The following is a 94,171-nucleotide window of genomic DNA, read 5'->3' as shown; positions in this document are numbered from 1 at the left end:
AGTCCGCGGCGACCGGCGCGGACTGCGACGCGGGAGACCACCCAGTCGCGGGTGCGGGTGCGTTCGATCCCGAGGTCGACGACGACGACCTCCTGACCACCGAGTTCGGGCAGGTCGGGATCGTCCACACGCACGCGGGTGTCCAGGATCTGTCCGATGGCGAGTGCCTCGCCGGGCCGCAGGTGCAGGCGTCGCAGGCTCACCGTGCCGGTGTTGAGGGTCACCGCATCCGGTTCGATCGCGGTGACGCGCAGCATGGGGACGAAAATTCTTCGCCGCGTGGTCAATTCGACGGCCAGACCCAGAGCGCGGGGCTGCTGGCCGGGTAACCGGACGGAGATGACGGTATCGCGCACACGCCCGATGGACTCACCGTCCGGACCCAGGACGGCCAATCCGACTAACCTGGCCACGAACACCTTGCTCACCGCCGACATGGGAGTAAGGGTAATTGCATCGCACCCCGCGGCGTGGCCACGCCACTCGTGGGTGCGACCACAGCGACAGTGTCGGACGTGAACGCACCTGATGACCGAGGAGTCCGGAGATGACCAATCCCATGCAGCCGTCGCGCCAGACGCCGGGACTGCCCACCCCGCCCAAGGGCTGGCCGATCGGCTCGTACTCCACCTACGCCGAGGCGCAACGGGCCGTGGACTATCTGTCCGACGAGCACTTCACCGTCGAGGACGTCACCATCGTCGGCGTCGACCTGATGCAGGTCGAGCGGGTGATCGGGCGACTCACCTGGGGCAAGGTGATCGGCGGCGGCATCGTGTCGGGGGCCTGGCTGGGTCTGTTCTTCGGTCTGCTGGTGTCGCTGGTGGTCACCGGGAATCCGCTGGTGCCCATCCTGGTCGGCATCGTCGGCGGCATCATCTTCGGCCTGATCTCGGCGACCATTCCCTATGCGGCCACGCGCGGACAACGGGATTTCGCGTCGACCATGCAACTCGTCGCCGGCCGCTACGACGTGCTGTGTGATCCGAAGAGTGCGGAGAAGGCGCGCGACATGCTCGCCAAACTCAACCCCTGACGTTGTGGGTCTCTCGGACGCCGGCGTTCGGTGGGCGGGGCGCCGCGGGGGTGGAGTGCATCCGACACGCCCGGGCGCACACGCCTTCTCGGATCGTCGATGCACGTCGGCGCATGCGGTGACACGGTCAGATCACGATTCTTGATGATCTGGGACGAACGCACCCATTGTGTTGATCGTCACAGGCGTGGCGGGATAGCGTAGCGTCCAGATGACGGTGGTGCTCACCGTCGTGCCCACGACATCGAGGAGGCTGCGTGCGGCGAAGGATTGGCGGCGTGCGACGCAATTCCGCGGACGGTGAGCGTAACCGCAAGTCGTCCTTGGGGATCCGTGGAAAGGCGGTGATCGCGGGCGCCGCCCTCGCGACTGTGCTGCCGATCATGACCGCCTGCGGGTCCGGATACGAAGAGGGCGTGCTCAACCTGTATCCGCCTGCCGATGGTGCGGATTCGATCAAGATCCAGGCCGATCGGTGCTCGCAGGAGTCCGGTGGTCGGTACCGCATCGTCACAACGCCCCTGCCCAAGGGTGCCGACGACCAGCGTCTGCAACTCGCGCGACGCCTGGCGGGCAACGACCACACCCTCGACCTGATGGGCATGGACGTGGTGTGGACGGCCGAGTTCGCCGATGCGGGTTGGCTGGTCCCGGTTCCGTCGGAGTACCTCGGTGAGGTCACCGCGTCGACGCTCGGCGGCCCGTTGGAGACCGCGTTGTGGCGCACGCCCGACGATGATCGCGAACAGCTGTACGCGGTCCCGATCTGGACCAACACCCAGCTGCTCTGGTACCGCAAGGACACGTTGCGGTCCCTCGGCCAGAACGCCCCCGCGACGACGTGGGAGGGCATGATCGCCGACGCCCAGAAGAGTCTCGCCGAACGCGGACCGAGCCAGATCATGGTGCAGGGACGTCAGTACGAGGGCCTGATGGTGTGGTTCAACTCCGTCCTGGCCAGTGCGGGCGGCTCGGTCGTCGATCCCGATGACCCGAACAAGGTCACGCTCAATGACACCCCGGAACACCGCGCGGCGACCGTGCGGGCGTTGCGCATCATGAAGGCCGTCGCCACCGCACCCGGACACGATCCGTCACTGACCAACTCCGACGAGGCGGCCGCCCGACTGGGGATGGAAAGTGGTGACGCGATCTATGAGGTCAACTGGCCGTTCGTGTTCAGCGGCATCCGCGAGAACTCCGCGGCCGGCTCGGTGCCCTTCCTGCCGGACATGACGCGCCACAATGACTTCCTGACCAACCTGGCCGACCCGCCGACCACCGAACAACTCCAGCAGTTGGTGCCGATCAACGACGAGATCCGGCAGAAGTTCGACTTCGCCGCGTATCCCGGTGCCGGAGAGGGCCTTCGGGCCCGCAGCACCCTCGGTGGTCTGAACATCGCGGTGGCCTCCACCTCGCAACAACGCGATCTGGCGTTCCAGGCGGCGATGTGCCTCACCAGTGAGCAGGCGCAGAAGTTCTACTCGATCAACGCCGGGACACCGCCGGTCAACCGCGCGCTCTACGACGACGACGAATTCCGCAAGACCTACCCGATGGGTGATCTGATCAAGAAGCAGCTGGAGGCCGAGAACGCCGCGCTCCGGCCGAAGTCGCCCGATTACCAGGCGATCTCGACCCTGGTGCAGGCGAAACTCTCTCCGGTGGGGGCCTGGGACCCCGAGGTCCTGGTCGATCAGCTCGCCGATGCGGTCACCAAGGCGATCAACGGGGAGGGGCTCATCCCATGACCACCGGCGACGACAACGATTCCGGACGCCGCGGGCGTCACGCCATGCCCGAGGATTCCGTGCCCGAGAACTCACCGACGTCGGGTCCCGAACAACCCGGACTGGACGTGACCGCGCCGCACACCTTCGGCAAGGCGGTGCATTCGGAGGTATGGAAGGCGCCTGCCGGGTCGGGCTCGGGTGCGACCTCGGATGCGGGTGCGGCATCGGATCGCGGTGCGACATCGGATTCCGGTGCGACACAGGCCGGTCCGGCCGACCGACCCGGGCGCTCGGCGGCGGGCGCCGGTGCGCTTCCGGCGGCGGCCGCCGCGACCGCGGTGGCGACGCGGCCCACCGGCCCGGCGCCCGCGGCGGCTCCCGGCGCCAGGAGACTCAGTGAGGGCAAGAAAGCCGAACGGCGACTGGCGTTCTGGCTGGTGCTGCCGTCGATCATCATGATGGCGCTGGTGACCGGATACCCGATCATCTATGCGGTGTGGCTCTCGCTCAACAAGGCGAGCCTGTCGGCGCCGGGGGAGCGGGAGTTCGTCTGGTTCGGCAACTACGCCACGGTGCTCACCGACGGCTACTGGTGGACGGCCTTCGGGGTGACCCTGGGCATCACGGTGGTGTCGGTGATCATCGAGTTCATCCTGGGCATGGCGATTGCCCTGGTGATGCACCGAACCCTGTTCGGCCGCGGCACCATTCGCACGGTGGTCCTGATCCCGTACGGCATCGTGACCGTGGCCGCGGCGTTCTCCTGGTACTACGCGTGGACCCCGGGCACCGGCTATCTGGCGAACCTGCTGCCCGACGGCACCGCGCCGCTGACCGAACAATGGCCGTCGTTGGCGATCATCGTCCTCGCCGAGGTGTGGAAGACCACCCCGTTCATGGCCCTGCTGTTGCTCGCCGGGCTGGCGTTGGTACCCGACGATCTGCTCAAGGCCGCCCAGGTCGACGGTGCCGGCGCGTGGACTCGCCTGTGGCGCATCATCCTTCCGCTGATGAAGCCGGCGATCCTGGTGGCGTTGCTGTTCCGCACCCTGGACGCCTTCCGCATCTTCGACAACATCTACGTCCTCACCCGGGGATCGAACAGCACCTACTCGGTGTCGATGCTCGGTTACGACAACCTGTTCAAGGCGTTCAATCTGGGTGTCGGATCGGCCATCTCGATTCTCATCTTCATCTGCGTGGCGATCATCGCGTTCATCTTCATCAAGGTATTCGGTGCCGCGGCACCGGGTTCCGATACCGAGGGGAGGTAGGTCGCATGGGTACCGGTGCAAAGCCGAAGTTCTGGTGGGCGATCGCCAACATCCTGGTGATCCTCTATGCGATCATCCCGTTGCTGTGGATCGTCAGCCTGTCGTTCAAACCGGCGTCGAGCGTCACCGACGGCAATTTCATCCCGCGCGAATTCACCTGGGACAATTACTCGTCGATCTTCTCGACGAGCGCATTCACCAGTGCGCTGATCAACTCGATCGGTATCGGGCTGATCACCACCGTGATCGCGGTCGTGCTCGGCACGATGGCCGCGTATGCGGTGGCGCGCCTGGACTTTCCGGGTAAGCGACTGCTGATCGGTGCGGCGCTGCTGATCGCGATGTTCCCGCAGATCTCGCTGGTCACCCCGCTGTTCAACATCGAGCGCCGGCTGGGATTGTTCGACACCTGGCCCGGTCTGATCCTGCCGTACATCACCTTCGCGTTGCCGCTGGCGATCTACACCCTCTCGGCTTTTTTCCGGGAGATCCCGTGGGAGTTGGAGAAGGCCGCCAAGATGGACGGTGCCACCCCGTGGCAGGCCTTCCGCAAGGTGATCGCGCCGTTGGCCGCGCCCGGCGTCGTCACCGCGGCCATCCTGGTCTTCATCTTCGCCTGGAACGATCTGCTGCTCGCCCTGTCGCTCACCTCGACCGAGAGGGCCATCACCGCCCCGGTGGCGATCGCGAACTTCACCGGCAGTTCGCAATTCGAGGAACCGACGGGTTCGATCGCAGCGGCGGCCGTCGTGATCACCATTCCGATCATCATCTTCGTGCTCTTCTTCCAACGTCGAATCGTGGCCGGGTTGACCTCCGGTGCCGTGAAGGGATAAGCCATGGCAGAAATCGTCCTGGACAACGTCACAAAGCAGTATCCCGACGGTTCCGTCGCGGTCCACTCGGTGAATATCGACATCGCCGATGGGGAGTTCATCATCCTGGTCGGGCCGTCGGGCTGCGGAAAGTCGACGACGCTCAACATGATTGCCGGGCTGGAGGACATCACCGACGGTGAGCTGCGGATCGGTGGTGAGCGCATGAACGAGCGGGCCCCGAAGGATCGTGACATCGCGATGGTGTTCCAGAGTTACGCGCTCTATCCGCACATGTCGGTGCGCGAGAACATCGCGTTCCCGCTGACCCTGGCCAAGCTGCCCAAGGCGGAGGTGGCGGCGAAGGTCGATGAGGCCGCGAAGATCCTCGACCTCGGGCCATACCTGGATCGCAAGCCGGCGAACCTATCCGGTGGTCAGCGGCAACGTGTGGCGATGGGCCGGGCGATCGTGCGCTCGCCCAAGGCGTTCCTGATGGATGAGCCGCTGTCCAATCTCGATGCCAAGCTGCGTGTGCAGATGCGTGCGGAGATCTCGCGGCTGCAGCAGCGACTGGGTACCACCACCGTGTACGTGACCCACGATCAGACCGAGGCGATGACGCTCGGCGACCGGGTGGTGGTGATGCGTTCGGGTTATGTGCAGCAGATCGGTTCTCCGCAGGAGCTGTACAACAATCCGGTCAATGTGTTCGTGGCCGGATTCATCGGGTCGCCGGCGATGAACTTCATCCCCGGCCGGCTCGGCGCCGACGGCATCTCGACCCCGTTGGGAACCATTGCGCTGCACGATCAGAGTGCGGTCGACGCGGCGGCGTCGCAGGCCAAGGGCAACGGCGATGTGCTCGTCGGAATCCGGCCCGAACACCTCGAGGACGCACACCTCCTGGATGCCGATACCCGTTCGCGTGGTGTGACTTTCACCGCCGACATCGACGTGCTCGAGTCGATGGGGTCGGACAACTACGCGTACTTCTCTCTGGGCGGGACCGCCGCATCCAACGACGCGCTCGAGGAGTTGTCGGCGGATTCGGGTGCGGTTCTCGGCGGCGGGCAGCTGATCGCGCGGTTGTCGCCGGAGTCGCAGGTGCGACGCGGAACGAGCGCCGAACTGTACTTCGATCCGGCGCGGGTGTCGGTCTTCGACCAGCAGTCGGGTGCGAGCCTGCGACACGTGACAAGCGCCGGTGCCGGCGGAAGCGGTGGGGGGCTGCTCACCAAGCGGTGAGAACCTCGCCCCGACATCGCCGTGGTGCTCGTCGTGATGACGGTGGCGGCCACGGCGACGACGAGGAGGTCTGCACCGGAGGTTGACAGCGTCCGCGAGTTCACCGACAGCGCTTGTCATGTCGTCGACGGCGCCGGGGGTCCATCGCCTCACCGCCGTCGTCGGTGCGGCTGGTCGCGGAGTTCGTCGATGATCTCGTCGTCCCAGATGTGCTTGCGCACCAGTCGATAGCGTTCACACGCCAGCCACAGGTACAGTTCGGCGTCGCTGGTCAAGTCGGGCCGGACGTCGGCGCGGCGGGCCATGCGCACGACCGGCAGGAACTCCTCGCCGAACCACCGACGGGCCACGTCGGGCCGGCTGATGAACTCGCCGATCTCCTGGCCGAGGCGAAATCCCCACGCCTCCACCGATTCTGCGAGTTCGGCGTAATCGAAGGGGTCGGCGAGGCGGATGGCCTCGGCCTGTGCGCCGCTGAGTGGGACGCGGGCCAGGAACAGACGGCGATGATCCTTGAGGATGAGATCGGCGGGTACGTTGATGCCCTCGGGTGAGATCCGGGTGTGGATCTCGGTGACGTAGGCGTCGATCGTGTGCAGGTGGCGGGCGATGGCGATGGACACCCGATGGTGGCCGTCGATCACGAAATGTAGTGAACCGATCCGGTACAGCCGCACCGGCGGCACCGATTCGCCGCGCCGTTGGGCCGCCGCCAGACGCTGCCAGCGTTCGCGGATCCGGGCCGAGGTGGGGCGGAAGTACCGGTCGAAATCCTTGGTACGATCCACGCTGCCGACGATCGAGGAGACCTCGACCACCTGCAGGCCCAGATATGTCTCGCCGGTCCGGCCGAGTGCGGCGACCACCTCGTCGAAGGGCAGGATGGTGTTGACATCGGCCGGTTGGCGGGTGAACCACTGTGTGAGACGGGCGAGTTCGGCCGACCGCCGCATCCGTGCGAAGTCGTTCTCGGCGTCGGCGTCGGGAAACCCGGTGTCACGCGCCATATCTCCTCCTCGCGATCGTGCGATCGCCGGTCGCCGGATCGAAATCGAACCGGCAGTATCCGACGACGTTCATCGAGATGGTGTCGGCACCGACGATGAGGTCTCGCGGTTGCGTACCGTGCGGGTGGATGTGTCCGTGCACCAAGATCTTCGGGCGTAGATGCTCGACGAGTGGGTGGTAGCACGCGAAGCCACGGTGGGGGCGGTCGTCGGCGTCACCGGCGCCTCGGGCCGGTGAATGGGTGAGCAGGATGTCGGGGCGGAGGCGGGGCCGGCGGGCCCGCAACGACAGGCATCGCAGCCGCTGCTGCGTCTCGGTGTACTGGTTGGGGCCGCCGTTGTAGCGCACGCTGCCGCCGAGGCCGCAGATCCGGACCCCGGCCACCGTCACCACGCGTCCGTCGGCGTTGATGGCGCCCACCGGTCCCGGATCGGCGCTGGGCAGGCCGGCGCGGGTCCATCCCGATCGGCTGCGGCGGTATCCACGCAGATCGCGGTCGTGGTTGCCGGGAACGTAGACGCAGGGCGCATCGCACAGGTCGGAGAGGAGTTCGAGGTAGTCGAACGGCAGGTCGCCGGCACCGAGGATGAGGTCTGGGCGCACGTCGATGCCGACGCCGAAGGTCAGGGATTCCACGACCTCGTCCGCCACCGCCAGAATTCGTACCACATGGCCACCGTAGCCAACCGCGCACCGATATTGGGCTGAAGGCGCGTGCCGACGGCCCCCGCTTTCGGGGCGTGGCGGCGACGGGCATCGCATACACGGTGTGAGCCGGAACGCAACCGGTCGAAACAGGCGAGAGGCAGTTTTTACCGTCCCTTTACCATGTTGGTTGACACGCTCTCTCGTGCAAGCGATTTGGTGCGATCCAGGGCGTGTAAACGGGTGGTGTCGCACCCGTAACGTTCCATTTGGGCTAGTGCCATATGGAAATAATCATGTTAGCTTTCCGGCAGTGAGCTCACTGTCTGCCTCACAGTCCGTCAGTTCAGGTCGCCGGCGCCCTGACCGTTCTGATCTCTGCAGAAAGCATCGTCATGACATCATCTGAGCAACCGGTCGGCGAGGTTCAGGTTCATCCGACACCGCCCCCGCCCGGGACCGGCCTCTACGGCCGGTTCGTCAACTGGGCCTCCCAGGACACCATCGAGGACTACTCGCTGCGCTATGCGCCCAAATCGTTTCGCAAGTGGTCGCCGATGGCGTGTGCGGTCGCCGCACTCGGCGGCATCGCCTACCTCGCCGACTATTCCATCGGTGCGTCGATTGCGGTCGCCCACGGATCGGCGAGTGCGATTGTCGCAATTCTTGTTGCGGCAGTGACGATTTTCCTGACCGGAATCCCGATCGCCTACTACGCGGCGAAGTACAACATCGATATGGATCTCTTGACCCGGGGAGCCGGATTCGGTTACTTCGGCTCGACGCTGACCAGCCTGATCTACGCCAGCTTCTGCTTCATCTTCTTCGCTCTCGAGGGATCGATCATGGCGCAGGCGATGAAGCGGGCCTTTCACATTCCCCTGCCGTTGGGGTACATCATCGGCTCGCTGATCATCATTCCGCTGGTGCTCTACGGCATGACGGCGCTCGCGAGGTTTCAGGTGTGGACTCAACCGTTGTGGTTGGTGCTGTTCGTTGCTCCCATCATGTTCATCGCCATCGCGGACCCGGAGGGTTTCAACGGCTTCCTCACATGGGCGGGGGACGGTGGCACCTCCCGGGTCACCGCCATCGGGGTGGGAGCCGGTGCCGGCGTGGCGCTCTCGTTGATCGCCCAGATCGGCGAGCAGGTGGACTATCTGCGCTTCATGCCGGAGAAGTCGGAGACCAGTCCGGTGCGTTGGTGGGCGGCTGTTCTCACGGCTGGACCGGGATGGGTGATTCTCGGTGCGGCCAAGCAGATCTGCGGTGTGTTCCTGTGCTTCTATGTCGTCGGCAAGGTCGGTTTCACCGCGGCCACCGAGCCTATTGAACAGTTCCTCGGCGGTTTCGGGTCGGTCATCCACAACGACGCCGTGGCGCTGGCGTTGGCGACGTTGATGGTGCTGCTGTCGCAGGTCAAGATCAATGTCACCAACGCGTACTCCGGATCGTTGTCGTGGTCGAACTTCTTCAGTCGCATCCTGCATGTGCATCCCGGTCGCGTGGTGTACCTGGGCCTGCACATCGCCATCGCCCTGGCATTGATGCTGGGCAACATGTTCGCGATCCTCAACACCATTCTCGGCTTCTACTCGAATGTGGCCATCGCCTGGGTTGGTGCCATCGTGGCCGATCTTGTGATCAACAAGCCGCTGCTGAAACTCAGTCCGTCCTACGTCGAGTTCAAACGGGCGTATCTCTACAGCATCAATCCGGTGGGGTTCGTGTCCATGCTGGTCGGCTCGGTCTTCTCGATCATGGCCTTCTACAACGCCTTTGGTGACTTCATGGCCGCCTGGTCACCGTATCTGGCACTGGCACTGGCGTTTGTGCTGTCACCACTGATCTGCGTCGCGACGAAGGGAAAGTACTATCTCGCGCGACCGAACCCGATTCGCGACGAGATCGAGAAGGAGCCGGCCTGGGCCGGACAAACGCTCCTCGACGTCGTCGACGGCAAGCGCTACGAACTGCCGGACATGGTGCACGACTGCCCATTTCACCACGGTACGGTGTCCTCGTTGACCTGCACGCTCACCAAGGAGTGCCACGACATGTGCAAGAAACCGGAGTACACGGCATCGGTGACCGCCGATGAACTCCGGGTGCAGAGCGCTCCGGTGGCGAGGGCCACCTGAGGCGTGCCCCTGGGTCGGGGGTGCGGGCGGCGTCGGTGGATGGCACATCCTTTCGCAGACGCCGCCCGTGGTCTTCGGGAGATCTGTGGTCAGGCTCCGAGTTCGGCGATCACCTGGAACTCGAGGTCGCGGGCACCGGCAAGGTAGACCGGTTGGCGCGTGTGGCTGCCGCGCATCTCGACCTCTCCGCGGGGCCCGGAGTAGACGACACCGGGCGCCGCACGGCGAATCGCGGAGGTATCCAGACTGTGCGCGGCGCGGGCCAATGAGGACAACAACATCATTCCCTCATAACAGGACTCACCGATGTTGTTCAACGTCGGGGCCTGGGGGCCGTATCGCTGCGAGTAGTGCGCGCCGAAGTTCAGATTCGATTCCGTCACCAGGCTCTCGAAGTATCCACACGCGGTATAGAGGCCGCGAGTGCTCTCCGCGCCCCCGGCGCACAGCACGTCCTCACCGATCATCATCGACAATCGGATCCGGTCGTCGTCGAGACCGGCGGCGGCGAACGCGCGGTTGAACGCGGCCGCGTCCGCGCCGACCATCAACACCAGCACGCCATCGGGGTCGGCGTCGCGGATCATGGTGACCATCGGCCCGAAGTCCCGGCCGCGCAACGGCACGAAGGCCTCACCGACGAACTCCAGGCCGTGGGCGAGGGTGAAAGACCGGGTGGCCGCGGCGGTGCTGCGAGGCCACACGTAGTCGTTGCCGACCACACACCATCGGCGGATCCCGCGATGCTCCCGCAGCCACTGCATCGCCGGAAACAGTTGCTGCTCCGGGGTTTCGCCAACCATGTACACGCCTTCGCTGTGTTCACCGCCCTCATAGAACGTGGTGTACACATACGGCACGCGTCCGGCGGTATGCGGGGTGATCACGTTGCGGGCGTTGGACAGATGCCATCCCACCACACCGTGAATCCCCTGATCGATCAATCGGTCGATGGTGGCCGACAGCTGGGGAAGTGGCGCGCCGGCGTCGACGGTGTGCAGCCGAACGGGGCGATCGAGGATGCCGTGGCTCGCGTTGATGTCGGAGAGCGCGAGTTCCGCACTCGCCTCACACGACGGGCCGAACATGCCGGCAGGTCCGCTCAGCGGGACGACGAGCGCGATGTCGACCCATGCGTCGCTGTGACGGGCGGTGCCGTCGGTGTGGGGGAGGGCATCGTTGCCGAGGTGGGGTGAGGAAGAAGAGCTGACCACGGTTGCCTCAGGGGTAGCACTGCCGAATTGCCTGCAACGGTACGACATTTTCAGCCGGGTGGCGATACGTCCGAAGCGGTGATGCCGGACCGGCGGCCCGCGTTCGATGGTCGGGCGCCGATGTCGCGGCATGCGAGAGCGCCGTCAATGAGCGCGGGCGGGTGCTGTCGGGAAGAGGTGGCCGTCGTCAGTGCTGAGGTGAAACCTCGCCGCGGACGTCGCAGCGCTGCACTTGCCCGTATGATTGGGCCATCATGGATCAGTCCGTAACAGCGCGTGCCGCCGCCATCGAGGAGCTCTCACGACTTCTCAATGCCGCGTCGGCCCAAATGGATTCAGCGGTCGCGGGCGAGTTGGACGGGCTGACGTCCACGCAATGGCATGTTCTGGGTGCGCTCGAAGGTGGTGCTGGGCAACCCATGTCGGCGCTCGGTGCCATCACATTGCTGCCCGGGCCGAGTCTGACCCGGCTGATCGACGCGATGATCGACGACAACCTGGTGCACCGGAGGGTCGACGAGACCGATCGTCGTCGGGTACTCGTGTTCGCGACTCGGCGCGGTACCGCGCTCTACACACGTTCGCGGACGCGGATCGCCCGTTCGGACGCCATCGCCGAATTGCTGGCCGATCCGGCCGGACCGCCGGCGCGGGTCATCGAGCTGATGAGGCTACTGGCGCCCGTCGCCGACGTGGCGCACTGAGGGCGCCGCATCGGCGACGGGGTGAAGCCTGGCGGAGTCAGAAACTGGCGTGCGGTGCTCCCATGCCCGGATCGATGGTCACCGGGCCCTCCTTGGAGGGGGCCACCGGAAAATCGAAGATCGCGGTCGGAATATACACCGTCGCACAAGAATTGGGTATGTCGACGACGCCGGACAGCCGCCCCTCGATGGGTGCCGACCCGAGTAGGAGGTACGCCTGCTCCGGACTGTAGCCGAAGGTCGTGAGGTAGTCGATGGCGTGCAGACAGGCGCGCTGATAGGACAGGTCCGAGTCGAGATAACGCTGTTCGCCGTCGAGGGTCACCGACGTCCCGGAGAAGGCGATCCACTCCGAGTACTGCGGATCGGTGTTGCCGGGCATGAAGATGGCGTTCTCGGTGACGCCATAGGTCGCCATACCGCCCTTGATGAGGTCGACGTGCAGATCCATGAATCCGCCCATCTCGATGGCGCCGCAGAAGGTGATCTCGCCGTCACCCTGGGAGAAGTGCAGATCGCCGAACGACAGGTGGGCGCCGTCGACGAACACCGGGTAGAAGACCCGGGTGCCCTTGGTGAGGTTCTTGATGTCCTGATTGCCGCCGTTCTCCCGTGGCGGAGCCGTCCGCGCGGCTTCGGCTGCGACACGGTCGAATTCGGCGCCGGACAACGAGCCGAGGATGGCGCCGTCCGGCTCGGGTGGTAGCGCCAGCGGTGGCACCCGGTCGGGATCGGTGGCGATCAGCGCCGCCTCACGGGCGTTCCAGGTGGCCAGCAGCCCGGGACTCGGTGCGGTACCCATCAACCCGGGATGCACGATGCCGGTGTACTTCACGTGCGGAACATGCCTGCTGGTCGCGGATTGGCCGGCGAAATCCCAGATGGCCTTGTAGGCGTCCGGAAACTTCTCGGTGAGGAATCCGCCACCGTTGGCGGTGGCGAAGATCCCGGTGTAACCCCATCCCTGACCGGCAAGAGGGCCGGAATCCTCCTGGGGAATCGGGCCGACGTCGAGGATGTCGACGATGAGCAGGTCGCCCGGCTCGGCGCCCTCGATCGCGAACGGGCCGGACAGGGTGTGCACATTGTTGAGCGGCGCGCGCAGGATATCCTCGGCGGAATCGTCGTTGTGGATGGCGCCGTCGAACCATTCGCGGCAGTGCGCCCGGAAGGTGTCGCCGGGTTTGACGGTCACCGCGGCCGGAATGTCGGGATGCCACCGATTGTGACCGACGATCCGTTGATCGGTGAATGACTTCGACGAGTCCAGCGGGTAGAGCAACTCGGGCATGACGGTCTCCTCGCGGTGTGCACGGTCGATGCTGACGAATCATTCCGTATGGAACTATTCGATCGCTACGATATCCCGGATCGGCAGTCGCCGCGTTAATTGCGGATGACGTTGCGGGCGAACCCAGGATCTGTCGAGCAGGATGCCGTCACTCTGCGCTAGTTTCATCTCCATGCCGACCTACGTCTTTCGCTGCGCCGGCCATTGTGCCGATGTCGAACAGGTTCACACGATGGCGTCGGTGCCCGATGCGGTCGACTGCGCGCACTGTGGTGGCGTGGCGTCGCGGATCATCGGGTCACCCGCGCTCGGTGTGGGGAACACCGCCGCGATGCGTCTGCAGGACACCACTCGGGCCTCGGCCGACCGGCCGGCCGTCGTGTCTGCGGTCCCACGGCGCGGTCGGGGCACGACCCCGATCAGCACCAATCCGATGCATCGGCGGCTTCCCCGTCCCTGACGCGGGACGCGGCGCCGGGGTGCGTCGCAACCGACTACGGTGGAGCGTTGTGAGTCCCTCCGTCACTGACAGTGTTCGCCGTCATCTCGTCGACGTGTTGGGGGTGACGCCCCAGCGGGCATCGGTCACTTTTCTGGGTGTGGAACCGATCGACGTGGAACGGTTTGTCCTCGATGACGGCGTCGTCTACGCCACGGTGGGTTGCGCACGCCATCCGATGTCGGATCCGGGTGACCTCCACCCCGATCCGCTGCGCGGGCCGCGAGCAGAGTTGATCGTCCGGATGCGTGCGGGGACGCCGATGCCCGGTCTGCACCGCCGGCTGGCGACGGTGGCGGCCGCACCCGCGGTGGAGGGATTGATCCTGGCGCCGGATGCCCTGCTCGATCTCGGCGAATCGCTGTGGGATGGTGCGGCATTCACCGCCTTGGTGACCGAGGTCGACGTTCTCGGGGATCTCGAACTGGCGGCGCCGATGGATCCGGTGACGTTCCTGCGGGCGATTCCCATCACCGCCAATGAAGCGGCGTGGGTGCGTCTCAAGGGTGTCGATGCGTTGCGCGAGGCGTGGACGGAGGCCGGGATCGACATCACCGATCCGCGGCGGTCGGCGGCGACGCTCGGATCGTGAGCGGGGAGAGAGTCCGGGTGTGTCACAACCAGTGATGTCGCCGGAAGACGGCCCATAGTCCGGTACAGGCGATGATCAGGCCGACCACCACGGTCATGAAGCCGGCGTGGTCGGATAGTCCGGGCATGTACTCGAAGTTCATGCCGTAGAGGCCCGCGACCATGGTCGGGACGGCGCCGATCGCGACCCATGCCGAGATCTTGCGCATGTCGCCGTTCTGCTGGATGCTCACCTTCGTCGCGGCCGCGTCGAGCAGGGAGCTGAGCAGTTCGTCGTATTCGATGACCCGCTCGATGACGGTGGAGAGGTGATCGGCGACATCGCGCAGGTGGCGACGAACTTCCTTGGGCACCAACGGATTGCTACCGGCGGTCAGCCGTGACATCGGCCCGGACAGTGGGGTCACCGCGCGGCGGAGTTCGAGGACCTCGCGCTTGAGCAGATACACGGTGTCGATGTTGAGCCAGTTCTTCTGCGCACCGAAGACGACGCTTTCGATGGCGACGATGTCGACGTCCATCTTCTCGGTCACCGCGAGGTAGCTGTCGATGACGAGGTCGCTGATCGCGTGCATCACCGCGGTCGGTCCGAGTTGCAGGCGTTCGGGACGGTCCTCGAGGCGGCGGCGCAGCCCGGACAGATGCGTGTGATCCCCGTGGCGGACGGTGATGACGAAGTCGGGTCCGACGAACACCATGATCTCGCCGGTCTCGACGACCTCGCTGGCCTTCTCGATGGTCTCGTGTTCGACGTACTTCACGGTGCGCAGCACCAGGAACTGCATATCGTCGTAGATCTCGAGTTTCGGTCGCTGATGGGCGTGCACCGCGTCCTCGACGACGAGTTCGTGCAGCCCGAACACGTCGGCGACGCCGGCCATCTGATCGTCGTCCGGTGCGTGCAGACCGAGCCAGACGAATCCCTCGCCGGTGGTGCGGACCTGGGTGAAAGCCTCGGAGTACGTGATGTGTCCGGGTTGCCGGATTCCGTCGATGTAGACGGCACAGTCGACCACCGCGCGGGCGACGGGCACGGGAATCCGCGGGAGGGGACGGCGATCCCGGCGGCCCGGCACGATCCCGCGATTCCCGGGGCGCAGGTAGGGCATCGACGGCATCTCTGGGATGCTACGCCCCCGCGGCGAAGGGCCGAGGTTCTCGGTGCGTGCCGGCGCGGGTGGCGTCCTGGGACCCCGACGGGAATCGGCCGTAGGATCGGCGGATGTCCTTTGACGTGACGGTGTACACGACGACGCTGATCACGCTGTTGGTGATCATGGACCCGCCCGGCCAGATCCCGCTGTTCCTGTCGCTGGTGGGGCATCGTTCACCGGAGTATCGGCGCCGGGCGGCGTGGCAGGCGCCGCTGGTGAGTTTGTTGGTGATCAGTATCTTCGCGATCGGCGGCAAGGCGATCCTCACGTATCTGCACATCGGCATCCCGGCATTGCAGGGTGCCGGTGGTCTGCTGCTGCTGTTGGTGGCGTTGCAACTGCTGACCGGGCTGGGCAATGCGGGAACCCCGACCGCCTCCGACGACGTCAATGTCGCGTTGGTGCCCTTGGGGACCCCACTGCTGGCCGGTCCCGGTGCCATCGCGGCGGTGATCGTCGGGGTGAGCGGGGTCTCCGGGGACGTCGGCGGCTACCTGGCGATCGCCGCGGCGATCATCAGTGTCCACATCGTCGTTGCGATCGTGTTGCGCTACTCCACGGTGCTCATCCGGGTGCTCGGCGTCGGCGGCATCACCCTGCTCGCGAAGATCGCCGGCCTGCTGCTGGCGGCCATCGCGGTGCAGCTGATCGCCGATTCGATCGCCGGGTTCATCGCCGCCGGCGGCTGAGCTGGTGGGGCGGCCTGATCGCGATTCGTGGAGCGCTACGGTGATCATCGTGCGATGTCGAGTGGTCCTTGCCGCGGTGGTCGCCGCGGTCGTCGGAATCGGGGTGCTGAGCGGATGCGGCGGCCAGTCCGATGCGCCGCGCGCGTTCGTCATGGGGTCGGCCGACACCCCGGAGATGACGGTGATGGCGCAGGTGTATGCGACGGTGCTGCGCGGTGCCGGTGCGGCGGTGTCGCCGAACATCGACACCGGTGATGACGCGGCCCTGATGGCACAGATGCAGCAGGCCGACGTCGATCTGTTCCCGGCGTTCACCTCGGCGCTGCTGTCGCAACTCGCGCCGGCGCTGGAGTCACCCACCCCCGCGCCCACGAGCGGCGCACCCGCCACCGGCGACGACGTCGATCCGCTTTATAAGGATCTGAGTCGTTCTCTGCCGCAAGGAGTTTCGGTCGGAGACCCGACTCCGGTGGCGGCGACCCCACAGTTGTTCGTGGCCACCTCGCTGGCGGCGAGCGCCGGTGCCGACGACCTGTCGCAGTGCGCTCGGCTGCCCGCGGACCTTCCCGTCGTCGTCACCGCGGAACCCGACTCGGCGACCCTGGCGGCTTTCACCGACGCCGGCTGCCGACCGGGTCCGGTCGAGGTGGTCGCCGATGCGACCGCGGCTCTCGCCCGCGCCGGCACCGGCACCGCAGTCGCGTTGCTCACCCCGCTGCAGGTGGCCGGCGACACCGCGTCGGGACCGGCGGGGGATGTCACGGCGCTGGCGGCGACCGACACCGCGCCGGGACCGCGTGCCGAGGTCCTGGTACCCATCTACCGCACCGCCTCGCTGACCGAGGATCAGGTCAAAGCGATCAACCGGGTGGCCGGCGAGATCACCACCGCCGACCTCGCGACGATGGCCGATGACGTCCGCGGCGGTGCGTCACCGGCGGTGGTTGCCGGTGACTGGGTCAACGAGCACGGCGTGTGACGTGCGAGGGACCCGGACAGCCCGGGTGACACCGAACGACCCGGGTGACACCGAACGATCAGCGCCGAAAGCCCGGCAGCCGACCCAGGAACGTCGCCCCGCGCGGGCGGTCGTCGCACGAGGCCGCCTCACCGATGGTGCGCAGATCGACGTATCCGGGTAGCCGGCGAAGACGCGCGGCGAGGTTGCCACGCAGGGTGACCTCGGCCGCCGCGCAACCGTGACACCGGCCGGTCAGTGCGACGGTGACGACGCCCTGCGACACCCCGATCAACTCGACGTGACCACCGTGGGAGGCGGTGTAGATCCCGAACTCGCCGTCGAGTACCTCGCGGACCCCGGCCTCGAGTTCGCGGTCGGCGCCGCTGCGGACCAACGCCGCGGGGTCGAGGGCGTCGTCGGACCCGGCGGCGTCGGACCCGGGCACCCGGCGCTCGGCATCGGCCGTCGGCCAGCCACCCGGACGGGACAGCACGTCGAAGAGCGCCGCGCGGATGGCGGGTCCGGCCGACGCGGTGTCGGTGCCGGCTCCCACCGTGGTCTCGATCCGGCCCGGACGCACCCGCACCGATCGCAGGATTCCGCGATCGAGGAGTGCGTGGAGTTCGGCGGGCAGTTCGGACCCCTCGGGACTGTCGTCGACGCGCACCAGGCCCGGACCGACCCGCCAGCCGATCACATCGGGTGCGGCGGGATCGATCGGGGCGGGCAACAGCATGATCGACACGACGACCTCACCCGCCGATCGCGGCGGCGATCTGGTATCCGATGAAGCCGGTGACCCAGGCGAGGGCGAACATGTAGCCCCAGGCGATCAGCGGCCACCGCCACGAATTGGTCTCGCGGCGAATGGTTCCCACCGTCGACATGCATTGCAACGCGTACACATAGAACAGCAGCAGTGCGACCACCGTCGGCGCGCCGAACAGTTTCTCACCCTCGTGCGGACCGCTGGTGTAGGTCATCTGGGCCAGGGCCGCACTCGGATCGTCGGGATCCTCGGCCGCACCGATCTGTCCCAGTGTCGAGACCGCGACCTCACGGGCGGAGAACGATCCCAGGATGCCGATGTTGATGCGCCAGTCGAAACCGAGGGGAGCGAACACCGGCTCGACGAACTTGCCGACCGAGGCGGCGTAACTGTTCTCCATCACATACGAGCGGGATTCGGCATCACCGATGGCGTCGGCCTCGTCCTGCGTGGAGCCCTGCGCGATGGCGGTGGCCACCGCGTCGGTGCGGATCTGCTCGGCCTCCTCGGCGTGCGCGGGCAGTGACAGCAGCACCCACAACACGATGGAGGTGGCGAGGATGATCTTGCCGACCTTCTGCAGGAACATCCGGGTGGAATCCCACATCATCAGCAGGACCGACTTCACGGTCGGAACGCGGTAGGGCGGCATCTCCATGTAGAAGGGCATCAGGCCGCTGCGCAGTTTTCGGGTGCGCTTGAAGACCGCCGCCGCCGCCATCGCGGACAGCCCGCCGAGCAGGTACAGACCGAACATGACCAGACCCTGGGTGTGCACCGGGCCGAACCGCGAATCCGACGGGATGAGCAATCCGGTGAGCAGCACGAAGACCGGCAGCCGGGCCGAGCAGGTCACCAGCGGCGCCGACATCGCGACGGCGATGCGGTCCTTGGACGACGGCAGGGTGCGCGTCGCCATGATGCCGGGGACCGCGCAGGCGAACGACGAGAGCATCGCGACGAACGCTCGTCCCTCCAGACCGGCGCGGCTCATCACCCGATCGGTGAGGAATGCCGCGCGCGACATGTATCCGACGTTCTCCATGATCGCGATCAGCAGGAACATCAGCACGATCTGCGGGACGAAGACCAGGACGCCGCCGACACCGCCGATCAGTGCCGTCGAGAGGAAATCGGCGAGGATCGGTTGTGTCACGTAGTCGGTGACCAACGTGCCCAGCCACCCGAAGAACGTCTCGATCCAATCCTGGAAGGGGGCCGCGACGGTGAACACGACCTGGAAGAACGCGAACATCACGGCCAGGAACACCAGGGTGCCGAACACCGGATGCAGCAACACCCGGTCGATGCGGTTGGTGCTGCCGGGTTCCCGCGGGGGGCGATAGTCGGCGAGGGTCAGGGCCGAATCGATCCAGTCGGCCAGCAGCGGGCCCGCGTCGGTCGGCGGCGCAACCGCCGGGCGGCTCCAGGAGTCCGGGTCACCGAGCATCTTCCGCACCGGCTCGAGGGTGGACTTCCGGGTGCCCACCACGGCGCGGACGGGAACCCCGAGGGCCTCGGACAGGCCGACCGGGTCGACGTGTCCGCCGCGGCGCTCCATCTCGTCGGTCATCGTCAGGATGATCGCGACCGGGATGTCGAGGTTGAGTGCCTCGGCGACCAGCGCCAGCGACCGGTGCAGGACGGTGGAATCGACGACGACCAGGGCGGCGTCGGGGCGGCGTGCACCGTCGAGCTCGCCGGCGAAGAGGTCGGCGACCACCTTCTCATCGGGTGAGATCGGATCGAGACTGTAGGCGCCGGGCAGGTCTTCCAGATCGATGACCGTGGTGGTCTTGGCGGTCGTCGCGGCGCCGGGGCCGTCGGGGTGGATCTTGTTGGCGGGCAACGGAACCTTGAGCGATCCGACGGATCGGCTCACCGTCACGCCCGGATAGTTGGCGGTCTTGAGCCGCAGGCCGGTGAGGCCGTTGAAGACCGAGGTCTTGCCGGCGTTGGGGCTCCCGATGAGCGCGATGCTCTCCAGCGGCTTGCCGTCGGCATCGACGCCGCCCCCGCTGCGGCCCGTGCCCGGGTCATGGCAATCGCTCATCGGTCCGTCTCGCATTCGATGTAGTCGGCCTCACGAGCGCGCAGGCACATCTGGTAATCCATCACCCGGTACACGCACGGATCACCGAGCGGGGCGCGTCGGATCTTGGCGACGGTGGCACCGGGGACGAATCCGAGGCTGACCATCCGCTTGCGTACGGCGGGGGGACACGAGTCGCTGTAACCGGTCACCGTGGCGAAGTCGTGCAAGGACAACGACGTGAGTGCGATCCTCGGTCGGGCTGGCGTGGACATGAACTGCCTTCCTCTGCAAAGGGGGGCGGCATGTAATTGGCCGGCATGCCACACCCATGACACCATGTTAGGTACGGCTGGCCTTGTCCGTGAGGGTCATTGGTCATGACTTCAGCATCGAAGAAGGCCCTTCGCAACGCGAAGGGCCCTTTTCGCCGGACTCTCGTCCCGGAATCGTTACTTCGGCGCCGCCTTGGACAGTGCGGCGGCGGTCACCTTGGCGGTGATCCACTGATACTTCGACGCGACGATGCGAACCCAGATGTCGAGGAGTTTCGCGTCGGTGCCGACGAGGATGCGCGCCTTGTTCTTCTGCACGCCTTTGATGATGGTGTCGGCGGCATCCTCCGACGTGGTGCGGGCAAGGTAGCGATCGAAGAAGGCGGCATTGCTCTGCGCGTCGTGGTCACCGGATGCGGTGGCGTTGCGCGCGATGGCCGTCTTGATGCCGCCGGGATGCACACACGACACCTTGACCGGGTGCTTGGCGACGATCATCTCCTGATTCAGCGATTCGGTGAACCCGCGTACGGCGAACTTGGCGGCGTTGTAGGCGGCCTGCCCGGGCTCGGAGAGCAGCCCGAACAACGACGACGTGTTGACGATGTGGCCGTCGCCGGAGGCGATGATGTGCGGCAGGAATGCCTTGGTGCCGTTGACAACTCCCCAGAAGTCGACGTCGACGACGCGCTCGATGTCCTTGAACTCGGTGCGTTCGATCTCGCCGTGGTGGGCGATGCCGGCGTTGTTGAAGATGACGTTGACCTTGCCGTAGTGGGCAACCACGGTCTCGGCGTACTCGAGGACCGATTCGCGTTCGGCGACGTTGAGGATCTGGGTGTGCACCGCGGCCCCGGTCTCGCGGACGAGTCGTTCGGTTTCGGCGAGGCCGTCGGGGTTGAGATCGGAGATGGCCAGTTTGGCGCCCATGCGACCGAGTTTGACGGCCAGGTCGCGGCCCATGCCTGATCCGGCTCCGGTGATGACGATGACCTTGTCGCGGAAGTCCTTCATGGTGTCTGCTTTCTCCTGCTGTGGGGTCGGTGTGGACTGCGTGCGCGATATCAGGCGCCGGCTGTGACGGGCGTGGGGTCGACGGTGGTCGCCGCGGCGTCGGCGGCGGTCGTGACGTCGTAGGCGGTGACGTCGAATGTCCTTGTCTCCCGCCGGAAATCGAAGGTGAAGCCCGGCCACAGGGTGGTGATGTTGCCGTTGGCGTCCTTGTACCACGAGGCGCAGCCGCCGTTGACCCAGACGCTGTTGCGCAGCTTGTGCTGGATGCCGGCGTTATAGCGACGCTGGGCGGCCTCGGTCACATCGATTCGTACGGCGTCACGGCGCCGGGTGGTGGCGATGTAGTCGGCGAGGTAGTTGAGCTGTGATTCGATCATGTAGACCATCGAGGTGTGTCCGAGGCCGGTGGACGGCCCGATCATCAGCATCATGTTGGGGAATCCGTGGACGAAGGACCCCTTGTATCCCTGCATGCCGATCTCGTCCCACACCTGTGCCAGGCTGCGTCCGTCGGCGCCGATGATGCTGCCGAAGACACGGGAGTCGGTGACGTGGAAGCCGGTGGCCACCACCAGGATGTCGATGTCACGGGTGGTGCCGTCGGCGGTCACCACACCGGTGGGGGTGATCCGCTCGATGGGATCGGTGACGAGGTCGACGTTGTCGCGGTCGAGTGCCGGATACCAGGCGTTGGAGCGCAGGATGCGCTTGCAGCCGATCTGGAACTTCGGGGTGGCCTTGGCGCGGAGCTCCGGGTCGCGGATACCGCGGAAGATGTTCGCGCGGGCCAGGATCTCCACCGGCTTGAGCGCGGCGGGGGAGTAGGTCATGCCGAAGGCGACGAACTCGTTGAAGGCGTAGATGCCGGCCCGGCTCGCGGACTGTACCGCGGGCAGGTGCTTGAAGGCCCAGTGTTCGACCGGGGTGTAAGGCCGTTCGGTGCGCGGCACGATCCACGGTGCGGTGCGCTGGTAGACGTCGAGCCGGCCGGCCACCTTTGCCAGCTCCGGCACGATCTGGATGGCCGACGCGCCGGTACCGATCACCGCGACCCGCTTGCCGGTGAAGTCGACGTCGGAATCCCAACGCGCCGAATGCATCACGGTGCCGGCGAAGGATTCGATGCCCTCGATGTCGGGGAGATTCGGTTCACACAGTGGGCCGACGGCGCCGATGAGGTGCCGGGCCCGGTAGGTGTTCTCGACTCCGTCGGCGATGGTCGAGATGAGCCAGTGCGCGCTGTCCTCATCCCACGCGGCCCGGGTGACCTCGGTGCCGAAGCGGGCCCGCTCCCGGACGCCGTGGTCATCGGCGACGGTGTTGATGTAGCGATGGATCTCGGGCTGATGCGAGTACGAGCGCGACCAGTCGGGGTTCGGCGCGAAGGAGTAGGAGTACAGGTTCGACGCGACGTCGCACGCGGCGCCCGGGTAGGTGTTGTCGCGCCAGGTGCCGCCAAAGTCGGCACCGCGATCGAGGATCACGTAATCGTCGACGCCCGCGCGGCTGAGGGTGATGGCGGCCCCGAGTCCGGAGAAGCCGGCTCCGACGATCGCGATCTCTACATCATGCGTTGTCATGGTGACCCACCATAGAGGCTTATTGAATACCCGTCAATAGTTATTGAACATGAGTCAGTAGGCTACGATGGCGGGTATGGCCTCGTCGAACCCTGTCCGATCCGGCACTGTCCGATCCGGTGCCCCGGCCGGAGCACGCCGCACCCGGATGAGCCCGCAGGAGCGCCGCGATCAGCTGATCTCCCTCGGCCTGCAGATGGTCTCCGAGCGACCCCTCGAACAGGTGACGATCGACGCGATCGCCGCTGCGGCCGGGGTGTCGCGGGCACTGCTGTTCCACTACTTCGAATCCAAGCAGGACTTCCATGTGGCCATCGCACGGGCGCAATCGCAGGAGATGCTCGACTGCACCCGCCCCGATGAGTCGCTCGGTGATCCACTGAGCGTGCTGGCCGGGTCGATGTCGGCGTTCGTCGAGTACGTGAGCACCAACCGCGCCGCGTACATGGCCTTCATCCGCGGTTCGGCCAGCGCCGACCCGGCGATGCGGGAGGTATTCGATCACACCCGATCGGCGATGGCCGACCGGGTGCTCGAGCACGCGCCGGCCCTCGGCGTGGCGCTCACCCCGCTCGTCGAGATGACGGTGCACGGGTGGATCGCGTTCGTCGAGCAGACCACGATCTCGTGGCTGACCGACCCGGTCATCGGCCGCGAGGAACTGCTGGCGGTGATCACCGCGTCACTTCCCGCGCTCGTGGCCGCCTCCGGCACCGTCGTCGATCTCCCCGGCTGAGCCCGCCCACAACGAGACCGGCCGCGACACCCCCAGGGGGACGTCGCGGCCGGAACCGTGAGATGCGGTGTTCGTGTCAGCCGAAGGCCTCGTCGAGGATCTCCTGCTGTTCCACGGCGTGGACCTTGCTCGATCCGGACGACGGCGCCGACATCGGGCGACGCGACACCCGACGCAGCCCCTTCAGCAGGTCCGGGAGCAGTTCGGGCAGCCACAATCCGAGGAACGGCCACGGGCCCTGGTTGGCGGGCTCCTCCTGGACCCAGAAGAACTCATCGGCGTTCGGGTAGCGCTCGAGGGTCTGTTGCAGGCGGCGATGCGGCACCGGGTAGAGCTGTTCGATGCGCACCACGGCGACGTCCTCGCGGTTCTCCTTGTCGCGGCGGGCGGCCAGCTCGTAGTAGAGCTTGCCGCTCACCAGCAACACCCGCTTGACCTTGTTGCGCTCGGCCTCGTCGGACTTGAAGTGCGGGTCGTCGATCACCGAACGGAACTTGTCCTCGGTGAAGTCCGACAGCGGCGACACCGCGGCCTTGTTGCGCAGCATCGACTTCGGGGTGAAGACGATCAGCGGGCGGCTGATGCCGTCGAGGACGTGGCGACGCAGCAGATGGAAGTAGCTGGCCGGCGTCGACGGCAGCGCCACCGTCATCGATCCTTCGGCACACAGCTGCAGGAACCGCTCGATACGACCCGAGGTGTGGTCGGGACCCTGACCCTCGTGGCCGTGGGGGAGCAGCAGGACCACGTCGGAACGCTGCCCCCACTTCGCCTCGCCGGAGCTGATGAACTCGTCGATCACCGACTGTGCGCCGTTGACGAAGTCGCCGAACTGCGCCTCCCACAGCACCAGCGCGTCGGGGTTGCCCACGGAGTAGCCGTATTCGAAGCCGACCACCGCGAACTCGCTCAGCGGAGAGTCGTACACCAGGAACCGGCCCAGCGAATCGGCGTCACCGTCGATCGGCTGCAGGTGGTTGAGCGGGGTGTACTCCGAGCCGTTGTCCCGGTCGATGAGCACCGAATGCCGCTGGGTGAAGGTGCCGCGTCGGGAGTCCTGACCGGACAGGCGCACGGTACGTCCCTCGACCACCAGCGACCCGAAGGCCAGCAACTCGGCGAAGGCCCAGTCGACGCCACCCTCGGTGGACATCTCGTGACGGCGCTTGAGCACCGGCTTCACCCGCGGATGCGGGGTGAAGCCCTCGGGGGTGTTGAAGAACGCGTTGCCGATGTCGGCGAGCACGTCCTTGTCGACCGCGGTCACCAGCTTCTGCGGCAGCGGCTGATCGGCCTCGACGGACTCGCTGGGCTCCGGGGTGAACTTCTCGAGTTCCTTGACCTCGTTGAAGACCCGTTCGAGCTGCCCCTGGTAGTCGCGTAGAGCGTCCTCGGCCTCCTTGGTGGAGATGTCCCCGCGGCCGATGAGGGCTTCGGTATAGGACTTGCGGACACCGCGCTTGGTGTCGATCACGTCGTACATCGCCGGCTGGGTCATCGACGGGTCGTCGCCCTCGTTGTGACCGCGGCGGCGGAAGCAGACGAGGTCGATGACGACGTCCTTGCGGAAGGCCTCGCGGTAGTCGACGGCCAGCTTGGCCGCCCACACACATGCCTCCGGGTCGTCGCCGTTGACGTGGAAGATCGGCGCGCCGATCATCTTCGCGACGTCGGTGCAGTACTCGGTCGAGCGGGAATGCTCCGGTGCGGTGGTGAAGCCGACCTGGTTGTTGACCACGATGTGCACGGTGCCGCCGGTGCGGTAGCCGGGCAACATGGCCAGGTTCAGGGTCTCGGGCACCACGCCCTGCCCGGCAAAGGCGGCGTCGCCGTGCAGCATCAGCGGGAGGATGGAGAACTGCTGCTCCTCATCGAGGAGGTCCTGCTTGGCGCGGACGAGGCCTTCGAGGACCGGGTCGACGGCCTCGAGGTGGCTCGGGTTGGCGGTCAGCGAGACGTTGATCTCGTTGTCGCCGAACATCTGGTAGTACTTGCCCTCGGCGCCGAGGTGGTACTTCACGTCGCCGGAACCGTGCGCCTGCGATGGATTCAGGTTGCCCTCGAACTCGGTGAAGATCTTCGAGTACGGCTTGCCGACGATGTTGGCGAGCACGTTGAGGCGCCCGCGGTGCGGCATGCCGATGACGACCTCGCCGAGGCCGTGTTCGGCGCTCTGGTCGATGACGCCGTCCATCATCGGGATCACCGACTCGGCGCCCTCGAGCGAGAAGCGCTTCTGACCGACGTACTTGGTCTGCAGGAAGGTCTCGAAGGCCTCGGCGGCGTTGAGCTTGCTCAGGATGTACTTCTGCTCGGCGACCGGCGGCTTGACGTGCTTGATCTCGACACGTTCCTGCACCCACTTCTGCTGCTCGGGTTCGAGGATGTGGGTGTACTCCACGCCGACGTGACGGCAGTAGGCGTCGCGCAGGATCGACAGCACATCGCGCAGCTTCATCTTGTCCTGGCCGTGGAAGCCGCCGACGTTGAAGCTGCGGTCGAGATCCCACAGGGTCAGCCCGTAGGTCAGGATGTCGAGGTCGGGATGGCTGGCGCGCGCATCGCTGTCCATCATCAGCGGATCGATGTCGGCCATCAGGTGACCGCGGTTGCGGTAGGCGGCGATCAGCTCGAGGACACGGGTGTTCTTGTCGACGAGTCCGGCGGGGATGTCGCGACGCCAGCGGACCGGCTCGTACGGAATATGGAACGCGGTGAAGATCTCGTCGTAGAACGCGTCGTCGAGCAGCAGCTCATGCACCTTGCGCAGGAAGTCGCCGGACTCGGCGCCCTGGATGATGCGGTGATCATAGGTCGAGGTCAGCGTCATCAGCTTGCCGACGCCGAGCTCGGCGATCTGCTCGTCGCTGGCGCCCTGGAATTCGGCCGGGTACTCCATCGCGCCGGCACCGATGATGGCGCCCTGGCCCTTCATCAGGCGCGGCACCGAATGCACGGTACCGATGGTGCCGGGGTTGGTGAGCGACATGGTCACCCCGGCGAAGTCCTCCGCGCCGAGCTTGCCGTCGCGAGCACGTCGCACGATGTCCTGGTACGCGCTGTAGAACTCCGCGAAGCCCATCGTCTCGCACTTCTTGATGGCGGCGACGACGAGTGTGCGGTTGCCGTCCTTGCCGACGAGGTCGATCGCGAGCCCGAGGTTCGTGTGGGCGGGGGTGACGACGTTGGGCTTGCCGTCGACCTCGGCGAAGTGTCGGTTCATGTTCGGGAACGACTTGATCGCCTGGACGAGGGCGTAGCCGAGAATGTGGGTGAAGCTGATCTTGCCGCCGCGGGTCCGGGCGAGGTGATTGTTGACGACGATACGGTTGTCGATCATCAGCTTCGCGGGGACGGCGCGCACGCTGGTGGCAGTCGGGATCTGCAGCGACGCCGACATGTTCTTGGCGATGGCGGCGGCCGGACCGCGCAACACCTTGGTCTCGTCCTCGGATGTCGACGCGGCGGACGCCGGGGACTTGGCGGTCGGCTTGTTCTGGGAACGCGCGGAACCGTCGCGGCTGGCGACGCTCTGACCGGAGGCGGCCTTGGTGGCGGTGGACTCACGGGCGGGGGTCTTGCGCGGCGGGGTCGCGCGCGGGGCCGGCCCCTGATCCAGGGTGACCGGTTGCTTCTTGGTGGCGCTCGCCGGCGTCGCGCTCGCGGCCGCCTTGGCCGATGCGGTGGACGAGGTGGATGCCGACGACGCGGTGGGCTTACTCGGCGCAGCGGGGCGAGCAGCGGCCGGCGCGCTCGAGCCCTTGGCCGCAGGTGCCGACTCGGCGCCGTTGGTGCTGCTGCCGTTTCCGGACGGGGTGTAGTTCTTCAGAAGGTCGTGCCAACTCGGATCCACCGAGTTCGGGTCCTTCTGATACTGCCGGTACATTTCCTCGACCAGCCATGTGTTCTGCCCGAAGTCGGATTCGGATATCGAACTGCTCACAGCGGATTCTCGCCTCAATTCCCTCTGGTGTCGGGTCGCCGTCTCACCACGTGCGTCTCTCGTGGAGCCACGTCGTGAACCACCTGCAGATGGTACGCGCTTGCGCTCTTCGGCGACGAAGGCAGCCCGCGCCCGATCACCCCGGCGAGGTGCGGTGGCCACCACCGCCGCCGGAGCCGTCACCCTCCGGCGCCGTTGACGGGTCCCGTGCGCTTCGACAGCCGCGCGTACCCGCGACAACTCAGCGCATGAGTTGCCTTGCAGGCGACGTACCGTCCACGTCGGGATCGACACCGGCATCCCAGAACGTGCGATACCTCCCGCCCAACGCGAGGAGTTGCTCGTGTGTTCCCGCCTCGACGATCCGGCCCGCGTCGACCACGGCGATCCGGTCCGCGCGCGCCGCAGTCGCGAGCCGGTGGGCCACGATCACCGATGTTCGTCGATGGGTGAGGGCATCGCCGGCGGCGAGCACCGTCGCCTCGGTGGCCTGGTCGAGGGTTGCCGTCGCCTCGTCGAGCAGCAGCAGGTCGGGGGAGACGAGCTCGGCGCGCGCGAGGGCGATCAGTTGGCGCTGGCCCGACGACAGGCCCTGACCGCGTTCACCGATGGGGTGATTCATGCCGCCGGACAGGCCCGCGATCATCTCGGCGGCGCCGACGGCCCGCGCGGCGGTGGTGATGTCGGAGCGGTCCGCGTCGGGCCGGCCGTAGGCGATGTTGTCGGCGACGGTGCCGGTGAACAGGTGGGGTTCCTGGGGGACGATCCCGATATGGCTGCGATAGCCGCGCACGGTGAAATCCCGGATGTCGGTGCCGTCCATCCGCACGGCACCGGATGTCGGGTCGTAGAAGCGGGCGAGCAGTTTGACGATGGTCGACTTGCCCGCCCCGGTGCGGCCCACCAGCGCCAGCGACGTCCCGGGCGGGATGTGCAGATCGACATCGCCCAGTGCCTCGGTGGGTGCCTGCGCGTACCGGAAGCCGACGGCGTCGAGGCGTGCATCGCCGTCGAATCCGGCCGGCCCGGGATCGTGGGCGTCGGGGCGCTCGGCGACGGTCGTCGGCGTGCGCAGCAGATCGGCGATGCGTCGCAGGCCCACCGCGGCCTGCTGATAGCCGTCGAACACCTGCGACAGTTGCTGCACCGGACCGAACAGCAACGAGAGATAGAGGATGAAGGCGATCAGCGTGCCGGCCGACAGCGTGCCGCCGGAGATCTGGTGGGCCCCGACCGCGATCGCCGCGGCGGTGGCGAGGTCGCTGATCAGGGTGATGAACGGGAAGTACACCGAGATGGCGCGCTGTGAGGTCATCCGAGCCGAAAACCATTGCGCGGCAAGCCCGGCGAAGCGCCGCGCGGCGACGTCGGTGTTCCGGTACGAGCGGGTGGTCTTGATGCCGGCGATGTTCTCCTGGAAGTCGGCGTTGACCGCGCTGACGAGTTCGCGCGACCGCGTGTAGGCGCGGGCGGCGATCCGGCGGAAGATGACCGTCGCCACGATCAGGACCGGGATGGCGGGCAGGATCAGCGCGCCGAGCTGCAGATCGGTCAGCAGGAGCGCCGCGCTGACCCCGAGCAGGGTCAGGACCGCGACGATGGCCGTGGGCAGGCCCGTCTGCAGGAAGGTCGAGAGCGCATCGACGTCGGTGGTCATCCGCGTCATGATGCGGCCGGACAGTTCCCGTTCGTAGTAGTCGAGGCCGAGGCGCTGCAGATGTGCGTAGCTGCGCACCCGCAGACCGAAGAGCACCCGCTCGCCCGCGCGGGTCGAGTACAGGGTCATCGCGGCCGAGGCGACCCATCCCACCGCGACCGTCGCCACACCGATCCCGGTGGCGACGAGCAGGGTCCGTTCATCGGTGCGGGTGGCGGCATCGATCACCGCGCGGGCCAGCGACGGGAAGATCAGCCCGGTGAGCGTGTCCACGGCGATCGCGGCGATCGCGATGGCCATCAGCCAGCGCACCGGCCTGACGATCTGCCACAGGGAGAATTCCCGATTCTCGGCGCGCGTCGCGGCGACGTCGACGTGCGGGTCCTCGTCGGCCGGTGGGAGTGCCGCGACGGCGTCGAGCAAGGCGGGAGTGGCCGGCATCGAACCCAGTGCCCCGGCGATGCCACCGCCGCGTCCGCCCCGGCCACCGACGCCGCCGGGCGGGCCGGCCGGATCGGGCGTCCCGGGCCGGAGTCGTTCCCGTACGACGGGCGCGTCCGTGGGCCACAGTCGTGCGTCGAGGGTGTCGTCGTTGGTGGGTTGTGGCGCAATACGTTGTGGTGCAACGTGTTTCGATGTCCCCGGAGCGGGGTGTGCGGGTGACGCCACCGGCGACATGAGCGCCCGGAACATCTCGCTGCGGGCGTCGAGTTCGGCCACGGTGCCGACATCGACGATGCGACCGCCGTCGAGCACGGCTACCCGATCGACGAGCATCAGGGTGGACCGGCGGTGCGCGAGGACCAGCATGGTCGGGCTCTGCGTGCGCAGCCGGTGCAGAATACCCGCCTCGGTGGACGCGTCGACCGCCGACGTGGCGTCGTCGAGGACGAGGATCCGGGGACGTGCGTAGAGGGCGCGGGCCAGCGCCACGCGTTGACGCTGGCCGCCGGACAGCGTCAGTCCCCGCTCGCCGACGACGGTGTCGAAGCCGTCCGGGAGGGCCTCGATGAACTCGAGGGCGTCGGCGGCGCGTGCGGCCTCGACGAGGCGTGGGTCGGGGTGCGCACCCACCGGGTGACGTTCGCCGAGTGTGATGTTGGTGGCGATGGTGTCGGAGTAGAGGAAAGGTTCGTCGAAGACCACGGCCACCCCCGCATGCAGCGAATCGCTCGACAGGTCGCCGATCGGGGTGCGGACCTGCCCGCCGGGCCCCGACAGCGCATCGATCGATCCGCGGTCGGGGCGCACATGGCGGCTCACCAGGTCGGCGAGGGTGGACTTGCCCGAGCCTGGTGGCCCCACGACGGCGACGCATTCACCGGGGCCGATCCGCAGGTCGATGCCGTCGAGCACCCGCTCCCCGTCATAGGAGAAATCGACTCCACGCAACTCCAGGCCCAGCGGGCCGTCGGGGAGCGTCTCGGTGTTGGCCTCGTCCGGGTCGGTGGGCGCGTCGATCACGTCGTAGACCCGCTCCACCGCCGCACGGGCCAGCTGCCCGCTGACCACCAGGTTGGTCAGCAACCGCGCCAATGCGGTCATCGACGCGACATAGGTGGCGAATGCGAGGAAGGTGCCCGGGGTGATGTCGCCGTCCAAGGTCAGATATCCGCCGACGGCGATGACCGCGACCATGCCGAGCTGCGGGATGGCCGCCATCGTAGGGGTGAAGTGCGCGTTGATCTTTCCCGCCCGCAACCGCTTGCCGTAGAGGTCACGGCCGAGGGTGACGAGTTCGTCGACGGCGCGGGTTTCCTGGCCGAATCCCTTGACGACGCGCACGCCGGTGACGGTCTCCTCGACGTGCTGGGCGACGTCGGCGGCGGCCTGCTGCGCCGACCAGGTCGCGGCGAAGAGCCGGCGCCGGGTGGTGACGACGACGATCGCGACGAGCGGGACGATGGCCAACGCGATCAGCGTGAGCAGTGGCGAGAGGTAGAACATGATGACCAGCGCCAGGACCACCTGGCCGGCGGCACCCACCGACAACGGCACCATCGCCAGCAGGCCCTGCACGATCTGCAGATCCGAGATCGAGCGGGAGACCACCTGACCGGTGCGGATGTGGGCCTGGGTGGCACCGTCGAGGTGTAACAGGGTGTCCAGCAGGCGTAGTCGCAGGGTGTTCTGGACGGTGATCGAGAGACGGCCGGCGGTCAGCCGTCGGCCCATCTGGCAGAGGTAGCGCACCACGGCCAGCGCCAGCAGCAACCCGACGATGAGCGGCACCGTGAGCGACTCCAGGCCACGCCCGGAGCCGGCGCCGGTCGCCAGATCCAGGGCCGCCTTGGACAGCAGCGGCACGACGAGATCGACGGCGACGGCGATGAAGGTCACCGACAACGTGATGGCCACGAGTCGACGATGCTCGAGGCACTCGGCGGTCAGGCGGCGCAGCCAGCCGGCATGGGCGCGCGGCGATCCGGTGGCGGGTCCGGGATCGTGCGAGGGGGCGGTCTCGGTGGTGGTGCCGAGCGTCACTTCTCGCCGGCCGGAAGCCACGGGTTGATGATCACGGCACCGTCGACGGTGGTGGAGTCGATGGTCCAGTGCGCCGGCGGCGGACCGAACGCCTCGCGTGAACTCGCGATCACCCGCTTGCCGAGGGCACGGTTGCCCGCGCCGCCGATGACGGCGCCGATCCCGGCGGGCAGCATGCGACCGACGATGAGCGGCGCGCGTTTGAGTGCGTACTTCTTGGCCACCCGGTTGACCAGCGTCTTGTTGAGTTTGGCGAATGCGCCGTTGGGTGCCGACGCGCGACCGAGGCGCCGCAGCGCGCCGCCCTGGGTGCCGACCACCCGGCCGAGCCGGGCGAGACCTTCCTCGCCGAGGGCGACGGTGAGCACCAACGTCTTTCGCCGTTCGGTCTCGTGGATGCCGATCCCGTGGACCTCGGCGATCGCGAGCGCGAGCAGGGCCGAGGCTTCGAGGAACCACGCCGTCTCACCGGTCACCGCCCCGAGCGCTGTCACGGTGCCGACGCCGGGAATCGCGGCGGTGGCGCCGACCGCGCTGCCCGAGGAGGTCACCGCGTTGAGGTAGCGCTTCTCCAGCCGCGTGATGATCTGCGCGGGGGAGTCATTCGGGTACTTCTCCCGCAGACCGAGGACATACTTCGCCACCGCGGGGGCCTGCAGTCGCTGTGCCTTGTCGATCAGGTTGCCGGTGACTTGGGCGGTACGTCCGGCCGCCGGTCCCGTGGGTTTCGGTGCGGCAGCCTCGGGCCGCTTCTTGCCGATCATGCGACGGGCACCCAGTGCTCGGCGGGAACCACCTCGGCCGGGCGCGGTGGTGGTGGCGGGGTGCCGTCGCCGAAGGGGCGTCCGCCGAGTTCCTCGCGGTGATGTGGGGTCAGCCAGTTGCGCAGGTCGGGTCCCGCCGGCACGATGCCGGTCGGGTTGATGTCGCGGTGCACGAGGTAATAGTGCTGCTTGATCTGGGTGAAGTCGGTGGTGTCACCGAATCCGGGGGTTTGGAACAGGTCCCGCGCGTAGGCCCACAGCACCGGCATCTCCGCGAGTTTGGTGCGGTTGCATTTGAAGTGGCCGTGATAGACCGCATCGAAGCGGGCGAGTGTGGTGAACAGCCGCACGTCGGCCTCGGTGATGGTGTCGCCGACGAGGTACCGCTGTGTGGACAACCGCTCGGAGAGTTCGTCGAGTTTGGTGAACAACCGGTCGTAGGCCTTGTCGTAGGACTCCTGGCTGCCGGCGAAGCCGCAGCGGTAGACGCCGTTGTTGACCTCGGTGTAGACGCCCTTGTTGACCGTGTCGATCTCGTCGCGGAGGTGCTCGGGATAGAGCTGCGGGGCGCCGTCACGATGGAAGTCGGTCCATTCCAGCTCGAAGTCGATGGTGATCTGCGGGAAGTCGTTGGTGACGACCTCGCCGGTCGGGATGTCGACGACCGCGGGGACGGTGATGCCCTTCGGGTAGCCGGGGAAACGCTTCTCGTAGGCGTCTTTCAGACGGGGGATGCCCAACACCGGGTCGATGCCGCCGGGATCGAGGTCGAAGGTCCACGAGTCGGCGTCGTGGGTGGGCCCGCACAGGCCGAGTGAGATCGCGTCCTCGAGGCCGAGGAGCCGTCGCACGATCAGCGTGCGGTTGGCCCACGGGCAGGCGCGGGCGGCGACGAGCCGGTAGCGCCCGGGTTCGACGGTGTAGCCGTCGCGTCCGTCGCGGGTGATGCGGGTTTCGATGTACTTGGTGTCGCGGACGAATTCCTGACCGCCGGTGACATACGTTCCCTGCTTGCTGCTTACCGAGGTGGTGTCGGTGTTCATGGCACCACAGTAGTGAACCGTTCGGGGTCTTGGTTCTGATCACTCCGGAATGTATATTCCAACTGGAATAATTGGTTCGGGTGAAGGGTCGGTTCGTGACGGGACGTCAGCAGGGCAGCGCAACGCCACCGACGCTGTCGTCCATGGCGGTCCTTGCTCTCGGTCTGCTGGCCGAGAAGCCGATGCACCCGTACGAGATGGTGCAGACCACGATCTGTCGTCGCGAGGACCGGCTGGTGAAGTTCCGTCCCGGGACCCTCTACCACGCGGTCGACCGGCTGGCCGCCGACGAGCTGATCGCTGTGCACGAGGTGCGACGGGAGGGCAACCGGCCGGAGCGGACGGTGTATGCGATCACCGATGCCGGACGGGCCGCACTCGAGGCCAACCTGGAAGAGATCCTGGGGCGTCATCCCGACGAGTACCCCGAGCTCTACCTGGCGCTCGCCGAGGCGCACGGACTCCCGCGACGCCGCGTCATCGAGCTGTTGACCACCCGGCTGGAGGCGATGCGCGCCGATCTCCTCGACATCACCACGGCGACCGATGAGGCCCACGCCAAGGGCACCCCCGAGATGTTCTTCCTCGATGCGGGCTGCCGCATCGCCACGATGCGAGCCCAGATCGATTGGCTCGCAGAGCTTCTCGACCGGCTGCGGGACGGCCGGGTCGATTGGCTCGACGACCCCGGATTCACCTATCCGGCTGCGGCGCCGAGTGCGCCGTCCACCGCAGCAAAGTCCACCGCAGCAAAGTCCACCGCAGCAAAGTCCACCGCAGCGAAGTCCACCACAGAGAAAGAGTCCACCCGATGAGTACACCCACGACCCCGACGGCGGTGACCACCCGACCGTGGCTCGCCTTGATGGCGTTGTGCGTCGGCTTCTTCATGATCCTCGTGGACATGACGATCGTCGCCGTCGCGCAACCGCAGATCCAGGTCGCCCTCGACACCGACGTCAACGGGATCGTCTGGGTCACCAGCGCCTACCTGCTCACTTATGCCGTGCCACTGCTGGTCACCGGACGTCTCGGCGACAAGTTCGGCCCCAAACTCGTCTATCAGGCGGGTCTGGTGGTCTTCACCATCGCGAGTGTCTGGTGTGGTTTCGCCGGTTCGATCGGTGAGCTGATCGCGGCGCGGGCCTTGCAGGGTATCGGCGCCGCGCTCATCACCCCGCAGACGATGGCCCTGATCACCCGGATCTTCCCGCCGGAGAAGCGCGGCGCGGCGATGGGCGTCTGGGGCACCGTCGCCGGTGTGGCCACGTTGGTCGGACCGCTGCTCGGTGGCATCCTGACCGACAGTCTCGGGTGGGAGTGGATCTTCTTCGTCAATCTGCCGGTCGGTATCGCGGGCCTGATCCTCGCTGCCACGCTGGTTCCGTCGGTGGAGACCCACGATCACAGCTTCGACTGGATCGGCGTGGTGCTCTCCGGAGTCGGCTTGTCCGCCTTGGTCTTCGGTATCCAGGACGGCGAGAAGTACGAGTGGGCGGGGTGGATCTGGGCGTTGATCGTCGGCGGACTGGTCATGCTCGCACTCTTCATCTACTGGCAGTCGCGCATCAAGACCGAACCGCTGGTGCCGCTGTCGCTGTTCACCGACCGCAACTTCTCGCTGTCCAACATCGGCATCGCCTCGATGGGTTTCGCGATCTCCGGGTTGATGATCCCGATGATGTTCTTCCTGCAGCTCGTCGGGGGGATGTCGCCGACACGGGCGGCGGTGATGATGGTGCCGATGGCCGCGCTCACCGGAATCCTGGCGCCCATCGTCGGGCGGATTCTGGATCGGGTGCATCCCAGCGTCATCATCTCCTCGGCGCTGCTGTTGCAGGCCGTCGCCGTCGGTTGGGCGGGCATGATCGCCCGCCCGGCCACCCCGGTGTGGGAGTTGGTGATCCCGCTGGCGCTGATGGGTATCGCCTCGGCCGGAATCTGGGCGCCGCTGGCCGCCACCGCGACCCGTAACCTCCCGTGGCAGCAGGCCGGTGCCGGTGCCGGGGTGTACAACACCACCCGGATGATCGGTTCGGTCATCGGATCGGCCGCCGTCGGCGCGATCATGCAGACCCGGTTGGCAGCGGAACTGCCCGGCGTGGACACCAGCGAGCATTCCAATGCGGTCTCCCAGCTCCCGGCGATGATCCGTGAGCCGTTCGCCACCGCGATGGGGCAATCGCTCTACCTGCCCGCCGGGGTGTTGCTGATCGGTGTGATCGCGACCCTGTTCCTCAAGCGTCCCGGCCATCAGGCCGTCGGCGCGACGCAGCGGGCGGCCGTCGCCAAGGGCGAGGTGGAGAGCGCCGGCGCGGCCTGAATCCGCAGGTGAAGCGCGGAATCGGCGGGGCGCGGAGGCGCGGCGGTGACGCCACGCACCCGCGCCCTCCCCGTTTCTGTCGGTCGGCGATCGTACGGTGTTGGACATGCGAATCCTGCACACCTCCGACTGGCATCTCGGCCGTACCTTCCACGGCGTCGAGTTGCTCGCCGACCAGCGCCGCGCGCTGGCCGATCTCGCCGCCGTCGTGGCCGACGAGTCAGTGGACGTGGTGGTGGTCGCCGGTGACGTGTACGACCGGTCGGTGCCCTCGGCAGACGCGGTGGCCGTCTATGACGAAGGGCTGGGGCTGATCTCGGCGGCCGGCGCGCAGATCGTGGTGACCTCGGGCAACCACGATTCGCCCACCCGCCTCGGCGCGGGGTCGTCGTTCGCCGCCGCCGGCGGGTTGCACCTGCGGACCACCATCGCCGCGATCACCGACCCGGTGATCATCGGCGACGCGCACGGCCCGGTGGCCTTCTACGGCATCCCGTACCTCGAACCCGACACCGCGCGAACCGAACTCGGTGTCGGCGACGCCCGCTCCCATCAGCAGGTACTCGACGCGGCGATGGGCCGCATCCGCGCAGACGTCGCCGATCGGGATGGGGTGCGCTCGGTGGTCGCCGCACACGCCTTCGTCGTCGGTGGCGTCGCGACCGGGTCGGAACGGTCGATCAGCGTCGGTGGGGTGGAAACGGTTGCCGTGCAGACCTTCTCCGGGGTCGACTACGTCGCACTCGGACACCTGCATTCGCCGCAGACGTTGACTCCGGGGGTCCGCTACAGCGGCTCGCCGTTGGCGTACTCGTTCGGTGAACGCACCCACCGCAAGTCGGTGTGGATCGTCGACCTCGACGCCGATGGCCTCACCGAGGTGCGTGCCCACGAGCTCCCGATCGTCCGCGGATTGAGTTCGGTGCGTGGCACTCTCGACGACCTGCTGGCCGACGGGTCGTTGGCCGACTCGGAGGGTCATTACGTGGAGGCCACCCTGACCGACGCACTGCGCCCGGTCGACGCCATGCGCCGGCTGCGGGAGCGTTTCCCCTACGCGGTGCACGTGAGCTGGGACCGGCCACACAGTGGCGGCGGCGTCGATTACCGGTCGCGGGTGCACGGACGCTCCGATGCCGACATCGTCACCTCCTTCGTCACCGACGTGCGGGATGCGCCGAGCGCGGGTGAACGCAGGATCATCGAGCGTGCGCTCAGAGCCGTTGTCGGCGAACCGGAATCGGAGATCGCCGGCGACGGTGAGTGGGCATTGTTCGCGCTACCCGAGGTGGCGGAGTCGGCATGAGAATCCATCACCTGCGGATGCGGGCGTTCGGTCCGTTCGCCGACGAGACGGTCATCGACGTCGACGCACTCGCGGCCGACGGGCTGTTCCTGCTGCACGGCCAGACCGGTGCCGGTAAGTCCACCATTCTCGACGCGGTGGCCTTCGCGCTCTTCGGTAGGGTGCCGGGGGCGCGCAACGATGCCAAGCGGCTGCACTCCGATCACGCCGCGCCCGATGTGGTCCCGGAGGTCGAACTCGAGGCGACCATCGGTGGGCGGCGCCTGCGGATCATCCGCTCACCGGAGTTCCATCGACCGAAGAAGACCGGCGAGGGCACCCGCAAGATCAACGCCCGGGCGTCGCTGGTCTGGGTGGATGGCTCCGGTCCCGCCTTGACCCGCATCCCCGACATCGGTGATGCGGTGATCGGGGTGCTGGGTATGAGTGCCGAGCAGTTCTTCCAGGTGGTGCTGCTGCCGCAGGGTGATTTCGCCCGGTTCCTGCGCGCCAACCCGGATGAACGGGAGACGTTGCTGGAGCGCGTCTTCGACACGGCGCGCTTCGGTGACCTCGAGGAGTGGCTGCGTGAGCGGGCGCGGGAGAGCGAGGCCGATCTCGGCGAGCGCACCGCGGCGCTGGACCGGCTGGCCGGGCAGATCGTCGCGGTCGGCGGCGGTGACGCCCCGGCCGAACCCGATGACGAGTGGGCGCAGGCATGCCTTGAGGCTGCCGCGCAGGACGATTCGCGGTCCGCCACGGTGCTGACCGCGGCGCAGGCGGCCGCCGATCAGGCGCGTGCGGCGTACGACGCCGGTGTCCGCATCGCCGACCTGCGGCGCCGCGGCGGCGAGGCGCGGTCCCAACTCGGGCAACTGGCCCGGGGTGAGGCCGAATTCTCCGCTGCCAACACCGCATTGGCCGCCGCGCGCCGCGCCGCGCCGCTGGGTCCGATCGCCGATGATCTCGATCGTGCGATCACCCGACGGCGCCAGGCTGATCGGGGAGTCGACCGCGCCGCCGGCCGCTTCGTCGAACTGGACGAGGCCGCCGCGTGGTGTGCCGGGCGTGAGGCGAACTCGATCGACCCCGACGCCCTCGAAGAAGCCATCGGCCGGTGGACCGCGGAATCGGGACGCTGGCAACCGCTGGCGCGCCGAATCGGGGAGCGGCCTGGCCTGATCGCCGACATCGACGCCGTGGACACGCGGATCACACAGTGCGGCAAGCGAATGGGAGAACTGTCGGAGCTGTTGGAGCACGCCCCGGAGCGGCGTCGTCGGGCCGCGAACTCGCTGACCGCCGCCACCGCGGTGCGGGTGCAGGTGCCCGGCTTGCGTACCGAGCACGAACGCCTGACGAAACTGGTCATGGCGTGGGAGGAACGCGAGAAGCAGCGCGCGTCCGCCCGGACGGCCGAGCGGACACTCCTCGACGCGCGGGAGAAACAGGTGAGCGCGGCCGAGCACCTCGTCGACCTGCGTCGGCGTCGGCTCGACGGGATGGCGGCCGAACTCGCTGCCCAACTTGTCGACGGACAACCCTGCACGGTGTGTGGATCCGCCGATCATCCCGAACCGACGGTGGCCATCGACGGCACGTCGGTCTCGGACGCCGATGAGGCGGACGCACGTGCCGCCGAACAGGATGCGGCCACGCATCGGGACGCCGCGCAGGTGCGTCATGCGGCGATCGCGCAACGGCTCGCCGTCCTCGACGACACCCTCGGTGAGATGTCGCGGGGTCAGATCGACGACGACCTCGCCCGCAGCGTCGCCGCACTCGCCGATGCCGATCGTTCCCTCGCGCGCATTCCCGAGTTGGAGCATGCCCTCGATGCGATCGAGGCCGAGACCGACGCGTGGCGGCGGGAACTGGGGGAGTGCGAGTCGACCCGCTCAGCCGACCGGCAGAAGGCGACGTCGCTGCGTGAGACCCTGACGGCGTTGGACGCCGAGGTTCTCGAGGCCACGGGTGGGCGCGGTGGGATCACCGAACGATTGGCCGAACTGGATGAGCTGATCCGCCGGGCCACCTCGCTGCGCGATGCGCGACGCGTCGGCATCGACGCCGCGGGCCGCCACGACGACATCGCCCAACGACTGGGGGAGCGCTGCGTCGCAGCAGGATTCGAGGACGCCGCGGCCATGCGTGCCGCACTCGCGACCGACGATCAGATCACCCAGTGGGAGATGCTTCTGACACGCGCGGGCGCACTGCGGGCCGCCGCGGAGGCCACCCTCGCCGAACCCGATGTCGCCGCCGCGCTCACCGCCGATTCGGTCGACGTCGACGCCCTCAGCGCGGATCTGCGGGTGGCGGAGGAGGTCCGGGAAGCCGCCGCGCGGGAACATGCCGTCGCCACCCGACGCCACACGATTCTGAAAGAGTATGTGGCACAGTTCTGGTCGGCCGCCGATGGTCTCGCGCCGTTGCGTGAACGCCACGAGGAGTTGCGCGGCCTGGCCGAACTCGTCGCCGGTCGCGGACAGAACTCGCGCCGGATGGCGTTGCGCTCGTATGTGCTGGCCGCCCGGCTGGAAGAGGTGCTTGTCGCGGCCTCGGCGCGGCTACGTCAGATGTCCTCGGGGCGTTACGAGTTCGCTCACAGTGATGCGGCCGGGCCGCGTGGACGCCGCGGCGGTCTGGGTATCGAGGTGCGCGACGAGTACACCGGCGCAGTCCGGGCGACGACGACGCTGTCCGGCGGTGAGACCTTCTTCGCCTCCCTTGCGCTGGCCCTCGGTCTCGCCGACGTGGTCTCTGCCGAGGCCGGCGGTCGCGTACTGGACACCCTGTTCATTGACGAGGGATTCGGCACCCTCGATCCCGAGGCCCTCGACCTTGTCATGGGCGTGCTCGACGAGTTGCGTTCGGGCGGACGCGTCGTCGGGGTGGTGTCCCACGTCGAGGAACTGCGGGCCCGTATCCCGGTCCAGCTGCACGTGATCCGCGGGGAGAACGGGTCGCGTGTGCGAATGGAGGGTATGGCGGTGCCTGCGGTGGGTGGGTGACCGGCCGGTCGTCAGTCCGACGTCGTGTGGTGACCACCAACCGGTAGGCCGGCCAACAGCCACTCCAGGAAGATCTCGTAAGACGGTGCCGGGGAGCCGAATTCGAGGTCACGTTCCAGCGCGCCGAGCCAGCCCACGATGCCGACGGCAAAGATGTAGGCGCTGTGCTGCGCCGACTCGGGTTCGGCGCCGGCCGCCCGGAACCCGGCGATGATGGCCTCCCTCAGATCATTCATGACCTCGGGCCGATGGTCGTGGGGGCCCGCGGTGCGGGAGGCGAAACCGGGTACGGCCAGGAACTCGTCGTGCATTGCCACGGCGATACCGCGCAGCCACGGTTCCCACGTGTCGGCGGTGGGGGAGTCGGTGGGTAGCACCCGTTCGATCACGGTGCGGCTGATCAGCGCGATCAACTCGTCGGTTCCGCCGACCCACCGATAGAGCGCGGAGTGGCTCACGCCCAGTGCCTGAGCCAGGGTTCGCAGCGACATGGTGCGGATGTCGTGGCGCATCGCCTCGGCCACGATCATCTCCTGGCTGAGCTGAGGCGGCCGTCCCCGGGGGCCCGGGCCGGCCGACGATGGGGTGCGAGGTGCGGTTCTCACTCACCCAGGCTAGGCCATGGTGCGTGATCCCCCGACCGCTCGGTGCGGGCCCCGGCACCTCGGCCCACATTTAGTGACCGGTGGTCACTAAATGTGTTCGCGTCGCCTCATGTGCCCTGCCGCCTGCTCGCCCGCCGAGATGTCGCGCTACCGCCGCGGCTACTGGTCCGTGGCGTTCACCTTCTGTGTGGTGATCGCGTTCTCCACCGCGCCGAGTCCCCTCTACCGGACCTACGGCGAGCGCGACGGACTCTCCCCGCTGGCGATCACCCTGATCTACGCGGTGTATGCGGTGGGGGTGATCACGGCCCTCTACCTCGTCGGACATCTGTCGGATACGTTGGGGCGCAGGTGGTTTCTGCTGTCATCGGTCCTCCTGGCGATTCTCGGCTGCGTGGTGTTCATGGTGTTTCCGCAGGCTCCGGGCCTCTATTGCGCACGAGTGCTCAGCGGACTGGCGGTGGGGTTGACCGCTGCGGCCGGAACGGCCTACATCACCGAATTGCATGCCGCACATCGCCCCGCGCATCTCCGGCACCGCGCGCAACTCCTGGCCGCCACCGCGAACGTGATCGGACTCGGCGCCGGTGCGTTCGTCGCCGCGGTGATCGCGACGGTGATGACGTCACCGCTCGTGGCGCCCTACGCGGTGTTCCTCGTGCTGTTGTCCGCGGCGGCACTGATGGTCGCGGTGGCGCCGGAAACCACTCGGCGCAGCCCGTTCCGGCTCCGGGACTACCGGCTGCGCATGCTTGCGGCTCCACGCCGGGGTCGCCGGCGCTTCGTCGGTGCACTGGTGGGGGTCGTCCTGGCCTTCAGCTCGCTGGGGATGTTCGTCGGACTGTCCGGTACCGTCCTGTCGCAGACCCTGCATCGCCCATCGCCCCTGCTCGCCGGCTTCGCGCTGCTGGTGGTCTTCGGAAGCGGCGCGATCACGATGATCGCCACCACCTCGTGGTCCACCCGACAAACGACGTTCACCGGTGCGGCTCTGGTCCCTGCCGGGCTGATCGTCGTGCTCGTCGACGTACTGGCGCCGCAAGCCGGACCGGTGGTGTTCTTCGTCGGGGCGGCAGTGGTCGGCGCCGGTGGGTGTCTGCTGTTTCGTGCGTCGTTCTCGGCGGTGTTGTCGGTGGCCGAGCCGGATCGGTTGGGCGAGACACTGGCGGTCTTCTACCTCACGGGCTATGCGGGACTGTCGGTTCCGGTCATCGGACTCGGACTTGCGCTGCAGCACTGCACCATTGCGGACACACTCCTGGTATTCAGTGTCGCGATCACCGTCGGTCTGATCGCCACTGCCGGCGTGATCGCCGGTCCCCTCGTCGAAAGGACGGCAGATGCCCTATAGCAAAAGTTCTGTCGTGCAGCTGGTTACAGGTCGCAGGATGCTCCGATGGCGAGCCGCGATCGTCGTCGCGGTGTTCGCTGCGCTGATCGGGGCCTGCGCCGCGCCGTCGCAATCGGCAGACTCGAGTAAGGCGCGCCCACGCGTGGTGAGCTCCGCATACGGGCCCGTCACGATCACCGGATCGATCCATCGAGTGGTCGCGCTGTCGGCCGACTGGCTCGGCACCATGCTCGCCGTCGGTGCCCCCGTGGTGGGCTACCGGACCGACGGACCTGCGTCGACGATGGCCGCGGCGCCGTGGCTGCAGAACACGTTGCCGGACTCGGCGGTCCGGCTCACCGGTGAACTGGACATCGCCCGGATCGCCGCACTGCGACCCGATCTCATCGTCGCCCCGACCTGGTTGGTGACCCGTGCGATCAATGACCGCCTTGCCGAACTCGCCCCCACCGTGGTCGGAGACGATTCGGGTGTCGGCACCCGATCGGGTTCGTGGGAACGGGATCTCGCCACCGCCGGTACGGCGCTCGGGCGCGACGTCGGTCCAGTGCGTGACTCGCTCGACAACCAGATCCGTGCCACGGCCGCCGCGCACCCGGACGCGGCGGGCAAGTCATTCGCCATCGGCGTGGCGGGCGGCGGAGGTCAACTCGCCGTGACCAGCAGCCCGGATGCCTCGACGGCCAAATTCCTTGGGGCACTAGGACTTCATCTCGTCGACATACCCGGTGCCACCGGCCTGCGGACGGTACTCTCGGCCGAGAATGCCCGAGTCCTTGACTCCGCCTACCTGCTGATCATGGGGTCGACGACCGCGACGTCGGCAACGGTGCGCGCCTTCACCGCCGGTCGCCCGCCGACATCGCCCACCCTCGAAGCGGATCTCCCGCTGCTCAACGCCTTCAACATCCCGGACGCGTCGTCGATCCCGGTTCTCCTGCGCCACCTCGACGACGTGCTGCCGACCTGAACGTCGTCGATGCGGCCCCACGCCGGCCGAAGGCAGTCCGGCGGCAACCACACCACCGGACCCGCGACACGACGACCAGCCGGATTGGGTTCACGGTTCGGCATGGGTTACTCTGATCACCGCCCGATGAGCCCCCGTAGCTCAGGGGATAGAGCGTCTGCCTCCGGAGCAGAAGGCCGTAGGTTCGAATCCTACCGGGGGCACAGTGACATTTTTGCCGCCCTCCGGGCGGTGTGCGCCCACTGTGTGGATTGAAAGAGATTTACGCGGGCGCACACTGACATCCTTGCCGCCCTCCGGGCGGTGTGCGCCCACTGTGTGGATTGAAAGAGATTTACGCGGGCGCACACTGTCCGAACAGAGGTCTTAGGACCGAACAGAGCTCCTAGGATTTTCCCCGTCCGAAAGTGCTTCTAGGAACGAAAATCTGCACAAGATCTTCACTTGGACTTACGATGACGAAGGTGCGCCGGCCAGGACTTTGGTGACATCGCGCAGAGAATCTTCCTGACTGCGCGTGCGGCGCCGGCCCGCGGCTGCGATTCATCACGCAACTGTCGGGGATGGCTCGGTGAATTGGCGCCCCGGCTGGGTCTCGTCCAGGGGCTCACGGCCGCGCGCCGAACCCTTGATTCAGGACTAGCGTTGCATTCATGTGCCGTTGGCTCGCCTACTGTGGTTCCCCCATCCACCTCGAGGATCTGCTCACGCGACCTTCGCACTCGCTGGTTGACCAGAGCTTCGAGGCCCGGCAGCTGTACCTGCCAGGGTCGCCGACGGCCACCATGTTCCGCAACCACGCGTGGCCCACCAACGGCGACGGGTTCGGCTTCGGCTGGTACGGCGACCGTAGTTTTCCGGGGCAGTTTCGCGACCTGATGCCGGCTTGGAGTGATCACAACCTGCAGCGGCTGTCCGAACAGATCTCGTCCCCGATGTTCCTGGCCCACGTCCGTGCCGCTCTCGGCGGGACCATCGACCGCGTCAACTGCCATCCGTTCCAGCACGGGCGCTGGCTCTTTCAGTACAACGGAGAGATCGGGCAGTTCTCCACGCTCAAACGAGATCTGACCTTCGACGTCGCGCCCGAGCTCTACCCGCTCATCGAGGGCAACGCCGACACCGAACTGTGCTTCTATCTGGCGCTGACGTACGGGCTCGACACCGATCCGAAGGGTGCGCTCGCGAAGCTGGTGGGTCGGGTCGAGCAGGCCCGCGCCGATCACGATGTCGACGTGCCGTTCAACGCGACCATCTGTGCCTCCAACGGTACGGAGATCTATGCCGTGCGCTATTCGAGCAACCGCCAATCCCGCACGCTGTACCACTCGCAGGGTCAGATGAGACTGTCCGCGGGCGACGGCAACGGCCCTATCGAACTGCCCGCCGACGGACGGATCATCGTGTCGGAGCCACTGGAACTCGAGTATCGCGACACCCATTGGGTCGAGATCCCCGAGTGGTCGATCGTGACCGTCCGGGCCGGTGAGGACGTGGTGATCGAGGACTTCCGGCCGAGCGTCATGCCGCACGACTGACGCATCGCGTGCGCCCCTGAGATCGATTCCGGGACAACGTTTGTCGATGTCGATCGCTACCAGATCAACCGCGACCAGATCAACCGCGGCCAGGCCAATGGCGGCCAGGCCAACCGCGACTAGGCCAACCGTAAGTGCTCGTCGCGTTGCAGCACGAAGAAGTACGGCGTCGGCGACTCCTTGAGGTCCATCGCTCCGATCACCGCGTCGTCGGAGATCCGGCGGAAGACGTCGTTGATGGGCAACTGGTCGTACTGCATCGTCGCGGTGTCGACGCCGCGATACCGCGTGGTGCGCAGTCGCGCTCGCGATCTCCCGGTCTGCCACAGTCGTCGGGTCGCCGCGATCGGCGTGACGAACGAAGCCTTCTTCACCCCCGGTGCCATCCGGGCGAGATCGGTGCCACCGAACGCCAGGATCGGGTTCATCGCCCAGAGTGCGGAGCCGTCGCGCGTAGGAAACAACAGTGGATGCACCGTCTCGGCGTCGACGAACTGCTTACCCCACCACCCGCTGGCGGCGAGCAGGCCGTCCATCGGGTGGTCGGTGGGCAGTTCGGCGCCATGCCAGGTGCCGATCATCGCATCGGTCTCGACGGGTTCGGCAGCATCGAAGATCGCCAATGCGTCGTCGGTGGTGGTCGGAACGGAGGTGAGGACGTCGCTCGCACGCATGTGCGCAACCCTACTCTGCGATGAGACGAAAACCGCATAACGTTCCATCCTGTGCTGTGACGCGCGCATCACTTCGATGACCGGCGCCGACCGCCGGGCGGGGCGAAGCCGTCCCCGATGCCGCGCGGAATGGGGCGGCCAATAGGATGGTGACCTGTGACTCCCGCCGATCTTGCTGCGTTGCTCAGCTCTGTCACCCGCGCCGTCGTGGCCGACCATGGCCTCGACGTATCCGTCGTGCCCGACTCCGTCGTGGTGGAGCGACCACGCCATGCCGATCACGGTGACTACTCGACCAACGTCGCACTTCGGCTCGGCAAGAAACTCGGCGTCGCTCCGCGGGAGCTCGCCGGTTGGCTGGCCGACGCCTTCGCCGCCACCGACGGAATCGACAAGGCCGAGGTCGCGGGCCCGGGCTTCGTCAACATCTGGCTGGGTGCGGCCGCGCAGAACACCGTCGTGGCCGCCGTGCTCGAGCAGGGCGGCGGCTACGGCCGGGGCGAGGAGATCGCCGACAAGGTGATCAACCTCGAATTCGTCTCCGCCAACCCGACCGGGCCCATCCATCTCGGCGGCACGCGCTGGGCCGCCGTCGGTGACGCGCTCGGCCGGGTGCTGGCCGCGCGTGGCGCCCAGGTCACCCGGGAGTACTACTTCAACGACCATGGCGCTCAGATCGATCGTTTCGCGCGATCACTGGAGGCCGCGGCCCTCGGCGAACCCACCCCGGAGGACGGCTACGCGGGCGAGTACATCGTCGATATCGCCCGGCAGGTCGTCGCCAAGGTCCCCGGCGTGCTCGAGCAGCCGGCCGATGAGCGGGTCGAGACCTTCCGCGCCGAGGGCGTGGCGCTGATGTTCGACCACATCAAGACGAGCTTGCACGACTTCGGTACCGACTTCGACGTGTTCACCCACGAGAACAAGATGTTCGAGACGGGCCTCGTCGACGAGTGCATCGCCGAACTCAAGGCCAACGGCAACCTGTACGAGGCCGACGGTGCGTGGTGGCTGCACACCGAGAAGTACGGCGACGACAAGGACCGCGTCGTCATCAAGAGCGACGGCGAGGCCGCCTACATCGCCGGCGACATCGCCTACTACCGCGACAAGCGCAACCGCGGCTTCAACCTGTGCATCTACATGCTCGGCGCCGACCACCACGGCTACATCAAGCGGCTCAAGGCCGCCGCGGCGTCGCTCGGCGACGACCCGGACACCGTCGAGGTCCTCATCGGGCAGATGGTCAACCTCGTCCGCGACGGCAAGCCGGTCCGGATGAGCAAGCGCGCCGGCACGGTGATCACCCTCGATGACCTCGTCGACGCCGTCGGCGTGGACGCCGCGCGCTACGCGCTGATCCGGTCGTCGATCGACGTCAACATCGACATCGACCTCGATCTGCTGGCCAAACAGTCCAACGACAACCCGGTGTACTACGTGCAGTACGCCCACGCGCGGCTCTCGGCGCTGTCGCGCAACGCCGCGGAGCTGGGATTGGCCCCCGATCTCGATCACCTCGACCTGCTCGACACCGCGGAGGAGGGGGACCTGATCCGGACGCTCGGCGACTTCGACGAGGTCGTGGCCACCGCCGCGACGCTGCGGGAACCGCACCGTATCTGCCGCTACCTCGAGGCGCTCGCCGGTACCTATCACCGCTTCTACGCGCACTGCCGGGTGCTGCCCCAGGGTGACGAGGAGGCCGGTGACATCCACCGCGCCCGGCTGGCGCTGTGTGCGGCGAGCCGCCAGGTCCTCGCCAACGGGCTCGAGCTCGTCGGAGTCAACGCACCGGAGCGCATGTGAACGCCCATCCCGCCGGCCCCCGGCACGCCGAACTGCTCGCTGCGCCGCATCTGGCGCAGAAACCCAACGATCCGACCGCGCTCGCCGAGATCCCCGCACAGGTGTGGCCGCGCAACGCCGCTCGCGACGAAACCGGGGAACTGGCCATCGCCGGTGTCGGGGTCACCGAACTCGCCGAGACCTTCGGCACCCCGCTGTTCGTCATCGACGAGTCCGACTTCCGGTCCCGCTGCGCCGACATGATCGACGCCTTCGGCCCGTACGGCCGGGTGCACTACGCGTCAAAGGCGTTCCTGTGCACCGAGATCGCGCGGTGGGTCGATCAGCAGGGACTGTCCATCGACGTTTGCTCCGGCGGCGAGCTGGCCATCGCGCTGCGCGCGGGGTTCCCGGCCGAACGAATCGCCTTCCACGGCAACAACAAGAGCTCGACCGAACTCACGGACGCCCTCGAGGCCGGTGTCGGACACATCGTCGTCGACTCGATGACCGAGATCGAACGACTCGACGTGCTCGCCGGTGAGCGTGGACTCGTGGCCGACGTGCTGATCCGCGTCACCGTCGGAGTCGAGGCCCACACCCACGAATTCATCGCGACCGCGCACGAGGACCAGAAGTTCGGTTTCGCCCTGGCCGGGGGCGTGGCGATGGACGCGGTGCGTCGCGTGTTCGCCACCGACAACCTGCGTCTGGTGGGCCTGCACAGTCACATCGGTTCGCAGATCTTCGACATGGACGGCTTCGAACTCGCCGCACACCGGGTGCTCGGACTGCTCCATGACGTGGTCGCCGAATTCGGAGTCGAGAAGACCTCGCAGATGTCCATCGTGGATCTCGGTGGGGGACTGGGTATTTCCTACATCCCCGAAGACCGTCCATTGCCCGTCAACGCGGTGGCGGAGACGCTGGCCGAGATCGTCAAGCGTGAGTCGGCCGCCGTCGGGCTGCCGATGCCGACCATCGCCGTCGAACCGGGTCGCGCCATCGCCGGCCCCGGCACCATCACGCTGTACGAGGTCGGCACCATCAAGGACGTCGAACTCGGCGGTGGCGCCATCCGCCGCTACGTGTCGGTGGACGGCGGCATGAGCGACAATATCCGCACCGTGCTGTATCAGGCCGAATACGATGTGCGCCTGGTGTCGCGAGTTTCCGACGCTCCCGCGGTGGTCAGTCGCGTCGTCGGAAAGCACTGTGAGAGCGGCGATATCGTGATCAAGGACTGTTGGCTGCCGGAGGATCTGGCGCCCGGTGACCTCATCGCCGTCGCCGCCACCGGTGCGTACTGCTACTCGATGTCCTCGCGCTACAACATGGTGACCCGGCCGGCCGTGGTCGGTGTCGCCGGAGGACAGGCGCGGGTGATTCTGCGACGTGAGACCATTGACGATTTCCTGAGGCTGGAGGTGACCTAGGTGAGTGCGAATTCAGGCAACCCTGCCGTGACAGACCACACCGGGGGTGACGATTCTGCCGGCGACCGCAGCATCGGAGTTGCGGTCCTCGGCATGGGCAATGTGGGCACCGAGGTCGTGCGGATTCTCGACGAGAGTGCCGCCGACCTGCGTGCTCGCGTGGGCGCGCGACTCGAACTGCGCGGAGTCGCGGTCCGCGACATGACCAAGTCGCGCAAGATCGATCAGTCACTGCTGACCGACGACCCGGAATCCCTGGTCACCCGCGACGATGTCGACGTCGTCGTGGAACTGATGGGTGGGATCGACCCGGCGCGCGGTGTGATCCGCCGGGCACTGGAGAGCGGCAAGTCGGTGGTGACCGCCAACAAGGCGCTGCTGGCCGAGTACACCGGTGAACTGGCCGAGGCCGCAGCCAAAGCCAAGGTTGACCTGTACTTCGAGGCCGCGGTCGCCGGCGCGATCCCGGTGATCCGGCCGCTGACCCAGTCGCTGGCCGGCGATTCCGTCGACCGCGTCGCCGGAATCGTCAACGGCACCACCAACTTCATCCTCTCGGCGATGGCCGAGACCGGTGCCGATTACGCCGAAACCCTCGCCGAGGCGTCGCGATTGGGCTACGCCGAAGCTGATCCGACCGCCGACGTCGAAGGGTACGACGCCGCCGCCAAGGCGGCGATCCTGGCCTCCATCGCCTTCCACACCCGTGTCACGGCCGCCGACGTGTACCGCGAGGGCATCACCGCGGTCACCCCCGCCGACCTGGTTGCCGCACGCAAGTTCGACTGCACCATCAAGCTGCTGTCGATCTGCGAGCGCTTGCGCGATGCTGATGGGACACAACGGGTTTCGGCGCGCGTCTACCCGGCGCTGATTCCGCTGTCGCATCCGCTGGCCAGTGTCAACGGCGCCTTCAACGCCGTCGTGGTCGAGGCCGAGAACGCGGGCCGGTTGATGTTCTACGGGCAGGGCGCCGGCGGTTCCCCGACCGCCTCGGCCGTCCTCGGTGACCTGGTGATGGCGGCGCGCAACAAGGTGCACGGCGGGCGCGGTCCGCTGGAATCGACCTACGCGTCGTTGCCGATCGCCACCATTGACGAGGTGCCCACGCGCTACTACGTCTCCATGAAGGTCGCCGACCGGCCCGGCGTCCTCGCGCAGATCGCCGGAGAGTTCTCCAAGCGATCGGTGAGCCTGGCCGCCGTGCGTCAGGAAGGCGCGGGTGAGGACGCCCGGCTGATCGTGGTGACCCACCGCGCCCCGGACCGTGCGCAGTCGGAATGTGTTGCGGCACTGGAAGACATGGATGAAGTGATCAAGGTGTCGAGCGTTCTGCGATTGGAAGGTACCGATGACTGACGCCCCCTCAACCCGACCCGCGCCGGTGCATGCGGGCTGGCCCGGACTCATCGAGGCCTATCGCTCGCGGCTCCCCGTCGCCGACGACTGGAAGGTGGTGACCCTGCTCGAAGGAGCCACCCCGCTGATCTCCGCGCCGCATCTGTCCGAACTGACCGGCTGCGAGGTGTACCTGAAGGTCGAGGGCCTCAACCCGACCGGCTCGTTCAAGGACCGCGGCATGACAATGGCCGTGTCCAACGCGGTCAACAACGGCAAGACCGCGGTGCTGTGCGCGTCGACGGGCAACACGTCGGCCTCGGCGGCCGCCTACGCCACCCGCGCAGGGATCACCTGCGCGGTGCTGATCCCCGAGGGCAAGATCGCAATGGGCAAGCTCGCCCAGGCGGTCATGCACGGCGCCAAGATCATTCAGGTCCAGGGCAACTTCGACGACTGTCTGGAACTGGCGCGTAAGGCGACCGCGGAGTTCCCCGAGATCGAGCTGGTCAACTCGGTGAACCCGGCCCGCATCGAGGGTCAGAAGACCGCGGCGTTCGAGATCGTCGACGTTCTCGGCCGGGCACCCGACGTCCACGCACTGCCGGTCGGCAACGCCGGCAACATCACCGCCTATTGGAAGGGCTACTCGGAGTACTACGCCGACGGCATCTCCACCTCGCGGCCCCGGATGCTCGGCGTCCAGGCCGCGGGCGCGGCTCCTTTGGTCAACGGTGCGCCGGTGGCCGACCCGGAGACCATTGCCACGGCGATCCGGATCGGTAATCCGGCCAGCTGGCATCAGGCGGTGGCGGCCAAGGAGGAATCCGGCGGACAGTTCCGTGCGGCGACCGACGAGAAGCTGCTCGAGGCGTACAGATTGGTCGCCGGGCGCGAAGGCGTCTTCGTCGAGCCGGCATCGGCCGCCAGTGTCGCCGGACTGCTCGCGGCCCACGCCGACGGCTGGATCACCCCCGGGGAGACCGTGGTGTGCACGGTCACCGGTAACGGCCTCAAGGATCCGGACACCGCGTTGTCGGGGATGCCGGAGGTCGAGGCGATCGAGGTCGACCCGGTGGCGGTGGCTCATGCACTCGGCGTGGCCTGAGGCCTCGGCGGCACCGCGAATGGTCACCCCGGATACGGTCTATCGTCAACTGCCCGAAGGTATTTCGACGCGCGTGCGTGTGCCGGCGTCGAGTGCGAATCTCGGTCCCGGGTTCGACTGCCTCGGCATCGCCCTCGGTCTGCACGACGAGGTGACGGTCGAGACCACGTCGTCAGGTCTGACCGTCGAGGTGGTCGGGGAGGGTTCCGCAGAGGTGCCACTGGACGCCAATCATCTGGTCGTCCGTGCCATTCTCGGCGGACTGGCGCATGCCGGGTTCTCTGCTGCCGGACTGCATGTCCGCTGCGTCAACGTGATTCCGCACTCCCGGGGACTCGGTTCGTCGGCATCGGCCGCCGTATCCGGTCTCGCGGCCGCATCGGGACTGTTGGCGGCGTCGGGGGCGGCCGACGCGTTGAGCGCCGATGAACTGGTGCAGCTGTCGAGTGAGTTCGAGGGGCATCCGGACAACGCCGCGGCCAGCGTCCTCGGCTCGGCCGTGGTCACCTGGACCGAGATGACCGATGGCATGGCCCGATACCAGGCGCGTCGACTGCGCGTGCATCCCGATATCGGTGCCACGGTGTTCGTTCCGTCGACGGAGTCGTCGACCGCCTTTGCGCGAGGGCTGCTGCCCGACGCCGTGCGCCGCGTCGACGCCGTGCACAATCTCAGCCGTGCCGCGCTGGCCGTCGTCGCACTGACCAGCGACCCGAGTTGTCTGCTCGCGGCGACCGATGACCGGCTGCATCAGCCGTACCGGGCCGAGGCGATGGGGCCCACAGCCGAGCTCGTGACCGGTCTGCGGGCGCGAGGACACGCGGCCACCGTCTCCGGAGCGGGCCCGAGCGTCCTGGTCCTCGGAACCGGGCCGCTGCCGGCCGATGACCGCGAACTCGGTGAGGAATTGGGATTCGTCCCGCGCGCCGTCGAGATCGCGGGTGGAGTCGAGATAGGCTGACGAACGTGGCCTGGGGTGCTGCGAAGCATCGCATCAAGCCAACCGCCGAGTTCATATGGAGTTCTGGGATGGGGAACACAATCGCGTGCGGGCATGTTGCTCGATGTGGAACAACGCGTTATCATATGGTCGTCTAGCCGCGACGGCTCGTTCAGCCATGTTTTCGGGGTGCATTTCGATTCGCTCGTTCGATATGAGATGTCGAACCGGTCGCCCGGTCTCCGTCGGATCACCGGTTCACCGATAACACCCCACGAAAGCATCGCGCCGTACTCACGCCGACACTGTGGCGTTCCGCCACCCGGACGGAACCGTCTGGATGACGGACACGTTTGGATGACGCAGCGTTCGTGTGACACAGCGCAGGAGTGACGCTCGCAGCACGACCACAATCTTTGACTCGCCCACCGAGGGCGAGAATGCCTGGCAGACCTCGGCATATCCGGGGACCACAGGTGAATTACAGCCCCGAGCAGCAATGATCTGCCGGGGTACGAAAGGACATCCGTGACCGATACGGACCTGATCACCGCACCTGCTCCCGCTGATTCCGATGCGGGGGAGGTGGCGAGTTCTGCACCGAAGACCCGAGCCCGAGCTGCGCGCACCGGACTGTCGGGCATGGTTCTCAGCGAATTGCGCGCGCTCGCGGGCGAACTGGGCATCAAGGGAACGTCCGGCATGCGTAAGGGCGACCTGATCGCCGCGATCAAGGAACGGCAAGCCGGTGGATCGCCGAAATCGGCCGACACCAAGGCGTCGGGTCCCGAGCAGATGGCCATCACCACCGAGTCGGCCCCGGCGACGACCGGCAGCCGCGGTCGCGGGCGCACCAAGACGGCCGATGCGGATGCCGCGTCGGAAGCGCCCGCCGCACAGGCAGCCGCAGAATCGGCGACCAAGACGGAATCGGCGACCAAGACGGAATCCGATTCCCGGCGTGGCGACTCGGAACCCGCCGAGGGCGACCGCCGCGACGCCGCCTCGGCAGACGAGGCGTCGCAGGGCGGCAACCCGCGCAACCGGAACCGCAACCGCAACGGCGCCGCTCGCGAGTCCAACCAGAATCGCGACAACCAGGGCGGTAACCGCGACAACCAGGGTGGCAACAACCAAAACCGCGATGGTGGCAACCAGGGCGGGGCCAACCAGGGCGGCAACAATCAGGGCGGCAACAATCAGGGCGGCGCCAGCGGCCAGAACCGCGACAACAACCGCGATGATGACGAGCAGGGTGGACGACGCCGAGGGCGCCGTTTCCGCGAGCGTCGTCGTGGGCGCGACCGCGCCGAGGGTGGCAACAACAACGAGCCGCAGGTCTCCGACGATGACGTCTTGCAGCCCGTCGCCGGCATCCTCGACGTCCTCGACAACTATGCGTTCGTGCGGACGTCGGGTTACCTCGCCGGGTCGAATGACGTTTATGTCTCGATGAATCTGGTGCGTAAGAACGGGTTGCGACGCGGCGACGCGATCACCGGTGCGGTCAAGGTGCCGCGCGAGGGTGAGCAGCCCAATCAGCGTCAGAAGTTCAATCCGCTGGTCCGCCTGGACACCGTCAACGGTGGCGAGGTCGAGTTGGCGAAGAAGCGCCCGGAGTTCGGCAAGCTGACGCCGCTCTACCCGAATCAGCGACTGCGACTGGAGACTTCGCAGGAACGGCTCGACACCCGCGTGATCGATCTCATCATGCCGATCGGCAAGGGGCAGCGCGCACTGATCGTGTCGCCGCCGAAGGCCGGCAAGACGACGATCCTGCAGGACATCGCCAACGCGATCACCACCAACAACCCCGAATGCCACCTGATGGTCGTGCTCGTCGACGAGCGCCCGGAAGAGGTCACCGACATGCAACGGTCGGTGAAGGGTGAGGTCATCGCGTCGACGTTCGACCGTCCGCCGTCAGACCACACGTCCGTCGCCGAGCTGGCCATCGAACGTGCCAAGCGCCTCGTCGAGGCAGGCAAGGACGTCGTCGTCCTCCTGGACTCCATCACCCGACTGGGCCGCGCATACAACAACGCGTCCCCGGCCTCCGGTCGCATCCTCTCCGGTGGTGTCGACTCGACCGCGCTGTATCCGCCGAAGCGTTTCCTGGGTGCCGCCCGCAACATCGAGAACGGCGGATCGCTGACGATCATCGCCTCGGCACTCGTCGAGACCGGGTCGACCGGTGACACGGTGATCTTCGAGGAGTTCAAGGGCACCGGAAACGCGGAGCTCAAGCTCGATCGCAAGATCGCCGATCGGCGCGTGTTCCCGGCGGTGGACGTCAACCAGTCCAGCACCCGCAAGGATGAGCTGCTGATGTCGCCCGAGGAATTCTCGGTCGTGCACAAGCTGCGCCGCGTCCTCAGTGGACTGGATTCGCAGCAGGCCATCGATCTGCTGATCAGTCAGCTCAAGAAGACCAAGACGAACATCGAATTCTTGATGCAGGTGCAATCCAATGCGCCCGGCGCGATGAAGGACGACTGAGCGACCAGTTTGATCGATGCCAATCTCATCACGGCCCCATCACCGTTCGCGGTGGTGGGGCCGTTGTCGTGTTCTGGTCACAAGGTCGAGAGAACTTGTGCCAGCAGGATTTTGACGACCATTGCCGCCGGGTACACGAGGGCGTAGCCGAGAGCGATCCGCGGGTCGTCGTCGCCCCGGGCGTTTGCGAAAGCGAGGTGTGCCGGATTGGTCTGGGTGCCCGCCAGCACGCCCGCGAGCCGGATCCGGCCGACTCCGAGGATGAAGCGACATGCCGCGTACATGCCGACGGCCATCACCGCCGACGTGATCGCGCCGGTGACCAGGATGTCGACGATGGCGCCGCTGGTGAACGCATCGAGGATGAGTGATCCGGCGCGTGTCCCGGCGTAGGCGAGAAACAGCAGGAGACCGACCTCGGTGATCACCTGCGCGGAGGTGATCGGCATCGTGGTGACAAAGGGCCCGATCCGCCCGATTCGGCCCAGGATCAATCCGACGATGAGGGACCCGGCCGCGGCCCCGAGGGACAAGGTTCCCAGTCCGGGGATGGGTATCGGGATCAGTCCGACGGCCAGACCGAGCGCGACTCCGAAACCCATTGCGGCGGCGTTGAGTTCGGTGAGACCACGGGAGGAGTCGCCGAGCATCCGGGCGATCTTCGCCATGTTCTCCGGTGGCGCCACCACCCGGACCCGGTCGCCGAGCTGCACCGTGGTGGCGGGGGTGGCCACCATGTCGGTATCGCCGCGGCGGAGGCGCGTGATGGAACCGTCGAAGGAATCGAGGTCCAGTTCTCGAACCTTGCGGCCGGCCAACTCGGGTGAGGAGATCGTGATCCGCCGAAAATCGAGTTTGGAGCGATCGACGGTCAGATCGTGAATCGATTGGTGGCCGATCTCGTCGATCAGTGCGTCGACCTCAGCGCGTGGACCGATCACGGTGATGAGGTCACCCGGGTGCAGGACCTGATCGTCGGTGATCGGGACGGGTGGCTCGTCGGCGTCGTGCGCCAGACGGGAGAACGTCAGTCGATTCCCGTGGCGCTCGCGCAGTTCCGTGATCGTCACATCGTCGCTCTCGAGTCGCACGGTGATGTCGACGACCTCGGGCGGGGTGTCCGGGTCGGGGTTTCCGTAGCGGAAGGCGATGGCAACCATCACCAGCATCAGGATCAGGCCGAAAATATAGGACGTGGCGTAGCCGATGGTCGCCTCCGCCGAACCACCGGCCGCGGCGAGTGCGGGGGTGTTGGTGAGCGCGCCGGCAAAGGTACCGGCGATGGAGGCAGTCGACATATTGAAAGCCGACCCGACCAGATCGACGGTGACGGCGGCAGCGGCGATCACCACGGTGACCGTGACGACCAGCTTCCAGGCCGTGCGCAAGGACGCGAAGAAGTTCGGACCGGCCATCAACCCGGTGGTGAACGCGAACAGGATCAGTCCGAGATTGCCGATGATCTCCGGGATCGTGATGTCGACATCCATCGACTTGGCGAACGCGGTGATCACGATCGCCGAGAAGAGGACCGCGGCCGGGCCCAGACCGATACCGCGGATGGTGATCCGGCCGATCGCCACCCCGAGACCGATCACGATCATGAGATAGAGCAGGGGTTGGTCGGCCAGCAGGTCCAGCACCGCGGTCATCGCCGCCTCCCATCGATATGCGATCGTCTCTGCGTCCATCCCTACAGGCAGGTCATCGCACGGGCCGTCGATCAGGAAAAGTATCGCCGCATTGCGCGGGACTCGCCGGACAAGGCGGCAACCGCGGGACGAAGTACCCGGTTATGTGACGGCGGCCACGGACGACCGGCCGTCGGGCCCGACCCCGCCCAATTGGTCGAGCACCTCACCCGCTGGTCGAGCACCGTCATTCGGCCGACAACGCCCTACTACCCGCCGACCGCGCCCCTTGCCGACCGCGCCTCTATCCCGCCGGTTGAGTCCCTGATTCGGTGGTCGAGCCGGGCGGCGCTGGCGCTCGCCGCCGCGCCGAGCTCCGCCGACACAGAGCCCGTGTCCGCCGTTCCGACGGAGCTCAATGTGGCGGCCAACCCTCCGAACCGTCTCGACCAGCAAGATGGCACCGAGACACGTCGGAAGGTTTGCGGCGCTACTTCCCGATCCGAGAGGTGCGGCTCAGGACGCGAGATCGTTCAGCAGGTGATCCCACGCCTCGAATGCCGGGGCGGGGACGGGTCCGGTCTGGGTCAGGATCATGCTGCACCCACCGTGCCGGTCGTACAGTTCGATGGATCCGGTGCGTCCCCAGACGCCGTCGGACCAGGTGATCCAGCATTCGGTGACGAGCCCGAAATTGATCATCGCGCGACAGGAACCGGAAGCGATGACCATCTGGCCCCGGTGCTCGCGGGCACCGTCGAGCTGGTCATGGCGCATCTGCAGACGCCCCGGTGCTGCGGTGACCATCGTCATCTGCATACCGAGCAGCGCGGCGTGTTCCAGTGCCCCGATCACACGGCGATCCTCGACGCGGGTGACGCCGGAGTCAGCGAGCCCGGGCAATTCGGTACGCCGAGTTAGCCCGCCGTCGGCCAGAATGGAGTCGAACTGGACGATCTGGTCGGCGTTGGCCGATGCGGGCTCGGGGATCGCCCACGCTTCGTCGAAGGAATCCGGACCGCCCGCGGCGTGGGTGACCGCCGGATCGGCGCCGGTCAATGCGATCGCCTCGAAGGCGAGCCGGTCGCTGCGCTCGGTCAGATACGTTGCGTGAGAGGTGTTCCCGTTGGCATCGAATAGACGCAACGTCGGCGGGATGTTGGCGGCCGGCTCGGACACCAGCGCCGATCCCAGGAGTACCGGGTTGAGGCGCAACGTGATCCGCGACGAGTCGCACTTGATCGGTCCGCCCGGCAGGACCGGTGGGGTGTGCACCCCGACGTCGTTCATCACCACCGGCCCGGCCACCGTCACCCCGACCACCTGATCGAGGTGGGGCAGCTGCGAGGTGACCACATGCGGTTCGGCATTCAGCAGTGTTCCGCCGAAACCCGGAGTTGCCAAGAGGGTTTCGAGGTCGCTGGTCACCGACTGCCCGGGCGTACACCGGCAGTGCGGGTCACGCCCGCAGGGGCGGGGGAGAGCGTCACCGGCTTGGCGGGCGACGCGGCGGGGCACGCCGGCGTTGTTCACATCGTCGGGGTTGGCGGGCATCGTTGCCCTTCCTTTCCTAGTAGACGTCGCGCAGGTAGCGCTTGCCCTTCTTCAGCTGATTGAGGTAGTCGGCGGCACCATTCTCATCGACCCCGCCGTGCTCGGCGATGATCTCGATCAGCGCGGTTTCGACGTCGCGTGCCATCCGGGTGGCGTCACCGCAGATGTAGAGATGAGCGCCGGAATCGAGCCACGCGAACAGCTCGGCACCGTTCTCACGCATACGGTCCTGCACATACACCTTGTGATCCTGATCGCGCGAGAACGCGAGGTCGACACGATCGAGGACACCGTCGGTGACGAACTGTTCGATCTCATCGGCGTAGATGTAGTCATCCGCGCGGTGCTGATCGCCGAAGAACAGCCAGTTCGCGCCGCTCGCGCCGCGGTTCTGACGCTCATGCAGGAACGCCCGGAATGGGGCGATTCCGGTGCCCGGCCCGACCATGATGACCCGCACGTCGTCCGCGGGCAGCCGGAACGACTTGTTGGGCGTGATGAACACATCGATCTCGTCACCCTCGGTACGGCGGTCGGCGAGGTAGGACGAGCAGACACCGCCACGCATACGTTCCCCGGAGCGGTAGCGCACCGTGGCCATGGTGATGTGCACGGTGCCGCTGTGGGCTCGCGGACTCGACGAGATCGAGTACACACGGTGCTGCAGGGGCCGGAGCTCGGCGAGCAGTTCCTCGGCGGTGATCGTCAGGGTGGGGTCGACATCGAGCAGATCGAGAACGTCCTTACCCCACAACCAGGCATCGAGGGCTTCCTTATCGCCGGTGGAGGCCAGATGGGTGAGCTCCGCGTCCTGGCTTCGCGATGCGATGTAGTCGACGAGGTACTTCGACGGTGTGGAGATCTCGACGTGCCGCGTCAGCGTCTCACGCAGGGTCCGACTCGACTTGCGATCGGTGATTACCTCCTCGCCGGTTGCGCAGAGGCGTTGGATCACCTTCTCCACGAGTTCGGGATCGTTGGTGGGCGCGATGCTGATGCCGTCACCCGGTTCGTAGTCGATTCCGCTGTCGCCCAACGAGATCACCAGATGGCGTACCTCCTTGTCCGAGCCCGGGCCGGACAGGAGTGTATTGGCGATGATCGTGGCGGGGTGCGGATTCTTCCGGCCCCACGCGGGAGCTGCCGGTGCCGCGGGACCCGGCGCCGCGACCGGAGCGACCGGAGCAACTACGGCGCCGGATACGGCAGCGCCGGCCTCCCGCGCATCGACCTCGGCCATGGCGGCGACGGCCCGCGTGATCCACTCGGCCGCGCGCTCCTCGTAGTCGACGTCGCAGTCGGCGCGATCGACGACCCGGGTGGCGCCGAGTTCGGCGAGTCGCGTATCGATGTTCTTGCCCGCCTGGCAGAACCCGTCGTAGATCGAATCACCCAGTGCCAGAACGCCGAAGAACAAACCGTCGAGGCGCGGTGCGTCTGGTGCGGCCAGACCCTGCCAGAAGATCTCGGCATTGTCGGGCATCTCGCCCTCACCGTAGGTGGAGGTGATCACCAGGAGTCGGCGCACCGCGGTCAGATCGCTGATCTCCAGCTCGTCGAGGCCGCACAGTTAGGGCACGAACCCCTGTCCCTGCGCCTGCTGCTGCAGTTGCTCGGCAAGGTACTCCGCGGTACCGGTCTGGGTCCCGTACACGATCTGTACACCGATTCCGGTGGTCGCCCCCGCCGCGGGGTCGGCACCGGGCAGTGCGGTCCCGGCAGCCGTCGACGACATCCCGATCCTGGTGTTCAGGCCGGCGAGAAAGCCTGCGAGCCAGACCTTCTGGTCACCGGTGAACGGAACGTCGGTGGGAATGTAAGGCAATTGCATGTCAGGAGACCTTCGGTCGGGTGGCAGCGGCGGCGGTGGCAATGGCCTCGGCGACATCGGGGATCGCACGCGCGGCGAACAGTTCGTCGAAGCTCGGCAACCGGGATGCGCGCGGACCGTCGCCGGTCGTCGCCTCGCGGAGGGCCTCGAGGTTGCGCCGGTCCTGGTACAGGATCCAGCCGTAGGTGGCCGGTGCATCCATCGACGCGACGTTGCGTCGTGCCAGGGCCTGCTTGTAGTCGGCAACCCGCTTGGCGGAGATGAGTGCGGCGAGCTGCTCGGACCCGTAGTCGGAGAGAATGTCTCGCGAGTAGCGACCGACCCTGGTCAGGAGGTCGTAGTCCTCGGTGAGGATCAGATTGCGCGCCGAGCGGGCCACCATCTCCTCCGACGACGCCGACTGCGTCGCAGACCGTCCCTTACGCAGCTTCGCGGTGGCGACCTCACGGGCGAGTTCGAAGACGGTGAAGGCGCCGAGCAGCCGGTACATGTCGGCGGTGTCGGTCTGGCCGTACTCGGGAACGGCTCCGCCGACGATCGGGCCACCGGAGCGCAGATCGAGCTTCAGTCTCCGCACCTGATCGGCGGCCATCGCGCCGGCGAGTTCGTCGAGGAGCGCCCGCGGGCCCATCGTCGCCACGAGGGTGTCGGCATCCTGATGGGCGACCAGCGCCCGGGGCAGTGCGTAGGAGACGTAGTGGCGCTCGGTCTCCCAGTTCTCCAGCAGTCGCGTCGCCAAGGCCGAACCCGTTGCCTCGGCATGCATCTGAAGCATGGCGAAGGCGGCGTGATGGTGCATCGGGGCCAATGGATCATCGACGCCGGTGATCGCGCCGACGATGACGGAGTCGGCGCTGATGCGTTCGGCGAGTTCGCATGCGGGGTCGTACTGGTAGAGGAACCCGCCGCTCATGCCGTTGCCGAGGCCGTTGCCGTAACCGCCGAGATTGAAGACGGCCCCACCGGTCATGTATTCGCAACCGAATTCGCCGAGACCTTCGACGACCGCGGTTGCGCCGGAGTTGCGCACGGCGAACCGGTCTCCCGCCTCGCCTTCGACGAACAGTCGACCTCCGGTCGCGCCGAACAGGGCGAAGTTGCCGATCAGGACGTTCCCGCCGACGGCCGGTGACCCGCCGCCGGGGGAGTGTACGACGACGGTTCCACCGCACATCGACTTACCGACGCCGTCGTTGGCGGTGCCGGTGTGCTCCAGGCGCATGCCGTCGTTGCAGAACGCGGCGTAGGACAGGCCGGCCGATCCGGTGGTGGGTACGACGACGGTGTCCGCGTCGAGGAATCGTCGGCCACGATCGTCGACGAGTACCGATGCGATATCGGTGACGTCGGTGATCTCGTGGTTGAGTCGGCGTTCGATGTCGACGGCCAATTGTGCTCCGACACTGCGGTTGCGGTTGTCCAGCCGCACCGAGGTGGTGGTGACCGAGGCACGCGCGTCGTCGATGAGGGCCGCCCACACCTGTGCGCCCAGGGCGTCGTCGACGGCATAGTCACGTTCGAGATAGACCGGGTGGGCGATCTCCGGCGCCTCGATGTGGGCCAGCAGTGCCTCGGTGCGCATGTCACCGACGAGCGCGGGATGGTCGATGAGCGCGAGCAGGTCGGTGCGTCCGCGCGCGGCCCGGACGCTCGGCAGGCCGAGGTCGGCGAGGATCTCGCGGACCTCGTGTGCCACGTTGAGCAGGTACTGTGCCATCGCGCGTGGGTCACCGTCGAAGACCTCGGGATTGGTGGTCAGACCGGCCGGGCACTTGATGTTGCAGTTCCTGGCCATCACACAGCCGATCATCATCAGTGCGGCCGTGCCGAATTCAAAGCTGTCGGCACCGAGTAATGCCGAGGTGACGACGTCGCGTCCGGTCTGATGGGCACCGGAGGCACGCAGCACGACCTTCTGACGCAAGCCGTGCGCACTGAGTGCCTGATGCACCTCGGCGAGGCCGATCTCGGCAACCCGGCCCGCGTAGCGAAGACTGGCCACCGACGCGGCGCCGGTGCCGCCGGTGTTGCCGGCCACGTTGATGACGTCGGCGCCGGCCTTGGCGACGCCGACGGCGATGGTGCCGATGCCCTCGGAGCTCACCAGTTTGACGATGACCCGCACGCGCGCGGCCTTGCAGTCGTGGATCAGCTGGGCGAGGTCCTCGATCGAGTAGGTGTCGTGATGCGGCGGCGGACTGACGAGTTCGACGCCGGGGGTGCCGCCGCGCGCCGCGGCGATCTCGACGGTCACCTTGGGTGCCGGAAGCTGGCCTCCTTCACCGGGTTTGGCGCCCTGACCGATCTTGATCTCGAGTTCCTGCAGCATCGGGTCGGCCAGGTATCCCGCCCAGATGCCGAAGCGTCCGGAGGCGAACTGTTTGATGCGGGAGGCGCGCAGCGTCCCGTAGCGGGACATGTGTTCGCCGCCCTCGCCGCTGTTGGACAATCCGCCGGCCATGTTGGTGCCGTGGGCGACCGCCTCATGAGCGGGCGCGACGAGGGCGCCGTGACTCATCGCGCCGGAGGCGAAGGTGGCGGTGATCTCGTGGGCCGGCTGGACGTCGGTGAGGGCGATCGGCTCCGAATGCGGTGTCAGGCCGAGGATGTCGCGCAACGCCGATGGTCGACGTGAACGTGTGGTGGCGAGTTCGGCACTGAACGAGCGGTAGGCGTCGGTGATGGTGAACTCGTCGATCTCGGCCGGGGTCAACGCGGCGTAACTGCTGTCGTCGTACACGTGGGAATCCAGGCCGAAGGCGTCGGCGAGGGTCGAGAGCGTCAGCAGACGCAGCGAGTCCGCGATGCCCTCCCTTTCGGCGGCGGCCGACGCACCTCGGCCCGAGGCGAAATGGATCTTCTCGGCGGTCAGCTCGCCGTAACCCCGGACGGCCGCGGTGCCGAAGGAGTGCCCACCGCCGTCGGCGCGTTCCTTGAAAAGGCCGAGCAGGGGGAGGTCGGTGTCGGCGGCCGGAACCGGATCGGTCATCGCGGCGCGATGGGCCGCGCCGGTCACCTCGACGATCGCTGTCAAACCGACCCCGCCGACCGGTGCCCGCAGGTTGGGGAACCACCGATGCAGGTCGGGGTCTGCGGTGTCGAGGAAGGCCGGTTCGAAGAACTCGCCGCCGATGTAACTCTCTACGGTGCACAGGCCGACCCGGCCCATGGTCTTCATCAGGGATTTCTCGGCGGCCTTGCGCCACTTGGCGAATGCGGCCTGATCGCCGTACCGGGCAATGATGCTGTCGCAGAATCAGTGTCAGCTCATCGTCGGTGAGTACCGGTGTGCGCAGGATGATCTGCCGACCGGCGGTGTCGTCGGGGTCGGCGGTTGATCGCCGGTCGCGCGCCGAGGGCGACGCGCAGCGTCATGCCGTCGGCCTCGCGGATGCTGTCCAGGGGTGGATTGGTCACCTGGGCGAATCGCTGCGAAAAGAACCGGGACACATTGGGTTCGATGTTGGTCAGCGGGTTGATCGCGTTGCCGAACCCCATGGCGGATACGCGTTCGGCGCCGTCGGCGAGCATGGGATCGGTGAAGTAGCGGAAGCTCTCCTGATCCAGGTAGTAGGCGCGGTAGCGCTGATGATCGGTCACCGATTCCGAGGACGAGAGTGCGGCCGAGGTGTCCGCGTCGTCGCCTTCGGCCTCGATGGCCCCCAGATCGATCTTCGCCGCACGCAGAAGCGCTGGGTAATCCCGTGCAGCAGCGAGCTTTTCGTAGGCGTCGGTGGTGGTGTAGACGCGATGCTCGCGGTGGTCGTAGTAGATCATCCCACCGGCCGACACGCGACCGCGGGAGATCACCGTGTCGGGATCGAAATCCACCTGGCCGGCCTCGGAGAAGGCACACAGGTAGGTGGCGGTTTCCACGGTGCGTAGCGGACGTAGTCCCAGGCGGTCGAGTCGGGCGCCGATGACGGTCCCGTCGCCGAAGACGACGGCGGCGGGGCCGTCGTTCTTCTCCTCGTAGAGCGAGAAGTACTCGAACATCGCGCGGACGCGGTCGGACAGCGTCGAATCGTTCTCCCATGCCGGCGGCATCATCGAGACCACCGCGGTCACCAGGTCGACCTGATCGGTGATCACCCGTGCGGCCACCGTCTGGTCGAGACGGCTGGAGTCGGACTGGCCGGGTGGACGCACGATGGTGCGGCGTGCCGCGGCGGCCGCGGTCACCTGTGCGATGCGGTTCTTCTTGTCGGTGTTGAGTTCACCGTTGTGCGCGAGGAACCGGAACGGCTGGGCCATCGTCGGGTGCGGATCGGTGTTCGTGGAGAAGCGGGTGTGGAAGAACAGGGTGTGCACCCGGTGGTCCTCGTCGCCGAGGTCGACGAAGTAGTCGATGACCTCGGGGGACGACAGCCGGCCCTTGAGGACCTGGGTGCGTGCCGACAGTGACAGCGGATACAGGCCTTCGAGGGCGGGGGAGGTGAAGCCGATCGCCTCGATGTGCAGGAGTGCCTGTTGGACGAGGCGGTCGAGTTCGGCCGGTTCGGGGCATGGTTCGGGCGCGGCGAACACCCATTGGCGGATCGGCAGCTGGAATCCGATGGCGGCCTCACGCAGCACCGAGTTGTCGACGGGGACGTCACGCACGGTGAGGACGGTGAATCCGCGGTCGGCCATGGTGCGTTCGATCAGCCGGGCCGCCTCGGCGGCGGCGTCGCCGCCCTCGGGGAGGAAGAAGTTGCCCACGCAGAACTGGCCGAGGCGCAGCGTCGGGCGGCCGGTGACCTTGCGGAAGAACCGTTGGGACAGGTCGATGGAGACGCCACCGCCGTCGCCGACGCCGAGCGCCGACATCCCGCCACGGTGCGGTACCGAGCACAGGGCGTCGCGGGCCTTCTCGATGACGCTGTGCTTCTGGACGCCGTCCTTGCGGGTGATGAAGCCCACCCCGCAGCTGCTCTTCTCGTCGCTGGGGTCCCACAGCATCTGCTGCGAACCGTGCCGATCGGCCTGCATTCGTCCCCTCTCGTGCCCGGTCCACGTCGGGACCAGTGGTGCCCGGTGCTCATGCGAACCGGTGGTCGGCGATGTCCGCTGCGACGATGAAGCGAACATCATGGGACTATAACTTAGCTAAGGCTTACCAATATAAGTGTGTCCTAAGATGCCTGGTGGCCGGATGGAATGAATGGCGCGTCGGACCTGTTGAGGGCAGTGACGATCAGTACCGATCGCCGAGTCGGCTTCGGTGAGGGCTGCGATTATCGCTGGGACGTAGACCGGCGGTTTCGCCGATTTCTTACCGACCGGAGGGCGTGGCATACTGGTCGGTCGAGTCCGGTACCGGTTCACACCGCCGACACGCGGCGGTGACCCGGCGACCATCAGAAAGGGACACCAAGATGAAGCAGGGAATCCATCCCGATTACCACGCGACCACCGTCGTGTGCGGCTGCGGCAACACCTTCGAGACCCGCAGCACCGCTGCCAACGGTCGCATCAACGTCGAAGTTTGCTCGCAGTGCCACCCGTTCTACACGGGTAAGCAGAAGATCCTCGACACCGGCGGCCGCGTCGCCAAGTTCGAGGCTCGCTACGGCAAGCGCAAGAAGGCCGCCGCCGAGAAGTAGACCTCATGACGACGCCCGCCCGGTGCCCAACAGCATCCGGCCGGGCGTCGTTTGTTTTGGGTGCAGACGTGTCGCCGGCCACGTAATCGCGGAGCGGTCGCCAACCGGCAGAGCGGTGCAGTCGGGCGCACGCACCCCGCGTCGCCGGAGGCGGCGCAGAACAACAGAGTGTTGCGCCGCGCCGGGATGCAGGACGAAGAACGAGGAGCGAAGCGACGAAGTGATGAGGACGAAGAGCGGTGCCTGAAGGCGCAAACACACGTGCCGCCGGAGGCGGCACACACAGCTCCGCCATTGACGATGTGCTCGCCGAGCATGCGGGGCTCGAGTTGCAGTTGGCGGATCCGTCGTTGCATGACGATCCGGCGACTGCTCGGCGGGTGGGTAAGCGGTTCGCGGAGTTGGCGCCGGTGATGGCGACACATGCGAAGTTGGTGGCGGCTCGTGATGATCTGGCTGCGGCGCGTGAGTTGGCGGCCGATGACGCGACCTTCGCCGAGGAGGTTCCGGCGCTGGAAGAGCTTGTTGCGCAGCTTGATTCGACGTTGACCGATCTGCTGGCGCCGCGTGACCCGCATGACGCCGATGATGTGGTGTTGGAGGTCAAGTCGGGTGCCGGTGGTGAGGAGTCGGCGCTGTTCGCCGCCGACCTGGTCCGGATGTATCTCAAATATTGTGAGCGGCATGGGTGGAAGGCGCAGGTCCTCGGTGTCACCGAGTCCGATCTGGGCGGCTACAAGGAGGCCACCGTGTCCATCAAGTCGCGTGAGGCCACGCGCGATGGGGTGTGGTCGCGGCTGAAGTTCGAGGGCGGCGTGCATCGGGTGCAGCGCGTTCCGGTCACCGAATCGCAGGGCCGCATCCATACCTCGGCCGCGGGTGTGTTGATCTATCCCGAGCCCGACGAGGTGGAGCAGGTGCACATCGACGAGACGGATCTGCGGATCGACGTGTACCGGAGCTCGGGCAAGGGCGGTCAGGGCGTGAACACCACCGATTCGGCGGTGCGCATCACGCATCTGCCCACCGGGATCGTGGTGACGTGTCAGAACGAGCGTTCGCAGTTGCAGAACAAGGCGCGGGCCATGCAGGTGCTTGCGGCTCGGTTGCAGTCCGCGGCCGAGGAGGAGGCCGAGGCCGCGGCGGCGGAGGGGCGGGCCGCGCAGATCCGGACGGTGGATCGTTCGGAACGGATTCGGACGTACAACTTCCCGGAGAATCGAATCACCGATCACCGCATCGGGTACAAGGCGAACAATCTGGACGCCGTGCTCTCCGGTGATATGGATGCGCTGCTGGATGCCTTGGTGGCCGCCGATCGGCAGGCGCGGCTCGAGGCACAGTGACCGGCGTGGGCGCGGACCGTTCGGTGCGCGCCGTGTTGTCGGCGGCGGCGGCGACCTTGGCGGCGGCCGGTGTGGATTCGCCCCGTCCGGATGCCGAATGGTTGCTGGCACATGTACTGCGGACCGATCGGGGCAGGTTACTGATCGCCGATGATCTCGATGACGATGCGGCGCAGCGGTTTCGGGATCTGATCGACCGGCGCGCGATGCGGGTGCCGTTGCAGTATCTGACCGGGTCGGCGTCGTTCGGTCCGCTCGATCTCGCCGTCGGACCCGGCGTGTTCATCCCGCGTCCGGAGACCGAGTTGTTGTTCGAGTGGGCGGTGGGTGTGGTCGATGATGTCCGGGCCCCGCTGACCGTCGTCGACCTGTGCAGTGGCAGTGGCGCGTTGGCGATCGCGGCCGCGTCGGCGTTCCCGGCGGCCCGGGTGCACGCCGTCGAACTGTCGCCGGATGCGGTGGACTGGTTGCGTCGCAACGTCTCTGACGCCGACCCCCAGGTGTCACGACGGATTCGGGTGCATGTGGGCGATGCCACCGACCCGGATGCGGTGTGTGCCGCCGTGGATGGGCCGGTGGATCTGATCGTGAGCAATCCGCCGTATGTTCCGGCGGATGCCGATGTGCCCACCGAGGTGCGGGCCGACCCGGCGATGGCGGTATTCGGCGGCGACGACGGGTTGTCGGTGATCCGACCGATGGTCGAGGTCATTGCCCGCGTGCTCCGTCCCGGTGGGTGGGTGGGTGTGGAGCACGACGACTCCCATGCCGCCGGTGTTGTCGGGGCGTTTGCCGCCGCGGGCGTCTTCGGCGAGATCACCTCGCATGCCGATCTCGCCGGCCGGCCGCGCTTTGTGACCGCACGGCGCGTCGAGGGATTGCCGACGTCGGATTGATCGTGGCCGCTCGCCGGATGCCGGTGGTGAGCGTGTAAGGATGAACCGGTGAGTTCTGTATTCGACTGCACCGATCCCGATCAGCGCGCCAGCGGCATCCGCGCCGCGGTCGGTGCCGCGAAGTCCGGCCGTCTGATCGTCATGCCGACCGATACCTTGTACGGAATCGGTTGTGACGCATTTGATTCCGAAGCCGTTGCGGCATTGCTGGCGGCCAAGGGGCGCGGGCGTGACATGCCGGTGCCGGTGCTCGTCGGCTCGTGGCACACCGTCGACGGGCTGGTCCTGGGTGTCAGCGCCCAGACCCGTGCGCTGGTGGAGGCGTTCTGGCCGGGAGGGTTGTCGCTGGTGGTCGAGCAGGCGCCGTCGCTTGCCTGGGATCTCGGTGACACAGACGGCACGGTGATGTTGCGTATGCCGCTGCATCCGATCGCGATCGAGATCCTGCGTGAAGTGGGGCCGATGGCGGTGTCGAGTGCGAATTCCTCCGGTCACCCGCCGGCGACGACGGCCGACGACGCGCGAGCGCAACTCGGCGATGCGGTGTCGGTGTATCTCGACGGTGGGCCGGCACCCAAGGCGCAGGCGTCGACCATCGTGGACCTGACCGGGCGTGCGCCCCGGATCCTGCGTGAGGGTGCGGTGGCCGCGGCCGATGTCGCCGAGGTTCTCGACGTCGATCCGGCGTCACTGGTGCAGCGATGAGTTCGTCGGCGATCGACGCCGAACTCGGTGATCTGGTCGGACGGGAGTCGCGGCGCCGGGCCCAGACCCTGCAACTGGTGGCGGGGGAGACGATCGCGAGTCCGGCGGTCCGGGAGATCATGGCGTCGTCGTTGGGTGATACCTACGCGGAAGGATATCCGGGCGCGCGGTATCACGGCGGGTGTTCGGTGGTCGACGAGATCGAGGAGCTCGCGATCGCCCGCGCGAAGGACCTGTTCGGCGCCGACTACGTGAACGTCCAACCACTGTCGGGCACCGCGGCCGCATCGGCGGTGTACGCGGCCTTCGCGCAGCCCGGTGATCCGGTGCTCGCGTTGCGTCTCGATCATGGCGGCCACCAGACCCACGGCTCGCGGGCCAACTTCTCCGGCCGCTGGTTCAATCCGATTCAGTACTCGGTGTCGGTGACCGACGAACTCGTCGACTACGACCAGATCCGTGAGCTCGCACTCCTGCATCGCCCCCGGTTGTTGATCGTCGGGTCGCCCGCGTACTCGCGGTTGTTCGACTTCGAGATCCTGCGCACGATCGCCGACGAGGCCGAGTGCATTCTCTGGGTCGATGCCGCGCATCTCGCGGGTCTGGTGGCCGGCGGTGCGGCACCGAGCCCGGTGCCCTACGCCGACGTCGTCACGCTGGTGACGCACAAGGTGCTGCGCGGGCCGCGGGGTGGTGTCATCCTCGGGACGGCCGAGCACGGCGCTGCGCTGGGCAAGGCGGTGTTCCCGTTCACCCAGGGTGCGCCGTCGGTGCACTCGATCGCGGCGAAGGCGGCGACTTTCGCGGAGGCGGCGACGCCGGAGTTCGCCGACCATGTGAGCGCGGTCGTCGCCAATGCGCGTGCGTTGGCGCGGGGTCTGACCGCGCGGGGGTTGCGGATCGTCAGCGGCGGCACGGACACCCATCTGGCGGTGGTCGATGTGTCGTCGCTCGGATTGTCCGGGATCGAGGCGCAGCGACTGTTGCAGGGGGCCGGCATCGTCGTCGACAAGACGGTGTTGCCGTTCGATCAGCGTCCGGTCGCCGAGGGGTCCGCGGTGCGCATCGGTACCCCGATCGCGACGCTCGCCGGGGCCGACGCCGACATGATGGACACGGTCGCCGACTGGTGTGTGCGCGCCCTGTCCGATCCCGGTGAACACGCCCGGATCCGCGCCGACGTCGCCGCGATGCTCGGCGGGTAGCCTGATCGGGTGCCAGATCCCCTCTCCGCGTCGAGCGTGCTGCGATGAGCGTGGACGGTACCGGTGTGACCACTGCGGCGTCGTGGGTTCTGGCGGCGCCTGGTGTCGGCGGCGGCGCGGGTGTGCCGTTCCGCGAGTTGCTGCTGGTCGGGCTGTCGGCCGCCGCGATCACCTATCTCATCACCTCCGCGGTGCGGGTGGTCGCGATCCGGGCCGGTGCGGTGGCGGTTCCGCGGGCGCGCGACGTTCACGTGATCCCGACACCGCGGCTGGGTGGACTGGGGATGTTCGCCGGGATCGTGGCGGCTGTCGCGTTGGCCGCGAACCTGCCCGCCCTCAACCGCGGATTCGCCTACACCAATGACATCGGTGCGGTGATCGCGGCGGGCGCGGTGATCGTCATCGTCGGTGCGATCGACGACCGGTGGGGCCTCGATGCGCTCACCAAATTCGTCGGCCAGCTGACCGCCGCGGGCGTCATGGTGGTGATGGGGGTGAGCTGGATTCAGATCCCGGTGCCGTTCGGGGGGATCGGGACCGTGGTGCTCGATCCGTTCCAGTCCGGTCTGCTGACCGTCGCCATCACCGTTACCACCATCAACGCGGTCAACTTCATCGACGGCCTCGACGGTCTGGCCGCCGGTCTGGGGCTGATCGCGGCGTCGGCGATCTGCCTGTTCTCGCTGGGACTGTTGGCCGATCGCGGGGGAGACGTCAGTTATTACCCGCCGGCGCTGATCTCGGTGGCCCTGGCCGGGGCGTGTCTCGGATTTCTCCCGCACAATTTCTCGCCCGCCCGGATCTTCATGGGCGATTCGGGTGCGATGCTCATCGGTCTGATGCTCGCGGCGGCGGCCACCAGCGCATCCGGTCGTATCGCGGTCTACGCCTACGGCCCGGCCGACGTGGTGACCCTGCTGTTGCCGCTCATCCTGGTCGCCGCGATCATCTTCGTCCCGCTGTTGGACATGCTGATGGCGATCGTGCGCCGTACCCGGGCCGGCGTCGGTTTCTACACCCCGGACAAGATGCATCTGCATCATCGTCTGCTCGAACTCGGGCATTCCCAGCGCCGCGTGGCGGTGATCATCTACCTCTGGGTCGGTGTGCTGGCCTTCTCGGCGGCCGCGAGCACGGTCTTCCCGATGTCGGTGGTGGCGCCGGTGTTCGCCGGCGGGCTGGTGGTCGCGATGCTGGCCACGATGGCCCCGCGGTTGTCCCGGCGCTTCGCCGAACTCCGCACGGCTCACCACGGGCCGGTGGCGGGCTCGCGCCGCACCGACTGACCCCGTACCCGCCGAATGGCCAGGTGGGCGGTGACGCAGGGGCCAGGTAACCCAATGGTAAAGACCGTGTACTATGACCCGTAGTAGGCACGGGCGCAACGCGCCCGGATATCGGACAACCGTCCTCCCCGACGGCCCGACCGCCACACAACCAGACCCACCCACCCCCTGGTGGTGCAGGCCACGCGGCTTGATAGGGTCACTGCAAACGCGGAGCGTACGCTCGGCAGCTTTCGGCTGCGGAGGGTCACGCTCGATGCTGTCTGCCCCGGCTCGCACCGTCGAGCGGGGGTACGAGGAGAGATGAGGAGAGGCAATGACGACGTCTGCCCCTGATTCGGCTCCCGTGTATTACCCGGCTGCCCCGACGGGCCTCCTGCGACCGGGAATCATCTCGGCGGCACTCACCCTGATCGTCGCCGGGGCCTCGATCTACATGGGTCATCCGCTGTTCGCGGTGTTCTTCGCCGTCGGTGTCATCGCCGTGCTGGTCAACGCGAAAATGGTCACCCTCGCGGTCGCGCGGGTCGCCGCGGAAGCCGACCCCCGTAAGAAACTGTTGGCCGTGAATTCCGCGATGCGCCTCGGTGTGATCACCGTGCTCGCACTCGCGGCGGCCTTCCTGGTCCGGCCCGAAGGGCTGGGCGTGATGTTCGGACTCGCACTGGGCCAGGTCGTCCTGGTTCTCAACACCGTGATTCCGGTGATGAAAGGACTTCGTAAGCAGCTATGACCGCTCCGTCTGACACGCTGTACCTGGCTGAGGCCAAGATCGAGGTCGGCCACCATCAAGAGGTCGAGTGGCTGGGACTGACCTGGAACCTCGACACGATCATCTCCGCGTCGATCGCCGCGCTGATCGTCATCGCGATGGCCTTCTTCGTCAAGGCCAAGATGACCTCCAAGCGGCCGAACACCGTGCAGCTGTACTTCGAGGTCATCACCGTCCAGATGCGCAATCAGATCGAGAGCGCGATCGGCATGAAGATCGCCCCGTTCGTTCTGCCGCTGGCGGTCACGCTGTTCACCTACATCCTGATCGTGAACTGGTTCTCGGTTCTGCCGGTGCAGTACGGCACCGAATCGGGGGCCACCCACGAAGTGATCAAGCCGGCCTCGGGCGATGCGAACTTCACCTACGCCCTGGCGATCTTCGTCTTCTGCTGGTACCACGCCGCAGGCATGAAGCGCCGCGGACCGCTGCGCCACCTCGGCAAGCTCGTGAAGGGCCACGCCGCCGGACTCGCCCCGATCAACATCATCGAAGAGATCGCCAAGCCGCTCTCGCTGTCTCTCCGACTTTTCGGCAACCTGTTCGCCGGCGGCGTCATGGTTGCCCTGATCGCGCTGTTCCCGGCCTACATCATGTGGTTCCCGAACGCGATCTGGAAGTCGTTCGACCTGTTCATCGGCTTGATCCAGGCCTTCATCTTCGCCCTGCTGACCATCCTGTACTTCAGCCAGGCGATGGAGGATGACCACCACTAGTACGACCCGGTCGGTGCCGACCCGGCACCGACCACCCGAACCATCTCTTCCCACAAACGAAGGTCGGCCCCGCCGACCGGACCCACAGACCTGGCAACCAAGAGTGCCAGTTCCACCCGAAAGGAAAGATCTCAATGGATCCGAATCTGGTTAGCATGGGCGCATTGATCGGCGGCGGCCTCATCATGGGCGGCGGCGCGATCGGTGCCGGTATCGGTGACGGTATCGCCGGTTCCCAGCTCATCGCCGGCATCGCCCGGCAGCCGGAGGCCCAGGGCCGTCTGTTCACCCCGTTCTTCATCACCGTCGGTCTGGTCGAGGCCGCGTACTTCATCAACCTGGCCTTCATGGCGCTGTTCGTGTTCGCCAACCCGGCTCAGGTGTACGGCGGCTGACGTCCGCTCGCCCGTCCACCGCAGTAGTTCGTTAGTCCGATAGGGGACACCCATCATGATGAGTCTCGCCGCAGAAGAAGAAGCCGGGACGTCCAACTTCCTCATCCCGAACGGCACATTGATCGCGTGCCTGCTGATCTTCGTCGTCGTGCTGATCGTCATCCGCACCTTCGTCGTACCGCCGATCCTCAAGGTGCTCGACGAGCGCGATGCCCGTGTGGCCAAGACGGTCGAAGACAACAAAGCCGCAGCGGCGAGCTACGCGGACGCCGACCGTGAGTACGCGGCTCGTCTGAAGGATGCTCGTGGCGACGCCACGGGTATCCGGGACGAGGCGCGGGCCAAGGGCAACGAGCACGTGGCGGCGGCCAAGAGCAAGGCCACCGAGGAGGCCGATGCCGCCCTGGCCAAGATCTCGGCAGATCTGAAGGTGGAGGCGGACAAGGCGGTCACCACCGCCAAGCAGGACGTGAGTCGGTTGTCGGCGACGCTGGCCGGCCGCGTCCTGGGAACCGATGTCGCCCCGGCCGATGCAGGGGCCAAGCAGACAGAGACGGTGAACTAGCGTGGATATCTTCATCGGACAGCTCGTCGGCTTTCTGGTCATCGTCGGCATCTTCGTCAAGTGGGTGCTGCCCCCGCTGAAGAAGGCGGTGCTCTCCCAGAAGGACGCGATCAGCCAGCAGCTCGTCGACAGTGACGAGGCCAAGGCGCGTGCCGAGGATGCCCGGGTCGCACATGACCGGGCCATCGAGAGGGCGGACGCCGAGGCCAAGGAATTGCACGCCGGAGCCCTGCAGGACGCGGAGTCCATCGAGTCCGACCTCAAGGCCTACGCCGATTCCGAGGTCCGGCGGATCTCCGAGCACGGCACGAACCAGGCCGAGCTGGCCCGGACCAGCCTGGTCCGTCAGCTGCGGTCCGAACTGGGCCTCAGTGCGGTCGACGGGGCGGGTGACATCGTCCGCAAGCATCTGGCCACCGCGGACAACCAGACCGCCACCATCGACCGGGTGATCGACGAACTCGAGCAGATGGCGAGCAAGGATTCGACCTCGGCGGTGCCGCCGAGTTCGGAGTTGATCGGCCTGCATTCGCTGCATGCCACCAGCCGCGACGCCGCTCGCACCATTGCCCACGAATTCGACTCGGTCGCAGCCGATCTCGACTCGGCGGCGTTGACGTCGGCGTCGGAGGACCTGTACCAGGTCATCAGCTTCCTGCTCAAGAACCCGGTGCTGCGCAAGAAGCTCACCGAGGACGAGGAGAACCCCGAGGGCAAGAAGCAGTTGGTGCATACCCTGCTGGACGGCAAGGTCGCGCCGATTGTGGTCGACACCGTGGCCACCGCTGCCGCACAGCGCTGGTCACAGAGCGTGGATCTCCTCACCGCGCTGCGTCGTCAGAACGCACTCATCGTGCTGACCTCGGCGGAGCGCGAGGGCACGATCGAGCAGACCGAGGACGAACTGTTCCGCATCGGCCGACTGCTCGACGCCAACCCGGAACTCGCCTCGCTGCTCGCCGATTTCCAGCGTCCGGTGCCCGGCCGGGTGGAGCTGTTGCGCTCGCTCGTCGGTGGACAGGTCAACGAGCACACGTGGTACCTGCTGTCGCACGCCATCGCCCTGCTGCACGGTCAGCCGGCCGAGAACGCGGTCGCGCACCTGGCCGAACTGGCTGCGGCGCGACGCGGTGAAACCGTGGCGCATGTGATCTCGGCGGTCGAGCTCACCGACGCACAGAACGATCGGTTGGCCTCGGTGCTGGGGTCGATCTACCACCGCACGATCTCGGTGCAGACCGAGGTCGACGAATCGATCATCGGCGGCCTGCGTGTGGGCGTCGGCGACGAAGTGATCGAGGCCGACATCGCCACCCGGTTGGCGAAGGCGGCCGAGACCCTGCCGCGCTGATCCGCTGCGCAGCCGACAACTCCATCACCCACCACCGAAGAACCACTTGCCCGGACTGAGTAAGAAAGACGAGAACCCATGGCCGAGTTGACGATCTCAGCAGACGAGATCAAGGGAGCGATCGAGCAGTATGTCTCGTCGTTCGACGCCGAAGCCTCGCGTGACGAGGTCGGCATCATCACCGATACCGCGGACGGCATCGCCCACGTCAGTGGCCTGCCCAGCGCGATGGCCAACGAGCTGCTGCAGTTCCCCGGCGGCGTGCTCGGTGTGGCACTGAACCTCGACGAGGACGAGATCGGCGCGGTCATCCTCGGTGACTACGAGAGCCTGGAAGAGGGCCAGCAGGTCAGCCGTACCGGCGAGGTCCTCTCGGTTCCCGTCGGTGACAAGTTCCTCGGTCGCGTCGTCGACCCGCTCGGCGCCCCGATCGACGGCCTCGGCGATATCGAGGCCGAGGACCAGCGCGTGCTGGAACTGCAGGCAGCCACCGTGCTCGAGCGTCAGCCGGTCGAGGAATCCCTCGCCACCGGCATCAAGGCCATCGACGCCATGACCGCCATCGGCCGTGGTCAGCGTCAGCTGGTCATCGGCGACCGCAAGACCGGCAAGACCGCGGTGTGTGTCGACGCCATCCTGAACCAGAAGGCCAACTGGGAATCCGGCGACGAGAACAAGCAGGTCCGTTGCATCTACGTCGCGATCGGCCAGAAGGGTTCGACCATCGCGGGCGTCAAGACCGCTCTGGAAGAGGCCGGTGCGATGGAGTACACCACCATCGTCGCCGCTCCCGCGTCCGACTCGGCCGGCTTCAAGTGGCTGGCACCGTACACCGGATCGGCCATCGGTCAGCACTGGATGTACGAGGGCAAGCACGTCCTGATCGTGTTCGACGACCTGACCAAGCAGGCCGAGGCCTACCGCGCCATCTCGCTGCTGCTGCGTCGCCCGCCGGGCCGCGAGGCCTACCCCGGCGACGTCTTCTACTTGCACTCGCGTCTGCTGGAGCGTTGTGCGAAGCTCTCCGACGCGATGGGCGGCGGCTCGATGACCGGTCTGCCGATCATCGAGACCAAGGCCAACGACGTTTCCGCGTTCATCCCGACCAACGTCATCTCGATCACCGACGGGCAGGTCTTCCTCGAGTCCGACCTGTTCAACAAGGGTGTGCGTCCCGCCATCAACGTCGGTACCTCGGTGTCGCGCGTCGGTGGTGCCGCACAGACCAAGGGCCTGAAGAAGGTGTCCGGTTCGCTGCGTCTGGAACTCGCACAGTTCCGTGAGCTCGAGGCGTTCTCCGCCTTCGCCTCCGACCTCGACGACGCATCGAAGGCGCAGCTCGAGCGCGGTGCCCGCTGGGTCGAGATGCTCAAGCAGGACCAGTACAGCCCCTACTCGGTCGAGGACGAGATCGTCTCGATCTACCTCTGCGGTGAGGGCCACTACGACTCGGTTCCGGTCGACGACATCCGCAACTTCGAGACCCAGCTGCTCAGCCACCTGCACCACAACGCGACCGGGGTCTACGACTCCATCGCCGGTGGCAAGGTGCTGTCCGACGACGAGGCCGAGGCGCTGGTCGCCGAGACCAACAAGTTCAAGAACAGCTACCTCACCCACGACGGCAAGCGCGTCGTGAACGAGGCCGAGGCGGCCGCGATGGATTCCGAGGACGTCGAACAAGAAGCGATCAAGATCCGCAAGTGATCTTTTTCAGCAGACGAGTGACGTCAATCGACGTGTCAAGGAAGGGGTGAGATCTCGTGGCCAGCATTCGTGAGCTGCGTTCACGCATCCGGTCGGTTCAGTCGACCAAGAAGATCACCAAGGCGCAGGAACTGATCGCCACCTCCCGCATCACCAAGGCACAGGCCCGGGTTGCGGCTGCCAAGCCGTACGCCTCGGAGATGACCAAGGTGCTCTCCGAGCTGGCGAGCAGCGCGGGATCGCTGGATCATCCGTTGCTGCAGGAGCGGGAGAATCCGAAGCGTGCCGGCGTCCTGGTGATCACCAGTGACCGTGGTATGTGCGGTGGGTACAACGCCAACGTTCTGCGGGCCACCCGTGAACTCCTCGCGCTGCTGCGCGAAGAGGGCAAGGAGCCCGTGCTGTTCATCATGGGACAGAAGGGCGTCGGCTTCTTCACCTTCCGTGGTGCGGAGTACTCGGATGCCTGGACCGGTTTCTCGCAGGCGCCGGAGTACTCCGACGCGGCGCAGCCCAGCAAGTTCCTGGTCGATCTCTTCCTCGCCGGTTCCGGGGTGGAGGTCGAGCGCCCGGACGGCACCGGCTCGGTCGAGGGCGTTGACGAACTGCACTTGGTGTACACCCGGTTCGTGTCGATGCTGACCCAGGCCCCCGAGGTCCGTCGGATGGCCCCGCTGGTGGTCACCGAGGACGAGGTCGACGCGAGCGACGCGGAGGCCGGAAGCGTCACCTCCGAGTCGCGGAACTACACGTTCGAGCCGAGTGCCGAAGGCCTCCTCGAGACGCTGTTACCGCGCTATATCGCCACCCGTGTGTATGCGGCGCTGCTGGATTCCTCGGCGTCGGAGTCGGCTGCTCGGCGTACCGCAATGAAGGCGGCCACCGACAACGCCGAGGAGCTGTCGAAGAACCTCTCCCGTGAGGCCAATCAGCTCCGCCAGGCCCAGATCACCCAGGAGATCAGCGAGATCGTCGGCGGCTCCAGCGCCCTCGCGACCTAGACCGTCGGCCTCGCCCCTTCGCGAAACTTTCGATCCAAAGAGGAAGTGACCCACTCATCATGACCGCAGTAGCAGAAACCCCGACCTCGGGGAAGTCGGGGTCCGCCGACGGGCGGATCGTCCGCATCATCGGCCCCGTGGTCGACGTCGAGTTCCCGCGGGGCTCGATCCCAGACCTGTTCAACGCCCTCCACGCGGACGTGACCCTGGAGGCGGTGGCCAAGACCCTCACCCTCGAGGTCGCCCAGCACCTCGGTGACAATCTGGTCCGCACCATCTCCATGCAGCCCACCGACGGCCTCGTCCGCGGCGCGACCGTCAGCGACACCGGATACCCGATCCGCGTGCCCGTCGGCGACGTCGTCAAGGGCCACGTGTTCAACGCGCTCGGCGACTGCCTCGACAGCCCGGGCCTGGGCCGCGACGGCGAGCAGTGGGGCATCCACCGCAAGCCCCCGGCCTTCGACGAACTCGAGGGAAAGACCGAGATCCTCGAGACCGGCATCAAGGTCATCGACCTGCTGACCCCGTATGTCAAGGGCGGCAAGATCGGCCTGTTCGGTGGTGCCGGTGTCGGCAAGACCGTTCTGATCCAGGAGATGATCACCCGTATCGCCCGCGAGTTCTCGGGCACCTCGGTGTTCGCCGGCGTCGGTGAGCGTACCCGCGAGGGCACCGACCTCCACCTCGAGATGGAGGAGATGGGCGTTCTCCAGGACACCGCCCTGGTGTTCGGTCAGATGGACGAGCCGCCGGGCACCCGTATGCGCGTGGCGCTGTCGGCGCTGACGATGGCGGAGTACTTCCGCGACGTCAAGCACCAGGACGTGCTGCTGTTCATCGACAACATCTTCCGGTTCACCCAGGCCGGTTCGGAGGTCTCCACCCTGCTCGGCCGCATGCCGTCCGCGGTGGGTTACCAGCCGACGCTGGCCGACGAGATGGGCGAGCTGCAGGAGCGCATCACCTCCACCAAGGGGCGTTCGATCACGTCGCTGCAGGCCATCTACGTGCCCGCCGACGACTACACCGACCCGGCGCCGGCCACCACCTTCGCCCACCTCGATGCCACCACCGAGCTCTCGCGTCCGATCTCGCAGCTGGGTATCTACCCGGCCGTGGACCCGCTGACCTCGACCTCGCGCATCCTGGAGGCCTCGATCGTCGGTGACGAGCACTTCCGCGTCGCCAACGAGGTCAAGCGCATCCTGCAGAAGTACAAGGAACTGCAGGACATCATCGCCATTCTCGGTATGGACGAACTGTCCGAAGAGGACAAGGTGACGGTGCAGCGTGCCCGTCGTATCCAGAAGTTCCTCGGACAGAACTTCCTCGTCGCCGAGAAGTTCACCGGTCAGAAGGGCTCGGTCGTGCCGCTCGCCGACACCGTCGAGGCGTTCGACCGCGTGTGCAAGGGCGAGTTCGATCACCTGCCCGAGCAGGCCTTCAACAGCTGCGGTGGACTCGACGACGTGGAGGCCGCCGCGGCCAAGATCGCCGGAAAGTAGCGGATCGACATGGCTGACAAGTCCTTCCACGTCGAGGTGGTCTCCGCCGACGCAGAGCTCTACTCCGGTGAGGCGACCTTTGTGATCGCACAGACCACCGTGGGTGAACTCGGTGTGCTGGCGAACCACGAACCGCTGCTCGGCGAGTTGGTGCCCGGCGGGTTCGTGGTGATCGTCGAGGAGAGCGGTGACCGCAAGGCCGCGGCGATCGAGGGTGGCTTCCTCTCGGTCACCGGTGAGTCGGTGACGATCCTCGCCGAGTCCGCCGCATGGGCCGACGACGTCGATGTCGCCGCCGAAAAGGCGGCCCTCGAAGCCGCTGAGCCCGGCAGCGCGGAGTACAACCACGCGCACGCCCGCCTCACCGCGGCCGAGCATCTGGTCAAGTAGCCACGCGACCGACATTCCGTCAGTGCTCACACGACCGGCCACCCCGACGAGGGTGGCCGGTCGTGTGTTCGGGCCAGATGGCATGCTGGGGGTGCGTCCCGGGCGATCACAGCCACGTCCCAGCCTTACGAGATCGCCGCTGACGGGGGCCGGACCGAGGAGGTGCGCCCGGGTGACGGAACTGGTCGTCGTGGTGATCCTGAGCATTGCGCTGCTCAGTGCCCTCGCCCTGTGCGGGTTGCTGGCCTATCGCGTGGGTCAGTTGCGCCGTGGGGGTACCCCGGTGCTGCTGCGTGAACTGCCCGCCGCGGTCGACGAGGGGTGGCGGCACGGCACCGTCCACTACAGCGACGAGGCGTTGCGGTATTTCCGTCTGTCATCGCTACGGCCCGGTCCGTCGCGGACGCTGCCGCGTCGCTCCATCGAGATCGCCGGCCGGCGGCGCGCGGTGGGTACCGAGCAGGACATTCTCGCCGACATGATCATCCTCCGCGTCCACCAGGCGGTCGGCGCCGGCGACGGCCGCGACTACGAGATCGCCTTGGACGCCGGCGGGGTCACCGCCTTCCAGTCGTGGCTGGAGTCACGACGTCCCTCACGCGCACAGCGCCGCAGCGCCTGAGCGCATCCTCGGCCGAGGAGCTCGAGTCTCAGGAGCTCGTGGGCCGGGACCGCTGCCCGCCGGGCACCCACTTCACGTCGCCGTCGCCATGCGGTGGTCGGTTGGCCACGCGCGACAGGATGAACAACAGATCCGAGAGCCGGTTGAGGTATTTCGCCGGCAACACCGACGTCGCGTCCGGGTCGGCCGCCACCGCGGACCACGCGGAACGTTCGGCCCGCCGGGTGACCGTCCGGGCCTGATGCAGCAGCGCCGACAGCGGTGTGCCGCCGGGTAGGATGAACGAATCCAGCGACGGCAGATCCTCCCCGAAGGCGTCGCACCAGTGCTCCAGCGCGTCGATGTAGTCCTGCTCGATACGCAGCGGCGGATACTTCGGATCGTCGACGACGGGCGTGGACAGGTCCGCCCCGGCGTCGAACAGATCGTTCTGGACGGTCCGTAGCACCTCGGCGATCTCCTCGGGTACCGCACCGCCCACGGCGAGGGCGACCCCGATCGCCGCGTTCGCCTCGTCGCAATCGGCGTAGGCGATCACCCGTGGATCGGTCTTGGACACCCGGGAGAAGTCGCTGAGCCCGGTGGTCCCGTCGTCGCCGGTACGGGTGTAGATGCGGGTGAGGTGCACGGCCATACGTCAAAATCTAGCGCTCCGCGGGATCGCACCGTGCGACCGATAAGCTGTCTGTCGTGAGTGATCGCTTTCTGGTGACCGGGGGAGCCCGGCTGAGTGGCGAGGTCTCGGTCGGTGGAGCGAAGAACAGTGTGCTCAAACTGATGGCGGCCGCGTTGCTCGCCGAGGGCACCACCACCCTGACCAATTCGCCCGAGATCGCCGACGTCCCGCTGATGGCAGATGTGCTGCGTGGCCTCGGGGCGAGTGTCTCGATCGACGGTGACACCGTGATCATCGATGCGCCGGCCGAACCGAAGTACCACGCCGATTTCGACGCGGTGAAGCAGTTCCGTGCATCGGTGTGCGTGTTGGGGCCGTTGATGGCGAGGTGCCGTCGCGCCGTCGTCGCGCTGCCCGGCGGAGACGCCATCGGGTCCCGCCCCCTCGACATGCATCAGGCCGGTCTACGCGCGCTCGGGGCACACAGTTCCATCGAACACGGCTGCGTGGTCGCCGAGGCCGACGCCCTCATCGGGGCGCCGGTGGCGCTCGAGTTCCCCTCGGTGGGCGCCACCGAGAACATCCTGATGGCCGCGGTCCTCGCGGACGGACAGACCACCATCGACAACGCCGCCCGTGAGCCGGAGATCGTCGACCTCTGTGTGATGCTGCAGCAGATGGGTGCGCGGATCGAGGGCGCGGGTACCTCCACCCTCACCGTGACCGGGGTCGAGCGACTGCACCCGGCCACCCATCGGGTCATCGGTGACCGGATCGTCGGCGCCACCTGGGGAATCGCGGCCGCCATGACGCAGGGAGACGTCACGGTGCGGGGCGTTGCGCCGGCGCACCTGCAACTGGTCCTCAACAAGCTCGTCGACACCGGGGCCCGGGTCGACACGATGGTCGACGGCTTCCGCGTCCGCCACGACGGCAGGCCCGCGGCGGTGAACGTGTCCACATTGCCGTTCCCCGGATTCCCCACCGATCTGCAGCCGATGGCGATCGGTCTGGCGGCCATCGCCGACGGGATGTCGGTGATCACCGAGAACGTGTTCGAGGCCCGCTTCCGCTTCGTCGAGGAGATGGTGCGTCTGGGAGCCGACGCCCGCACCGACGGCCATCACGCCGTCATCCGGGGTATCGAGCGACTCTCCAGCGCACCCGTGTGGTGCTCCGACATCCGGGCGGGCGCGGGCCTGGTGCTGGCCGGTCTGGTCGCCGACGGGGTGACCGAGGTCCACGACATCGAGCACATCGACCGCGGATACCCGCAGTTCGAGGAGAACCTCACCCGGCTGGGCGGGATCATCGAGCGGGTACGGGGCTGAACCGTGGACGGTGGCGACATGGACGGTGGCACACACACTCATCCGCATCCGGCCGATGAGGGAGATACGGCACATCACGCGCCCGGGGGGCATCAAGGGCACGGGGCCGGTGACGTCGACATCGCGGCCTGGACCTCCCGTTTCGACCTGCTCTCCGATCCGCACCGGCTGGAGATCCTGCTGGTGCTGCACCGCAAGCCCGGGATCTTCGTCGGCGACATCGCGACGGAGGTGGGCCGCACCGAAACCGCGGTGTCGCAAGCACTTCGGGTGTTGCGTCATCAGGGGTGGGTGACCTCCACCCGGGTGGGCCGCTCGGTCAGCTACCGGCTCGAGGACGAGACGGTCCATCGGCTTCTGCATTGGATCGGTGCGCGGCATCTCGATCCGTGACCTCGGGTCGTCGAGGGTGGGGCTCGGTGATGTGGCCAGGGTCACTCCTGACCGTTCGGATAGTCTGTGCACCTCGTTATCTGAATAAGTAGACAGATGTCGGGGTGGGTCTTAACGTTCCTCCTATCGCGCGCCGGTATGTCGGTGCACGCTCAGCGATACGAAAGGGACACCGCTCAATGTCCACCACCCCGTCCACGACGACCCTCGCCATGCACATGAGCGACGGCATCATCAACGCGCAGACCTCGATCCTGTTCGGCGCCATCGCCATTGCCGGCCTCGGCTTCTGCGCCTGGCGTGCCCGCACCGATCTCGATGAGAAGACCGTGCCGATGGCCGGTCTGGTCGCCGCCTTCATCTTCGCGGTCCAGATGATCAACTTCCCGATCCTGCCGGGGGTGAGTGGGCACCTCCTCGGTGGTGCGCTGGCCGCCATCCTGGTCGGGCCGTACACCGGGGCCCTGTGTATCGCCATCGTGCTGGTGGTCCAATGCCTGCTCTTCGCCGACGGCGGGATCACCGCGCTCGGCGCCAACATCACCAACATGGCGCTGATCTCCACCTTCGCCGGATACGGCGTGGCGGTGATCCTGTACCGGGTCATCGCGGCGAGGTCACGCTCCATCGGCGGCCTCGGGATCGTGGCCTTCGTTTCCGCAATGTGCGGAACCGTGTGCGCGGCAACCGGATTCGTCGTCGAGTATGCGATCGGCGGAGCCGCGTCGACATCCTTGGGCACGGTGGCGGTCTACATGTGGGGCACGCACGTACTCATCGGGATCGGGGAGGGTCTGATCACCGCCGCCACCGTCATGGCGGTCGCCCGGGCGCGCCCGGACCTGGTCTACCTGCTACGCCGCAACCCGGCACCCGCACAAGCGATCGGAGTCCCGGCATGAGCACCACATCGTCGACCGAGCGCACCCACGCACCACGGGTGCGGCGCCGCACGTTTCTCATCGCCTTCGGGGTGGTGGCGCTGATCATCGCCGGGATCGTGTCCTATGTGGCCAGCTCCTCACCCGACGGACTCGACTCGGCCACCCAGCAGGGATGCCAGACCGTCGAGGTCAACGGCTCCGAGGAGCTCACCGGTACCTGCATCGCCCAGCATGCGACCGACCACGCCATGGCGTCGTCACCGTTGGCCGACTACTCGTTCCGCGGAATCGAGTACACCAACGGCATCGCCGGCGTGATCGGGGTGCTGGTCACGCTCGCCATCGCGGGCGGCCTGTTCTGGCTGATTGCGCGCCGCCGCCGCGGTGAGGCGGCCACCACCGCGTCCGGGGACTGAGCACCATGGGTGCCGGTCATGCCCATCCGCTCTACCGTGCCGGTGACTCGCGCGTGCACCGCGCACCCGCCGAGGTGAAGATCGTCTGCCTGGTGATCTTCGTCTTCGCGGTCGTGGCCACTCCGCGTGAGATGTTCTGGCCCTACCTGGGTTTCGCGCTCATCCTGGGTGCCGTGTGGGCGCTCGCGCGGATACCACCGCTGTGGATTCTGCCGCGCATGCTGATCGAGGCGCCGTTCGTGATCCTGGCGGTGTTGTTGCCGTTCTCCGCCGGGACCGACCGGGTGGAGTTCCTCGGTATGTCGCTGTCGGTGACCGGGTTGTACGCGGGATGGGGCATCCTCATCAAGGGCACGCTCGGGGTCGCGGCGTCGCTGACCTTCGCCGCGACGACGGAGGCCCGCGCACTCCCGGTCGCACTGACCCGGCTGGGTGTCCCGGCGACGATCACGCCGATCTTCGTGATGATGCTGCGCTACGTCGACCTGCTCTCGGCCGAGATCCGGCGGATGCAGATCGCTCGGTCCGCGCGCGGCGATTCACCCCGGCTGATCCATCAGGCGGGGGCGATCGCCAAGGGGGTGGGCGCGCTGTTCCTGCGGTCCTACGAACGCGGTGAGCGGGTGCATCTGGCGATGATGTCGCGCGGATTCACCGGAACGATCCCGGAGATGCCCGGGGTGGCGACCGCGCCACGCGCGACACCCGCCCAGTGGGCGGTGATCGTCACACCTGCGATCGCGGCCGTCGCGGTCGCGGCCAGTGCCTGGGGGATGAGATGAGACGTCAACTGCCACAGCATGTCAGCCCGCCGGACTCCTCGGTACCGGGTGCCCCGGCCGTCGAGGTCCGGGGCCTGTCGTTCGCCTATCCGGACGGTCATGTCGCAATCGACGGCATCGACCTCGTGGTGGCAGAGGGAGAGCGCGTTGCGCTGCTCGGTCCCAACGGGGCCGGCAAAACCACCCTGATGTTGCAACTCAACGGTGTGCTGCTGCCCACTGCCGGCGAGGTGGCCATCCACGGCATTCCGGTGGCGAAGAACTCGCTTCGCGAGGTGCGCCGGCGCGTCGGACTGGTGTTCCAGGACCCCGACGATCAGCTGTTCATGCCGACCCTGGTCGAGGATGTCGCGTTCGGCCCGGCCAACTTCGGGGTGACCGGCGATGAGCTGAAGCTGCGCGTCGACGAGGCGCTGGCCGCGGTGTCGATGACCGAACACGCCGGGCGCAGTCCGCATCATCTCTCCGGTGGCCAGCGGCGACGCGGTGCGCTCGCCAGCGTCTTGTCCTGTCGCCCAGATGTTCTCGTCCTCGACGAACCGTCGGCGAATCTGGATCCGCTGGCGCGCCGGGACCTGGCCGACACCTTGCTGCGCCTGCGGACGACGATGCTCGTGGTCACCCACGACCTGCTGTACGCGGCCCAACTGTGCGACCGGGCGGTGGTCATCGACGCCGGCCGCGTGGTCGCCGACGGCCCGGTCGACGACATCCTCGCCGACGAGGCATTACTGGCCGCGCACCGGCTCGAGTTGCCGTGGGGATTCGACATCGACGCGGTCCGGCGGGCACGTGCCGGCGGCGTCCGGAGTTCGTCGGCCACCTCGCCCTGTCCGAACGGATAGTCGGCCACCTGCCCGTCGGGCGACCCCGACCTGACCAAGGTGGGTTCCGATGATTCTCCAGGGACGGTTTGTGCCGCAACACCTTCCACCCCTTCCTGTGACGCGCGTAACGTCGCCGTTGCTCACAGTCGGCGTCACGCGGTGTGCGCCGACGACGAAGGAGGTCAGGTCACATGCAGGTAGATGAGCTACTCAAGCCGTTTCCCATCAAGGAGTTCCACCCGTTCCCCCGTGCCATGATGGGCCCGGGCGCACACGAGATGATCGGTCCCGAGGCCCTCAAACTCGGATTCAAGAAGACCCTCATCATGACCACCGGTCTGCGCGGCAGCGACACCGTGCACAAGATCGTCGAGTCGTGCAAGTACCACGGCCTCGAGGTCGTGCTCTACGACAAGGTCGAGTCCAATCCCAAGGACTACAACGTCATGGACGCGGTGTCGTTGTACAACTCGGAGAAGTGCGACTCGTTCATCTCGATCGGTGGCGGCTCGGCACATGATGCCTGCAAGGGCGCGCGCATCTCGGTCGCCCACGACGGCCGCAGCGTCAACGAGTTCGAGGGCTTCAACAAGAGCGAAAACCCCAAGAACCCACCGCATATCGCAGTGTCGACCACGGCCGGTACCGGGTCGGAGACCTCCTGGGCCTACGTCATCACCGACACCACCACCGACCCCGACAAGCCGCACAAGTACGTCGCCTTCGACGACGCCGCGGTGACGACGCTGGCCATCGACGACCCGGTGCTGTACTACGACTGCCCGGTCGCCTACACCGCGCAGTGCGGATTCGACGTCCTGGCGCACGCGTCGGAGCCCTACGTCTCGCGGCTGAACTTCCCGCCGTCGATGGGTAACGCCCTCTACGCGGTGAAGATGACCGCGGAGAACCTGCGTGAGGCCACCTGGAACGGTGTCGACCTCAAGGGTCGCGAAGGCATGATGTACGCGCAATACATTGCGGCACAGGCCTTCAACTCGGGTGGACTGGGAATCATCCACTCCATCAGCCACGCGGTGTCGGCGTTCTTCGACACCCACCACGGCCTGAACAATGCGATCGCACTGCCGCGTGTGTGGGCGTTCAACATGCCGGTCATGTACGAGCGCTACGCCGACATGGCGCAGGCCATGGGCGTCGACACCCACGGGATGACCAAGGTCCAGGCCGCCGATGCGGCCCTCGAAGCCGCCATCCGGCTGCTGCGTGACGTGGGCATCGTCGAGCGCTTCGCCGACGTCAAGAAGGACTCGTACCCCAAGAACCGCCTCGGCGAGGGGCCGACGAAGTTCTACGAGAACCGCAAGGAGATCACCACCGACGCGGCCACCATCGACGCGCTGACCAACCACGTCCTCGGCGACGCGTGCACCCCGGGTAACCCCAAGGAGTGCACCTTCGAGACCGTGCGTCCGGTCGTCGAGCACTGCGTGAACGGAAGCCTGGACGAGCTGCTCCCGTAGCAGCCGGTCCACCCCGACCGGGGTGTGGGGAACCGCATGCCCCCGAAGTCCGCGGTTCCCCACATCCCACTCACTCCGGTGGTCACCTCGAGCGTTCGGCGTGGTGACCTCCGGAGTGGACAAGACCACCGGCCCCGGTCCACGCATTGCCGCCCCGCGTCGCCGCCCCCACGCCCTCGTCGAGGCGCGTCCACCTTCTCAGGAGAGCTTCGTATGTCCACCTCCTTCGTCACCACCGACGACCCGACAGGCTCCGCGGCCGGAGCGCAATCATCCTCGGCGTCAACCGAATCCGACGACAGCACCGCAACGGAGAACTCCGCGGTGACCTTCCGCGACGTCGACGACGTGACCCGGCGGTTCGCCGACGCCGGATACCTCGCCGATCAGCGACTGGCGACGACCGTGTTCCTGCAGAACCGACTCGGCAAACCGGTGCTGCTGGAAGGTCCTGCGGGCGTGGGCAAGACACAGCTCGCCAAGACCCTCGCGGAGGTGACCGGCCGAGATCTGTTGCGACTGCAGTGCTATGAGGGGCAGGACGAGACCACCGCCCTCTACGAATGGGACTACGGAAAGCAACTCCTCTACACGCAGGTGCTCAAGGAGAAGATCTCCCAGGTCGTCGCCGACGCCGACACCCTCTCGGAGGCCGTCGACCGCATCGGTGCCGAGGAGAGTGTGTTCTTCTCTGAACGATTCCTCGCCCCGCGTCCACTGCTCGAGGCGGTGCGCAGCGAACGTCCTGTCGTGTTGCTGATCGACGAGGTCGACCGCGCCGACGAGGCACTCGAGGCGGTGTTGCTGGAGTTGCTCGCCGAATACCAGGTCTCGGTCCCCGAGATCGGTACCTTCGCCGCCACCCATCAGCCGATGATCGTGTTGACCTCCAACAACACCCGGGATCTGTCCGCGGCGCTGAAGCGCCGCTGCCTGCATCTGTCGCTCGACTATCCGGATGCCGCACGGGAATTGGAGATCATCAGGTCCAAGAACACCGGGCTGGCCGACACCCTGGCCGCCAAACTGGTGGAGATCGTCCGCGGGCTGCGTGATCTGGATCTGCGCAAGGCGCCCAGCATCTCCGAGGCGATCGACTGGGCGCGCACCCTCGCCGTGCTCGGCGCGGACGAACTGTCCGCCGACATCCTCGGTCAAACCGCGAATGTGGTGGTCAAATACGACCGCGATCTCACCCGTGCCCTCGATGCGCTGCCGCGGCTGGTCGATCCGAACGCCGAGGTGCCCGATCATCTGCATTCGCATGATCACGGCCATGGGCATTCACATGGACACGGCCATTCCCACGGGCATGACCATGACCACGATCATGATCATGACGATCACAGTGGACCGGCGCGTCGCGCGGAGAAGGACAAGCCCGGCCGGCACGCGGATGAGTACTACGGATCGCCGGGCGCGAAGAGCGATGCCGGCACCCGATCCGTCAGCGCCACCCAGGGCAGTCGCTCCTTCACCCGTCCGCCGTCCGGCGGCAGTGGCCGCAAGCGTCCGTTCTAGGAGCCGGGGATGGAAGGAGCGGTCCACCGGTTCGTCCGGTTGTTGCGCCTGCACGGTGTGCGGATCGGCGTGTCGGAAGCCATGGATGCCATGTCCGCGGTCGGCACCGCCGAGATCCTCGCCGACCGTGAACTCATGCGGTCGGCGATGGAGGCGTGCCTGATCAAGGACCGCCGCGACGAGCAGACATTTCACGAGGTGTTCGACAGGTTCTTCTCGCTGCGGCCGGTGCTGGACACCGATGACGGACACAGTCATTCACATACCCACGACGATCTGTCCGACACCGGTGAGCTGGCCGATTACACTCTCTCCGACGAGGTGAGCAACACCCCGCAGCAGGGGCACAGTCACGGCCCGCCGTCCGACATCCGGGAGTATTTCGATCCCGAGGATCTCGCCGAGCAGTACAACCTGCATCAGGAGGCCAACAAACTCGACATGGCCTCGCTGACCGACGAGATCGTGCTGTCGGCGGACTCGGTACCCAATTCGGAGCAGGCCGCGCGGGTGCAGTTGACGGTGTCGCGGTTGCACAATCCCGGCAGGCCGGGGGAGTTGGTCACCGACAACGCGACGCGGCTGGACGCGGAACTGTCGGTGGCGCAGGAGATGGCGTTGCTGGACTGGCTCGACGACGCCGACGGACTGGCGGGACCGCAGCCGGATCGCGAGGAGATCGCGCGTCTGCGCAGTGCGCTGGCCGGGCTGCTCGACGGTCTGCCCGAGAAGCTGCGCGATCACCTCGAACAGCTGATGGCCACCGATCACGAGATCGAGGAACGCGAGATCAAGGCGTCGGTGCGTGAGGCCATTCACGAACACGAACGGGCCAGTCTCGAGGAATCCATCCGGCGGCTGATCCGCAGCCTGCACGGCGCGCCCCGCGCACGTCGCAAGCTCGCCGCCCGCGGCACGGTTGACGCCGCTCGCACAATGCGCGCCAACCTCCGGTACGACGGTGTCCCGTTCCGGCCGATCACCGTGGCCAAGGTGGAGGATCGTCCGTCACTGCTCATCCTCGCCGACGTCTCGTTGTCGGTGCGCAGCGCGGCGCGGTTCACACTGCAGTTGGTGCATGGTCTGCAGAGCATGGTCGCCCATGTGCGCTCGTTCGCGTTCGTCTCCGACCTCGTCGAGATCACCGATCTGTTCGCCGAGCATCCGCCGGAGGAGGCGCTGTCGTTGGTGGTCTCGGGTCTGCCGGCCGGCGGGGTGCTCGACACCGACGCCGACTCCGACTACGGCACGGCACTGCAGACCTTCCTCGACGACTTCGGTGGTGCGATCACGCGACGGACGACGGTGATCGTGCTCGGAGACGGTCGCAACAACGGCGGCGAACCCAATCTCGAGGCGTTCGAGGAGATCACCCGCCGGGCTCGGGAAACCATCTGGATCACCCCCGAACCCAAGTACTCCTGGGGGCTGGGAGCCTGTGACCTCCCCGGGTATGCGACCTTCTGCGATCGGGTCCACGTCGTCCACGATCTGGCGGCGCTCGAGCAGGTCTCCGTAGACGCATATGCGACGTGAGTGTCGGTGGCGCCACGTAGGATTTTCGTCATCTGTCCCCGCGTGACGAGGTGGTGATCGCGAGAATGCGCGCCGACACTGGTGAGCGCCGTGCCGTCACCTCCCGACCGACGATGCCGGTGGCCAAGTTCCATACCCCCGAGATCATCATCGGTCCGGGCTCGCTCGATGAGATCCCCAGGGCGGCAGCAGGTCTGGGAATGCGCCGATTGATGATCGTCTCGGACCGGAACCTGGTCGCCACCCCCTGGTATCCGCGGCTGGCGCAGCGGCTGCGGGCGGCAGACCTGCGGGTCAGCTCGTTCACCGACGTGTCGGCCAATCCGCGGGCGCCGGAGATCTCGCTCGGATTCGAGCACTACGAGCAGACCCGCTCCGAAGGGATCATCGCGTTGGGTGGGGGGTCGGTCATCGACGCGGCGAAGGGCATCGCGATCCTGGCGGCCAACGGCGGCCACATCCTGTCCTATGAGGGCATCGACCGGGCGCGTTTTCCGCTGCCGCCGCTGGTCGCGGCCCCCACCACCGCGGGCAGTGGGTCGGATGTGTCGCAGTTCTGCATCATCAATGACGTCGAACGGATGACCAAGGTGACGATCATCGGCCGGGCGCTGGTTCCCGACGTCTCGGTGATCGACCCGAATCCGTTGGCGACCCTGCCTCCGGAGGTGGCCGGCCAGTCGGGGATGGACGCGATCACCCACTGCATCGAGGCCTACTCGTCGGTTGCGCACACCCGTCTCACCGACCGGTCCGCGCGCAGTGCGATCGCGACGGCCTGGCGGTCCATCGAGCGGTTCGTCGACGATCCGGGCGATCCGGACGCGGGCCTGGAGATGGCCTATGCGGCGTTGGAGGCCGGAATGGCGTTCACCAACGCGATTCTCGGCGCCACCCATGCGATGAGCCATCCCGTCGGCGGGTTGGTCGATGCGCCGCACGGCGCGATCAACGCGGTGTTGTTACCCCACGTCATCCGGTTCAATGCCGAGGCCGACCCGACCCCGTTCGTCGAACTCGCCGAGACCGTCGGCGTCGGAGTGTCGTCGGCACCGGCGGCGACGGCGGAGCGATTCGCCGATGCAGTGGCTGCCCTGTCCGCACGGGTCGGTATGCCGGCGCGGCTGTCGGAGTTCGGGGTGCGTGCCGAGGACATCGGCGCGCTGACCCGCAACGCTCTCGCCGACGCCTGCATGAAGACCAACCCGCGCCGGCCCAGCGCCGCCGACGTGGCACGCATCTACTCCGAGGCATTATGAGCGGGGCATTATGAGCGGGACACCATGAGCGCGCTTCCCGATGCCGATGGCTCCACCCGGTCCGATGCGCGCCACCCCGAGGGGCGTGGCGGCACCCGGGACATCGCTGGCGGTCCGGCCGTGGAGATCGACTCGCTGATCGGCCTGCATTCGGTCAAGGGCTCGCACTATGCGCAGTATCGCGGCGTCGAGGAACGCCTCGGCCGGGTGGTCGGTGCGCTCGACCGCATCTCCCGGGCGCTCGTGCAGACCGGCGAGGGACCGGAGAATCTGGTGCTGTCGGTCGTTCGCGCCGTCGCCGAGCACCTCGAGGCCGACTGGGTCGTCTTCGCGCTCTGCGACGGGGAACTCGACCGGACCGGGCCCCGGCATCTGATGATGTCGGCCGACGGCACCATCTACGCCTTCGAGGGCGTGCAGATGGCACGCACCCCGAGCCACCTGCCCGACGAGGTCCTCAACCGGCTCAACGACATCCTGCGCAACCAGCTCGGCGAGCTCGTCCGCCCGATCGTCGACGACCACCACCTTCATCTGCCCGTCCATCTCGACGGCCGCGTGGTCGGCGGACTGTCGGCGTGGACACCGCCGAGCCACGTCGTCGACTCCGCCGACCTGGTCGTGATGCGGATCCTTGCCCGCCAGGCCGTCGTCGCGTTGCTCAACGCCGCACTGCTGCAGGAGAGTCGCCACCAGCTCGCGCGTGCGGAGGACGCCTACGCCAAGGCCCGTGAGCAGGCCACCGACCTCGCGGTGCAGAACGTCGAACTGCAACGCACCCAACGTGAGTTGTCGGCGGTGATGCGTCAGCGGCTCGTCACCGAGGAACGTGAGCGGATCGCGCGGGAACTCCACGATTCGGTGACGCAATCGGTGTTGTCGGCGGGCGTGCAGATCGAGGTGTGCCGGATGGACTCCGACCCGGAGACCTCCGCGCGCCTGGAGATGGCGGGGACCCTCACCCGAAACGCGGTGGAACAACTACGTTCGGTGATCTATGCACTCAATCAGTCGCCGTCGGTGGACGGACTGAGTCTGGGCGAGGTGCTCGACGAACTGTGCTCCATGCACATGCCCGCCGACCTCGAGACCGATGTCCGGGTGGTCGGCAAACCGCGGGATCTTCCCGATGATCTGCAGCACGCCATTCTGCGGATCGCCGGCGAGGCGTTGTTCAACACCGCGGTGCACGCCGAGGCGACCGCCGCCCGGGTGGTCCTCAGCTACGGCGAGCGCGAGGTGGGTCTCACGGTGGACGACGACGGCAACGGCGATCCCGGGCACATGCGACGGGTGTTGCGTGCTGCCACGCTCGGCGATCTCGCCGGCCGCCACCGCGGGCTGGCGAACATGTCGACGCGCGCTCACGATCTCGGCGGTGAGCTGAGGATTCGGCGCTCGCGTCTGGGTGGGGTGCGGATCGCGGTGGAGATACCCGACGGGGATACCGGACAGCGCGGGGATGGACAGCGGGGTACGGGACGAGTCGAGGCCGCCACGCGGTCCGCCGGAGCCGCGCCCACGGTGGCACAGGAGGTCAGTCGATGAACAACCCGGAGATCGCGACGAAGCCGGTCCGCACGATGCTGGTCGACGACCACGCGCTGCTGCGCGCCGGGATCCGATCCCTGCTCGAACGAGAGCAGTCGATTTCGGTTGTCGGCGAGGCGGATTCCTTTGATCAGGCATTGGCGGAGGTGGCGCGGTCGACCCCCGACGTCGTGGTGGTCGATCTCAAGCTCACCGCCGGTACCGAGTACGAGGGATTGCGGCTGATCACCGAGATTGCCGCCCGACATCCCGAGGTCGCGTCGCTGGTGCTCACGACATTCCTCGACGATGACCTGGTGGTCCGCGCGGTCAAGGCCGGGGCACGCGGCTACGTCGTCAAGGACGTCGACACCACCGAGTTGGTGCGGGCGATTCAGGCAGTGTCGGGGGGTGGTAGCGCATTCGATCCCCGCAGCGCGGCCATCGTCCTGCGGACGGTCTCCGGGGACGGTGGGAGTTCGGAGACCCTCACCGAACGTGAACGCGAGGTCCTTCGTCTTCTCGCCGACGGGATGAGCAACAAGCGGATCGGTCAGACCCTGTTCATCTCCGAATCCACGGTCAAGTTCCACATCCGCAACATCATCCGCAAGCTCGGGGTGACCAAACGGACCGACGCGGTGTACATCGCCAGCAAGCGTGGGCTGATCTGAGCGGTTCCGTATCCGACACGCCTCGCAGCCCGCAGGGCGAACCTGCCGCGGGCGCGAGTCGGCTAGCGGGGATGCGGCGTGAGCACCAGCCATCCGCCGTGGTCATCGAAGATCTCGGCCCCGGCATGGTCGGCCGCGCCGGCCCAGGACCGCAGGTTGTCTTGCGACAGGGTGCTCAAATGTCCGAAGTGCTCGCTCGGGTGCTCCTCATAGGGAATCGCGATCACCACGCGACGCCGTGCGACTCGCAACGCTTCGCCGATCGCGGCGTGGACGTCCTCACCGTCGAGGTGCTCGAGCAGGTGGATGAGCGTGACCGTGTCGACCGAGTTGTCGGCGAGGTCGAGGTGGGTGGCGTCGCCGACCGCCGCGTCGACAGGAGTGCGCAGTCGGCGCCCGGCTGCGGTGAGCAGGGCGATCGCGCCGGCGGAGATGTCACGAGCCGACACCGTCAGACCATCGTTGGCGCACTGCAGTGCCAGAAACCCGAAGCACGAACCCACTTCCAGAACGCTGGAACCGCTGATCAGCGAACGTGCGCGGCGATGGACGGGTGCGAATGCGGCGGTGCCGTCGCCGAGTGCGCGCAACGAGTTGTCGTAGAACGCGGCCCACGCCTGCGCCGGGTCCGGTGAGCTGGTCTGGATGAGCCCTGTCGCGGACTCCTCGAACTCCCACTGTCCGTGGATTGCGCCGGCATCGACGAGAGCGACCAACGCGGTGACCATCGCGTCGTCGGAGATGTCGGCCGTGGTGAAGGTGTGGAGGAGTTCGAGGGACTCGCCACCGACGACATCGTGGTCGCGCCAACCGACGCGGCCCACCGATTCCATGCCATCCGGCAAGGCGGCCGCGTGGCGCACCGAGATCCGTCGATCGGTCGGGAGGCCGGCGCTGATGGTCGGGGCGATCATGTCCTACACGCTATGACCTGCGACTTCGCCGGGGAACTGACCGGTTGGACGGGCCTGCTGACCCAATGGACAGGACCTCCGACGGTCCGGCGTGGCCCAGATCACGCATCGCGACATCGATGGTTTCGCTGAATCCGGCGCCGCCGCCGGTGAGCGACGATCCCTGTGAACTGGGAAAACGGGTCCTGGTGGTGGGCGCGACCAGGCGATTTGATTCCCGATGCTCCGGTGCGTAACTTATTCGAAGTCAGCGCGCCGCGGCGCCGCCCCGGAGGGCCCCGAGAGGGACTCACCAGGGGAGAGGAAACCGGGCCTGCGCAGACCGCCCCCGAGAGATCGATGCGACACACTTGTGTGCCGCGACGATCACCGGGAATGCCGGACCTTCCGATCGGATCACAACCCAAGGGTTGCGAACGGGAAGTAGGCCTGGTACTCTGGAAGAGTTGCTCCGGAAGGGGTTAACATTCTGGAAATAGAACTGGCTCATCGGAGTTCGCCCTGTGTGGGTGGTGTTGGTGGGTGTGTGTTCTTTGAGAACTCGATAGTGTGTTGGTGGATTGTTTGGTGCCATTTTTTTGAATGGTATGAAACGAATCTTATTTTTGATGCCGCCCCGCGTGTTGTGGGGTGGTGTTTGTGAGTTTGTTTTTTGCCAGTTTTTTGGATTGTTTTTTGGTCAGGTTCTTTTGTCTCTCTGGCTGAGATTGTGTTGAAACTTTGTGTTTCAGTGTTTTTTCATGGAGAGTTTGATCCTGGCTCAGGA

74 protein-coding genes, 1 tRNA gene and 2 pseudogenes are annotated in these 94,171 nt (G+C 67.0%); 54 read left to right on the top strand and 23 right to left on the bottom strand.

Going from position 1 to position 94,171, the window contains the following annotated elements; all coding sequences use genetic code 11:
• Positions 1-437, bottom strand: a 437-nt coding sequence (locus ACWDPV_RS21560) for a PRC-barrel domain-containing protein (RefSeq protein ID WP_449744594.1), incomplete at its 3' end; no start/stop codon positions are given.
• Between the two features lie 110 nt (positions 438-547).
• Between ACWDPV_RS21560 and ACWDPV_RS21555 the strand changes: the two genes are divergently transcribed.
• From ACWDPV_RS21555 to ACWDPV_RS21535, 5 genes are all read left to right on the top strand, one after another.
• Positions 548-1,036: a general stress protein gene (locus tag ACWDPV_RS21555; RefSeq protein ID WP_348802515.1), complete on the top strand. Its 489-nt coding sequence runs from the start codon at positions 548-550 to the stop codon at positions 1,034-1,036.
• A gap of 383 nt (positions 1,037-1,419) precedes the next feature.
• Entirely contained in the window at positions 1,420-2,790 is a 1,371-nt protein-coding gene (locus ACWDPV_RS21550; protein WP_449744602.1) for an extracellular solute-binding protein, read from the top strand.
• A complete protein-coding gene (locus tag ACWDPV_RS21545; protein WP_348808499.1) occupies positions 2,787-4,046 on the top strand; it encodes a carbohydrate ABC transporter permease in 1,260 nt (419 codons plus the stop codon). The genes ACWDPV_RS21550 and ACWDPV_RS21545 overlap by 4 nt, the downstream gene beginning before the upstream one ends.
• Positions 4,047-4,051: 5 nt before the next feature.
• Positions 4,052-4,882: a carbohydrate ABC transporter permease gene (locus ACWDPV_RS21540; RefSeq protein ID WP_449744593.1), complete on the top strand. Its 831-nt coding sequence runs from the start codon at positions 4,052-4,054 to the stop codon at positions 4,880-4,882.
• 3 nt (positions 4,883-4,885) lie between these two features.
• Complete coding sequence (locus ACWDPV_RS21535) at positions 4,886-6,109, top strand: ABC transporter ATP-binding protein (RefSeq protein ID WP_449744592.1); 1,224 nt, start codon at positions 4,886-4,888, stop codon at positions 6,107-6,109.
• A gap of 149 nt (positions 6,110-6,258) precedes the next feature.
• On the opposite strand, the gene ACWDPV_RS21530 is transcribed toward ACWDPV_RS21535, so the two are convergent.
• Both ACWDPV_RS21530 and ACWDPV_RS21525 read right to left on the bottom strand, forming a co-directional pair.
• Positions 6,259-7,116: a chromosome partitioning protein ParB gene (locus ACWDPV_RS21530; RefSeq protein WP_449744591.1), complete on the bottom strand. Its 858-nt coding sequence runs from the start codon at positions 7,114-7,116 to the stop codon at positions 6,259-6,261.
• The gene (locus ACWDPV_RS21525) at positions 7,106-7,786 is read right to left on the bottom strand and encodes a metallophosphoesterase family protein (protein WP_449744590.1); all 681 of its coding nucleotides are present in this window, start codon (positions 7,784-7,786) and stop codon (positions 7,106-7,108) included. The genes ACWDPV_RS21530 and ACWDPV_RS21525 overlap by 11 nt, the downstream gene beginning before the upstream one ends.
• A gap of 371 nt (positions 7,787-8,157) precedes the next feature.
• On the opposite strand from ACWDPV_RS21525, the gene ACWDPV_RS21520 reads away from it, so the two are divergent.
• On the top strand, positions 8,158-9,903 hold the full coding sequence (locus ACWDPV_RS21520; RefSeq protein ID WP_449744589.1) for a purine-cytosine permease family protein: 1,746 nt from the start codon (positions 8,158-8,160) through the stop codon (positions 9,901-9,903).
• Positions 9,904-9,992: 89 nt separating this feature from the next.
• On the opposite strand, the gene ACWDPV_RS21515 is transcribed toward ACWDPV_RS21520, so the two are convergent.
• Complete coding sequence (locus ACWDPV_RS21515) at positions 9,993-11,117, bottom strand: substrate-binding domain-containing protein (protein ID WP_449744588.1); 1,125 nt, start codon at positions 11,115-11,117, stop codon at positions 9,993-9,995.
• A gap of 254 nt (positions 11,118-11,371) precedes the next feature.
• Between ACWDPV_RS21515 and ACWDPV_RS21510 the strand changes: the two genes are divergently transcribed.
• Positions 11,372-11,821, top strand: a complete 450-nt coding sequence (locus tag ACWDPV_RS21510) for a MarR family winged helix-turn-helix transcriptional regulator (protein ID WP_449744587.1) — start codon at positions 11,372-11,374, stop codon at positions 11,819-11,821.
• Between the two features lie 37 nt (positions 11,822-11,858).
• Here ACWDPV_RS21510 and fmdA read toward each other — a convergent pair whose 3' ends face one another.
• Entirely contained in the window at positions 11,859-13,112 is a 1,254-nt protein-coding gene (fmdA, locus tag ACWDPV_RS21505) for a formamidase (RefSeq protein WP_449744586.1), read from the bottom strand.
• A gap of 172 nt (positions 13,113-13,284) precedes the next feature.
• On the opposite strand from fmdA, the gene ACWDPV_RS21500 reads away from it, so the two are divergent.
• Positions 13,285-13,572, top strand: coding sequence for an FmdB family zinc ribbon protein (locus tag ACWDPV_RS21500; protein WP_449744585.1), 288 nt, complete (start codon positions 13,285-13,287; stop codon positions 13,570-13,572).
• 49 nt (positions 13,573-13,621) lie between these two features.
• On the top strand, positions 13,622-14,203 hold the full coding sequence (locus tag ACWDPV_RS21495; protein ID WP_449744584.1) for a suppressor of fused domain protein: 582 nt from the start codon (positions 13,622-13,624) through the stop codon (positions 14,201-14,203).
• A 22-nt stretch (positions 14,204-14,225) separates the two neighbouring features.
• Here ACWDPV_RS21495 and ACWDPV_RS21490 read toward each other — a convergent pair whose 3' ends face one another.
• Complete coding sequence (locus tag ACWDPV_RS21490; RefSeq protein WP_449744601.1) at positions 14,226-15,311, bottom strand: magnesium and cobalt transport protein CorA; 1,086 nt, start codon at positions 15,309-15,311, stop codon at positions 14,226-14,228.
• Positions 15,312-15,424: 113 nt separating this feature from the next.
• Between ACWDPV_RS21490 and ACWDPV_RS21485 the strand changes: the two genes are divergently transcribed.
• Together ACWDPV_RS21485 and ACWDPV_RS21480 are read left to right on the top strand one after the other, a co-directional pair.
• Positions 15,425-16,045 (top strand): MarC family protein, encoded by a 621-nt coding sequence (locus ACWDPV_RS21485; protein ID WP_449744583.1) that lies wholly within the window; start codon positions 15,425-15,427, stop codon positions 16,043-16,045.
• A 49-nt stretch (positions 16,046-16,094) separates the two neighbouring features.
• Positions 16,095-17,024, top strand: coding sequence for a glycine betaine ABC transporter substrate-binding protein (locus tag ACWDPV_RS21480; protein WP_449744582.1), 930 nt, complete (start codon positions 16,095-16,097; stop codon positions 17,022-17,024).
• A 58-nt stretch (positions 17,025-17,082) separates the two neighbouring features.
• Here ACWDPV_RS21480 and ACWDPV_RS21475 read toward each other — a convergent pair whose 3' ends face one another.
• The 5 genes from ACWDPV_RS21475 to ACWDPV_RS21455 form a co-directional block, all read right to left on the bottom strand.
• A complete protein-coding gene (locus ACWDPV_RS21475) occupies positions 17,083-17,742 on the bottom strand; it encodes a NifU family protein (protein WP_449744600.1) in 660 nt (219 codons plus the stop codon).
• Between the two features lie 16 nt (positions 17,743-17,758).
• A complete protein-coding gene (gene feoB, locus ACWDPV_RS21470; protein WP_449744581.1) occupies positions 17,759-19,828 on the bottom strand; it encodes a ferrous iron transporter B in 2,070 nt (689 codons plus the stop codon).
• Positions 19,825-20,082 carry a FeoA family protein gene (locus tag ACWDPV_RS21465; protein WP_348802501.1) on the bottom strand — a complete coding sequence of 86 codons (258 nt, stop codon included), beginning with the start codon at positions 20,080-20,082 and terminating at the stop codon, positions 19,825-19,827. Before ACWDPV_RS21465 ends, feoB begins: the two co-directional genes overlap by 4 nt.
• Positions 20,083-20,259: 177 nt before the next feature.
• The gene (locus ACWDPV_RS21460; protein WP_449744580.1) at positions 20,260-21,096 is read right to left on the bottom strand and encodes an SDR family NAD(P)-dependent oxidoreductase; all 837 of its coding nucleotides are present in this window, start codon (positions 21,094-21,096) and stop codon (positions 20,260-20,262) included.
• A 50-nt stretch (positions 21,097-21,146) separates the two neighbouring features.
• On the bottom strand, positions 21,147-22,676 hold the full coding sequence (locus tag ACWDPV_RS21455; RefSeq protein ID WP_449744579.1) for a flavin-containing monooxygenase: 1,530 nt from the start codon (positions 22,674-22,676) through the stop codon (positions 21,147-21,149).
• Positions 22,677-22,824: 148 nt separating this feature from the next.
• On the opposite strand from ACWDPV_RS21455, the gene ACWDPV_RS21450 reads away from it, so the two are divergent.
• Positions 22,825-23,412 carry a TetR/AcrR family transcriptional regulator gene (locus tag ACWDPV_RS21450; RefSeq protein ID WP_449744599.1) on the top strand — a complete coding sequence of 196 codons (588 nt, stop codon included), beginning with the start codon at positions 22,825-22,827 and terminating at the stop codon, positions 23,410-23,412.
• A gap of 76 nt (positions 23,413-23,488) precedes the next feature.
• Here the strand turns inward: ACWDPV_RS21450 and ACWDPV_RS21445 are convergent, their stop codons facing one another.
• From ACWDPV_RS21445 to ACWDPV_RS21430, 4 genes are all read right to left on the bottom strand, one after another.
• Positions 23,489-27,355, bottom strand: coding sequence for a multifunctional oxoglutarate decarboxylase/oxoglutarate dehydrogenase thiamine pyrophosphate-binding subunit/dihydrolipoyllysine-residue succinyltransferase subunit (locus tag ACWDPV_RS21445; RefSeq protein ID WP_449744578.1), 3,867 nt, complete (start codon positions 27,353-27,355; stop codon positions 23,489-23,491).
• A 241-nt stretch (positions 27,356-27,596) separates the two neighbouring features.
• Entirely contained in the window at positions 27,597-31,496 is a 3,900-nt protein-coding gene (locus ACWDPV_RS21440) for an ABC transporter ATP-binding protein (RefSeq protein ID WP_449744598.1), read from the bottom strand.
• Positions 31,493-32,260: a hypothetical protein gene (locus ACWDPV_RS21435; RefSeq protein ID WP_449744577.1), complete on the bottom strand. Its 768-nt coding sequence runs from the start codon at positions 32,258-32,260 to the stop codon at positions 31,493-31,495. Before ACWDPV_RS21435 ends, ACWDPV_RS21440 begins: the two co-directional genes overlap by 4 nt.
• Positions 32,257-33,303 carry a glutathione S-transferase family protein gene (locus ACWDPV_RS21430; RefSeq protein WP_449744576.1) on the bottom strand — a complete coding sequence of 349 codons (1,047 nt, stop codon included), beginning with the start codon at positions 33,301-33,303 and terminating at the stop codon, positions 32,257-32,259. Before ACWDPV_RS21430 ends, ACWDPV_RS21435 begins: the two co-directional genes overlap by 4 nt.
• 143 nt (positions 33,304-33,446) lie before the next feature.
• Here ACWDPV_RS21430 and ACWDPV_RS21425 point away from each other — a divergent pair, with 143 nt between their 5' ends.
• The 4 genes from ACWDPV_RS21425 (at position 33,447) to ACWDPV_RS21410 (ending at position 39,925) form a co-directional block, all read left to right on the top strand.
• Complete coding sequence (locus ACWDPV_RS21425) at positions 33,447-34,118, top strand: PadR family transcriptional regulator (protein WP_449744597.1); 672 nt, start codon at positions 33,447-33,449, stop codon at positions 34,116-34,118.
• Complete coding sequence (locus ACWDPV_RS21420; protein ID WP_449744575.1) at positions 34,115-35,626, top strand: MFS transporter; 1,512 nt, start codon at positions 34,115-34,117, stop codon at positions 35,624-35,626. Before ACWDPV_RS21425 ends, ACWDPV_RS21420 begins: the two co-directional genes overlap by 4 nt.
• A 106-nt stretch (positions 35,627-35,732) precedes the next feature.
• Entirely contained in the window at positions 35,733-36,932 is a 1,200-nt protein-coding gene (locus ACWDPV_RS21415) for an exonuclease SbcCD subunit D (protein ID WP_449744574.1), read from the top strand.
• On the top strand, positions 36,929-39,925 hold the full coding sequence (locus tag ACWDPV_RS21410; protein WP_449744573.1) for an AAA family ATPase: 2,997 nt from the start codon (positions 36,929-36,931) through the stop codon (positions 39,923-39,925). The genes ACWDPV_RS21415 and ACWDPV_RS21410 overlap by 4 nt, the downstream gene beginning before the upstream one ends.
• An 11-nt stretch (positions 39,926-39,936) precedes the next feature.
• Here the strand turns inward: ACWDPV_RS21410 and ACWDPV_RS21405 are convergent, their stop codons facing one another.
• The gene (locus ACWDPV_RS21405) at positions 39,937-40,530 is read right to left on the bottom strand and encodes a TetR/AcrR family transcriptional regulator (RefSeq protein WP_449744572.1); all 594 of its coding nucleotides are present in this window, start codon (positions 40,528-40,530) and stop codon (positions 39,937-39,939) included.
• Between the two features lie 109 nt (positions 40,531-40,639).
• On the opposite strand from ACWDPV_RS21405, the gene ACWDPV_RS21400 reads away from it, so the two are divergent.
• The 4 genes from ACWDPV_RS21400 to ACWDPV_RS21385 all read left to right on the top strand — a co-directional run bounded on the left by ACWDPV_RS21400 (position 40,640) and on the right by ACWDPV_RS21385 (position 44,389).
• Positions 40,640-41,881: an MFS transporter gene (locus ACWDPV_RS21400; protein WP_449744571.1), complete on the top strand. Its 1,242-nt coding sequence runs from the start codon at positions 40,640-40,642 to the stop codon at positions 41,879-41,881.
• A gap of 37 nt (positions 41,882-41,918) precedes the next feature.
• Positions 41,919-42,851, top strand: coding sequence for an ABC transporter substrate-binding protein (locus ACWDPV_RS21395; RefSeq protein ID WP_449744570.1), 933 nt, complete (start codon positions 41,919-41,921; stop codon positions 42,849-42,851).
• Between the two features lie 130 nt (positions 42,852-42,981).
• A tRNA-Arg gene (locus ACWDPV_RS21390) sits at positions 42,982-43,054 on the top strand.
• 450 nt (positions 43,055-43,504) lie between these two features.
• Positions 43,505-44,389, top strand: coding sequence for a class II glutamine amidotransferase (locus ACWDPV_RS21385; RefSeq protein WP_449744569.1), 885 nt, complete (start codon positions 43,505-43,507; stop codon positions 44,387-44,389).
• 119 nt (positions 44,390-44,508) lie between these two features.
• Here ACWDPV_RS21385 and ACWDPV_RS21380 read toward each other — a convergent pair whose 3' ends face one another.
• Positions 44,509-45,063 (bottom strand): DUF4334 domain-containing protein, encoded by a 555-nt coding sequence (locus ACWDPV_RS21380; RefSeq protein WP_449744568.1) that lies wholly within the window; start codon positions 45,061-45,063, stop codon positions 44,509-44,511.
• A gap of 156 nt (positions 45,064-45,219) precedes the next feature.
• Here ACWDPV_RS21380 and argS point away from each other — a divergent pair, with 156 nt between their 5' ends.
• From argS to rho, 6 genes are all read left to right on the top strand, one after another.
• Positions 45,220-46,872 carry an arginine--tRNA ligase gene (argS, locus tag ACWDPV_RS21375; RefSeq protein ID WP_449744567.1) on the top strand — a complete coding sequence of 551 codons (1,653 nt, stop codon included), beginning with the start codon at positions 45,220-45,222 and terminating at the stop codon, positions 46,870-46,872.
• A complete protein-coding gene (lysA, locus tag ACWDPV_RS21370; protein ID WP_449744566.1) occupies positions 46,869-48,287 on the top strand; it encodes a diaminopimelate decarboxylase in 1,419 nt (472 codons plus the stop codon). The genes argS and lysA overlap by 4 nt, the downstream gene beginning before the upstream one ends.
• Positions 48,288-48,314: 27 nt before the next feature.
• On the top strand, positions 48,315-49,646 hold the full coding sequence (locus ACWDPV_RS21365) for a homoserine dehydrogenase (RefSeq protein ID WP_449744596.1): 1,332 nt from the start codon (positions 48,315-48,317) through the stop codon (positions 49,644-49,646).
• A complete protein-coding gene (gene thrC, locus ACWDPV_RS21360) occupies positions 49,639-50,733 on the top strand; it encodes a threonine synthase (protein ID WP_348808480.1) in 1,095 nt (364 codons plus the stop codon). The genes ACWDPV_RS21365 and thrC overlap by 8 nt, the downstream gene beginning before the upstream one ends.
• 19 nt (positions 50,734-50,752) lie before the next feature.
• On the top strand, positions 50,753-51,694 hold the full coding sequence (gene thrB / locus ACWDPV_RS21355; RefSeq protein WP_449744595.1) for a homoserine kinase: 942 nt from the start codon (positions 50,753-50,755) through the stop codon (positions 51,692-51,694).
• A 507-nt stretch (positions 51,695-52,201) separates the two neighbouring features.
• On the top strand, positions 52,202-54,172 hold the full coding sequence (gene rho, locus ACWDPV_RS21350) for a transcription termination factor Rho (RefSeq protein ID WP_449744565.1): 1,971 nt from the start codon (positions 52,202-52,204) through the stop codon (positions 54,170-54,172).
• A gap of 77 nt (positions 54,173-54,249) precedes the next feature.
• Here the strand turns inward: rho and ACWDPV_RS21345 are convergent, their stop codons facing one another.
• From ACWDPV_RS21345 to ACWDPV_RS21330, 4 genes and pseudogenes are all read right to left on the bottom strand, one after another.
• Positions 54,250-55,863, bottom strand: a complete 1,614-nt coding sequence (locus tag ACWDPV_RS21345; RefSeq protein WP_449744564.1) for an aspartate:alanine exchanger family transporter — start codon at positions 55,861-55,863, stop codon at positions 54,250-54,252.
• Positions 55,864-56,319: 456 nt separating this feature from the next.
• Entirely contained in the window at positions 56,320-57,357 is a 1,038-nt protein-coding gene (locus ACWDPV_RS21340; RefSeq protein WP_449744563.1) for a heme transporter, read from the bottom strand.
• A gap of 16 nt (positions 57,358-57,373) precedes the next feature.
• Positions 57,374-59,188 (bottom strand): annotated as a pseudogene (locus tag ACWDPV_RS21335) (sulfite reductase subunit alpha).
• Position 59,189: 1 nt separating this feature from the next.
• Positions 59,190-64,159 (bottom strand): annotated as a pseudogene (locus tag ACWDPV_RS21330) (glutamate synthase-related protein).
• Positions 64,160-64,545: 386 nt separating this feature from the next.
• Here ACWDPV_RS21330 and rpmE point away from each other — a divergent pair.
• The 16 genes from rpmE (at position 64,546) to ACWDPV_RS21250 (ending at position 79,238) form a co-directional block, all read left to right on the top strand.
• Entirely contained in the window at positions 64,546-64,773 is a 228-nt protein-coding gene (gene rpmE, locus ACWDPV_RS21325; protein WP_449744562.1) for a 50S ribosomal protein L31, read from the top strand.
• A gap of 239 nt (positions 64,774-65,012) precedes the next feature.
• Positions 65,013-66,119: a peptide chain release factor 1 gene (gene prfA / locus ACWDPV_RS21320; protein ID WP_449744561.1), complete on the top strand. Its 1,107-nt coding sequence runs from the start codon at positions 65,013-65,015 to the stop codon at positions 66,117-66,119.
• On the top strand, positions 66,116-67,015 hold the full coding sequence (prmC, locus tag ACWDPV_RS21315; RefSeq protein WP_449744560.1) for a peptide chain release factor N(5)-glutamine methyltransferase: 900 nt from the start codon (positions 66,116-66,118) through the stop codon (positions 67,013-67,015). The genes prfA and prmC overlap by 4 nt, the downstream gene beginning before the upstream one ends.
• A gap of 48 nt (positions 67,016-67,063) precedes the next feature.
• Positions 67,064-67,720, top strand: coding sequence for an L-threonylcarbamoyladenylate synthase (locus ACWDPV_RS21310; protein WP_449744559.1), 657 nt, complete (start codon positions 67,064-67,066; stop codon positions 67,718-67,720).
• Complete coding sequence (locus ACWDPV_RS21305) at positions 67,717-68,925, top strand: serine hydroxymethyltransferase (protein WP_449744558.1); 1,209 nt, start codon at positions 67,717-67,719, stop codon at positions 68,923-68,925. The genes ACWDPV_RS21310 and ACWDPV_RS21305 overlap by 4 nt, the downstream gene beginning before the upstream one ends.
• Positions 68,926-68,969: 44 nt before the next feature.
• The gene (locus tag ACWDPV_RS21300) at positions 68,970-70,211 is read left to right on the top strand and encodes an MraY family glycosyltransferase (protein ID WP_449744557.1); all 1,242 of its coding nucleotides are present in this window, start codon (positions 68,970-68,972) and stop codon (positions 70,209-70,211) included.
• Between the two features lie 316 nt (positions 70,212-70,527).
• A complete protein-coding gene (locus ACWDPV_RS21295) occupies positions 70,528-70,944 on the top strand; it encodes a hypothetical protein (RefSeq protein WP_348810184.1) in 417 nt (138 codons plus the stop codon).
• Positions 70,941-71,699, top strand: a complete 759-nt coding sequence (gene atpB / locus ACWDPV_RS21290; protein ID WP_348810185.1) for a F0F1 ATP synthase subunit A — start codon at positions 70,941-70,943, stop codon at positions 71,697-71,699. The genes ACWDPV_RS21295 and atpB overlap by 4 nt, the downstream gene beginning before the upstream one ends.
• A gap of 134 nt (positions 71,700-71,833) precedes the next feature.
• A complete protein-coding gene (locus tag ACWDPV_RS21285; RefSeq protein ID WP_348802456.1) occupies positions 71,834-72,094 on the top strand; it encodes a F0F1 ATP synthase subunit C in 261 nt (86 codons plus the stop codon).
• Between the two features lie 55 nt (positions 72,095-72,149).
• The gene (locus ACWDPV_RS21280) at positions 72,150-72,659 is read left to right on the top strand and encodes a F0F1 ATP synthase subunit B (protein ID WP_449744556.1); all 510 of its coding nucleotides are present in this window, start codon (positions 72,150-72,152) and stop codon (positions 72,657-72,659) included.
• 1 nt (position 72,660) lies between these two features.
• The gene (locus ACWDPV_RS21275; protein ID WP_449744555.1) at positions 72,661-74,010 is read left to right on the top strand and encodes a F0F1 ATP synthase subunit B/delta; all 1,350 of its coding nucleotides are present in this window, start codon (positions 72,661-72,663) and stop codon (positions 74,008-74,010) included.
• Between the two features lie 78 nt (positions 74,011-74,088).
• A complete protein-coding gene (gene atpA, locus ACWDPV_RS21270) occupies positions 74,089-75,717 on the top strand; it encodes a F0F1 ATP synthase subunit alpha (RefSeq protein ID WP_348802453.1) in 1,629 nt (542 codons plus the stop codon).
• Positions 75,718-75,773: 56 nt separating this feature from the next.
• Positions 75,774-76,718 (top strand): F0F1 ATP synthase subunit gamma, encoded by a 945-nt coding sequence (locus tag ACWDPV_RS21265; protein ID WP_348802452.1) that lies wholly within the window; start codon positions 75,774-75,776, stop codon positions 76,716-76,718.
• 59 nt (positions 76,719-76,777) lie between these two features.
• Positions 76,778-78,226 carry a F0F1 ATP synthase subunit beta gene (gene atpD, locus ACWDPV_RS21260; RefSeq protein ID WP_348802451.1) on the top strand — a complete coding sequence of 483 codons (1,449 nt, stop codon included), beginning with the start codon at positions 76,778-76,780 and terminating at the stop codon, positions 78,224-78,226.
• Positions 78,227-78,235: 9 nt separating this feature from the next.
• Positions 78,236-78,616 (top strand): F0F1 ATP synthase subunit epsilon, encoded by a 381-nt coding sequence (locus ACWDPV_RS21255; protein ID WP_348802449.1) that lies wholly within the window; start codon positions 78,236-78,238, stop codon positions 78,614-78,616.
• Positions 78,617-78,788: 172 nt separating this feature from the next.
• Complete coding sequence (locus ACWDPV_RS21250; RefSeq protein WP_348802448.1) at positions 78,789-79,238, top strand: DUF2550 domain-containing protein; 450 nt, start codon at positions 78,789-78,791, stop codon at positions 79,236-79,238.
• 28 nt (positions 79,239-79,266) lie between these two features.
• Here the strand turns inward: ACWDPV_RS21250 and ACWDPV_RS21245 are convergent, their stop codons facing one another.
• Positions 79,267-79,872: a cob(I)yrinic acid a,c-diamide adenosyltransferase gene (locus ACWDPV_RS21245; protein WP_348802447.1), complete on the bottom strand. Its 606-nt coding sequence runs from the start codon at positions 79,870-79,872 to the stop codon at positions 79,267-79,269.
• Positions 79,873-79,928: 56 nt separating this feature from the next.
• Here ACWDPV_RS21245 and murA point away from each other — a divergent pair, with 56 nt between their 5' ends.
• The 12 genes from murA to ACWDPV_RS21185 all read left to right on the top strand — a co-directional run bounded on the left by murA (position 79,929) and on the right by ACWDPV_RS21185 (position 92,491).
• On the top strand, positions 79,929-81,185 hold the full coding sequence (gene murA / locus ACWDPV_RS21240; protein WP_449744554.1) for a UDP-N-acetylglucosamine 1-carboxyvinyltransferase: 1,257 nt from the start codon (positions 79,929-79,931) through the stop codon (positions 81,183-81,185).
• A gap of 18 nt (positions 81,186-81,203) precedes the next feature.
• Positions 81,204-81,578, top strand: coding sequence for an ArsR/SmtB family transcription factor (locus tag ACWDPV_RS21235; protein WP_449744553.1), 375 nt, complete (start codon positions 81,204-81,206; stop codon positions 81,576-81,578).
• Positions 81,579-81,757: 179 nt separating this feature from the next.
• Entirely contained in the window at positions 81,758-82,480 is a 723-nt protein-coding gene (locus ACWDPV_RS21230; protein ID WP_449744552.1) for an energy-coupling factor ABC transporter permease, read from the top strand.
• Positions 82,477-82,878, top strand: coding sequence for a PDGLE domain-containing protein (locus ACWDPV_RS21225; RefSeq protein ID WP_449744551.1), 402 nt, complete (start codon positions 82,477-82,479; stop codon positions 82,876-82,878). The genes ACWDPV_RS21230 and ACWDPV_RS21225 overlap by 4 nt, the downstream gene beginning before the upstream one ends.
• 5 nt (positions 82,879-82,883) lie before the next feature.
• Positions 82,884-83,660 (top strand): cobalt ECF transporter T component CbiQ, encoded by a 777-nt coding sequence (gene cbiQ / locus ACWDPV_RS21220; RefSeq protein WP_449744550.1) that lies wholly within the window; start codon positions 82,884-82,886, stop codon positions 83,658-83,660.
• On the top strand, positions 83,657-84,505 hold the full coding sequence (locus ACWDPV_RS21215) for an energy-coupling factor ABC transporter ATP-binding protein (protein ID WP_449744549.1): 849 nt from the start codon (positions 83,657-83,659) through the stop codon (positions 84,503-84,505). The genes cbiQ and ACWDPV_RS21215 overlap by 4 nt, the downstream gene beginning before the upstream one ends.
• A 173-nt stretch (positions 84,506-84,678) precedes the next feature.
• The gene (mdo, locus tag ACWDPV_RS21210) at positions 84,679-85,971 is read left to right on the top strand and encodes an NDMA-dependent methanol dehydrogenase (protein ID WP_348802439.1); all 1,293 of its coding nucleotides are present in this window, start codon (positions 84,679-84,681) and stop codon (positions 85,969-85,971) included.
• A 213-nt stretch (positions 85,972-86,184) separates the two neighbouring features.
• Positions 86,185-87,492, top strand: a complete 1,308-nt coding sequence (locus tag ACWDPV_RS21205; protein WP_449744548.1) for an AAA family ATPase — start codon at positions 86,185-86,187, stop codon at positions 87,490-87,492.
• A 9-nt stretch (positions 87,493-87,501) separates the two neighbouring features.
• Entirely contained in the window at positions 87,502-89,028 is a 1,527-nt protein-coding gene (locus ACWDPV_RS21200; RefSeq protein WP_449744547.1) for a VWA domain-containing protein, read from the top strand.
• 65 nt (positions 89,029-89,093) lie between these two features.
• Entirely contained in the window at positions 89,094-90,287 is a 1,194-nt protein-coding gene (locus ACWDPV_RS21195; RefSeq protein WP_449744546.1) for an iron-containing alcohol dehydrogenase, read from the top strand.
• Between the two features lie 24 nt (positions 90,288-90,311).
• Positions 90,312-91,835, top strand: a complete 1,524-nt coding sequence (locus ACWDPV_RS21190; protein ID WP_449744545.1) for a MadS family sensor histidine kinase — start codon at positions 90,312-90,314, stop codon at positions 91,833-91,835.
• Positions 91,832-92,491: a MadR family response regulator transcription factor gene (locus ACWDPV_RS21185; protein WP_348802434.1), complete on the top strand. Its 660-nt coding sequence runs from the start codon at positions 91,832-91,834 to the stop codon at positions 92,489-92,491. Before ACWDPV_RS21190 ends, ACWDPV_RS21185 begins: the two co-directional genes overlap by 4 nt.
• Before the next feature lie 62 nt (positions 92,492-92,553).
• On the opposite strand, the gene mftM is transcribed toward ACWDPV_RS21185, so the two are convergent.
• The gene (gene mftM / locus ACWDPV_RS21180; protein WP_449744544.1) at positions 92,554-93,405 is read right to left on the bottom strand and encodes a mycofactocin oligosaccharide methyltransferase MftM; all 852 of its coding nucleotides are present in this window, start codon (positions 93,403-93,405) and stop codon (positions 92,554-92,556) included.
• Positions 93,406-94,171: the final 766 nt, after the last annotated feature.

The organism is Gordonia sp. NPDC003504 (genome assembly GCF_053587995.1).
Note: the sequence above shows the minus strand (reverse complement) of the source record. Positions and strands in the feature narration are given on the sequence as shown.

Bases quoted from the DNA above. Each gene is read 5' to 3' on its own strand.
- ACWDPV_RS21555 (WP_348802515.1), top strand. From the start codon at position 548: ATGACCAATCCCATGCAGCCGTCGCGCCAGACGCCGGGACTGCCCACC.
- ACWDPV_RS21550 (WP_449744602.1), top strand. From the start codon at position 1,420: ATGACCGCCTGCGGGTCCGGATACGAAGAGGGCGTGCTCAACCTGTAT.
- ACWDPV_RS21545 (WP_348808499.1), top strand. From the start codon at position 2,787: ATGACCACCGGCGACGACAACGATTCCGGACGCCGCGGGCGTCACGCC.
- ACWDPV_RS21540 (WP_449744593.1), top strand. From the start codon at position 4,052: ATGGGTACCGGTGCAAAGCCGAAGTTCTGGTGGGCGATCGCCAACATC.
- ACWDPV_RS21535 (WP_449744592.1), top strand. From the start codon at position 4,886: ATGGCAGAAATCGTCCTGGACAACGTCACAAAGCAGTATCCCGACGGT.
- ACWDPV_RS21530 (WP_449744591.1), bottom strand. From the start codon at position 7,116: ATGGCGCGTGACACCGGGTTTCCCGACGCCGACGCCGAGAACGACTTC.
- ACWDPV_RS21520 (WP_449744589.1), top strand. From the start codon at position 8,158: ATGACATCATCTGAGCAACCGGTCGGCGAGGTTCAGGTTCATCCGACA.
- ACWDPV_RS21510 (WP_449744587.1), top strand. From the start codon at position 11,372: ATGGATCAGTCCGTAACAGCGCGTGCCGCCGCCATCGAGGAGCTCTCA.
- fmdA (WP_449744586.1), bottom strand. From the start codon at position 13,112: ATGCCCGAGTTGCTCTACCCGCTGGACTCGTCGAAGTCATTCACCGAT.
- ACWDPV_RS21500 (WP_449744585.1), top strand. From the start codon at position 13,285: ATGCCGACCTACGTCTTTCGCTGCGCCGGCCATTGTGCCGATGTCGAA.
- ACWDPV_RS21490 (WP_449744601.1), bottom strand. From the start codon at position 15,311: ATGCCCTACCTGCGCCCCGGGAATCGCGGGATCGTGCCGGGCCGCCGG.
- ACWDPV_RS21485 (WP_449744583.1), top strand. From the start codon at position 15,425: ATGTCCTTTGACGTGACGGTGTACACGACGACGCTGATCACGCTGTTG.
- ACWDPV_RS21475 (WP_449744600.1), bottom strand. From the start codon at position 17,742: ATGCTGTTGCCCGCCCCGATCGATCCCGCCGCACCCGATGTGATCGGC.
- feoB (WP_449744581.1), bottom strand. From the start codon at position 19,828: ATGAGCGATTGCCATGACCCGGGCACGGGCCGCAGCGGGGGCGGCGTC.
- ACWDPV_RS21465 (WP_348802501.1), bottom strand. From the start codon at position 20,082: ATGTCCACGCCAGCCCGACCGAGGATCGCACTCACGTCGTTGTCCTTG.
- ACWDPV_RS21460 (WP_449744580.1), bottom strand. From the start codon at position 21,096: ATGAAGGACTTCCGCGACAAGGTCATCGTCATCACCGGAGCCGGATCA.
- ACWDPV_RS21455 (WP_449744579.1), bottom strand. From the start codon at position 22,676: ATGACAACGCATGATGTAGAGATCGCGATCGTCGGAGCCGGCTTCTCC.
- ACWDPV_RS21450 (WP_449744599.1), top strand. From the start codon at position 22,825: ATGAGCCCGCAGGAGCGCCGCGATCAGCTGATCTCCCTCGGCCTGCAG.
- ACWDPV_RS21435 (WP_449744577.1), bottom strand. From the start codon at position 32,260: ATGATCGGCAAGAAGCGGCCCGAGGCTGCCGCACCGAAACCCACGGGA.
- ACWDPV_RS21430 (WP_449744576.1), bottom strand. From the start codon at position 33,303: ATGAACACCGACACCACCTCGGTAAGCAGCAAGCAGGGAACGTATGTC.
- ACWDPV_RS21425 (WP_449744597.1), top strand. From the start codon at position 33,447: ATGGCGGTCCTTGCTCTCGGTCTGCTGGCCGAGAAGCCGATGCACCCG.
- ACWDPV_RS21420 (WP_449744575.1), top strand. From the start codon at position 34,115: ATGAGTACACCCACGACCCCGACGGCGGTGACCACCCGACCGTGGCTC.
- ACWDPV_RS21415 (WP_449744574.1), top strand. From the start codon at position 35,733: ATGCGAATCCTGCACACCTCCGACTGGCATCTCGGCCGTACCTTCCAC.
- ACWDPV_RS21410 (WP_449744573.1), top strand. From the start codon at position 36,929: ATGAGAATCCATCACCTGCGGATGCGGGCGTTCGGTCCGTTCGCCGAC.
- ACWDPV_RS21400 (WP_449744571.1), top strand. From the start codon at position 40,640: ATGTGCCCTGCCGCCTGCTCGCCCGCCGAGATGTCGCGCTACCGCCGC.
- ACWDPV_RS21395 (WP_449744570.1), top strand. From the start codon at position 41,919: ATGCTCCGATGGCGAGCCGCGATCGTCGTCGCGGTGTTCGCTGCGCTG.
- ACWDPV_RS21385 (WP_449744569.1), top strand. From the start codon at position 43,505: ATGTGCCGTTGGCTCGCCTACTGTGGTTCCCCCATCCACCTCGAGGAT.
- ACWDPV_RS21380 (WP_449744568.1), bottom strand. From the start codon at position 45,063: ATGCGTGCGAGCGACGTCCTCACCTCCGTTCCGACCACCACCGACGAC.
- thrC (WP_348808480.1), top strand. From the start codon at position 49,639: ATGACTGACGCCCCCTCAACCCGACCCGCGCCGGTGCATGCGGGCTGG.
- thrB (WP_449744595.1), top strand. From the start codon at position 50,753: ATGGTCACCCCGGATACGGTCTATCGTCAACTGCCCGAAGGTATTTCG.
- ACWDPV_RS21345 (WP_449744564.1), bottom strand. From the start codon at position 55,863: ATGGACGCAGAGACGATCGCATATCGATGGGAGGCGGCGATGACCGCG.
- ACWDPV_RS21340 (WP_449744563.1), bottom strand. From the start codon at position 57,357: ATGCCCGCCAACCCCGACGATGTGAACAACGCCGGCGTGCCCCGCCGC.
- rpmE (WP_449744562.1), top strand. From the start codon at position 64,546: ATGAAGCAGGGAATCCATCCCGATTACCACGCGACCACCGTCGTGTGC.
- ACWDPV_RS21305 (WP_449744558.1), top strand. From the start codon at position 67,717: ATGAGTTCGTCGGCGATCGACGCCGAACTCGGTGATCTGGTCGGACGG.
- ACWDPV_RS21300 (WP_449744557.1), top strand. From the start codon at position 68,970: ATGAGCGTGGACGGTACCGGTGTGACCACTGCGGCGTCGTGGGTTCTG.
- ACWDPV_RS21295 (WP_348810184.1), top strand. From the start codon at position 70,528: ATGACGACGTCTGCCCCTGATTCGGCTCCCGTGTATTACCCGGCTGCC.
- atpB (WP_348810185.1), top strand. From the start codon at position 70,941: ATGACCGCTCCGTCTGACACGCTGTACCTGGCTGAGGCCAAGATCGAG.
- ACWDPV_RS21285 (WP_348802456.1), top strand. From the start codon at position 71,834: ATGGATCCGAATCTGGTTAGCATGGGCGCATTGATCGGCGGCGGCCTC.
- ACWDPV_RS21280 (WP_449744556.1), top strand. From the start codon at position 72,150: ATGATGAGTCTCGCCGCAGAAGAAGAAGCCGGGACGTCCAACTTCCTC.
- atpA (WP_348802453.1), top strand. From the start codon at position 74,089: ATGGCCGAGTTGACGATCTCAGCAGACGAGATCAAGGGAGCGATCGAG.
- atpD (WP_348802451.1), top strand. From the start codon at position 76,778: ATGACCGCAGTAGCAGAAACCCCGACCTCGGGGAAGTCGGGGTCCGCC.
- ACWDPV_RS21255 (WP_348802449.1), top strand. From the start codon at position 78,236: ATGGCTGACAAGTCCTTCCACGTCGAGGTGGTCTCCGCCGACGCAGAG.
- ACWDPV_RS21245 (WP_348802447.1), bottom strand. From the start codon at position 79,872: ATGGCCGTGCACCTCACCCGCATCTACACCCGTACCGGCGACGACGGG.
- ACWDPV_RS21235 (WP_449744553.1), top strand. From the start codon at position 81,204: ATGGACGGTGGCACACACACTCATCCGCATCCGGCCGATGAGGGAGAT.
- ACWDPV_RS21230 (WP_449744552.1), top strand. From the start codon at position 81,758: ATGTCCACCACCCCGTCCACGACGACCCTCGCCATGCACATGAGCGAC.
- ACWDPV_RS21225 (WP_449744551.1), top strand. From the start codon at position 82,477: ATGAGCACCACATCGTCGACCGAGCGCACCCACGCACCACGGGTGCGG.
- cbiQ (WP_449744550.1), top strand. From the start codon at position 82,884: ATGGGTGCCGGTCATGCCCATCCGCTCTACCGTGCCGGTGACTCGCGC.
- ACWDPV_RS21215 (WP_449744549.1), top strand. From the start codon at position 83,657: ATGAGACGTCAACTGCCACAGCATGTCAGCCCGCCGGACTCCTCGGTA.
- mdo (WP_348802439.1), top strand. From the start codon at position 84,679: ATGCAGGTAGATGAGCTACTCAAGCCGTTTCCCATCAAGGAGTTCCAC.
- ACWDPV_RS21205 (WP_449744548.1), top strand. From the start codon at position 86,185: ATGTCCACCTCCTTCGTCACCACCGACGACCCGACAGGCTCCGCGGCC.
- ACWDPV_RS21200 (WP_449744547.1), top strand. From the start codon at position 87,502: ATGGAAGGAGCGGTCCACCGGTTCGTCCGGTTGTTGCGCCTGCACGGT.
- ACWDPV_RS21195 (WP_449744546.1), top strand. From the start codon at position 89,094: ATGCGCGCCGACACTGGTGAGCGCCGTGCCGTCACCTCCCGACCGACG.
- ACWDPV_RS21190 (WP_449744545.1), top strand. From the start codon at position 90,312: ATGAGCGCGCTTCCCGATGCCGATGGCTCCACCCGGTCCGATGCGCGC.
- ACWDPV_RS21185 (WP_348802434.1), top strand. From the start codon at position 91,832: ATGAACAACCCGGAGATCGCGACGAAGCCGGTCCGCACGATGCTGGTC.
- mftM (WP_449744544.1), bottom strand. From the start codon at position 93,405: ATGATCGCCCCGACCATCAGCGCCGGCCTCCCGACCGATCGACGGATC.